Origin of the sequence: Yoonia sp. 208BN28-4, from assembly GCF_037543925.1 — a bacterium.
Lineage (GTDB): Bacteria > Pseudomonadota > Alphaproteobacteria > Rhodobacterales > Rhodobacteraceae > Yoonia.
This window is the reverse complement of record NZ_JBBIFY010000001.1, coordinates 342,120-453,735: the sequence shown is the minus strand read 5'-3', so window position 1 is coordinate 453,735 and position 111,616 is coordinate 342,120. Positions and strand designations below refer to the sequence as shown.

The 111,616-nt window shown below is 58.9% G+C and carries 108 protein-coding genes and 1 tRNA gene (1 of these 109 running past the window's edge); 52 read left to right on the top strand and 57 right to left on the bottom strand.

Translation table 11 applies throughout. The features are described 5' to 3' along the window. The first annotated feature begins 111 nt into the window (after window positions 1-111). The 3 genes from V8J84_RS02190 to V8J84_RS02180 all read left to right on the top strand — a co-directional run bounded on the left by V8J84_RS02190 (window position 112) and on the right by V8J84_RS02180 (window position 5,094). Window positions 112-786, top strand: a complete 675-nt coding sequence (locus V8J84_RS02190) for a Crp/Fnr family transcriptional regulator (RefSeq protein WP_339927961.1) — start codon at window positions 112-114, stop codon at window positions 784-786. Between the two features lie 79 nt (window positions 787-865). Beyond that, window positions 866-2,011: an exonuclease SbcCD subunit D gene (locus V8J84_RS02185; RefSeq protein ID WP_339927960.1), complete on the top strand. Its 1,146-nt coding sequence runs from the start codon at window positions 866-868 to the stop codon at window positions 2,009-2,011. Beyond that, window positions 2,008-5,094: an SMC family ATPase gene (locus V8J84_RS02180; RefSeq protein ID WP_339927959.1), complete on the top strand. Its 3,087-nt coding sequence runs from the start codon at window positions 2,008-2,010 to the stop codon at window positions 5,092-5,094. The genes V8J84_RS02185 and V8J84_RS02180 overlap by 4 nt, the downstream gene beginning before the upstream one ends. A 39-nt stretch (window positions 5,095-5,133) precedes the next feature. Here V8J84_RS02180 and katG read toward each other — a convergent pair whose 3' ends face one another. Next, window positions 5,134-7,356 (bottom strand): catalase/peroxidase HPI, encoded by a 2,223-nt coding sequence (katG, locus tag V8J84_RS02175; protein ID WP_339927958.1) that lies wholly within the window; start codon window positions 7,354-7,356, stop codon window positions 5,134-5,136. Between the two features lie 96 nt (window positions 7,357-7,452). Between katG and V8J84_RS02170 the strand changes: the two genes are divergently transcribed. Beyond that, window positions 7,453-8,358: a LysR substrate-binding domain-containing protein gene (locus V8J84_RS02170; RefSeq protein WP_339927957.1), complete on the top strand. Its 906-nt coding sequence runs from the start codon at window positions 7,453-7,455 to the stop codon at window positions 8,356-8,358. Window positions 8,359-8,435: 77 nt separating this feature from the next. Beyond that, on the top strand, window positions 8,436-9,836 hold the full coding sequence (gene gndA / locus V8J84_RS02165) for an NADP-dependent phosphogluconate dehydrogenase (RefSeq protein ID WP_339927956.1): 1,401 nt from the start codon (window positions 8,436-8,438) through the stop codon (window positions 9,834-9,836). Here gndA and V8J84_RS02160 read toward each other — a convergent pair. Together V8J84_RS02160 and V8J84_RS02155 are read right to left on the bottom strand one after the other, a co-directional pair. Continuing rightward, window positions 9,833-10,480 (bottom strand): glutathione S-transferase family protein, encoded by a 648-nt coding sequence (locus tag V8J84_RS02160; protein ID WP_339927955.1) that lies wholly within the window; start codon window positions 10,478-10,480, stop codon window positions 9,833-9,835. The two genes, gndA and V8J84_RS02160, sit on opposite strands and share 4 nt — an antisense overlap. A 72-nt stretch (window positions 10,481-10,552) precedes the next feature. Next, complete coding sequence (locus tag V8J84_RS02155; protein WP_339927954.1) at window positions 10,553-11,332, bottom strand: transporter substrate-binding domain-containing protein; 780 nt, start codon at window positions 11,330-11,332, stop codon at window positions 10,553-10,555. Window positions 11,333-11,461: 129 nt separating this feature from the next. Between V8J84_RS02155 and V8J84_RS02150 the strand changes: the two genes are divergently transcribed. Genes V8J84_RS02150 through V8J84_RS02140 form a run of 3 tightly spaced genes read left to right on the top strand, consistent with a single transcriptional unit; the run spans window position 11,462 to window position 14,333 of the window. Beyond that, on the top strand, window positions 11,462-12,211 hold the full coding sequence (locus V8J84_RS02150; protein ID WP_339927953.1) for an amino acid ABC transporter ATP-binding protein: 750 nt from the start codon (window positions 11,462-11,464) through the stop codon (window positions 12,209-12,211). Between the two features lie 11 nt (window positions 12,212-12,222). Then, window positions 12,223-12,960 (top strand): amino acid ABC transporter permease, encoded by a 738-nt coding sequence (locus tag V8J84_RS02145; RefSeq protein ID WP_339927952.1) that lies wholly within the window; start codon window positions 12,223-12,225, stop codon window positions 12,958-12,960. Then, window positions 12,957-14,333: an MATE family efflux transporter gene (locus V8J84_RS02140; protein WP_339927951.1), complete on the top strand. Its 1,377-nt coding sequence runs from the start codon at window positions 12,957-12,959 to the stop codon at window positions 14,331-14,333. Before V8J84_RS02145 ends, V8J84_RS02140 begins: the two co-directional genes overlap by 4 nt. Here V8J84_RS02140 and hemE (V8J84_RS02135) read toward each other — a convergent pair. Beyond that, window positions 14,330-15,364 (bottom strand): uroporphyrinogen decarboxylase, encoded by a 1,035-nt coding sequence (gene hemE / locus V8J84_RS02135; RefSeq protein ID WP_339927950.1) that lies wholly within the window; start codon window positions 15,362-15,364, stop codon window positions 14,330-14,332. The genes V8J84_RS02140 and hemE (V8J84_RS02135) overlap by 4 nt on opposite strands. A gap of 136 nt (window positions 15,365-15,500) precedes the next feature. On the opposite strand from hemE (V8J84_RS02135), the gene hemC (V8J84_RS02130) reads away from it, so the two are divergent. Beyond that, the gene (gene hemC, locus V8J84_RS02130) at window positions 15,501-16,448 is read left to right on the top strand and encodes a hydroxymethylbilane synthase (protein WP_339927949.1); all 948 of its coding nucleotides are present in this window, start codon (window positions 15,501-15,503) and stop codon (window positions 16,446-16,448) included. On the opposite strand, the gene V8J84_RS02125 is transcribed toward hemC (V8J84_RS02130), so the two are convergent. Genes V8J84_RS02125 through V8J84_RS02115 form a run of 3 tightly spaced genes read right to left on the bottom strand, consistent with a single transcriptional unit; the run spans window position 16,449 to window position 18,663 of the window. After that, window positions 16,449-17,252, bottom strand: a complete 804-nt coding sequence (locus V8J84_RS02125) for a substrate-binding domain-containing protein (RefSeq protein WP_339927948.1) — start codon at window positions 17,250-17,252, stop codon at window positions 16,449-16,451. Beyond that, window positions 17,249-17,953: an ATP-binding cassette domain-containing protein gene (locus V8J84_RS02120; protein ID WP_339927947.1), complete on the bottom strand. Its 705-nt coding sequence runs from the start codon at window positions 17,951-17,953 to the stop codon at window positions 17,249-17,251. The genes V8J84_RS02125 and V8J84_RS02120 overlap by 4 nt, the downstream gene beginning before the upstream one ends. Before the next feature lie 5 nt (window positions 17,954-17,958). After that, the gene (locus tag V8J84_RS02115; protein ID WP_339927946.1) at window positions 17,959-18,663 is read right to left on the bottom strand and encodes an ABC transporter permease; all 705 of its coding nucleotides are present in this window, start codon (window positions 18,661-18,663) and stop codon (window positions 17,959-17,961) included. Window positions 18,664-18,781: 118 nt separating this feature from the next. On the opposite strand from V8J84_RS02115, the gene V8J84_RS02110 reads away from it, so the two are divergent. The 6 genes from V8J84_RS02110 to idi all read left to right on the top strand — a co-directional run bounded on the left by V8J84_RS02110 (window position 18,782) and on the right by idi (window position 24,181). Next, the gene (locus V8J84_RS02110; RefSeq protein WP_339927945.1) at window positions 18,782-19,318 is read left to right on the top strand and encodes a GNAT family N-acetyltransferase; all 537 of its coding nucleotides are present in this window, start codon (window positions 18,782-18,784) and stop codon (window positions 19,316-19,318) included. A 67-nt stretch (window positions 19,319-19,385) separates the two neighbouring features. Then, entirely contained in the window at window positions 19,386-20,216 is an 831-nt protein-coding gene (locus tag V8J84_RS02105; protein WP_339927944.1) for a cobalamin B12-binding domain-containing protein, read from the top strand. Window positions 20,217-20,271: 55 nt separating this feature from the next. Then, window positions 20,272-21,171 carry a chlorophyll synthase ChlG gene (chlG, locus tag V8J84_RS02100; protein WP_339927943.1) on the top strand — a complete coding sequence of 300 codons (900 nt, stop codon included), beginning with the start codon at window positions 20,272-20,274 and terminating at the stop codon, window positions 21,169-21,171. Next, on the top strand, window positions 21,168-22,451 hold the full coding sequence (locus tag V8J84_RS02095) for a BCD family MFS transporter (protein ID WP_445285954.1): 1,284 nt from the start codon (window positions 21,168-21,170) through the stop codon (window positions 22,449-22,451). Before chlG ends, V8J84_RS02095 begins: the two co-directional genes overlap by 4 nt. 3 nt (window positions 22,452-22,454) lie before the next feature. Next, window positions 22,455-23,633 (top strand): geranylgeranyl diphosphate reductase, encoded by a 1,179-nt coding sequence (locus V8J84_RS02090; protein ID WP_339927941.1) that lies wholly within the window; start codon window positions 22,455-22,457, stop codon window positions 23,631-23,633. After that, entirely contained in the window at window positions 23,630-24,181 is a 552-nt protein-coding gene (idi, locus tag V8J84_RS02085) for an isopentenyl-diphosphate Delta-isomerase (protein ID WP_339927940.1), read from the top strand. The genes V8J84_RS02090 and idi overlap by 4 nt, the downstream gene beginning before the upstream one ends. 4 nt (window positions 24,182-24,185) lie before the next feature. Here idi and dxs read toward each other — a convergent pair whose 3' ends face one another. From dxs to V8J84_RS02020, 13 genes are all read right to left on the bottom strand, one after another. After that, a complete protein-coding gene (gene dxs / locus V8J84_RS02080; RefSeq protein ID WP_339927939.1) occupies window positions 24,186-26,087 on the bottom strand; it encodes a 1-deoxy-D-xylulose-5-phosphate synthase in 1,902 nt (633 codons plus the stop codon). 198 nt (window positions 26,088-26,285) lie between these two features. Continuing rightward, entirely contained in the window at window positions 26,286-26,528 is a 243-nt protein-coding gene (pufX, locus tag V8J84_RS02075; RefSeq protein WP_339927938.1) for an RC-LH1 core complex protein PufX, read from the bottom strand. A gap of 12 nt (window positions 26,529-26,540) precedes the next feature. Beyond that, on the bottom strand, window positions 26,541-27,470 hold the full coding sequence (gene pufM, locus V8J84_RS02070) for a photosynthetic reaction center subunit M (protein ID WP_339927937.1): 930 nt from the start codon (window positions 27,468-27,470) through the stop codon (window positions 26,541-26,543). 14 nt (window positions 27,471-27,484) lie between these two features. After that, the gene (gene pufL, locus V8J84_RS02065; RefSeq protein ID WP_339927936.1) at window positions 27,485-28,315 is read right to left on the bottom strand and encodes a photosynthetic reaction center subunit L; all 831 of its coding nucleotides are present in this window, start codon (window positions 28,313-28,315) and stop codon (window positions 27,485-27,487) included. Window positions 28,316-28,436: 121 nt separating this feature from the next. Beyond that, window positions 28,437-28,601, bottom strand: a complete 165-nt coding sequence (gene pufA / locus V8J84_RS02060) for a light-harvesting antenna LH1, alpha subunit (protein WP_339927935.1) — start codon at window positions 28,599-28,601, stop codon at window positions 28,437-28,439. A gap of 15 nt (window positions 28,602-28,616) precedes the next feature. Continuing rightward, on the bottom strand, window positions 28,617-28,772 hold the full coding sequence (pufB, locus tag V8J84_RS02055) for a light-harvesting antenna LH1, beta subunit (RefSeq protein WP_339927934.1): 156 nt from the start codon (window positions 28,770-28,772) through the stop codon (window positions 28,617-28,619). Window positions 28,773-28,890: 118 nt separating this feature from the next. Further along, window positions 28,891-29,118, bottom strand: a complete 228-nt coding sequence (gene pufQ, locus V8J84_RS02050; protein WP_339927933.1) for a cytochrome PufQ — start codon at window positions 29,116-29,118, stop codon at window positions 28,891-28,893. Continuing rightward, window positions 29,115-30,575, bottom strand: coding sequence for a chlorophyllide a reductase subunit Z (gene bchZ, locus V8J84_RS02045; protein WP_339927932.1), 1,461 nt, complete (start codon window positions 30,573-30,575; stop codon window positions 29,115-29,117). Before bchZ ends, pufQ begins: the two co-directional genes overlap by 4 nt. Then, window positions 30,575-32,164, bottom strand: coding sequence for a chlorophyllide a reductase subunit Y (bchY, locus tag V8J84_RS02040; protein WP_339927931.1), 1,590 nt, complete (start codon window positions 32,162-32,164; stop codon window positions 30,575-30,577). Before bchY ends, bchZ begins: the two co-directional genes overlap by 1 nt. Continuing rightward, window positions 32,157-33,158 (bottom strand): chlorophyllide a reductase iron protein subunit X, encoded by a 1,002-nt coding sequence (locus V8J84_RS02035; protein WP_339927930.1) that lies wholly within the window; start codon window positions 33,156-33,158, stop codon window positions 32,157-32,159. Before V8J84_RS02035 ends, bchY begins: the two co-directional genes overlap by 8 nt. Further along, window positions 33,155-34,096 (bottom strand): chlorophyll synthesis pathway protein BchC, encoded by a 942-nt coding sequence (gene bchC, locus V8J84_RS02030; RefSeq protein WP_339927929.1) that lies wholly within the window; start codon window positions 34,094-34,096, stop codon window positions 33,155-33,157. Before bchC ends, V8J84_RS02035 begins: the two co-directional genes overlap by 4 nt. Window positions 34,097-34,211: 115 nt before the next feature. Then, window positions 34,212-35,339, bottom strand: coding sequence for a methyltransferase (locus V8J84_RS02025; RefSeq protein WP_339927928.1), 1,128 nt, complete (start codon window positions 35,337-35,339; stop codon window positions 34,212-34,214). Then, window positions 35,339-36,226, bottom strand: coding sequence for a polyprenyl synthetase family protein (locus V8J84_RS02020; protein ID WP_339927927.1), 888 nt, complete (start codon window positions 36,224-36,226; stop codon window positions 35,339-35,341). The genes V8J84_RS02025 and V8J84_RS02020 overlap by 1 nt, the downstream gene beginning before the upstream one ends. A gap of 126 nt (window positions 36,227-36,352) precedes the next feature. Here V8J84_RS02020 and crtD point away from each other — a divergent pair, with 126 nt between their 5' ends. Together crtD and crtC are read left to right on the top strand one after the other, a co-directional pair. Next, a complete protein-coding gene (gene crtD / locus V8J84_RS02015) occupies window positions 36,353-37,885 on the top strand; it encodes a 1-hydroxycarotenoid 3,4-desaturase CrtD (protein ID WP_339927926.1) in 1,533 nt (510 codons plus the stop codon). Between the two features lie 26 nt (window positions 37,886-37,911). Beyond that, window positions 37,912-38,748 carry a carotenoid 1,2-hydratase gene (gene crtC, locus V8J84_RS02010; RefSeq protein ID WP_339927925.1) on the top strand — a complete coding sequence of 279 codons (837 nt, stop codon included), beginning with the start codon at window positions 37,912-37,914 and terminating at the stop codon, window positions 38,746-38,748. On the opposite strand, the gene crtB is transcribed toward crtC, so the two are convergent. After that, window positions 38,749-39,762 (bottom strand): 15-cis-phytoene synthase, encoded by a 1,014-nt coding sequence (gene crtB, locus V8J84_RS02005; protein ID WP_339927924.1) that lies wholly within the window; start codon window positions 39,760-39,762, stop codon window positions 38,749-38,751. It abuts the gene before it with no gap. After that, window positions 39,759-41,309 (bottom strand): phytoene desaturase, encoded by a 1,551-nt coding sequence (locus V8J84_RS02000; protein WP_339927923.1) that lies wholly within the window; start codon window positions 41,307-41,309, stop codon window positions 39,759-39,761. The genes crtB and V8J84_RS02000 overlap by 4 nt, the downstream gene beginning before the upstream one ends. Window positions 41,310-41,407: 98 nt before the next feature. Between V8J84_RS02000 and crtA the strand changes: the two genes are divergently transcribed. Genes crtA through bchO form a run of 4 tightly spaced genes read left to right on the top strand, consistent with a single transcriptional unit; the run spans window position 41,408 to window position 45,607 of the window. Further along, a complete protein-coding gene (crtA, locus tag V8J84_RS01995; protein ID WP_339929056.1) occupies window positions 41,408-42,109 on the top strand; it encodes a spheroidene monooxygenase in 702 nt (233 codons plus the stop codon). Continuing rightward, entirely contained in the window at window positions 42,106-43,113 is a 1,008-nt protein-coding gene (gene bchI / locus V8J84_RS01990) for a magnesium chelatase ATPase subunit I (RefSeq protein ID WP_339927922.1), read from the top strand. The genes crtA and bchI overlap by 4 nt, the downstream gene beginning before the upstream one ends. Further along, window positions 43,113-44,750 (top strand): magnesium chelatase subunit D, encoded by a 1,638-nt coding sequence (locus V8J84_RS01985; protein ID WP_339927921.1) that lies wholly within the window; start codon window positions 43,113-43,115, stop codon window positions 44,748-44,750. Before bchI ends, V8J84_RS01985 begins: the two co-directional genes overlap by 1 nt. Beyond that, entirely contained in the window at window positions 44,750-45,607 is an 858-nt protein-coding gene (gene bchO / locus V8J84_RS01980; RefSeq protein ID WP_339927920.1) for an alpha/beta fold hydrolase BchO, read from the top strand. The genes V8J84_RS01985 and bchO overlap by 1 nt, the downstream gene beginning before the upstream one ends. On the opposite strand, the gene hemE (V8J84_RS01975) is transcribed toward bchO, so the two are convergent. Continuing rightward, window positions 45,604-46,638: a uroporphyrinogen decarboxylase gene (gene hemE, locus V8J84_RS01975; protein WP_339927919.1), complete on the bottom strand. Its 1,035-nt coding sequence runs from the start codon at window positions 46,636-46,638 to the stop codon at window positions 45,604-45,606. The genes bchO and hemE (V8J84_RS01975) overlap by 4 nt on opposite strands. Before the next feature lie 136 nt (window positions 46,639-46,774). On the opposite strand from hemE (V8J84_RS01975), the gene hemC (V8J84_RS01970) reads away from it, so the two are divergent. Further along, window positions 46,775-47,722 (top strand): hydroxymethylbilane synthase, encoded by a 948-nt coding sequence (gene hemC, locus V8J84_RS01970; RefSeq protein ID WP_339927918.1) that lies wholly within the window; start codon window positions 46,775-46,777, stop codon window positions 47,720-47,722. Window positions 47,723-47,776: 54 nt separating this feature from the next. Here the strand turns inward: hemC (V8J84_RS01970) and hemA are convergent, their stop codons facing one another. Genes hemA through bchF form a run of 14 tightly spaced genes read right to left on the bottom strand, consistent with a single transcriptional unit; the run spans window position 47,777 to window position 63,044 of the window. Next, a complete protein-coding gene (gene hemA / locus V8J84_RS01965; protein ID WP_339927917.1) occupies window positions 47,777-48,991 on the bottom strand; it encodes a 5-aminolevulinate synthase in 1,215 nt (404 codons plus the stop codon). Next, window positions 48,981-49,778, bottom strand: coding sequence for a putative photosynthetic complex assembly protein PuhE (puhE, locus tag V8J84_RS01960; RefSeq protein ID WP_339927916.1), 798 nt, complete (start codon window positions 49,776-49,778; stop codon window positions 48,981-48,983). The genes hemA and puhE overlap by 11 nt, the downstream gene beginning before the upstream one ends. Beyond that, on the bottom strand, window positions 49,778-50,905 hold the full coding sequence (gene acsF, locus V8J84_RS01955; RefSeq protein ID WP_339927915.1) for a magnesium-protoporphyrin IX monomethyl ester (oxidative) cyclase: 1,128 nt from the start codon (window positions 50,903-50,905) through the stop codon (window positions 49,778-49,780). The genes puhE and acsF overlap by 1 nt, the downstream gene beginning before the upstream one ends. Next, window positions 50,902-51,198 carry a hypothetical protein gene (locus tag V8J84_RS01950; RefSeq protein WP_339927914.1) on the bottom strand — a complete coding sequence of 99 codons (297 nt, stop codon included), beginning with the start codon at window positions 51,196-51,198 and terminating at the stop codon, window positions 50,902-50,904. Before V8J84_RS01950 ends, acsF begins: the two co-directional genes overlap by 4 nt. Window positions 51,199-51,226: 28 nt before the next feature. After that, window positions 51,227-51,694 (bottom strand): photosynthetic complex assembly protein PuhC, encoded by a 468-nt coding sequence (gene puhC / locus V8J84_RS01945; protein WP_339927913.1) that lies wholly within the window; start codon window positions 51,692-51,694, stop codon window positions 51,227-51,229. A gap of 5 nt (window positions 51,695-51,699) precedes the next feature. Then, on the bottom strand, window positions 51,700-52,335 hold the full coding sequence (puhB, locus tag V8J84_RS01940; RefSeq protein ID WP_339927912.1) for a photosynthetic complex putative assembly protein PuhB: 636 nt from the start codon (window positions 52,333-52,335) through the stop codon (window positions 51,700-51,702). 58 nt (window positions 52,336-52,393) lie between these two features. After that, the gene (puhA, locus tag V8J84_RS01935; protein WP_339927911.1) at window positions 52,394-53,167 is read right to left on the bottom strand and encodes a photosynthetic reaction center subunit H; all 774 of its coding nucleotides are present in this window, start codon (window positions 53,165-53,167) and stop codon (window positions 52,394-52,396) included. Between the two features lie 36 nt (window positions 53,168-53,203). Further along, a complete protein-coding gene (locus V8J84_RS01930) occupies window positions 53,204-54,631 on the bottom strand; it encodes a PucC family protein (protein ID WP_339927910.1) in 1,428 nt (475 codons plus the stop codon). Continuing rightward, on the bottom strand, window positions 54,628-55,299 hold the full coding sequence (gene bchM, locus V8J84_RS01925; RefSeq protein ID WP_339927909.1) for a magnesium protoporphyrin IX methyltransferase: 672 nt from the start codon (window positions 55,297-55,299) through the stop codon (window positions 54,628-54,630). Before bchM ends, V8J84_RS01930 begins: the two co-directional genes overlap by 4 nt. After that, window positions 55,299-56,198 (bottom strand): ferredoxin:protochlorophyllide reductase (ATP-dependent) iron-sulfur ATP-binding protein, encoded by a 900-nt coding sequence (gene bchL, locus V8J84_RS01920; RefSeq protein WP_339927908.1) that lies wholly within the window; start codon window positions 56,196-56,198, stop codon window positions 55,299-55,301. Before bchL ends, bchM begins: the two co-directional genes overlap by 1 nt. 31 nt (window positions 56,199-56,229) lie before the next feature. After that, window positions 56,230-59,781: a cobaltochelatase subunit CobN gene (locus V8J84_RS01915; RefSeq protein ID WP_339927907.1), complete on the bottom strand. Its 3,552-nt coding sequence runs from the start codon at window positions 59,779-59,781 to the stop codon at window positions 56,230-56,232. Next, window positions 59,753-61,279 (bottom strand): ferredoxin:protochlorophyllide reductase (ATP-dependent) subunit B, encoded by a 1,527-nt coding sequence (bchB, locus tag V8J84_RS01910; protein ID WP_339927906.1) that lies wholly within the window; start codon window positions 61,277-61,279, stop codon window positions 59,753-59,755. Before bchB ends, V8J84_RS01915 begins: the two co-directional genes overlap by 29 nt. Beyond that, on the bottom strand, window positions 61,276-62,559 hold the full coding sequence (locus V8J84_RS01905) for a ferredoxin:protochlorophyllide reductase (ATP-dependent) subunit N (RefSeq protein WP_339927905.1): 1,284 nt from the start codon (window positions 62,557-62,559) through the stop codon (window positions 61,276-61,278). The genes bchB and V8J84_RS01905 overlap by 4 nt, the downstream gene beginning before the upstream one ends. Beyond that, the gene (gene bchF, locus V8J84_RS01900) at window positions 62,556-63,044 is read right to left on the bottom strand and encodes a 2-vinyl bacteriochlorophyllide hydratase (protein ID WP_339927904.1); all 489 of its coding nucleotides are present in this window, start codon (window positions 63,042-63,044) and stop codon (window positions 62,556-62,558) included. Before bchF ends, V8J84_RS01905 begins: the two co-directional genes overlap by 4 nt. Window positions 63,045-63,303: 259 nt before the next feature. Here bchF and V8J84_RS01895 point away from each other — a divergent pair, with 259 nt between their 5' ends. Both V8J84_RS01895 and ppsR read left to right on the top strand, forming a co-directional pair. Continuing rightward, on the top strand, window positions 63,304-64,080 hold the full coding sequence (locus tag V8J84_RS01895; RefSeq protein ID WP_339927903.1) for a cobalamin B12-binding domain-containing protein: 777 nt from the start codon (window positions 63,304-63,306) through the stop codon (window positions 64,078-64,080). After that, the gene (gene ppsR / locus V8J84_RS01890; RefSeq protein WP_339927902.1) at window positions 64,026-65,534 is read left to right on the top strand and encodes a transcriptional regulator PpsR; all 1,509 of its coding nucleotides are present in this window, start codon (window positions 64,026-64,028) and stop codon (window positions 65,532-65,534) included. Before V8J84_RS01895 ends, ppsR begins: the two co-directional genes overlap by 55 nt. Here the strand turns inward: ppsR and V8J84_RS01885 are convergent. Then, entirely contained in the window at window positions 65,518-66,537 is a 1,020-nt protein-coding gene (locus V8J84_RS01885; RefSeq protein WP_339927901.1) for a helix-turn-helix domain-containing protein, read from the bottom strand. The two genes, ppsR and V8J84_RS01885, sit on opposite strands and share 17 nt — an antisense overlap. A 147-nt stretch (window positions 66,538-66,684) precedes the next feature. On the opposite strand from V8J84_RS01885, the gene V8J84_RS01880 reads away from it, so the two are divergent. Next, window positions 66,685-67,746, top strand: coding sequence for an alpha/beta hydrolase family protein (locus tag V8J84_RS01880; RefSeq protein ID WP_339927900.1), 1,062 nt, complete (start codon window positions 66,685-66,687; stop codon window positions 67,744-67,746). Between the two features lie 4 nt (window positions 67,747-67,750). On the opposite strand, the gene V8J84_RS01875 is transcribed toward V8J84_RS01880, so the two are convergent. Beyond that, window positions 67,751-69,070, bottom strand: a complete 1,320-nt coding sequence (locus V8J84_RS01875) for an aspartate aminotransferase family protein (protein WP_339927899.1) — start codon at window positions 69,068-69,070, stop codon at window positions 67,751-67,753. Between the two features lie 245 nt (window positions 69,071-69,315). Between V8J84_RS01875 and V8J84_RS01870 the strand changes: the two genes are divergently transcribed. From V8J84_RS01870 to V8J84_RS01860, 3 genes are all read left to right on the top strand, one after another. Beyond that, a complete protein-coding gene (locus tag V8J84_RS01870) occupies window positions 69,316-70,284 on the top strand; it encodes a TAXI family TRAP transporter solute-binding subunit (protein WP_339927898.1) in 969 nt (322 codons plus the stop codon). Window positions 70,285-70,403: 119 nt separating this feature from the next. Continuing rightward, complete coding sequence (locus V8J84_RS01865; protein ID WP_339927897.1) at window positions 70,404-73,013, top strand: TRAP transporter permease; 2,610 nt, start codon at window positions 70,404-70,406, stop codon at window positions 73,011-73,013. Next, the gene (locus V8J84_RS01860; RefSeq protein ID WP_339927896.1) at window positions 73,010-73,441 is read left to right on the top strand and encodes a universal stress protein; all 432 of its coding nucleotides are present in this window, start codon (window positions 73,010-73,012) and stop codon (window positions 73,439-73,441) included. The genes V8J84_RS01865 and V8J84_RS01860 overlap by 4 nt, the downstream gene beginning before the upstream one ends. 20 nt (window positions 73,442-73,461) lie before the next feature. On the opposite strand, the gene V8J84_RS01855 is transcribed toward V8J84_RS01860, so the two are convergent. The 4 genes from V8J84_RS01855 to V8J84_RS01840 all read right to left on the bottom strand — a co-directional run bounded on the left by V8J84_RS01855 (window position 73,462) and on the right by V8J84_RS01840 (window position 77,201). Next, window positions 73,462-73,537, bottom strand: a tRNA-Thr gene (locus V8J84_RS01855). A 44-nt stretch (window positions 73,538-73,581) separates the two neighbouring features. After that, entirely contained in the window at window positions 73,582-75,036 is a 1,455-nt protein-coding gene (locus V8J84_RS01850; protein WP_339927895.1) for a heme biosynthesis protein HemY, read from the bottom strand. 11 nt (window positions 75,037-75,047) lie between these two features. Next, window positions 75,048-76,415 (bottom strand): COG4223 family protein, encoded by a 1,368-nt coding sequence (locus tag V8J84_RS01845; protein ID WP_339927894.1) that lies wholly within the window; start codon window positions 76,413-76,415, stop codon window positions 75,048-75,050. A gap of 84 nt (window positions 76,416-76,499) precedes the next feature. Beyond that, window positions 76,500-77,201, bottom strand: coding sequence for a uroporphyrinogen-III synthase (locus V8J84_RS01840; RefSeq protein ID WP_339927893.1), 702 nt, complete (start codon window positions 77,199-77,201; stop codon window positions 76,500-76,502). A gap of 69 nt (window positions 77,202-77,270) precedes the next feature. Here V8J84_RS01840 and tsaD point away from each other — a divergent pair, with 69 nt between their 5' ends. The 4 genes from tsaD to V8J84_RS01820 all read left to right on the top strand — a co-directional run bounded on the left by tsaD (window position 77,271) and on the right by V8J84_RS01820 (window position 79,525). Beyond that, complete coding sequence (tsaD, locus tag V8J84_RS01835; RefSeq protein WP_339927892.1) at window positions 77,271-78,350, top strand: tRNA (adenosine(37)-N6)-threonylcarbamoyltransferase complex transferase subunit TsaD; 1,080 nt, start codon at window positions 77,271-77,273, stop codon at window positions 78,348-78,350. Window positions 78,351-78,374: 24 nt separating this feature from the next. Beyond that, on the top strand, window positions 78,375-78,647 hold the full coding sequence (locus V8J84_RS01830; protein ID WP_339927891.1) for a YciI family protein: 273 nt from the start codon (window positions 78,375-78,377) through the stop codon (window positions 78,645-78,647). Then, window positions 78,647-79,066, top strand: a complete 420-nt coding sequence (locus V8J84_RS01825) for an EVE domain-containing protein (RefSeq protein WP_339927890.1) — start codon at window positions 78,647-78,649, stop codon at window positions 79,064-79,066. The genes V8J84_RS01830 and V8J84_RS01825 overlap by 1 nt, the downstream gene beginning before the upstream one ends. 66 nt (window positions 79,067-79,132) lie before the next feature. Further along, window positions 79,133-79,525: a DUF1761 domain-containing protein gene (locus V8J84_RS01820; RefSeq protein WP_339927889.1), complete on the top strand. Its 393-nt coding sequence runs from the start codon at window positions 79,133-79,135 to the stop codon at window positions 79,523-79,525. A 59-nt stretch (window positions 79,526-79,584) separates the two neighbouring features. Here V8J84_RS01820 and V8J84_RS01815 read toward each other — a convergent pair whose 3' ends face one another. The 3 genes from V8J84_RS01815 to ahcY all read right to left on the bottom strand — a co-directional run bounded on the left by V8J84_RS01815 (window position 79,585) and on the right by ahcY (window position 82,205). Next, window positions 79,585-79,926 (bottom strand): DUF2853 family protein, encoded by a 342-nt coding sequence (locus tag V8J84_RS01815; protein ID WP_339927888.1) that lies wholly within the window; start codon window positions 79,924-79,926, stop codon window positions 79,585-79,587. A gap of 137 nt (window positions 79,927-80,063) precedes the next feature. After that, the gene (locus V8J84_RS01810; protein ID WP_339927887.1) at window positions 80,064-80,726 is read right to left on the bottom strand and encodes an extensin-like domain-containing protein; all 663 of its coding nucleotides are present in this window, start codon (window positions 80,724-80,726) and stop codon (window positions 80,064-80,066) included. A gap of 90 nt (window positions 80,727-80,816) precedes the next feature. Further along, window positions 80,817-82,205, bottom strand: coding sequence for an adenosylhomocysteinase (ahcY, locus tag V8J84_RS01805; RefSeq protein WP_339927886.1), 1,389 nt, complete (start codon window positions 82,203-82,205; stop codon window positions 80,817-80,819). Between the two features lie 108 nt (window positions 82,206-82,313). Here ahcY and V8J84_RS01800 point away from each other — a divergent pair, with 108 nt between their 5' ends. Together V8J84_RS01800 and V8J84_RS01795 are read left to right on the top strand one after the other, a co-directional pair. Beyond that, window positions 82,314-82,904 carry an HD family hydrolase gene (locus V8J84_RS01800; protein ID WP_339927885.1) on the top strand — a complete coding sequence of 197 codons (591 nt, stop codon included), beginning with the start codon at window positions 82,314-82,316 and terminating at the stop codon, window positions 82,902-82,904. Next, window positions 82,901-83,371, top strand: a complete 471-nt coding sequence (locus V8J84_RS01795) for a GNAT family N-acetyltransferase (RefSeq protein ID WP_339927884.1) — start codon at window positions 82,901-82,903, stop codon at window positions 83,369-83,371. Before V8J84_RS01800 ends, V8J84_RS01795 begins: the two co-directional genes overlap by 4 nt. Before the next feature lies 1 nt (window position 83,372). On the opposite strand, the gene V8J84_RS01790 is transcribed toward V8J84_RS01795, so the two are convergent. Continuing rightward, window positions 83,373-83,537 carry a hypothetical protein gene (locus V8J84_RS01790; protein ID WP_339927883.1) on the bottom strand — a complete coding sequence of 55 codons (165 nt, stop codon included), beginning with the start codon at window positions 83,535-83,537 and terminating at the stop codon, window positions 83,373-83,375. A 106-nt stretch (window positions 83,538-83,643) separates the two neighbouring features. Between V8J84_RS01790 and V8J84_RS01785 the strand changes: the two genes are divergently transcribed. Next, window positions 83,644-84,513 carry a LysR family transcriptional regulator gene (locus V8J84_RS01785; RefSeq protein ID WP_339927882.1) on the top strand — a complete coding sequence of 290 codons (870 nt, stop codon included), beginning with the start codon at window positions 83,644-83,646 and terminating at the stop codon, window positions 84,511-84,513. On the opposite strand, the gene V8J84_RS01780 is transcribed toward V8J84_RS01785, so the two are convergent. Both V8J84_RS01780 and V8J84_RS01775 read right to left on the bottom strand, forming a co-directional pair. Then, window positions 84,510-85,061 (bottom strand): ActR/PrrA/RegA family redox response regulator transcription factor, encoded by a 552-nt coding sequence (locus V8J84_RS01780; RefSeq protein ID WP_339927881.1) that lies wholly within the window; start codon window positions 85,059-85,061, stop codon window positions 84,510-84,512. The two genes, V8J84_RS01785 and V8J84_RS01780, sit on opposite strands and share 4 nt — an antisense overlap. Window positions 85,062-85,118: 57 nt before the next feature. Beyond that, window positions 85,119-85,730 carry an SCO family protein gene (locus V8J84_RS01775; RefSeq protein WP_339927880.1) on the bottom strand — a complete coding sequence of 204 codons (612 nt, stop codon included), beginning with the start codon at window positions 85,728-85,730 and terminating at the stop codon, window positions 85,119-85,121. A 107-nt stretch (window positions 85,731-85,837) separates the two neighbouring features. Between V8J84_RS01775 and regB the strand changes: the two genes are divergently transcribed. From regB to hslV, 9 genes are all read left to right on the top strand, one after another. Next, window positions 85,838-87,202 (top strand): sensor histidine kinase RegB, encoded by a 1,365-nt coding sequence (regB, locus tag V8J84_RS01770; protein WP_339927879.1) that lies wholly within the window; start codon window positions 85,838-85,840, stop codon window positions 87,200-87,202. A gap of 78 nt (window positions 87,203-87,280) precedes the next feature. Continuing rightward, on the top strand, window positions 87,281-88,873 hold the full coding sequence (locus tag V8J84_RS01765; protein WP_339927878.1) for a PAS-domain containing protein: 1,593 nt from the start codon (window positions 87,281-87,283) through the stop codon (window positions 88,871-88,873). A gap of 38 nt (window positions 88,874-88,911) precedes the next feature. After that, entirely contained in the window at window positions 88,912-89,376 is a 465-nt protein-coding gene (tsaE, locus tag V8J84_RS01760; protein WP_339927877.1) for a tRNA (adenosine(37)-N6)-threonylcarbamoyltransferase complex ATPase subunit type 1 TsaE, read from the top strand. A gap of 13 nt (window positions 89,377-89,389) precedes the next feature. Next, a complete protein-coding gene (locus V8J84_RS01755) occupies window positions 89,390-90,346 on the top strand; it encodes an aminoglycoside phosphotransferase family protein (RefSeq protein ID WP_339927876.1) in 957 nt (318 codons plus the stop codon). After that, a complete protein-coding gene (locus tag V8J84_RS01750; protein WP_339927875.1) occupies window positions 90,343-91,017 on the top strand; it encodes a nucleotidyltransferase family protein in 675 nt (224 codons plus the stop codon). The genes V8J84_RS01755 and V8J84_RS01750 overlap by 4 nt, the downstream gene beginning before the upstream one ends. Further along, window positions 91,010-93,943 carry a double-strand break repair protein AddB gene (addB, locus tag V8J84_RS01745; protein ID WP_339927874.1) on the top strand — a complete coding sequence of 978 codons (2,934 nt, stop codon included), beginning with the start codon at window positions 91,010-91,012 and terminating at the stop codon, window positions 93,941-93,943. The genes V8J84_RS01750 and addB overlap by 8 nt, the downstream gene beginning before the upstream one ends. Continuing rightward, complete coding sequence (addA, locus tag V8J84_RS01740) at window positions 93,940-97,308, top strand: double-strand break repair helicase AddA (RefSeq protein WP_339927873.1); 3,369 nt, start codon at window positions 93,940-93,942, stop codon at window positions 97,306-97,308. Before addB ends, addA begins: the two co-directional genes overlap by 4 nt. Before the next feature lie 57 nt (window positions 97,309-97,365). Beyond that, window positions 97,366-97,686: a thioredoxin gene (gene trxA / locus V8J84_RS01735; RefSeq protein WP_339927872.1), complete on the top strand. Its 321-nt coding sequence runs from the start codon at window positions 97,366-97,368 to the stop codon at window positions 97,684-97,686. 119 nt (window positions 97,687-97,805) lie between these two features. After that, the gene (hslV, locus tag V8J84_RS01730; RefSeq protein ID WP_339927871.1) at window positions 97,806-98,363 is read left to right on the top strand and encodes an ATP-dependent protease subunit HslV; all 558 of its coding nucleotides are present in this window, start codon (window positions 97,806-97,808) and stop codon (window positions 98,361-98,363) included. On the opposite strand, the gene V8J84_RS01725 is transcribed toward hslV, so the two are convergent. Further along, window positions 98,360-98,725: a DM13 domain-containing protein gene (locus V8J84_RS01725; protein WP_339927870.1), complete on the bottom strand. Its 366-nt coding sequence runs from the start codon at window positions 98,723-98,725 to the stop codon at window positions 98,360-98,362. The genes hslV and V8J84_RS01725 overlap by 4 nt on opposite strands. A gap of 173 nt (window positions 98,726-98,898) precedes the next feature. On the opposite strand from V8J84_RS01725, the gene V8J84_RS01720 reads away from it, so the two are divergent. The 3 genes from V8J84_RS01720 to V8J84_RS01710 are packed head-to-tail and all read left to right on the top strand — an operon-like array spanning window position 98,899 to window position 102,557. Further along, window positions 98,899-99,963, top strand: coding sequence for a hypothetical protein (locus V8J84_RS01720; protein WP_339927869.1), 1,065 nt, complete (start codon window positions 98,899-98,901; stop codon window positions 99,961-99,963). An 11-nt stretch (window positions 99,964-99,974) separates the two neighbouring features. Continuing rightward, window positions 99,975-101,285, top strand: a complete 1,311-nt coding sequence (gene hslU, locus V8J84_RS01715) for an ATP-dependent protease ATPase subunit HslU (RefSeq protein WP_339927868.1) — start codon at window positions 99,975-99,977, stop codon at window positions 101,283-101,285. A 39-nt stretch (window positions 101,286-101,324) separates the two neighbouring features. Then, complete coding sequence (locus V8J84_RS01710) at window positions 101,325-102,557, top strand: MFS transporter (RefSeq protein ID WP_339927867.1); 1,233 nt, start codon at window positions 101,325-101,327, stop codon at window positions 102,555-102,557. On the opposite strand, the gene V8J84_RS01705 is transcribed toward V8J84_RS01710, so the two are convergent. From V8J84_RS01705 to V8J84_RS01695, 3 genes are all read right to left on the bottom strand, one after another. Next, entirely contained in the window at window positions 102,540-103,136 is a 597-nt protein-coding gene (locus V8J84_RS01705; RefSeq protein WP_339927866.1) for a Smr/MutS family protein, read from the bottom strand. The two genes, V8J84_RS01710 and V8J84_RS01705, sit on opposite strands and share 18 nt — an antisense overlap. Beyond that, window positions 103,136-104,122 (bottom strand): murein transglycosylase A, encoded by a 987-nt coding sequence (gene mltA, locus V8J84_RS01700; protein WP_339927865.1) that lies wholly within the window; start codon window positions 104,120-104,122, stop codon window positions 103,136-103,138. Before mltA ends, V8J84_RS01705 begins: the two co-directional genes overlap by 1 nt. 73 nt (window positions 104,123-104,195) lie before the next feature. Continuing rightward, window positions 104,196-104,855, bottom strand: a complete 660-nt coding sequence (locus V8J84_RS01695; RefSeq protein WP_339927864.1) for a Tim44/TimA family putative adaptor protein — start codon at window positions 104,853-104,855, stop codon at window positions 104,196-104,198. Window positions 104,856-104,959: 104 nt separating this feature from the next. On the opposite strand from V8J84_RS01695, the gene V8J84_RS01690 reads away from it, so the two are divergent. Together V8J84_RS01690 and secB are read left to right on the top strand one after the other, a co-directional pair. Next, window positions 104,960-105,466, top strand: coding sequence for an FxsA family protein (locus V8J84_RS01690; RefSeq protein WP_339927863.1), 507 nt, complete (start codon window positions 104,960-104,962; stop codon window positions 105,464-105,466). A 94-nt stretch (window positions 105,467-105,560) separates the two neighbouring features. Continuing rightward, on the top strand, window positions 105,561-106,085 hold the full coding sequence (gene secB / locus V8J84_RS01685) for a protein-export chaperone SecB (protein WP_339927862.1): 525 nt from the start codon (window positions 105,561-105,563) through the stop codon (window positions 106,083-106,085). A gap of 12 nt (window positions 106,086-106,097) precedes the next feature. Here secB and dnaQ read toward each other — a convergent pair whose 3' ends face one another. The 4 genes from dnaQ to V8J84_RS01665 are packed head-to-tail and all read right to left on the bottom strand — an operon-like array spanning window position 106,098 to window position 108,845. Further along, window positions 106,098-106,832: a DNA polymerase III subunit epsilon gene (dnaQ, locus tag V8J84_RS01680; RefSeq protein WP_339927861.1), complete on the bottom strand. Its 735-nt coding sequence runs from the start codon at window positions 106,830-106,832 to the stop codon at window positions 106,098-106,100. Beyond that, a complete protein-coding gene (coaE, locus tag V8J84_RS01675) occupies window positions 106,832-107,419 on the bottom strand; it encodes a dephospho-CoA kinase (protein ID WP_339927860.1) in 588 nt (195 codons plus the stop codon). The genes dnaQ and coaE overlap by 1 nt, the downstream gene beginning before the upstream one ends. Further along, the gene (locus tag V8J84_RS01670) at window positions 107,419-108,249 is read right to left on the bottom strand and encodes a shikimate dehydrogenase (RefSeq protein WP_339927859.1); all 831 of its coding nucleotides are present in this window, start codon (window positions 108,247-108,249) and stop codon (window positions 107,419-107,421) included. Before V8J84_RS01670 ends, coaE begins: the two co-directional genes overlap by 1 nt. Next, window positions 108,246-108,845, bottom strand: a complete 600-nt coding sequence (locus V8J84_RS01665; protein WP_339927858.1) for a Maf family protein — start codon at window positions 108,843-108,845, stop codon at window positions 108,246-108,248. The genes V8J84_RS01670 and V8J84_RS01665 overlap by 4 nt, the downstream gene beginning before the upstream one ends. A gap of 410 nt (window positions 108,846-109,255) precedes the next feature. Here V8J84_RS01665 and hemJ point away from each other — a divergent pair, with 410 nt between their 5' ends. From hemJ to mnmE, 3 genes are all read left to right on the top strand, one after another. Then, a complete protein-coding gene (gene hemJ, locus V8J84_RS01660) occupies window positions 109,256-109,705 on the top strand; it encodes a protoporphyrinogen oxidase HemJ (protein ID WP_339927857.1) in 450 nt (149 codons plus the stop codon). Between the two features lie 127 nt (window positions 109,706-109,832). After that, window positions 109,833-111,107, top strand: coding sequence for a transcription termination factor Rho (gene rho, locus V8J84_RS01655; RefSeq protein ID WP_339927856.1), 1,275 nt, complete (start codon window positions 109,833-109,835; stop codon window positions 111,105-111,107). A gap of 29 nt (window positions 111,108-111,136) precedes the next feature. Continuing rightward, window positions 111,137-111,616: the start of a tRNA uridine-5-carboxymethylaminomethyl(34) synthesis GTPase MnmE gene (gene mnmE / locus V8J84_RS01650; protein WP_339927855.1), read on the top strand. The gene runs 801 nt beyond the window's last position; only the first 480 of its 1,281 coding nucleotides appear in the window; it begins with the start codon at window positions 111,137-111,139; the stop codon falls past the right edge of the window.

The window sequence follows — 111,616 nt, the reverse complement described above, 5'->3', positions numbered from 1 at the left end:
AATACGTCTGATGCAGAAGGTCCGCTATAATATTTGACATAGGAAGGACGGAATAATTTGTCGACCAAATGCCAGAATTGCCCGCTGCGCCGCCGCGATGCGTTTGTTCCCATGTCCAGCGACGACCTGTCCTTCATGCAAAAATTCAAGGTGGGTGAACTGGTGGTAAACGCCGGCACGCCGATTTTGATGGAGGGGTCCAATAGTCCCCAGCTGTACACCGCACTGCATGGCATGGGCCTGCGTTATAAAATTCTTCCCAACGGTGCGCGCCAGGTCATCAACCTGATTTTTCCCGGTGATTTCATTGGCCTTCAGGCGGGTGTCATGGGCGAAATGGGCCATTCGGTGCAAGCGACCACCAATATGACGCTGTGCGTTTTTGATCGCGCGGCAATCTGGTCGCTGTTCCGCGAGCGCCCGAAACGGGCATATGATCTGACATGGCTGGCCGCCGCAGAAGAACATTTTCTGGGCGATATGCTTTCAACCTTGGGGCAGCGCAATGCAATTCAGGCGGTATCGTGGGCGTTGACGCGCACGTTCTTGCGCGGCCAGTCGCTTGGGCTTGTCCACAACGACGAAATGAAATTCCCGTACAAGCAACAGGATCTCGCTGACGCTCTTGGTCTTTCACTTGTTCATACGAACAAAACGCTTGGCCGGATCAGAAGTCAGCAGTTGGCCGACTGGTCTGACGGTATGCTGCGGATCAACGCGCTGGAAAAGCTGGCCGAAATCGCCATGGTCGAGGATTTGACCGTCGACGCACGCCCGATCATGTAAGTCGCGGACCGCGCCTTTACAAAATCAGGCGCAGCTTGAAGGATGGTGATCCGTTCACCGCATTTCATGGATCGTCCGCTTGCGCATTCTTCACACCGCTGACCTGCACCTTGGCCGCCAGTTGCACGGATTTTCGCTGGCTGACGACCATCAGGCGGTGCTGGATCAGATTGTCGCCGCGCTGTCGGACCACCAGCCGGATGTGTTTATTATCGCGGGCGATGTGTTCGACCGGCCTATGCCGCCCGCCAGTGCGCAGCGGCAATTCAACGCCTTTCTTAATCAGGCGCGGCGCGTTTCGCAGGCCGCCATTGTCATCAGTGCAGGCAACCACGACAGCGCCGACCGGATCGAAGCGATGGCCATCATGGCCGATCCTGAAAAAGACCTCATCCGTGGCGCGCTGATGCCGCAGGAACCGGCGCTGATCTTGCAAGATGCCCACGGTTCAGTTGCCATCTCGGCGGTGCCATTTGCCTATGAACATGCCGCGAAAGAATGTTTTAACGATCCAGAAATCGCGTCGCCCGAGGATGTTCTGAAGGCCCAGATCGCATCGGCGCGCGCGCAGGTGCCTGACGGCGCGCGCTGGATTATCGTGGCCCACGGGTTTGTTGCTGGCGGACAGACCAGCGACGCCGAAAAGGCGCTGACGCGTGTCGGCGGGATCGAATATGTGGCGGCAAATGTATTTGACGGGGCCAGCTATGTCGCCCTGGGTCACCTGCACCGCCCGCAAAAGGCAGGTGGCGATCACATACGCTATTCCGGTGCGCCGCTGGCGCTTGGCTTTGATGAGGCTGGCGCGGAAAAGTCGCTGGCTTTGGTTGATCTGGCCGCCGATGGCAGTGTGGATATCACGCCCATTCCGATCACCCCGCGCCGCCAATTGCGCAAACTGCGCGGTAAATTGGCAGAGCTTTTGGCGGGTGTTCCGTCGGACGATTATGTGCACGCCGTGCTCACCGACGATACCCCTCAGTTAGACCCGATGAAGCGCCTGCGGGACCGGTTTCCCAATACCTGCATCATCACCTATGCGCGCGAAGAGGATCGCGCGGCTGGCACCACGCAGGCGGACGCTGGACAAACCCTTCTGGACGATCCGACATCGCTGATCGACGCGTTTTTGTCGCTTACCCGTCAGACAGCGGCCAGCGCGGCAGAGCGCCCGTTGATTGCTCAGGCTCTTGACCGGATCGATACAAGTGAAGACGCCACATGAAACCGGTGCGCCTTGAAATGACGGCCTTCGGGCCATTTGCAAAAACCGAAGTGGTTGATTTCCGTCCTGCTGTCAGCGCCGGATTGTTCGGGATCTATGGCCCCACAGGTGCAGGTAAATCGTCCATTTTTACCGCGATGACGTTTGCGCTTTTCGGTGAAAGCGCGAAACGCGGGCAGGACAGCCGCGCGTTGCGGTCCGATCACGCGCATCGTGCCACCATGACCCGCGTGTTTTTCATCTTTGAACTGGGTGCCAAGCGATACGTGATCCTGCGCACGCCAGAACAGGCCCGCCCGAAAATTCATGGTGACGGCGAGACAAAGCAAGGGCATGAAGCCTCGCTTTTTGATGCCAGCGATATCGCGGTGGACGATATCACGCCTGAGAACTGCGGGCGTGTGATCGCTGAAAAGAAGGTCGGTGTCGTCAATTCCGCCGTGCAGGATCTGCTTGGGTATGGTCCTGTCCAGTTTCGCCAGATCGTGCTGTTGCCACAAGGTGAGTTTGAAAAGTTTCTGGTGTCCGGCACATCCGAGCGGATCGCGATTTTGCGCCAGCTGTTTGACGTGACCCGTTACCGCAAGCTTGAGGAATGGTTCAAAGACGCCGCGCACAAAGCGGATGGCGTAATCCGCGAGGCAAGCACAAAGTACATCGGACGGCTGGAAGGTGAAGGCTTTGATAGCGTCACGGCTCTGGCCGATGGAATCGCTGCCGCTGACACAATCCTGAACGACGCGACCAAGATCGAAGCGCAGGCACAGGTGCATCAGGCCGACACCGCGAAGGCATTACAGGCCGCAACGGATTTGAATGCTGCATTTGATGCCCAAATCGGGGCACAGGCGCGATTGGTTGAGTTGATTGCGCAGGAAGGTGAAATCGCAAATGTCAGGGCCGCCCTGCGCGATGCGCAACAGGCCGCTGGGTTGCGCGATATTGCCGCCCAGCGCGCACGGGTCAAACAGGACTTGCTAGAGGCACAGGCCGAGGAAAAACGCACCAGAACAACAGCGCAAGAGGCGCAGTCGCAATCGGATCAGGCAGCGGCGCGGCTGGCTGCACTTCAGCACGATGCGCCACAGATTGAGGGTTTGAAACAAAAACGTGCCGATTTGACGCGCCACCAGCAGACCCTTCAAAAGTCGCAAGGCCAGCTTCGTGCCGTGCAAGACGCGCAGACCGCACGAAAGCAAGCGGATCACGCTGTTACCGTGACCAAGGACCGGCTTGCGACCCTGACAACCGATCTTGCTGCGGCACACGCCCGCCGCGAGGCTGTGCGCGAAACGGCGCAGACGCGGGCCGATTTGACGGTGCGCAAGGCGCAAGCAGATGCAATGCTGACCAACGCGCGGGCCTATGCCAAGGCGCAGACCAACGCGACAAAAGCGCAAGAGGCCGTCACCGCAAGTCGCGAGAAAGACGACGCTGCCCGAACTGTTCTGCAATCCGCAGAGGTTGAATTTGCCGTGGCCGAAGCAAATCTGGCGCAGGTACAGGCGATCCATCTGGCTGAAAAGCTACAAGCAAATGCGCCCTGCCCCGTATGTGGCGGAACCGATCATCCACAGCCTGCGACAGGCGATGCCGAGGGACGCGGCCTGACCGAAGCTTTCCGGCAAAAGCAAGCCACCCTGCAAGATGCTGCGCGGCAAATGCAATCGGCAGCACATGACTATTCGGTCGCGCAAGCTTTGGCACAGGATCGGGCCGCACAGTTGAAGGCCTTGACTACACCGGCACTGAATCTTGAGAGCTGCCAGCAAGCGGTCACGGATGTGGATGCGGCGCTTGCTGCATTGCCGGACGATGCGGATGCGGCGAAACTAGGCAGTCAGATTGATGCGCTCACTGTGCAAAAGGCTGATCTGGATACGCAGATCGAAACTGCTGCACGGACAGCACAAGAGGCGATAACTGCGCTGGCTGTGGCACAGCAATCCTACGATGATGCGATTGCCACAATCCCAGAACAGTTGCGGAGCGGTGACGCACTTGCCCATGACATTGCTGGTGTCACGGATGACATCATAAGGCGCGAAACAGCGTTATCGGACGCACATGCAGCCGCACAGACCGACCGCGATGCCGCCATTTCTGCGGCGAAAGATGCGCAGGCCGCGCAGGCGACACTTGCGAAATGCGAGGCCGAAGAAGCGACCACCGCACAGCATTTCGCGGACCGATTGGCGCAGGCAGGGCTGACGCCGGAAAGCTATGCCAAGCATGCGCAACAGGTTGATCAGATTCCGCATTTCGAAAAGGTAATCGAGACCTATCACGCTGATATTGCCGTCGCCAAAGCCAACAAGGCCAGCGCCGATGAAAAGATTGGCGGACACGAAAGGCCCGATCTGACAGCAGCGCAGGCCACGCAGGATGCCGCGGCACAAGCAACTCAGGCCGCGACCGAAACCAAAGGCGAGGCCCGTAAGGCCCGCGATCACCTTCTGCAATTACAGGCGTCAATCGCAGACGAGATCGCGCGTATCAGCGCGTTGGAAGACGAAACAGCGCCTTTGCGTGAGTTGGCGACGCGGTTCAACGGGCAGGTTGAACCACGGCTGACGCTTGAGACTTTCGCCATTCAGGCCATGTTTGCACAGGTGCTTGAGGCCGCGAACCTGCGGCTGGCCCCGATGAGTAGCGGTCGCTACCGGCTGGAAATTCAGGACGAGAACTTGAAAGGTGCGGCCAAACGCGGGCTGGGGATACAGGTGTTCGATCTGTGGACTGGCAAGCCGCGTGGCACGGCGGATATTTCGGGTGGTGAGACATTTATTGCAGCGCTTGCGCTGGCGTTGGGCCTGTCGGACGTGGTGGAGCGTAATGCGGGCAGCATCCGGCTAGACACGATTTTCATCGACGAAGGCTTTGGCAGTCTGGACGGTGAAGACGGGTCAGGCACGCTGGATCAGGTGTTGGAAACGCTTACGCAAACGGCAGGACAGGCCCGTGCAGTGGGGCTGATCTCGCATGTCAGTATGGTGAAAGAGGCGATCCCCAACGGTTTCCAGATCGAAAAGACACCGCGCGGCAGCCATATCAGGGTGCGTGACGAAAACGATGTCAGTTAAGTAGAGCGGGGGCACATCAATGCGCCCCCGCCCGTTGTGTTAGATATCTTCCAGATCAAAACGGTCATTATCCATGACCTTGACCCATGCCGCGACGAAGTCCGCCACAAACTTGTCGGCCGCATCGGCAGAGGCGTAGACCTCTGACACAGCGCGCAGGATAGAGTTGGACCCGAACAGAAGATCGACAGAAGAGCCTGTCCATTTCTTTTCGCCAGTTGCCGCATCCACACCGTCATAGCTGTCCTTGGACGTCGCTTTCCACGTGGTGTTCATATCCAACAGGTTGGTGAAATAGGCATTGTTCAGCTGACCGGGTGTGGTCGTGAATACGCCGCGATCCGACCCGTCCGTATTGGCACCAAGCACACGCAGACCACCAACAAGCACTGTCATTTCCGGACCCGTCAGACCCAGCAGTTGCGCCTTGTCCACCAGCAATTCGGCAGGCGTGCGCGTGTTGCGATCGTGGTCATAGAAGTTGCGGAAACCGTCTGCCTTTGGCTCCAGCCACGCGTAGCTTTCCTCATCGGTCATTTCTTGCGTGGCGTCCGTGCGGCCCGGGTGGAACGGCACTGTCACATCGTGACCTGCATCCTTAGCCGCCTTCTCGACAGCGGCGGAACCACCAAGCACGATCAGATCGGCCATGGATACCTTTTTGCCATCGGTCGCAGCGGCGTTGAACGCCTCTTGCACGGCCTGCACCTTATTCAGCATCGCAGGCAACTGGTCAGGGCGGTTAGCATCCCAGCCGTTTGCAGGTGACAGGCGGATCCGTGCACCGTTGGCACCACCGCGCATGTCGGACTTGCGGTAAGATGCAGAGGCCGACCACGCGAGGAACACCAGATCAGACACTGACAGACCGCAATCCAGCAATTTGCCTTTCAGGTCGGAAATATCACTGGCATCAATCAGCTTGTGATCCACTTCTGGCACGGGATCCTGCCACAGTTCAGGCTCAGCCGGCACAAGCGGGCCAAGGCCACGGACGTAAGGGCCCATGTCGCGGTGGGTCAGCTTGTACCATGCCTTCTGGAACGCCTTGGCAAATTCGTCAGGGTTCTTGTGGAACCGCTCACAAATCTCGCGGTAGGTGGGGTCTTCTTTCAGCGCGATGTCGGACGTGAACATCGTTGGCATGTTCATCTTGCCTTCAACGTGCGCGTCTGGCGTCGTCTCTTGTGCGCCCTTCGGGAACCACTGGTGCGCACCGCCGGAGCCTTTGCTCAGTTCCCATTCATAGCCGAACAGGTTGTCGAAATAGCCCATGTCCCACTGGATCGGGTTATTTGTCCAAGCGCCTTCAAGACCGGACGTGATTGCATGCTCGCCTTTGCCGGACTGGTAGGTGTTTTTCCAGCCAAGTGCCTGCTCTTCCAAGCCAGCACCTTCGGGTTCCGCACCGACATAGGCCTCGGGATCAGCGGCGCCGTGCGCCTTGCCGAATGTGTGACCACCGGCGGCAAGTGCCACGGTTTCTTCGTCGTTCATCGCCATACGGCTGAACGTCTCGCGGATATCGGCAGCGGATGCCAGTGGATCGGGTGTGCCGTTTGGCCCTTCGGGGTTCACATAGATCAGGCCCATCTGCACCGCACCCAGAACGCCGACCAGCTCGCGACCGTCCTCGTAGCGTTCGTCGTCCAGCCATTCGGTTTCCGGACCCCAGTAGATGTCCTCTTCCGGCTCCCAGATATCCTCGCGGCCACCAGCGTAACCGAACGTGGGCAGGCCCATCGATTCAATCGCGACGTTGCCGGTCAGAATCATCAGGTCGGCCCACGAGATTTTGCGGCCATACTTCTGCTTAATCGGCCACAGCAGGCGGCGCGCCTTATCAAGGTTGCCGTTGTCGGGCCAGGAGTTCAGAGGCGCGAACCGCAGGTTACCCGCACCCGCACCACCGCGACCATCGCCCACGCGATAGGTGCCGGCAGAGTGCCACGCCATGCGGATAAAGAACGGGCCGTAGTGGCCGTAGTCCGCTGGCCAAAACTCCTGACTGTCCGTCATCAGCGCGTGCAGGTCGGCCTTCACAGCCTCCAGATCAAGCGTCTTGAATTCGGCGCGATAGTCAAAATCCTCGCCCATCGGGTCTGACATTGGCGTATTCTGGTGCAGCATCTTGAGGTTCAGTGCATTGGGCCACCAATGCTGGATGGCCGTCGTGCCGCGCGCGCTGTGCTGGTCTTTGCCACCCAGCACAGGGCATTTCATTGCCTTGCCGCCGTCCAGATTTCCGTCTGATCCGTCCATGATTCTTTCCTCCGGTATGTGAATTTGGAATTGTTCTAACAAGTCAGCGTGATTAGTTTAAGTTAAATATTCTGATTGATATGATAAGAAAGCCTTATGGCAAATCCAACGCTGAAACAGTTCAGATACTTCGCCGCCCTGTCGCGCTATCGCCACTTCGGGCGGGCGGCTGATGCCTGCGCCATTTCGCAGCCCGCGCTATCGATGCAGGTCAAGGAACTGGAACAGACGCTTGGCACTGCACTGCTGGAACGTGGCGGGCGTGACGTGCGGCTGACCCCCTTTGGCGAGGTGGTAGCCAGCCGCGCGGCTGCAATCCTGCAATCTGTGGAAGAGATCGAGGACTTGGCGCGCGCGTCACATGCAACGCTGTCAGGGCGGCTGCGGATCGGCGTTATTCCGACGATTGCGCCATACCTGCTGCCCCGTCTGATCGGTGATCTGGGCCGCGATTACCCCGGTCTGGATATCCAGATTCGCGAGACGCAAACGCAAACCCTGATGGACGAACTGACCGCCGGACAGATTGACACCGCTATTCTGGCGCTCCCCGTATCAGCCCCTGCATTCACCGAGGTTGCGCTGTTTGACGAGGCGTTCGTGCTTGTGCGGCCTGCCGCAGACGCCGACAAACCCGTCCCGAACCGTGCGATGTTGCGCGAAATGCGGTTGCTGCTGCTTGAAGAAGGGCATTGCTTTCGCGAACAGGCGCTTTCGTTTTGCAACGCCCCGTCGGTGCGCGAATGGGGCGGCATGGACGGATCATCGCTGTCGACGCTGGTGCAGATGGTCGGCGCTGGCATGGGGGTGACGCTGCTGCCGGAAATGGCGATCAACGTCGAAAGCCGCTCTGCCCCTGTGGCGATTGGCACCTTTCCCGACCCGCAACCCACCCGCACCATCGGGATGATCTGGCGCAAGACCAATCCGCTGGCCGACCAACTGGCCGAGGTGGCGCGTGTGGTGAAGGACGCGGGTCAAGCCCTGCGCCCGCGCACATAGCAGTTGCGACAGCGCCCGTTGCTTTGACGGCCCCTCGCAGCATATCAAAGTGCAACACTGATGAAGGAGCGACGCGCATGGCAAAGGCAGATATCGGGCTTGTGGGCCTTGGTACGATGGGATCGGCGCTTGCGCTTAATATTGCGGACAACAGTTTCGACATCGCCGTGTTCAACCGCACGACCGAAAAGGTGCACAGCTTTCACGATGAGGCGGGCGATCTGGCCGATCACATCACGCCGACCGAAACGCTTGAAGAATTCGTTGCAGCGCTGAAAACGCCGCGTGCGATCATCCTGATGGTTCCTGCCGGAAAGCCCGTGGACGGGCAGATTGATGCGCTGCGCCCGCTTCTGGATGATGACGATCTGATTATCGACGCAGGTAACGCCAATTTCCACGACACCATCGCCCGCATGGAATGTGCCACTGGCCCGTTTCTGGGCATCGGCGTGTCAGGTGGTGAAGAAGGCGCGCTCTTTGGCCCCGCGATCATGGGCGGCGGCAAGCGCGAACATTGGGACCGCGTGGCACCGATCCTTGAGGCGATTGCCGCTGATTACAAAGGCACACCTTGCGCCACCTGGATGGGCGAAGAAGGGGCAGGCCATTTTGTAAAGGCCGTGCACAACGGAATCGAATACGCCGATATGCAGATGATCGCCGAGGTTTATGGCATTATGCGCGACGGGCTTGGCATGGATATGGCAAGTATCGGCGATACCTTTGCGCGCTGGAACGAAGGGCCGCTTCAGTCGTATCTGGTCGAAATATCGGGCGAGGTGGCCTCGGCCACCGACAGCAAAACCGGCAAGCCGATCTTGGACGTGATCCTTGATGCGGCAGGGCAAAAAGGCACAGGCCGCTGGACCGCGATTGAGGCACAACATCTGGCGGCACCCGTCCCAGCGATCGAGGCCGCGATTGTGGCCCGCAACCTGTCATCGCGCAAAGACGAACGCGCCATGGGCGAGAGCCTGTTTGGCGCGGGACCGCAATCAATCCTGCAAGGTGCGGTCACGCTCGATCAATTGGAGCAGGCGTTAATCGCAGGCAAGGTGATTTGTTACGCGCAGGGCTTTGCGATGATTGCGGCGGCGTCAGACAATTACGGCTGGGCGCTGCCGCTGCCGAAGATCGCTGAAAACTGGCGCGCGGGGTGCATCATCCGCTCGGCGATGCTAGATGACATGGCCTCGGCGCTGACAGAGGACGGGACTCGCAACCTGATGTTCGCCCCTGCCTTCGCGCAATACCTCAAAGACAACCACGGCGCGTTGCGGCAGGTCGTATCGGTGGGCACCTTACACGGCATCGCGATGCCTGCACTTGCCTCCGGCGTGGCCTATTTCGACGCCATGCGCACCGGACGCGGCACGGCGGATATGATTCAGGGCCAGCGTGACTTCTTCGGGCGGCACGGCTTCGGGCGCGTGGACGCATCGGGTGATGATCATCATGGGCCGTGGGACGACTAGGACGGTTTGGCCTTTTCGAGATAGGCATCCATCGCTGGCTTGTAATGCGCCAGTTCGTCTGTGACGGGTGCAAACCCGTGCAAGCGTTTGTCGTAGTCCAGCACCGCTTGGGGCCACGTGACCGGTACGCCGACGTCTGTTTCAAATGCGCGAATCCACGCAAATGTCACCGCAAACCCGCAATCGCAAAGCCAAAGGCGTTGGGGGTCAAGCGGACTGTTGTCCAGCAACAGCACCAGCGCCTCGAGGTGTTTTGTAATCGCATTGCCAAGCGCCTGCACCGTCGCCGCGTCGCGGGTTTCATAGGCGACCTGCGGGTAAATCGCGCGCACCGCAGGCTCCAGCCGTGTGTCATGGAACCGGCCCATCTCGCGGGCCTTGGCGCGCAGTTGCACAGTGTCAGGCAGCATTGGCACGTCTGGAAAGGCTTCGTTCAGGTATTCCGCAATCGCCTCGCTGTCGGCCAGCATAAAGCCGTCATGCACCATGGCGGGCAGGTTGCCGGAAGGCACAATCGCCTTATATTCTGCCGATCCGTAACCGCCGGGAGGGGGCAACTCTTCCCACTTCAGACCCTTGTGACGCATCGCAACGCGCAGTTTGGCGCAGTAGGTGGCAACGGGAACGGAATAGATCGTGATCATGGAGTTGACCTTTCGTGTGGCATGAAAAAAGGGCCGGTGCTGCTGCAACCGGCCCTTTTATGACATCGTGAATTATTCAGCCAGAAGCTGCCATTTCACGCCAAGATCGTCAAAGAAACCCTGTTCCTGCTTGAGCGTGATCCATGTGTTGACGTAGTTGATCCAGACCTGATCATCTTGCGGCAACAGCATGGCGATCGGCGTCGGCGCACGGCCTTCATCCACAGGCACGATCATCAGTTGCTCGTATTGTGCGACCAGTTGGTTGGCCTCGACGTTGGACGTGATGTTGGCATCCGCACGGCCCGACAGCACCTCCTGAAAATCGCGCGCTGGCGCTTCAACGATGCGGTGCGTCGCGTCGGGGAAGAACTGTTTGACCTGCGTTTCCTGCGTTGTGCCTAGCGTGGCGGCCACAGACACATCCGCGTTGTTCAGGCTTTCCCAGCTGTCAAAGCGATCGGCATTTTCGGTCAGCGTCAGCGGGACGGTTACAAGGCTGAAATAGCTGTCGGAGTAACCCGCAGCCTTTGCGCGCGCGGGCGATACGGATGCCGAACCGGTGATATGATACTGGCCGGAGGTCACACCCGCGACGAGTGTCTTCCAATCGGTTGGAACAAACTCAACCTCGACGCCCAGATCGGCGGCAAGGGCGGTCATGACATCAATGTCATATCCTTCATATGTGTTGGTCGCCACATCGCGCATAGTCATCGGGTTCCAGTCGCCGGTTGTGCCGACTTTCAACACACCTTCTGACAAGATTTCGTTCAGCGCGGATTGCGCGGTGGCCTGCACGGCGCTGACAGCCAGAACGGCAGTCGCGGCGGCAATTTTCAAAAATTTCATGGTTTTCCCTTCCATCGGAGCACTTGTTAGCTAGTTTGCCTGATAGGTTTGTGAATGGAAACAGCCGAAAAATGTCGTAAAGGTCGCATTGCGCTGACGTTTGCGTGACCGCCTTGAAAGGCCGAAAAGATGACCTCGCAAACCGATCCGATCATCGCCATGCGCGATGTTTCCAAATTTTTCGGCGATTTTCAGGCTCTGAATGATGTGTCATTAGACATAGCTTTGGGCGAGCGTGTGGTTGTGTGTGGCCCGTCCGGGTCGGGCAAGTCCACGCTGATCCGCTGCATCAACCGGCTTGAAGCACACGAAAGCGGCCAGATCATCGTCGATGGCACGACCCTGACAGGCGATCGCGATACGCTTGATAAAATTCGCGGCACCGTGGGCATGGTTTTTCAACAGTTCAATCTGTTTCCGCATCTGACGGTGCTTGAGAACCTCACCCTTGGCCCGCGCCGCGTTCTGGGCCTGACCGAGAAAGACGCAAATGCACGCGGCATGAAATATCTCGAACGCGTGCAAATCCCCGATCAGGCCAACAAGTTTCCGCGCCAGTTGTCGGGTGGGCAGCAACAGCGTGTGGCCATTGCCCGGTCGCTATGTATGGAACCGCGGATCATGCTGTTCGACGAACCCACATCGGCACTAGACCCAGAGATGATCGCCGAGGTGTTGGACGTTATGACCGAACTGGCCCAAAGCGGCATGACCATGATTGTTGTCACCCACGAGATGGGTTTTGCCCGCCGTGTCGCCGACAAGATGGTATTTATGGACAAGGGCGAGATTGTCGAGGTTGGCGCGCCCGAAGACGTTTTCACAAAGCCCAAGTCAGAGCGTTTCGGCCAATTCCTGCAACAAATTTTAAATCACTAGGGGGCGGTATGATGAAACGCTTATTCTCGTTCCTGACCCTTGGTGTGCTGATGGCGGGCTGTTCGGGCAACTGGGGTTGGTACGTGGTGAACCCCGCCACGACGTCTGGCTACAACAACCTGAAATTCATGCTCTCCGGCGCGATCTACACGATCCAGCTGTCCGTAACCGCAATCCTGATCTCAGTGATCGTCGGTCTGCTGGTCGCCTTACCGGGCCTGTCAGAGAAAAAAGGCTGGCGGGCGTTCAACCGCACCTACGTGGAAGTGGTGCGCGCCGTGCCGATCCTTGTTCTGATCCTGTGGGTTTACTACGGCCTGCCCACGCTTTCCGGCATCACGCTTTCAGTATTTTGGGCCGGTGTGATCGCCTTGGCACTGTCTGACAGCGCGTTTGAGGCCGAAATTTTCCGCGCTGGCATCCAGTCCATCGATAAGGGGCAATACGAGGCGTCGCAGTCTATATCGCTCAGCTACAGCGACACGATGCGCTATGTCATCCTGCCGCAAGCGATCCGTCGCATCCTGCCCGCTTTGGGCAATCAGTTGGTCTATATGCTCAAGATGTCGTCGCTGGTGTCCGTCATCGGCATGCAGGAACTGACGCGCAAGGCCAATGAATTGGTCGTGTCCGAATACAGACCCTTGGAAATCTACACGATCCTTGTGCTGGAATATCTGGTGCTGATCCTGATCGTATCGGCTGGCGTGCGCTATCTGGAACGCCGCCTGAACGCGAGCGCCGCATGAGCGCGGCTGTCAAAGACGACCTGACCACGGGCGGCATGGCCGAACATTTTCGCAATCTTGCGATCCCCGCCGCCTTTGGCATGCTGTTTTCCACGCTCTACAATGTTGTTGACGTCTATTGGGCGGGCCGCCTTTCAACCGAAGCGCAGGCCGGTTTGGCCATCGGATTTCAAGCGTTTTTCATCCTGATGGCCGTAGGCTTTGGCCTTGGCTCGGCCATGTCGGCGCTGGTCAGCAACGCGAAAGGCAAGAAGGACGACAAAAGCACGCGACGGATCGCGGCGCAGGGCCTGTCATTTGGCGTATTGGCGACGCTTTCGTTCATGGTCATCGGCTGGATCGGCGGGCCATACCTGATCCAGCTTGTGTCAGAAGAAGGCGGTTATCGCGATGCCGCCACGGGCTATTTCCGCTTCCTGATCTTTGCCCTACCGGGGTTCTTCTTGGCTTATGGCGGCAACGGTATTCTACAGGCGCATGGCGATAGCCGGTCACTGCAACGCGGGCTCATGGCCGCGTTTTTCCTCAACATCGGGCTGAACCCGCTCCTGATGTTTGGCATTCCGGGCGTGTGGGATGGCATGGGTTTCAACGGCATCGCGGTATCCACGATCATCAGTCAGACCCTTGTGATGCTCTGGATCATGTCACGGATATTCAAGCTGGACATGATGAGCGGGATCAAACGGTCCGAGTTCGTGCCCGACCTTGGCACGTACCGCGAAATCGTGGCGCAATTACTGCCCTCAAGCACCGCAATGATCGTCATGTTCGTGTCGGGTTTCGTTGTGCAATACGCGCTGAAAGGCTTCGGCGAAGAGGCGATTGCCGCCTACGGTGTTGCCCTGCGGATCGAACAGATTTTGCTGCTGCCAGTGCTGGGCATGACGGGCGCGCTGCTGCCGATTGCGGGTCAAAATTTCGGGGCAGAAGCATTTGACCGCGTGCGTGATGCGCTATGGTTCTGCTGGAAAATTGGCTTTGCCATGTCCGTCATCGCCATGCCCGCGCTGTGGTTCGGGGGGCGTTTTGCCATGGGCCTGTTTACAGAGGACGACGCCGTCATCGACATCGGAGTCAGCTACCTGCGGGTCGATGCGTTTCTGTTCCCGATCTACATGATGCTGTTTGCGATTAACTCACTTTTGCAAGGGCTGAAACGGCCCGTCTGGACCCTGTGGATCAGTATTTACCGGCAAGGATTTGGCGTCGCGTTCTTCATCTACGTCTTCATCAGTCTGCTGGGCTTTGACGTCTGGGGTGTCTGGCTGGGTATCGCAGTTGCGGTCACGACAGGCTGGATCATCGCGCTTTTCATCGCCGCCCGCATTGCAGGTGAAGAAATCGGCGGCTTACGATCCGCCGCTGCCTAACCTCCCCTGACCGTTTCGATCATGAGGCTGACGTTGTCTGGTGATGCGTCTGGCGTGATGCCGTGTCCGAGGTTGAAGATGTGGGGGCCTTTTGAGAGGGCTTGGCAGATGCGGCGTGTTTCCGCGATCAGATCGTCGCCGCCGGTGACCATGTGGGAGGACTTCAGGTTGCCTTGCACGCAGCCGCCGGTCTGCACGTTTGCGGCGGCCCATGCGGCATCCACGCCGTCGTCAATGGCGATGCAGTCCGCGCCGATGGCCGCGTGGGTGCCGGCGTAACGCTCACCCGCGCCACGCGGGAAGGCGATGATCGGCGTGTCGGGGTGCTTGGCCTTCAGCGCGGCTGTGATCTGCGCCATCGGCTTGATCGAGTAGTTGATGAAGTCGTCGTCTTTTAGCGATCCGGCCCAGCTATCAAAAAGCTTCACCACTTCAGCGCCTGCATCAATCTGCGCGCTCAGATAGTGGATCGTGGCCTGCGTGATCCTGTCTAGCACCGCTTCGAACAGCGGGGTGTTCTCGGCCTTCAGCGCATGCGCTGGGCCTTGATCCGGCGTGCCCTGCCCCGCGATCATATAGGTCGCCACCGTCCACGGCGCACCGGCAAAGCCGATCAGCGTGGTCTCGTCAGGTAGCTCACGGCTCAGGATTTTCACCGTCTCGTAGACCGGCGACAGATGGTCGTGGATCGCAGCCGCCGGCTTGAGTTTGTCAAAGTCGCCTTGGCTGGTGATCGTCGACAGCCGCGGCCCCTCGCCCGTCACAAACCACAGGTCAGCCCCCAGCGCCTGTGGCACCAGCAGAATATCCGCAAACAGGATCGCCGCATCAAACCCGTAGCGCCGGATCGGTTGCAACGTCACCTCTGCCGCCAGATCAGGATTATAACACAACGACAGAAAGTCACCCGCCTGTGCACGGGTGGCCTTGTATTCGGGCAGATACCGGCCTGCCTGCCGCATCATCCAGATGGGCGGTGTGGGCAGCGTTTCACCGGCAAGGGCGCGCAGAATGGTCTTTTGTGCAGTCATAGGGGAGATGTCCTAAAGAGGCCTTAACAGGGGCGAGAGAAGTTGCCCCACCTTGCACCGACAGGCCATGTGGACACAACAGTTGTCAGGCCAGATTGACGGCTTTAGGAATGGCGTAACACGTAAGGAAACGCCCATGCCACTTGATCTGCCCACCCCTGCCAAACCGCTGATGATCGGCACGCGCGGCTCCCCCCTTGCGCTGGCGCAGGCGCACGAGACACGGTCGCGGCTGGCCCATGCGTTTGACCTGCCGTTCGAGGCCTTCACCATCGTTGTGATCAAGACCACGGGCGACAAAATCATCGACCGGCCCTTAAAAGAGATCGGCGGTAAGGGTTTATTCACCCGCGAGATCGAAGATGCGATGTTGAAGGGAGAGATCGACATCGCGGTCCACTCGATGAAGGACATGCCGACGCTGCAACCGGATGGTCTGCTGCTGGATACCTATTTGCCGCGCGAGGATGTGCGCGATGCGTTTATCTCGCCCACGCACGGCGCGCTGGCTGACTTGCCGGCTGGCACGGTTGTGGGCACGTCATCCTTGCGCCGTCGGGCGCAGCTGAAGCTGCGGCGCCCCGATCTTGAGGTGGTGGAGTTCCGCGGCAACCTGCAAACGCGGCTGATGAAGCTGGACCAGGGCGTGGCTGCGGCGACGTTCCTTGCGATGGCCGGTCTGAACCGATTGAAGATGGACGAGGTGTCAGCCACCGCGATCAGTGAGGACGACATGCTGCCCGCCGTGGCCCAAGGCGCCATCGGGATCGAACGCCGCATGGACGACACCCGCGTGGCCGCAATGCTCGAGGCGATCCACGACGGACCCACAGGTCAACGCCTCGCCGCCGAACGCGCCTTCCTCAAAGCCCTCGACGGATCATGCGAAACACCCATCGCAGGCCTCGCCACCCTCAACGGCTCCACCCTCACCCTGCGCGGCGAAGTCCTCCGCCCAGACGGATCAGACGCCATCACCGACACCGCGACATGTGCCATTGAGGATGGCCCAGACGCAGGCGCGCAGATGGCAGCGCAAATGCTCACCGAAGCAGGCGAAGGCTTCTTCGACTGGCGGGGGTGATCAGGGCGTTGCGTTGAAGACGAACAGTGCTTCACCTGCGATGCGGTAGCCGTCGATCAGCTCACGCGCAGCATTGCTGGTCAGCCAATTTTCCAGCCGCTCTGCCCCGGAAGCGTTCACATGCGGATGGAGGTCAGCACTGACCGGCAGGTAGGCATATTGGTTGAACAGCGCGGGATCGCCAGAAAACAGCAGCGCAAGGTTTGCCTGATTTCCAAAATTTAGCCAGCTTGCACGATCCGCTAGGATATAGGCATCAAGCCCGGCGGCGGTGTTGAGAGAAGCCCCCATCCCAGCGCCCACTTCGCGATACCACGCGCTGAATTGCGCAGGCTCCAGTCCGGCCGATTGCCACTGGGATTGCTCAGCCTTGTGGGTACCGCTTTCATCCCCACGGCTGACAAAAGGGGCTTTTGCTTGCGCGATGGCCTGAAACGCCTCGCTTGCGGTGGTGGCGGTTGCGATGGCTGCGGGGTCATTTTGTGGCCCGACAAGAACGAAATCATTATACATGATCTCGCGCCTGTGGGTGCCGAACCCGTCGGCGACAAACGCCTCTTCTGCGGCACGCGCATGCACAAAGATCGCGTCAACATCGCCCGCTTGTCCCAAACGGATGGCCTGCCCCGTTCCCACCACCAAAAGCTGAACGGCCAAGCCCGTGTCGCGTTCGATATGCGGGAGCAAAACATCCGCCAGACCGGAGTTTTCGAACGACGTGGTCACGGCCAACTTCACCGTCTCGGCAGTTAGCGAAGTTGCCGTGACAACAGCCAGCAGGATTGCACACAAACGCATCATCATTCGACAATATCCCCACGCAAGAAAGCCTGCAAAGCCGCCGTTTGCGGCGTTGCAAAGATGTCAGGCGCGACGCCCGTTTCATGGACGACGCCCCCCAGCATGAACAGCACATCTGTCGCCAGTCGTCTGGCTTGACCGATATCATGCGTGGCCATCATGATACGCGTGCCGCGGTCAAGAGTTTGGGTCAGCAGTGTTTCGATCTCTTTCGTGGCGCGGCCATCCAGATTAGCACATGGTTCATCTAGAAACAGCACCGCCGGATCGCTGATAAGCGCGCGGGCAAGGGCAAGTTTCTGACGCTCGCCGCCTGACAGGCGCGTGGCTTGCATGGATTTTGCGTCTGACAGGGCAATACGCGCCAGCCATTGCGTGACCAGATCGTCAATCTCGCCGGTGGGGCGTTTGGCCAGCATCAGCGGGTAGCGCAAATTATCGGCCACAGAGCGGCGGAGCATGATCGGTTGCTGGAACACATAAGCTTGCAGATCGCGGGCCTGTGCGGCGGGGATTGCCCAGTTGATTTGACCGGTACTGAGACGCTCCACCCCGTGAATGGCGCGCAGGAGCGTCGTTTTTCCAGACCCGTTTGGCCCCATCACCACGGTCAGGCCGGACCCGCCGATCTGGTGGGTCACGGGGCCAAGGATTGTCTTGCCATGACGCCGGACCGACACGTCACGTAGATGCAGTGGAAACATTTCAACTACCATCGGCGACCCCGTTCTGTCCGTGAAATCCAGTGGATTGCCAGATTGACCAGAACTGCAATCCCTATCAGCACAAAACCGAGGCCCAGCGCGAGGGCAAAATCGCCTTTGCCTGTTTCCAGCGCAATTGCGGTTGTCAGGACGCGGGTTGCGTTGTCGATGTTTCCGCCCACGATCATGATCGCGCCCACCTCTCCAATCGCGCGGCCAAACCCTGCAAGTGCGGCTGTCAGCAAGTTGCGGCGCCCGTCCCACATCAGCGTTTTGACCCGCTGCCATTTGCTGGTGTTCAAAGAAATCAGCAGATCATGATATTCCGCCCACAGTTCCCGCATCGCCTGATGTGTGATCGACGCAATCAGAGGTGTGATGATAATGACTTGTGCGATGATCATTGCGGTTGGCGTGAACAAAAGGCCAAGCACGCCAAACGGGCCGGAGCGCGACAGCAGGATATAGACGATCAGCCCGACAACCACCGGCGGCAAGCCCATCAGCGCATTGATGAACGCGATCAAAAGGCGGCGGTGCCGAAAGCGATAGACAGCCAGAAACGTGCCAAACGGGATTGCCATGCAGCAGGCGATCACCAGCGCCGAAAGCGAAACTTGCAGGGACCGCAGGCTGATCGCAATCAGGTCGCTGTCGCCCGTTACGACAAGCCAGAACGCAGCTCGCAATCCTTCCACGATGTCGAACATGTTTCGCCTTTGCCCGCTTCACGCCTTGACAGAATGAGCGAGGGCTATTGGGAATTAACGGCGCTGTCTATAATTTATGCTAAACGTGCGGGTCCGCGTTTGTCGTAACACACCGCGCATGACCAATGCGCATTTTACACAGCACCTTTCGCTTGCCCGCCCACAACCGCAGGATGCGCCCGACCTGTTTGCCATTATGGGTAATACAGCGACGATGGAACACGCGAAATCCCATGGCTCGGGCAGTGAAACCAGCCGGATGGTCGCCCAAAACGCAGCACAATGCAGCAGTGTAGGATACGCGCCGTGGGTGATTAGGTTGACACATGACGACAGGATCGTCGGATATGGTGGTCTGCTTGGTGAGACCGGAAATCCGGACGCCGGAGCACAGCTTTTGTTTCACTTTCGCCCCGGTGAAAACAGTGACATCTACGCTGTCGAGCTTGCAGAATTCGCCCTGCACCGCGCAGATCACGTGCTTGGCCTGCCGACGGTGACGGCGTTGGCGCATCCACTGGATCGGGCGCGGCATGATGTCCTGAAACAGGTTGGTTTTGCATCAGCAGAGTTTGTGCCCGCTTTGCAAAGGTATCGCTACATCCGGCGGGCGGGCGATGTGAGGCAATCCGCCACAGCCCCTACAAGCCAATAACCACAACCATAACAAGACATTTATGATATAGTAACGGGATACATGCGTGGTGGGGACGAGCGCGTCGATGACCGATAGTGATAGTGGCATAAGCCACGACCAATACGAAAAAGCCTTCAGTGATCTGAACCGGCTGCGGGAGAGATTGCCCGAAAATTCGTTCATCTCTCTTGCAAGAGAGGTGCTGCTGCGCGTGGCCGCACATGCCACCCGCCCGGATCTTGCTGACATTCCCGCCACCGAAACCGAAGTCGAGAATCTCGCCAAAGCCCTGATTTCCACTGACCCGCAAGCCGGCTCTGATTTTGTAGCGCAGCTGCGGGCCGAGGGTGTGTCGATCGAGATGGTCTACCTCAGCTATCTGGCGCGCGCGGCACGCAAGCTGGGTACGTGGTGGGAAACGGATCACGTCAGTCTGCTGGATGTCACCGTCGGCACAGGCCGGATTTATGCGATTATGCGGGCGATGTCAGACCTCTTTGGCACCCGCGAATCCCCCACCCAGAAATCAGCACTTTTTGCGTCTGTTCCGGACGAAACGCACACGCTCGGTGTGCGGATGGCCGCCGATTTGCTGCGCAAACGTGGCTGGCAGATCGATTTGAAGGTCGGCATGTCACATGATGATCTGGTCGCAGAGGTCAGCGAAAGCAGCCATGTGATCATCGGTTTGTCCGCAGGCGGAGAGCACAGCATCACCGATCTGGCGCGCCTGTTTTTGGCGCTGCGCCTGAGCAATCCCAATGCTTTTATCATGATCAGCGGCAATGTTGTCGCCACAAACGAAGACGCTTTGCGCCTGATCGGGGCGGACGCGCTGCCGCTGACTTTCGAGGAAGCCGCCGAGGCGATGGAAAGCCATTGGGCCGCGATACAGCCGACAATGCCCAACACGTAGTGTAAGGACGACATTACACTTGAGCGACGCAAAGTGTCAGGCTAGACTGACACTTATGTCGACTGTCACATCGCTTCCTACCAGACGTCTGCCCGAACCTGCAGCAGCGCTCCAACTGATCAAACCGATCACGTGGTTCCCGCCGATGTGGGCCTATCTGTGCGGCGTCATATCTGTTGGCGTGCCGCTGGGCGGCAGTCTGACGTTTGTCATTCTTGGTATCATTCTGGCCGGGCCGATTGTCTGCGGCATGTCGCAAGCCGCCAATGACTGGTGCGACCGCCATGTGGACGCAATCAATGAGCCCGACCGCCCTATCCCGTCTGGCCGGATACCCGGTCGTTGGGGGCTGTGGATTGCGCTGGCGATGTCGGTTTTGTCGCTACTGGTCGGGTCGTTGCTTGGGCCGTGGGGCTTTGCCGCGACCATCGTTGGTGTGGCCGCAGCATGGGCCTATTCCGCAGAACCTGTCCGACTTAAGCGATCCGGCTGGTGGGGTCCGGGACTTGTCGGTCTGTGCTACGAAGGGCTGCCGTGGTTCACAGGCGCGGCGGTGCTTTCCGCTGGCTTCCCCGCGTGGGAGATTGTCGTGATCGCGGCCCTCTATGCCCTCGGCGCACACGGCATTATGACGCTAAACGATTTTAAGGCGCTGGAAGGCGACAGGCAGATGGGCGTCAATTCCCTGCCTGTGACGCTTGGCCCGCGCCGTGCGGCGATTGCAGCCTGCTGGATCATGGCCCTGCCACAACTGGCTGTCGTGTCCCTGCTGGCCATCTGGGATCGCCCGCTTTTTGCACTGGCGATTGCAGCGGCGCTGGCGGCGCAGCTTGCTGCCATGCGGGTTTTGCTGCGCGATCCGAAAGGCCGCGCGCCATGGTATAACGGCACGGGCGTCACACTTTACGTGGCTGGCATGATGGTCGCCGCCTTTGCACTACGGGGGATTGCCTGATGCTAAGCTGGTTCCAGATCGTGCGACTGGGCTTTGTCCAGATGGCATTGGGCGCTGTCGTGGTGTTGACCACATCCACACTGAACAGGCTGATGGTCGTCGAATACGCCCTGCCAGCAGTCTTGCCGGGCGCGCTGGTCGCGCTGCACTACGGTATTCAGATGACGCGACCTCGGTGGGGTTTTACCTCGGACACGGGTGGCAACCGCACCAAGTGGATCATCGGCGGCATGTGTATTCTGGCGCTGGGTGGATTGGGCGCGGCCTATGCTGTGACACTGTTTGCCACGAGTTATGTCGCCGGTCTGATCGCGTCGATTGTGGCCTATGCCATGATCGGGCTGGGCGTGGGCGCGTCCGGCACGTCGCTTCTGGCGCTTCTGGCGACAGCAACTGCGCCGCATCGCCGTGCGGCGGCCGCCACGATTACGTGGCTGATGATGATCTTCGGCATCGCAATGACCGCTGGCATCTCTGGCGGGTTCCTTGATCCATTCACGCCAGCCCGCCTGATGACTGTTGTCACAGTCGTCGTGGCGCTGGCGACACTGCTGACAATCGTGGCCGTGGGCCGGATTGAAAGCCGCGTCACGCCTTGCGCACCCGAAGCACCAACACCCTTCATGGACGGGTTGAAAGAGGTTTGGTCGGAACGCAAAACCCGCAATTTCACGCTTTTCGTGTTCCTGTCGATGAACGCCTATTTCATGCAGGAACTGATCCTTGAGCCGTTCGCGGGCCTTGTTTTTGCCTTCACGCCCGGCCAATCCACCACGCTAAGCGGTGCGCAGAACGGTGGTGTGTTTCTTGGCATGCTAACAGTGGGCATCGTGGCCACCGGATTACGGCGCGGGGCGCTACGTTCATGGGTCATGGTAGGCTGTCTTGGCTCTGCGGGTATCCTCGTCGCCATTGCAATGGCAGGATTTGGTCTGACGCAAATGGCGCTGACCCCGCTGGTTGTCGCCTTGGGCTTCTTCAACGGTATGTTCGCAGTGGCCGCAATCGGATCGATGATGGCGCTGGCCTCTGAAGGACGCGGACAACGCGAAGGCACGCGCATGGGCCTTTGGGGTGCAGCACAGGCCATCGCGGCCGGTTTTGGCGGACTTGTCGGCGCTGCCGCCGTTGATGTCATGCGCCGCCTGACCACGGACGGCGAGGCATTTGGGGCCGTCTTTATTTTCGAAGCACTAATTTTCATCGCGGCGGCCATCATGGCGTCGCGCGTTATGGACACGGGCCGCAGGCCTGCTGCCACACTCGTTCCGGGGGAATAGAACATGTATGATGTTGTTGTGATTGGTGGTGGACCATCTGGCGCTACAGCCGCCGAAGACCTTGCCCGTTCGGGGAAAACGGTGGCGATGATTGACCGTGACGGGCGGATCAAACCGTGCGGCGGTGCCGTGCCGCCCCGCCTGATTGCCGACTTTGATATTCCCGACAGCCAGATCGTCGCCAAGGTGAACACCGCGCGCATGATTTCGCCCACGGGTCGGCAGGTCGATATCCCGATTGAAAACGGCTATGTCGGAATGGTGGATCGCGAACACTTTGACGCCTTCCTGCGCGACCGCGCCAAGGCCGCCGGTGCACACCGCTACACAGGCACATTTCTGCGGATCGAGCGGGATGCCGACGGCACCCGTGTCGTGTTCCGCGATAAGGTGTCAGGCAATGAACAGTCGCTTGCAACCAAGCTGATCATCGGGGCTGATGGTGCGCGCTCTGGTGTTGCACGGGCAGAAGTTCCCGGCGGGCGGCGTATCCCTTATGTGATCGCCTATCACGAAATTATTGAAGCACCAGAGCCCACGGCTGAATATGACCCATTGCGCTGTGACGTCATCTATGACGGCGCGATCAGTCCGGATTTCTACGGCTGGGTTTTCCCGCACGGCAAATCCGCGAGCGTTGGCATGGGCACAGGAATCGACGGGATCGACCTGAAGAAAGCCACCGCAGATTTGCGCGCGGCATCGGGGCTGTCCAATTGCAAAACCATCCGCCGCGAAGGCGCACCCATTCCGCTGCGCCCTATGGACAAGTGGGACAATGGCAAGGATCTGGTGTTGGCCGGAGATGCGGCAGGCGTGGTTGCGCCGTCGTCAGGCGAAGGCATCTACTATGCGATGATGGGTGGGCGCGTGGCTGCGACTGCCGCGTCGGCCTGTCTTGCCTCTGGCCGTGCAAAAGACCTGCAACTGGCCCGCAAGCTGTTCATGCGCGAACACAAGCAGGTGTTCCGCGTGCTGGGTGCGATGCAGAACGCCTATTACCGCTCTGACGCCCGCCGCGAACGGTTTGTGTCGCTATGCCACGATATCGACGTGCAGCGCCTCACTTTCGAAGCGTATATGAACAAAAAGCTGGTGAAGGCGCGTCCCATGGCGCACCTGAAAATCGGGATCAAGAACCTTGCCCATCTTGCAGGCATCGTGTCAGAAACCCGCGTATGACAAACGCCACCACAAACGACACCGCAGGCATCATGATCCCCACATGGGTGAACGGTGATCTGCGCCCTTACGATAAGCTCGCCGCCCATGTTGAGGGGCTGCGTCACAAGGCGGTGTCTGTGTTTGTGATGGCTGGTGACAAAGTTCTTATCCAGCAACGCGCCGCGCATAAATACCATACGCCAGAGCTTTGGGCCAATACCTGCTGCACCCATCCGTCCTGGGGCGAGGATGAAGCCGATTGTGCCGTGCGGCGACTGCAAGAAGAGCTTGGGATCGCCGGACTGACACCCTCATATCGTGGCCACGTGGAATACCGCGCCGATGTCGGTGGTGGCTTGATCGAGCATGAAGAGGTTGACGTTTTTGTCGCTGACACCGACATGGCGCTGACAATTGCGCCGAACCCTGACGAGGTGATGGCCACCGCGTGGGTCGGATACGACGATCTGATCGCGCAGGTCAGGGCACAGCCAGAGCGGTTCACCCCATGGCTGCGCATCTATCTGGAAAAGCACCGCGACATGATCTTCGGCGTCGCGGCCTGATCGTTTAGCTTTCGACTTTGGTTTTCACACCCAGCGCCTGCATCGCGGTCGCTGCGATATCTGTCGCTGTTAATCCTGCATCTGCATACATCGCGTCCGGTGCCGCCTGATCGATAAAGCGGTCCGGCAGCGTCATCGTGCGCACGGCAGTCGTGCCATCTAATTGGCCGGAGTTCGCAAGATGGTGCAGCACCATCGCGCCAAACCCGCCTTCGGACCCCTGTTCAATAGTGATCAAGGCGCGGTGGTTTTTCATCAATTGCCGGATCATCGCTGTATCGAGCGGCTTGGCAAATCGGGCGTCAGCGATAGTCGCGGAGACACCCTGTGCCTCCAGCAATTCGGCGGCTTTGCGGCTTTCGCCCAGATGCGCACCAAAGGACATAATGGCGACGTCGCTCCCTTCGCGGACGATGCGGCCTTTGCCGATCTCTAGCACGGTGCCGACCTCTGGCATCTCAACACCCTCACCTTCACCCCGCGGATAGCGGAACGCGATGGGACCGCTGTCGTGGGCGGCGGCGGTGGCGACCATATGGACCAGTTCAGCTTCATCGCTCGCGGCCATGACGGTCATGTTGGGCAGGGCGGACAAGTACCCGATATCAAACGCACCAGCGTGGGTCGCACCATCCGCGCCAACAAGACCGGCGCGATCAATAGCAAAGCGTACGGGCAGATTTTGCAGGGCCACATCGTGGACAATCTGGTCATACCCGCGTTGCAGAAACGTGGAATAAATCGTGCAGAACGGCTTCAGCCCGCCCGCAGCCAAACCGGCGGCAAATGTCACCCCATGCTGTTCGGCGATGCCCACATCAAACATGCGTTTCGGATGGGCCTTGGCAAAAATGTCCATGCCTGTGCCAGAGGGCATGGCGGCGGTGATCCCAACGATTTTACTATCTGTTTCGGCAAGCTTTGACAGCGCCTCGCCATAGGCTTTGGTATAGCTAATCGCATTTGCACGTGATTTTGACTGCTGACCGCTTGATACATCAAATTTGGATACACCATGGTATTTGTCAGCGGAACTTTCTGCTGGGGCGTAACCCTTGCCTTTGATCGTGCAGCAATGGATCAGCACGGGTCCGGTTGCGCGCACCTTCGTGGCGCGCAGGACGGACAGCAGCTGGTTCATGTCATGCCCGTCAATCGGGCCGACATACTGGAAGCCAAGCTGTTCAAACAATGTGCCCTCGGCGCCAACGGCACCGGTGACCATCTGCCGCGCGCGGCGTGCATGGTCGCGCAAGGGCCCGGGCAGCGCGGATTCGAACCCTTCTGCCATGTTCTGCAACTGGCCAAGCGGTGATGCGTAAAGCTGCGACAGGTAGGATGACATTGCACCCACAGGAGGGGCGATCGACATTTCGTTGTCGTTGAGGATGACAAACATGCGGCGGCCTTCGTGGCCTGCGTTATTCATCGCCTCGTAGGCCATGCCAGCGCTGATCGAACCGTCCCCAATGACAGCAATCGCGTCGCCAGTTGGTTCGCCCATGTCGCGCGCCACGGTAAAGCCAAGGGCCGCAGAAATCGAAGTGGACGAGTGGGCCGCGCCAAACGGGTCGTATTCGCTTTCGCTGCGTTTGGTGAAGCCGGAGATGCCGCCCTCTTGGCGCAGGGTGCTCATGCGGTCGCGCCTGCCGGTCAGCACCTTGTGCGGGTAACACTGGTGGCCCACGTCCCAGATCAGCTTATCGCGGGGGGTGTCGAACACGGCGTGCAGTGCGACGGTCAGTTCGACCACACCCAGCGATGATCCAAGGTGGCCACCGGTTTGAGCGACAGCCTCGACCACTTCGGTCCGTAACTCGTCAGCCAAAGCAGACAGTTCGGCGTCGGTCAGTGATTTCAGATCGAACGGGCTATGCACCCTGTCCAGAATGGGGGAGTTGGTCATGACATTTCCTTTCTCACAGCACCCCTGGCGAGGGAACGCTGGTGGCATAGACCGGGATGGGCCGAAGCCTCATCCCGGTCCCCTGTAGCCAACAGGGGGTGCCAGGGTGTCACGCCCCGGCGCTTTCCGAAAAACCCAAGGGACGGGGTTTTCGGAAACGTATATGCGGCGGGCCAACGTGCGGCCCGCCGCAAATTCTCAGGCCTGATCCACTGTGACAGGAACGGTCAGGTTGTAGGAAAACGGCGTTGGGTCCGGCTGGTTTTTGCTTTCTTCCGGCAGCAATAGCCCCAAACCGTACAGCGCCCAGATCGACAGCGCTGCCACGATGCAGAACACGGCTGCGTATCCGGCACCTTTCAACTGCAGCATCAGCACATCGGCCTTCAGGCGCAGTTGGGGATCGTGCTGCGTGCCAAGATAGTTGTTATCATCAGACATTTGTCAGTCTCCCTATTGGTCAAGCGGCGCAAAGCCGTGGTCTTGGGCCCAGATGAACCAGTTGTCGACAACTGTGCCGGTCAGCAGGATACCGATACCGCCGGTCAGCGTTGTCAGAACTGCGAACCACCAAGCCCAGCGGTGGATACCTTCCATCGTGGCGTTAAAGCCCATGGTCCAGCGCCAGAACAAAGCTGCACGCTCGGACGCGGTGCCGCGGTCCACGATCTGTTCGATCTCGCGCTCGCCGCCGTAACGGCTGACTGCCAGAATGGTTGCACCGTGCATCGCGAACAGCAGGGCAGAGCCATAAAGGAACACAATCGAAAGGGCGTGGAACGGGTTGTAGAACAGGTTGCCATAGGTCAGCGAAAACAGGTTCGTCCAGTCAAGGTGGCTAAAGATGCCGTAAGGCACAGCCTCTGACCATGACCCCATCAACACGGGCCGGATCAGACCCAGCACAAGGAACAGCCAGATCGCGGAGGCGAAAGCCCAGCTGACGTGCTTGCCAAGGCCCAGTTCTTCGGCCCGCAGGTAGGTGCGGATCCACCACGCGATGACGCTGACCAACAAGAAGAACGATGATATGAGCCACCACCCCCCGTCATTCAGTGGTGCCATGCCCAGACCATATTCAGGCCCCGGTGGTTCCAGCGACAGCCAGAACAGATCGCGCAGGAACAGGGCGGGCGAATAGTCGACCTGCCACCAGTAGTTCATGCCTACGATAAAGAACCACGCGAAACCTGTTGCCAGCGACACCAAGCCGAACGGCCCAAGGTAAATCGGCCCCAGCTGCGCGTTGCCGATCAGGCCCGCCAGTTTTGAAAATGACGCAGAGTTCGTGCGCTCGCGGTCAAGGGTGCCGGTCGGGTCTACACCCATCTCCGGCGGTCCCTGCACCTGAACCTGCGTAAAGATATTTTGATATTCAGCCATAATTTATATCCCTCTTACAGATCCGCCCACCAGGGCAATTCAGCGTACCAATCCCACCATGCGATCCATGCGTCGAACCAGATGGTGCCCGAAATCACGATACAGACCGCCGACCAGAAGCCCGCCATCAGCGCCAGAAACAGACCCAGACGGTGAATGCCCAATGGCCCGATCGAATAGCCGATCAGATCGCGGAAATAGGTGTCTTCGTGGTCTGGTGTGCCAATGGTCTTGCCCTTACCGGGATTGACCGCCGACAGAACCAGCGACCCGTGCAGCGCCAGCGCCAGACACGTCGTAAAGAAGAACGTGATGGCGATCATATGCGCGGGGTTATAGTGGAAGTTGCCATAGGCGTAGCCCACGTTATTCACCCAATCAAGGTGGCTGAAAATCCCGTAAGGAAATCCGTGCCCCCACGCGCCCATCAGAACGGGGCGGATGATGACAAGAGTGACGTAGGCCAAAATCGCGATGCTGAAGGCAAAGGGTACGTGGTATCCCATGCCCAGCTTGCGGCAAATCTCGACCTCTCGCATCGCCCAACTGATAAAGGCAAGCGTCGCGCAGACCGTCACGATCTGCCAGATGCCACCTTCGGCCAGCGGGGCCACGCCCAAGCCGGTTTCAAGCGATGGCGGATCGATTGAGATCAACCAGGGGTTCCAGGTGTCGCCAAGGGCAGCACCGTAAAAGATCATGATCGTTCCCAGTGCCGCGAAAAAGAATGTCGTGACGCCAAAGAAGCCAACGTAGAACGGCCCCACCCAGAAATCGAACAGATCGCCGCCAACCAATGTCCCACCCCGGACCCGGTATTTTCTTTCGAAGCTGAGCTGTGCCATCTTCTTTCTCCTCTGAGCGCCGAATGTCGGAATGACGGGTCGGCGTGCGTCAAATGTTCATGTCGTTTTGGTTTGCGGCGGGCGGCGTGGATCCGCCCGCTGCGTTGTTAAGTGCGATCTCTTATTCCATCTCTTCGGCCGCGAAAGCGCGGTCGAACCAGTTGGTTTCTGGATTGCTGAGCAGGACGAGGTGAATCATCGCTGCGAGCAAAAACAGGAACACGCCCTGTGCCACGAAGACGCGGCGCGGGTCGAAGATCAGCCAGATTTTGTAGAACTGTGCCATTTCAAATGATCCTTTCTACCAAGCAAACCAAGGCAGTTTGATGTACGTCAGAATGTGAGCAACCACTGCAACAGCAGTGAAGAGGTAGAACCCGCTCACATAGACGGAGTGCAATTCCTGCGCTTGCTCGTCTGTCAGTCCGGTAAAGGACAAGTCAGTTTTATCAGCCATTTTTTGTCTCCAAATATGTACCGACGCCGCGCACCCCCCGCGGCTGGGTTACGACAGGGGCTCATCCCCTGCCCTAATCCACCACCCCGGGGGGGAATGGCGAATTCGAGGTTCACACTCACGCAGAGAATATGCGTGGCGTGATAATCTGTGCCTGTGACCAAGCGGCCTTGATCGGCCCCTGCTCTGGCAGTGTCATTTGGCGCAGCGCCCGCAGGCCCCACGTCAGAAACGCCAGCGGCAATGTGGCCACGAAGATGATCGCGAAATACGTGTAGTATTCGCGGTTGGCGCCGTTCGACTTTGAACGGGCTGTCACCTGTGTGTCTGTGGTAAAGTCTGTCATGTCGCTCCTCCCGAAGCTGGTTGCAGGGCTTTGACGGTTTCCAACACGACCCGCGCATCACCCGCATCAAGCGCGCGCTTTTCGGCGGCGTCTCTGAGGGTTTTGGCGGCGGAAATCCGTGTCAAAATTGGGTGGCTGGCGACGATCTCGTCCAGCTTGGCTTGCGCATCTGCATCCCAAGGGAAATCGCGGCGCAGCGGTGTCGGTGTGGCCTCGGCAGCGTCCATTTCCGTGCCCAGCGGCAGGATGTGGAACAGCGCATCGAACAGGCCATTGCAGACCTCTTGCACAAGGTAAGTCGCCCCCGCGTAGCCCATGAACGGCGTGCCTGTCGCACGGCGGATTGCGGCACCGGGGAAGCTGGCGGGGATGAATGTTGGCGACGGGCCAAAGCCTGCCTTCATTTCCGCCAGATACATCTTTTCGTTGATCGACCCCATCACGATGAGCGGACGCTTCTCGTGCATCATGGCGCGGACTTCATCGTTGTCGGTTTTCTTGCCACGCGTGCGGGCAACGGCGAAGGCACAGGGCAGACCCAGATCATTCTCGAGGAAGTTGCGGATGCCGCGTGCATAGGTTTCGTTCGCGACGATCCCGAAGGACGCGGTCGCAAAGAAATCCTGCGTCACAGAGCGCCACAAATCCCAGACGGGTTTAATTGTAGAATGCTTCTCCTGCTCGATGAACGGCTCCGGGTCGAGGCCCAGCATATCGCCCAGCTTGCGCAGGAATTTCGTTGTGCTGTCGATACCGACAGGCGCTTGCAGATAGGGCTTGCCCAGCACTTCGCACAGGCCACGGCCAAACTCGCGATACATGCAGACGTTCACATCCGCGTTGACCAGATTGCGCATCTCAGCGACATGTGCGCCCAGCGGCATCACCATGTTTACATCGGCGCCAATGCCTTCGATCAAGCGCCGGATTTCGGCCAGATCGGAGGGCATGTTGAACGTGCCATACATCGGCCCAAGGATATTCACGCGGGGCGCGGAGCCTTCTTCGCGCTTGGCTTCCTTGGGCATACGGCCCTTGGTCATGCCAAATTCGGTGAAGATCCACGTCATTGCGCGGTCTGCACTTTCCCACTGATCTTCATCAATGGTGCGCGGCAGAAAGCGTTGAATATTCGTGCCTTGCGGCGTCACGCCACCACCGATCATCTCGGCAATGGAGCCCGTCACAACAACAGCAGGCAGGGCAGGATCAAGCGTTTGCCACGCCCGTTTCATCGCCTCTTCGGTGCCTTCGCCCATCTCGGATTCGCCCAAGCCAGTGACGACAATCGGCAACTCGTGCGGAGGAAGCGCGTCGGTGTAGTGCAACACGGATGTGACCGGCAGGTTCTCGCAGCCCACTGGTCCGTCAATGACAACTTGCAGGCCTTTGACGGCGCAGAACGCGTAGACAGCGCCCCAATATCCGCCAGCGCGGTCGTGATCAGTGATTAACATCAGATCATCTCCTGCGCTTTGGCGACGCGAGCCGCTTTTTCGAGTTTCTTCACGTTCAGCGCACGGAAGTTCGGTTGCAGGTTGGGCGACTTTTCCCAGACGCCAGCCGTATCCTCAGCACCGACAACTTCAAAGAAGGCGCGCATTTTTTGCATGCGATCCTTGTTGCCCATCGCCGCATTCACGACCTCGGCCAAGGACCCTGCACCTGCCGGACCCATCAAGGGGCGCGCGGAGATCAGGTTGGTGAAATAGAGCGCGGGGATGCCCAGCTCTTTGGACTTTTGCACAATCGGCGTGGTGCCGATGGCGAGGTCGGGCTTGATCGCCTCAACGGCGCTCATGTCATCCTCAAGAGACGCGCGATAGACGATCTTTGTGCCCTTCGTTTCGAGCCAAGCAGCGTCATCTGCGGACCAAGGTGTCTTGGGGCAGGCGGTGCCAACGTATGGCACATCAGCGCCGCTTTCGATCAGCAGGCGGGCGACAAGCAATTCACTGCCTTCGTAGCCCGACACGGTGATTGTGCCGTTAATCGGTACGTTCGCAAACGCGCCCTTGATCGCGGGCAGGAACTGGTTTTGTGCGGCGGCAACTTTGTCGGCGGTCAGGTTGAAGGCCTCGCCCACGGCGGCCAGCCACGCGGCGGTGCCGTCGTAGCCCACGGGGGCGGAGCCGATCACGGGGCGGCCAGCGGCTTGGAAAGCACGCACCGACGCGGTGTAGAACGGGTGGATTGCTGCAACCGCGCCACTGTCCAACGCTGCATAAAGCTCGCGCCATTCGCGGCACGGCACCACGGGACCCGCGGCAAGGCCCATTGGGGCCAGCATCGCGCCGATCATCATCGGATCTGCGGGGAACATCTCGCCCAGCAGGCTGACTGTCGGGCGGTCGGATTTGCCGGAAGCGGGCATCGGCACGGGGCCTGCCTTGATCTCTTCGCGGGCGTATTCAAGCATCGCACCAGCGAGGACATCTTTCGCCTCTGCGTGGGTCGGGATGCCAAAACCGGGCACGTCGATGCCGACGATGCGCACGCCGTTGATTTCCTTGGGCAGCAACCGCAACGGCACGCCGGATGCGGTTGGCACGCAAAGGTTGGTGACGACAATACTGTCGTATTTGTCAGGATCGGCCATGGCCTGCACGCTTTCGCGGATATCCTCGAACAGCTTGCCCGTGACCAAAGTCTCGGAGTTGAACGGGACGTAGCCGACGGAGCGGCGCGCGCCGTAGAAGTGGGACACGAATGTCAGACCGTAGACGCAGCAGGCGGAACCGGACAGGACCGTTGCCGTGCGCTTCATCCGCAGACCAACGCGCAGTGATCCGAATGCGGGGCACATGCTTTGCGGTTGGTCGTGCGGGCCGACGGGATAGTCGGCGGCGTATTGGTCCAGAATGTCGGATTTACCAGCGGAACGTGCAGCAGCTTCCATCGTGGCGGCACCTGCTGTGCAGCCGCCCTCCATCGCTGTCGCCTCAACGCCATCAGGCGCATCGCTGCGCGACACGCCTTCGGTGATTTCTACGTTGCCAGAGGCGTCGTAACCGACCTCATAGCCTTGGGTTTCAAGCTCAGACATCGTCGTAGACAACCTCCAGGCTTTCGATAGGCTTCGCGTTTTTGCCGCGCATGTCTATCGCCGTGGCGGGAACCAGTTCGTAGTCGCCGCCGGTATCCTTGCTGTCGAACAAGCCCAACAGGCCGTCCTGATCCAGCGGTGTCGGGCGCACGGGCGGGGCGATGCCCACGGCCTCGGCCAACCCTTCAAACATCGGGCCCCACTGGGACGCGTGCGTGCCAACGATCTGGTAGTTCGCGGACTTCTTGCGCAGGTCGTCGTCTTGCGGAATCGCGGCCAGAACGGGAATGTCCACGGCCTTGGCGAATGCTTGCGCCTCGCCTGTGCCGTCGTCTTTGTTGATCACGAGGCCCGCAACACCGACGTTGCCGCCCATTTTGCGGAAGTATTCGACGGCGGAACACACGTTGTTCGCCACATAGAGCGATTGCAGGTCGTTAGAGCCGACGAGAATAACCTTCTGCGCCATGTCGCGCGCGATGGGCAGGCCAAAGCCGCCGCAGACCACGTCGCCAAGAAAGTCGAGCAGGACATAATCAAAGTCCCAGTCGTGAAAGCCCAGCTTTTCCAGCAGTTCAAACCCGTGGATGATCCCGCGACCACCGCAACCGCGTCCGACCTCTGGCCCACCAAGTTCCATCGCAAAGACGCCACCGCGTTTGAAGCAGACATCACCGATGGCGACCTCTTCTCCGGCGAGTTTCTTCTTGGAAGATGTCTCGATAATCGTCGGGCAGGCTTTGCCGCCGAACAATAGCGATGTGGTATCCGATTTCGGATCGCAGCCGATCAGCAGCACACGTTTGCCCATTTCGGCCATCATGTGCGACAGATTCGCCAGCGTGAATGATTTGCCGATGCCGCCCTTGCCGTAGATCGCGATGATCTGCGTCTTTGACGTGGGCTCACCCTGAGGCACTTCAAGCGTTGGCTCGTTCGCTTCGGCCTTCAGGTTGGCATCGTAATCTTTGAGGTTTGGTACATCCAGGCTCATGTGTGACACTCCCAGTCCAGGATCATTTTGAGACAGTTCGCGTCCGTGAACGCGGTCTCGTATGCACCGGCGGCGTCCCTTGCTGCCGATGTATGGGTAATCAGCCCGGCAAGGCTGAGTGTTCCGCTTTCGACCAAAGCGCGCGTGGCGGTCAGATCTTCGGGGGTCCATTCGGCGGCTATGCGCAAACGGGCCTCTTTCATGAAAGCGGGCGGGAAGGCGAAATTGATCGCCTCCGTGTAAAATCCGGCAAGAACGATCTCGCCGCCCTTGGCGATGCGACCGATCAGATCACCTAGCACGGCGTTGGAGCCGGAGGCGTCGTAGACCGATTGGTAATCGCGGCGGGGGTCATCGTCTGGCTGGACGACGTTGTAACCAGTGGCACCTGCGTGGCGTGCGGGATCAGTTTCCCAAACGGTAGGTGCAGGTGCGCCAGCGGCGATGGTCAGGCGCGCGAGCAGACGGCCCAGCACACCGTGACCAACGATCAAATCGGGGACAGATTTGTTTGGGCCAGCCATCGCGTGGCGGGCGGTTGCGGCCAAGGCAAGCAACGCGCCCTCTGCGCCGAGAGTGGAATCAATACGGGTGACGCGGGACGGGTCGGATACCAGCAGGCTGGACGCGCCGCCGAACAGACCAAAGGCACCGTCGTAGCAGTTGGCACCGGGCACAAACACGCGGTCGCCTGCTTTGAAACTGGATGAAGCGGGGGCCTCGACCACCTCGCCAGCGGCTTCATAGCCGGGGACAAGCGGATAACCCATGCCGGGGAACGGGGGCATTTTGCCAGACCAGAACAGTTTTTCCGTGCCTGTCGAAATGCCGGAATGGGACACCTGAACCACCAAATCAGACGCCGCAGGCGGCGTGACTTTCAGCACCTCAAGACCCAAATCACGTGGGCCTTTCAAGATGACAGCGGTAGCTTCCAAAAGGTGTTCCCCCCTCACGTTCAAGAATCGGTCAATGATCCAGATCAACCAATCTCATATATGTAAGCTAAATCTGACACATACAGCTGTCAACTTATATTGACAGATTGAGGTGTCAGGTTTTTGCGGCGGTCAGGCAGCTTGTCACGAAAGGCCGCGCGGGCTGGGGCGTGACGATTTTGTCAAAGCCCGCAGCACGACAAAGGCCCGCGATTTCAGCGGCGGACCGTGTTTTTCCGGTCTGCATCGCCATCGTATAAAGTGCGAAATAGGCGTCACCGGCGCGTTGGGGCGTTTCACCGCCCAGCATCGGCTCCGAGATAATGAGCCGTCCACCATCGGGTAGCGCGGCGTAGCATTTCGCAAGCAGCTGCGTGATCGTTTCATCGCTGTGATCATACAGCACCCGAATCAAACTGATCGCATCAGCGCCCTGCGGCACGGGATCGGTCTTGAACGATCCGGTATTGATCGTCAGCCTGTCCGATTGCCCCGATTGCGCGAAGCGGCTTTGCGCTGAAGGGGCCACCTCGGGCAGGTCGAAAAGGGTAAGCGCGATGTCAGGATGCGCTTGCCCAACGGCATGCAAAAACGCACCAGAGCCGCCGCCGACATCCATCAGGTTTGTTATCCCCTTGAACGACACGGCGCGCAGGGTGTCTTCGGCTACGAGCACCTGACTTTGCGCCATCAGGTCCGAATATGTCGCGGCCACGGTCGGGTCCATCGCGCCACCAAAGACGTAGGGCCAGAAATTGGCCAATTCGGTGTCGCCCTCACCCCGAAAGAAAGCAACCGGATCAGCCAGATCGCGGTAAAGCACATCGTGATGTTTGATCATCTGCGCCAAGCCCGGCACACCGACCAACGCCGCGCCGCGCCGCGTGAGGGCGTAGCGGTCACCCGACTTACGTTTGACCAGATTAAGGGATGCAGCCGCCCGCATCAGCACAGTCATCCGTTCGCGCGGGACGCGGGTTTTGCGGGCCAGATCGTCTGTAGTCATCGGACGGTCCAATAGCATCGCGGGGATGTCGAATTGCACCAGCGCCATCAAGATCTGGCTGTGGCAAAAGCCTGCGAGCAGATCAAAGAGGGCTTCGCCCTCTCGGCGCACGATCCCGCGTGTCAGGGGAAAGGCCGCCGCCCAGCGCTGAAACCCGCGCGAGGCAATCAGACGGGACGACCAGCCGCGTAAACTGCGACGGGGTTCAGTGACTGGGGGTGCCGAAATATCGGCCATTATTCACCAGGAACGCGGTTGGCTTGTGCAGCGCGCCATTTCAACGGCGTCAGCGCCTCGGCCTGTGCGTTGACCATTGCGGCCAGCATCGCCTCGCCCGGGCATTTGGGGATCGATGCAATCGCGCCGCTCAGGATATCGCGCATGCGGTTGATCGCACCCTCAACGCCCAATTCGTTGACCGCGTTAGGCCGCCCGTGCAGATCGTCCTGCCCAACCGGTTTGCCCAGCACATCTTCATCATAAAGCGCGTCGCGCAGATCGTCGGCCACTTGGAACGCCTCACCAATGCGCGCGCCCAATTCTTCCCAAGGCTCTGCTTCCTGACCGGCTGCAAGCGCACCCATCTGGGTCGCGGCAATGAACAACGCGCCGGTTTTGGCACGGTGATAGGCAGACAGGTCAATCGTGTCTTCTGACTCCCAACCTTGGCCCGCACAAATGCCATTGGGCATGCCGGACCGATTGGCGAGGACGATCATCATCTGGGCCGCGCGCGCGGGGTCGATAGTGGCAGCCTTTGCCAGCACCTCGAACGCCATGATAATCAGGCTGTCACCCGTCAGCACAGCCAGCGGTTCACCAAAGGCGCGATGCACGGCTGGTTTGCCACGGCGCGTGTCGGCATCATCAAAGCACGGCAGATCATCATGGACCAGCGATGCGCAGTGGATCAGTTCCAACGCGGTTGCGGCGGCATCGGCCAAGGCGGGTTTGTCATCGCCACACGCACTTGCCACGCTCATCAGGATTGTGGGCCTGATCCGCGCACCGCCGGGATTGACTGTGTAGTGCAGCGCCGAGGCCAGTTTGCCGGGTGACGGGGCAGCTTGCCCTGACCGGATCGCAGCCGCGATTGCTTGGTCGATCCGTTTTGAAAAACCCATATTCAAACCCTCGGTCGCTTGGTCCGCGCGAAATGTAATTTCTTGCTGACATGCTATGTGTAAACTAAACTGGACACATTGAATTGGTCTTGTCAACTCTGACGGGCCGCGTGCGCAGGCGAGGACATGGGTGAAACGCAGCAAAAAGTGACGATCATCGGCGCGGGCATCGGCGGGCTGGCGGCAGCGTTGCGCCTTGCCCACGCTGGCTTGCGCGTCACTGTGCTAGAGCGGCACGCCACCCCTGGCGGAAAAATGCGGACCCTGCCCACAAACGCGGGGCCGGTGGACGCAGGCCCTACTGTTTTGACGATGAAGTCTGTGTTTGATTCGCTGTTTGCGGATGTGGGAGAGCGGCTGGTTGATCATGTCACCATGCTGCCAGAACACATTTTGGCGCGGCACTTTTGGCGCGATGGCACGCGGTTTGACCTGACAGCGGATACCGAGGCAAACGTTGCCAGCGTCCGCCATATATTCGGGAACGACGCTGCACGCGCGTTCACCAATTTTACCGCCGACGCGCAGATGCTGTTTGACGCCTTTGATACACCGATGATGCGCAGCGCGGCCCCGTCACAGGCCGATCTCACGCGGCGGGTGCTGCAAAACCCCGCGCTGATCCCGCGCATGGCACCGCATCGCAGTATGTTCGGCGCTCTGAATAAACGGTTCAAAGAGCCGCGTCTTGCCCAGCTTTTTGCCCGCTACGCCACCTATGTCGGCGGCCTGCCCGCGCAATCACCTGCGATCCTGAACCTGGTTTCGGCAGCCGAGGCGCAGGGCGTCTGGCACGTAGAGGGAGGGATGCATGCGCTGGCGGTCGCGATTGAATCTCTGGCAAGTAAGTTCGGGGCTAAGTTCTACTACGGCGCGGATGTGCAGCGGATCGAGATGCAGGACGGGCGCGTGAATAAGGTGCGCGCTGCTGATGCGGTGTTCGACACCGATCTGGTCCTTTTCAACGGTGACCCGCGTGCCTTGGTGCAGGGACGACTAGGGCCTTTAGGTGAGACAGCTGTTCCGAAAACCGCGACCGAGCCGCGTAGTCTTTCGGCTTGTGTTGCCAGCTTCGCCGCTGTGCCGGACGGGTTGCCGCTCGCGGGGCATAACGTGCTATTCGCCGACGATCCCGCGCAGGAATATCTGCCGCTAGCCAACGGCAACATGCAGACCGATCCCACGCTTTATATCTGCGCCCAAGACCGCTTTGGCGGGCGTGTGCCTAACGGACCAGAGCGGTTCGAGATTATCATGAATGCGGCCCCTGCCCCCGATGGTACAATGCCCGACCCTAAGGAGAACGAGAGATGTCAGAGCTTGATCAGCGAGAGATTGCGCCGGATGGGGCTGACGTTCTCACCCATACCGACGGCGAAACACATGACGACGCCCGCGATGTTCGACCAGCTGTTTCCGGCATCGAACGGATCCCTTTACGGGCGATCCCCGCACGGGCTGATGGCGGCGTTCAAACGTCCGACGGCGCGGACAGAAGTGAAGGGTCTCTATCTGGTTGGCGGCGGGGCGCATCCGGGGGCGGGGGTGCCGATGGCGACGCTCTCCGCACAGCACGCGGCCGCGGCGATATTGAGCGACCTTTCTTCAACCTCGACGTTCCCGCTGGGGGTTATGCGTGGTGGTATGTCGACGGCGTAAGCGATTGCGGCACCCGCGCAGTTTCGGTGATCGGTTTCATCGGATCGGTTTTTTCGCCATGGTATCACTGGTCAGGGCGCGGCAACCCAGCGAACAACTGCTGCATCAATGTGGCGACTTACGGCAAAGGCGGGCGGTTCGCGATGACCGACCGTGGTGAGGGTGCATTGCGGCGCTCTGCCGATGCCTTGGAAGTAGGGCCAAGTGCGATGCGTTGGCTGGGTGACAGGCTTGAGATTTCAATCAACGAAGTGTCGTCACCGCCACTGATTTCGCGGATGCGTGGCACAATTACGGTGGTGCCTGAAGCTGTGACACGCGTGGAACTGCCGTTGACGCAGGACGGCGCGCATGTGTGGCGGCCTTTTGCACCGACCAGCCGGATTTCCGTCGATCTGGAGGCACCCGGCTGGCAGTTTGAAGGCCACGGATATTTCGACAGCAACTTTGGCACACGACCTTTGGAGCAGGACTTCAGCTATTGGACATGGGGCCGCTTTCCAACGCGTGACGGAGCGGCTTGTTTCTACGATGCGGCGCGACGGGACGGGACCAATTTGGATGCGGCGATCGGGTTTGATAGCCAAGGGCGTGCCAAGATGATTGATGCGCCTGCGGCCAAGCCGTTTAAACGGACGCTTTGGGCGCTGCGGCGCGAGACGCGGGCGGATGACGGGTTTACGCCTCGGCAAATCAAACCGATGCTGGATGCGCCGTTTTATTCCCGCTCTGTCGTGGAAACGCAGATCAATGGCGAGGTCGTGCAGGGTGTGCATGAGGCGCTTGATCTGAATCGCTACGCCAATCCGGTGCTCAAACCGATGCTGGCCTGCCGTGTGCCGCGACGGAAAAACTGGGGCTAACTATTCGGCAGCGATGCCGCTGTCACCCTGTTGCAGCTGCGCCAAAACGTCGAGCAGGGCAGCTGCACGGGGGCGGTTGCCGTTCTCGGGATGCGCTGCGGCATCGACAAGAAAGCGAACCTCATCCAAGGGCTGCGCGTAGATCACAGGTGACTTTGGCAAGACCAGCGTGCCAGCGGCACGGACGGTGGATTTGCCGATCAGCGCGAGCTTTGTTGCCTTGGTCGTGCGGGCGCGCTGCGTGATACTGTCATGGGCGTTGCGGCGGACAGACGTGCCGATGGCCGCGTAGATATAGCGGGCGGCGAAGATACCCACGCGAGCCTCGCGGGGAAGTACGCCAATGCCCGCCTCGGAGCGGATATACAACCGCTGGGCCTCGGCCAAAAGGCGGCGCACCATGCGACGCACCTGCGGGTCGGCTTGCGGATCGGCAAAGAAATCGTCAACCGTCAGACCAGCATCATCCATCCATTCCAACGGCAGATAAATCCGGCCAGCGCGGGCGTCCTCGCCCACGTCGCGGGCGATGTTGGTCAGCTGCATTGCAACGCCCAGATCACAGGCACGCGCCAACGCGTCGGCGTCGCGCACGCGCATCAACACACACATCATCGCGCCCACCGCACTGGCAACGCGGGCGGAGTAATCGCGCACGCCTGATAGGGTGTCATATCGACGTTCCACCGCGTCCCAAGCGAGCCCTTCAAGCAAGGCTTCGGGCAAGGCGCGGGGCATGTCGAATTCTTCAATGATCGCGGCAAACGCGCGGTCTTCGGGCGCGTTACGGGGTGTCCCTGCGTAGGCGAGATCAAGACGTTCTTGCAGGTCGAGAACGGCGCGGCCCTTCTCGTTGCCCTCGTCTACCTCGTCGTCCGCAAGGCGGCAGAAGGCATAAAGCGCCAAAGCCGGATCGCGGACTTTGGCAGGCAGAAGTTTGGAGGCGGCATGGAACGACAGTGATCCCGTACGGATCGCCTCGCGGCAATGTGCCAAGTCAGAGGGAGCAATCATTCGGCCGCCATCCTTGGGGTGTTCTCCATTGTCTCAACCGGAAGATCGGGGACAAGTTTTGCCAGCACCTCGGCACTGCTGACCACACCGGGCAGGCCCGCGCCGGGATGGGTGCCTGCACCGACGAGGAACAGGCCGCGCGCCTCTTCGCTCACGTTGTGCGGCCGGAACCATGCGCTTTGCAGAATGCGCGGCTCAAGCGAGAAGCCGGAGCCGTTGGGCGACAGATAACGGTCACGGAAGGTTTCCGGTGTGAACACCAGTTCGGTGCTGATCTTGTCGCGGAATCCGGGCATCGCCTTTTCCAGCTCTGCCGCGACTTTTTCACGGTAGATCGGCTCTTCCTTTTCCCAATCAACCGCGTTGTCCCAGCCGATGTGCGGTACGGGGGACAGGACGTAGAACGTGTCATCGCCTGCGGGGGCGGCGGTGAGATCGGTGATGGAAGGGCGGTGGATATAGAGGCTCATGTCGTCGGACAATTTGCCCTTCATGAAGATATCGCGCAGCAGACCGGTGAAACGGGGGCCGTTGATGATGGTATGGTGCCCCAGATCGGGCCACTGATCAGCAGTGCCTTTGGTGCCGAAATACCAAACATAAAGACCCATGGACCAGCGTGATTTCTTGAGCTTTCGGGTGGTCCAGCGTTTCTTGGTGTGATTGCGCAGAAGGCGGTCGTAGGTATGGCCCGCATCAGCGTTGCTGATGACAAGCGGGGCGGTTAGCGCCTCGCCATTCGTCAGCGTCACGCCCGTTGCGGCACCGTTTTTGATCTGAATCTCGTCAGCCTCAACCTCGTGCCGGATCACGCCGCCTTGAGCGCGGACGGCGTTGGCCATCGCGTCGGCAATCGCCTGCACACCGCCCATGGCGTAGTGGACGCCGTATTCTTTTTCGAGATGCCCGACGAGCGCGTAGATCGACGTTACATGCGTTGGATCGCCGCCAATAAACAGCGGGTGGAAGGACAGCGCCATGCGCAGGCGTTCGTCCTTCACACGGCTGGCGGCGTGCGCATAGATGGAACGGTCCGCACGCAGTTGCGCGAACTTCGGCAGCACCTTGATGGTTTCCCACAGGCGGTGCATCGGCTTGGCGACCATGCCTTCGAAACCCACGACGTATCGGGCGTGGCTATCCTTCAGGAACTTCTTGTAGCCTTTCAGATCAGCGGGATTGATCTTGCGGACCTCTTCAAACATCCGCTCATCATCACTGCACGCTTTGAACGATGTGCCGTCGGGCCAGCGGACCTCGTAAAACGGATCAAGCGGGCGCAGATCCACGTCTTTGCGGAAGTCGCGGCCACAGTCGGCCCAAAGCTGTTCAAAGACCTGCGGCACAGTCACGATCGTCGGACCAAGATCAAAGCGGTGACCGTCTTGCGTGATGGACGACCCACGTCCTCCCGCACGATCAAGCTTATCGAGCACGGTGACATGATAGCCCTTGGCACCCAAACGCATGGCAGCTGAAAGCCCGCCAAGGCCCGCGCCGATTACGATCGCGCGGCGATCAACCTGATTTTTCGTAGAATCCGTCATTATCTCGCAGGCTATAACTGTCCAGTTTAGTTTACAACTTTTATTGTGAAACGAAATATGTAAGCCTGTGTTTACAGATGAAGGAATCTGCATCGCCCATGTCACAGGTCGTCAGCCTCACGTTTTTCCGCTTTGACACGGCACTCAGCCGTGCGTGGGCGCTATGGATGATGGGGGCCGCGCGTGGTCCACTTGCCCGCACACCCGACATCGGATTTTGGAAGCTGTGCGGCTCGGGCGGCGGTGAGGGTTTCACACCCCGCATCAACATCGACACGATTGCAATTCTCGCAACATGGCCCGACGCTCAGATAGCAAAAGAGCGGACAGAAACCGCCCCGATCTATCAGAAGTATCGCGCCAAAGCGTCCGAGGTCTGGACCGTGTTTATGACCACTGACACCGCACGCGGAAAATGGTCCGGCCAGACCCCGTTTGCAGTGTCTAACACAGCCGAAACAGCCGGAATGGGCGTGCTGACACGCGCCACGATAAAGCCCTCCATCATGGCGCAATTCTGGAAACGCGTGCCGCGCATTTCCGACCGCATCGGCAGCGACCCGCACGTCCTATTCAAGATCGGGATCGGCGAAGCGCCATTGATGCAGCAAATCACATTTTCGATCTGGCCAGACGCAAAATCCATGTCAGACTTCGCCCATACCGGCGCCCATGCCGACGCGATCCGCGCGGTTCGCGACGAAGGCTGGTTTCGCGAAGAACTTTACGCCCGCTTCACCCTGTTGTCCGATAGCGGCACGTGGGGCGGCACATCACCATTGAACGGACTCCGCCCATGAAACAGCCATTCCCGTTTTCTGCCATCGTTGGTCAGGATGAAATGAAACGCGCGATGATCCTGACCGCGATTGACCCGTCTATCGGTGGTGTTCTGGTGTTCGGAGATCGGGGCACGGGAAAATCAACTGCCGTGCGCGCGCTTGCCGCGTTGCTGCCGCCAATTTCCGCGGTGAAGGGCTGCCCCGTGAACAGTGCCAGCCCCGCCGATTGTCCTGCTTGGGCCAAGGTGAAAAGCAAGGTCACTCACGAGATACCCACGCCCGTTGTCGACCTTCCGCTTGGCGCGTCAGAGGACCGTGTGACAGGTGCTTTGGACATCGAGAAGGCTCTAACCAAGGGCGAAAAGGCATTTCAACCTGGTTTGCTGGCCAAGGCCAACCGCGGATATCTCTATATCGACGAGGTGAACTTGCTGGAAGATCACATCGTTGATCTGCTGCTGGACGTCGCCCAATCAGGTGAGAATGTGATTGAACGCGAGGGGCTTTCGATCCGCCACGCCGCACGCTTTGTGCTGGTCGGATCAGGCAACCCCGAAGAGGGCGAACTGCGCCCGCAACTGCTAGACCGGTTCGGTCTGTCGGTTGATGTGGCATCCCCTACAGACATTGACGAACGGATCGAGGTGATCAAGCGCCGTGATGCGTTCGAAAATGACAACGCGGCGTTTATGCTGCGCTGGCAGGCCGAGGATGCGGCGCTGCGTGATCGGATTACACATGCCCGAACAGCCCTGAAATCGCTCAAAACCCCTGATAAGACACTGCGCGATGTTGCAGAGCTTTGCATCAAATTGGGGTCGGATGGTCTGCGTGGGGAACTGACGCTGCTCAAGGCCGCCCGCGCCTACGCCGCTTTCCGCGATGATACAGCACTGACCCGTAGCCATGTGCGCGATGTGGCTGCACTTGCGCTGCGTCACCGGTTGCGCCGCGATCCGCTTGACGATGCAGGATCAGGCACCCGCGTAAACCGGATCGTGTCGGAAGTGCTTGACGCCTGATGACCCCGTGGGAGCGTGCGATAACGGCCTTGCGTCTGCTGGCGGTTGATCCCGGCCTTGGTGGCTGCGTCGTCCGTGCCCGCGTCGGCCCGGCCCGCAGCGCATTTTTGGAAGGTCTGTCGCATCTGGGACGCACCGAAGTGCGCCTGCATCCGCAAATGACTGCCGACCAGTTGCTCACCTCTGTCGATCTGACGGCCACCCTTCGCAGGGGTCAGATTATCGAAAAGCAGGGTCTATTGCAGACTAAAGACGCGGTTTTCACACTTGCGATGGCGGAAAGAAGTGACAGTTTTATCACCACCGCCCTTGCCGCCCTGAGGGACCGCGACGCTGATGCGGTCATCGTGGCACTTGATGAAGGCGCGACCGAAGACGAGGCTGTGCCAGCCGCCCTTGCCGACAGGCTGGCCTTCCACATTTATCTGGATGACGTGGCCTTATCGGACCTGACCGATATCATCTGGACACCGTCCGCGCATAAGCCTGCACAGGCCTTAGATCATGTAACAGACCAGTTGGTCACATTGGCGGTCCGGCTCGGGATCACAAGCCTCCGCGCGGTCGGATTCGCGTTGCGCTGCGCAAAGGCTGCGGCAAGTTTGAATGGACGGACTATCGTCACTGCTGATGATGTGGCCCTGGCCGCTGAACTTGTTCTCGCCCCACGTGCAACGCAGGTGCCGCAAGACGATGACACACCAGAACCGCCACCTGCAGATACGGACGCCTCGGACCCCGCGCAGGGTGAACCGGAAGAATTGACCGCAATTCCAGACGATATCCTGCTTGACGCTGTGAAGGCCGCTCTGCCGGCTGGATTGCTGGAGAATGATGGAAAAAAGGCATCCGTGAAGAGCAGCGGTTCAGGGGCCGGCCACAAACAGATTGGCAACCGGCGCGGCAGACCCCTGCCCGCGCGACAAGGGCGACGCGATCCATCTGGCCGGATCGACATGATGGCAACGCTGCGGGCCGCGATCCCGTGGCAGACGTTGCGCAAGCGCGACATGCCCGATCGCACCGGTGCGATAATTCTGCCCGCCGACCTGCAAACTAAGCGGTATGAGGACAAATCCGACCGCCTCCTGATTTTTGCAGTCGACGCATCCGGATCAGCCGCACTTGCCCGCTTGAACGAAGCCAAAGGCGCGGTGGAGCTTTTGCTTGCCGAGGCTTATGCACGCCGCGATCACGTCGCTCTCATCGCATTTCGTGGTGACAGTGCCGAGGTTCTTCTGCCGCCCACGCGGTCATTGGTGCAAACCAAACGGCGCTTGGCCGACCTGCGCGGCGGTGGTGGCACGCCCCTTGCCAGCGGGCTGATCGCAGCCGGTGAAATGGCGCAAACCGCGCGCCGCAAGGGCCTGTCACCGATGATTATCGTGCTGACAGACGGGCGCAGCAACGTGGCACTTGATGGCACGGCCAATCGCGCAACCGCCGCCGACGATGCACAATCCACGGCCCGCCAACTGGCCGCGCTTCAGTTTGATGCGATGGTCATCGATACGGGCAAACGACCCGAAAAGGCCCTGAAAACCCTTTCACAGACACTGAATGCGGCATATGTCGTGATGCCACGTGCTGATGCAGCGGGCCTGTCACAGGCAATCAGCGCCCAGATGGACAGCTGATGGACTGGGCCCGCCACGGTGCCAACTGGCCGCACGTCAATGCCTCCCGCTTTGTCCTATGTAAGCCCCACAAATGGCACGTTCAGGAAATGGGCGAAGGTCCTCTGCTGTTGCTGATCCACGGCGCAGGCGGCGCCACGCAAAGCTGGCGGCATCTCGCACCGATCCTTGCACGCGACTTTCGCGTGGTCATGATCGACCTTCCCGGACAGGGATTCACCAAATTGGGCGCACAATCCCGCTGCGGGCTTGAGGAGATGAGCACGGATTTACGCGCGCTTATGATGCAAGAAGGCTTGACGCCAAAGGCGCTGATCGGTCATTCGGCCGGTGCCGCAATCGCCCTGCGCATGGCGGAAGATTTGCACCCCGCACCACTGGTAATCGGGATCAACGCGGCCTTGGGGAATTTCAAAGGGCTGGCAGGCGTCCTGTTTCCGATTATGGCCAAGACACTAGCAAATTTGCCTTTCGTCGCCGAATTTTTTACCGCCTCCACCGCGCGACCGAAATCCGTTGAACGTCTGATCGATGGCACGGGTTCGGTCCTGCCAGCGTCTGATCGGGTGTTCTATGAACAGCTTGTCAGCGACAAAGCCCATGTGAACGCGACGCTTAAAATGATGGCGCAATGGGACCTTGATCCGATTCTCGCGCGACTAGATCATCACCCGTCGCAGACCTTGCTAATCACCGGCGACAAGGATCGCGCCGTGCCGCCCGATACGTCTGCCAAGGTCGCGAAACGAGTGCCAAACGCGGCACATGTTTCGCTGCCCAATCTGGGTCATCTCGCCCACGAGGAAGACGCAGTTGCAGTTGCGGAACCGCTTCTTGCGTTCCTGAAAGCGTCCTAACCTCCCCTGACCGTTTCGATCATGAGCTGTACGTTATCTGGATCTGCGTCTGGCGTGATGCCGTGTCCGAGGTTGAAGATGTGGGGGCCTTTTGAGAGGGCTTGGCAGATGCGGCGTGTTTCCGCGATCAGATCGTCGCCGCCGGTGACCATGTGGGAGGACTTCAGGTTGCCTTGCACGCAGCCGCCGGTCTGCACGTTTGCGGCGGCCCATGCGGCATCCACGCCGTCGTCAATGGCGATGCAGTCCGCGCCGATGGCCGCGTGGGTGCCGGCGTAACGCTCACCCGCGCCACGCGGGAAGGCGATGATCGGCGTGTCGGGGTGCTTGGCCTTCAGCGCGGCTGTGATCTGCGCCATCGGCTTGATCGAGTAGTTGATGAAGTCGTCGTCTTTTAGCGATCCGGCCCAGCTATCAAAAAGCTTCACCACTTCAGCGCCTGCATCAATCTGCGCGCTCAGATAGTGGATCGTGGCCTGCGTGATCCTGTCTAGCACCGCTTCGAACAGCGGGGTGTTCTCGGCCTTCAGCGCATGCGCTGGGCCTTGATCCGGCGTGCCCTGCCCCGCGATCATATAGGTCGCCACCGTCCACGGCGCACCGGCAAAGCCGATCAGCGTGGTCTCGTCAGGTAGCTCACGGCTCAGGATTTTCACCGTCTCGTAGACCGGCGACAGATGGTCGTGGATCGCAGCCGCCGGCTTGAGTTTGTCAAAGTCGCCTTGGCTGGTGATCGTCGACAGCCGCGGCCCCTCGCCCGTCACAAACCACAGGTCAGCCCCCAGCGCCTGTGGCACCAGCAGAATATCCGCAAACAGGATCGCCGCATCAAACCCGTAGCGCCGGATCGGTTGCAACGTCACCTCTGCCGCCAGATCAGGATTATAACACAACGACAGAAAGTCACCCGCCTGTGCACGGGTGGCCTTGTATTCGGGCAGATACCGGCCTGCCTGCCGCATCATCCAGATGGGCGGTGTGGGCAGCGTTTCACCGGCAAGGGCGCGCAGAATGGTCTTTTGTGCAGTCATAGGGGAGATGTCCTAAAGAGGCCTTAACAGGGGCGAGAGAAGTTGCCCCACCTTGCACCGACAGGCCATGTGGACACAACAGTTGTCAGGCCAGATTGACGGCTTTAGGAATGGCGTAACACGTAAGGAAACGCCCATGCCACTTGATCTGCCCACCCCTGCCAAACCGCTGATGATCGGCACGCGCGGCTCCCCCCTTGCGCTGGCGCAGGCGCACGAGACACGGTCGCGGCTGGCCCATGCGTTTGACCTGCCGTTCGAGGCCTTCACCATCGTTGTGATCAAGACCACGGGCGACAAAATCATCGACCGGCCCTTAAAAGAGATCGGCGGTAAGGGTTTATTCACCCGCGAGATCGAAGATGCGATGTTGAAGGGAGAGATCGACATCGCGGTCCACTCGATGAAGGACATGCCGACGCTGCAACCGGATGGTCTGCTGCTGGATACCTATTTGCCGCGCGAGGATGTGCGCGATGCGTTTATCTCGCCCACGCACGGCGCGCTGGCTGACTTGCCGGCTGGCACGGTTGTGGGCACGTCATCCTTGCGCCGTCGGGCGCAGCTGAAGCTGCGGCGCCCCGATCTTGAGGTGGTGGAGTTCCGCGGCAACCTGCAAACGCGGCTGATGAAGCTGGACCAGGGCGTGGCTGCGGCGACGTTCCTTGCGATGGCCGGTCTGAACCGATTGAAGATGGACGAGGTGTCAGCCACCGCGATCAGTGAGGACGACATGCTGCCCGCCGTGGCCCAAGGCGCCATCGGGATCGAGCGCCGCATGGACGACACCCGTGTGGCCGAGATGCTCGAGGCGATCCACGATCTGGAAACCGGACAACGCCTCGCCGCCGAACGCGCCTTCCTCAAAGCCCTCGACGGATCATGCGAAACACCCATCGCGGGGCTGGCAGTGCTGGACGGCACCACCCTCACCCTGCGCGGCGAAGTCCTCCGCCCAGACGGATCAGACGCCATCAGCGACACCGCCACATGTGCGATTGCAGACGGCCCAGACGCAGGCGCGCAGATGGCAGCCAAGATGCTCGCAAAAGCAGGCGAAGGGTTCTTCGACTGGCGGGGGTGAAATGACAAAAGGCGGACCAATCGCCCGCCTTTTGCATCGATCAATCAAATGAAATCAGGCAACCGCGTGGGCGATGGCGCACTGCTTCCAAAGGGCGGTCAGCGCGGCCAGCAGGTGTGCGATATCCTCATCCGTGTGAAGCGGTGACGGAGTGAAACGCAGACGCTCGGTCCCTTTTGGCACGGTCGGATAGTTGATCGGCTGCACGTAGATGCCCCATTCATCCATCAAATAGTCGGCCAGCATTTTGGTCTTAACCGGATCTTTAATCATCACGGGCACGATGTGGCTGAGGTTGTGCATGTGCGGAATGCCAGCGGCATCAAGGCCAGCGCGCAGTTTGGCGACCTGTTCGCGCTGCTTCATCCGCTCGCTATCTGATTGCTTGAGGTGCGCAATAGACACACGCGCGGCGGCGGCTACGGCGGGCGGCAGGGCGGTTGTGAAGATGAAGCCGGAGGCGAAGCTGCGAATGAAATCACATAGAGCGGCTGAGCCTGTGATGTAGCCGCCGACGACGCCGTAAGCTTTGCCAAGCGTGCCTTCGATCAGGGTGATGCGGTCCATCAGCCCTTCTTGCTCGGCGACGCCACCACCACGTGGACCATAGAGGCCGACCGCGTGGACTTCATCAAGATAGGTCATCGCGCCGTATTTTTCGGCCACTTCGACAATCTCGCGGATCGGGGCGATGTCGCCGTCCATGGAATAGACCGACTCGAATGCGACGATCTTGGGTGTGTTGGCAGGCAAGGCTGCCAGTTTTGCCTCAAGATCGGCAACGTCGTTGTGGTTCCAGATCACTTTGTCAGCGCGCGAATGGCGGATGCCTTCGATCATGGAGGCGTGGTTGCCGCTGTCGGACAGGATGACACACCCTTCAAGGCGTGACCCCAAAGTAGAGAGAGCCGCCCAGTTGGACACGTAGCCGGAGGTGAAAAGCAAAGCCGCCTCTTTGCCGTGCAAATCGGCCAGTTCAGCCTCAAGCAGCAAGTGGTCGTGGTTCGTGCCCGAGATATTGCGTGTGCCGCCCGCCCCCGTACCCGTACGCTGCACCGCCTCACACATGGCGTCCATCACAACGGGGTTCTGGCCCATGCCAAGGTAATCGTTTGAACACCACACCGTCACGTCGCGCACTTCACCATCTTGGTGGTTCGCGGCGCGAGGGAATTTACCACACTGGCGCTCAAGCTCGGCAAAGTAGCGGTAGTTGCCTTCGGATTTCAGCGTATCAAGCTGGGCTTGGAACAGGTTGTCAAAGTTCATGTGGTTTTCCTTTGGTCGTGTTTGGCGCGGGCAACATCCAGCGCCAGAGTTTTGCGTCGGGCAATGGGATGACCATCAGCCAGTGTTCAAGGGCGGCCAAGGCGGCCATGGCGGTGAGCAGGGCAAAGCCCACCATTTGTGCGGAGGTTTCCGCCGCGATCAGGCGTTCGGCAAAGCAGGCGGCGGTGATTGACAGAAACGTCACGCCGACGGGGAATGCGGCCGAGATATTGCCTTGGCGGAAGTAGGATTTGAGGTGCTGCAAGGGCTGCGGCACAAATTCGGTATTTATCCGCGGAACGCCGAAAAAGAGGTTCAGCTTTGCGGAAATGCGGGCGGTGAACAGGATCACATAGGTCCACAGGCCAACGGTGTTTTCGGTGCCTGCGGTGATAGCGACGATGGCCAGCAAAGCCAGTAGCAGCAGGTATTCGTGGTAGGCGAGCGTCTGGAAGGCGCGAACGAAGCGGTCCGTGCCAGAGAGACCCGGCGGGCATGCGCGCTTTTCAGGGCCGGTCACAACGCCCGCAAGGAACGCCAGTTCGATCCAACCCCAGATCAGCAGGACGGACAGGAACGCAATGTAGATGTTGGCCACCGTCGCCTCGCCCGACACCATCAAGCCAGCAAAACCCAGCGCCATGAGCGGGATCGTCAAAAAGACGGAACGCCCGTGCGCGACTGCCGCCCCTTTGTCGGACTTGCGCACGATCAGCAAAATCGCTCCGGTGAAGAACCACCAGGCGAAAATTGCGATCATCGCGGCTGTCCAAGGGGCGGCGAGCATTAGTAGGCAGGCTCCATCACTGGGCTTTCAGGCGTTTCATTCGGGATCGACGGGATCGTGTAGAGCGCCGCAAAAGCGTAGGCGGCTTTGGCCATGCCCGCGATGCGCGACGCGGTTCCGGCGATACCGCCCTTTGCCTTACCTTCGGCGACCTGCACCGACGCACGCTCCATCCGGTCAAGGTTGGGCAACCAGCGCGGGTGGTCGATGTCGAGCGTCAACGGGAACACCTGCTTGGAGATGTCGAAGGTTTTGCGGAACACTTCCTGTCCGTACCACGACGTATCAACGCCCAGCGCCTCGTGGAACAAGGGGCGCTGATGATCACGGACCCACATGGTGGAGCTAAACGCCACAAGGAAGAACTTGATCCACAGCTTGTTGGTAAAGGTCGAGGTCAGCTTGGGGTCGGTTTTCATCAGCAGGGCGAATGCCTCACCGTGCGAAAACTCGTCATTGCACCATTCGCGGAACCACTTGAAAATCGGGTGGAAGCGATGTTCCGGGTGCTTTTCAAGGTGGCGGAAGATTGTGATGTAGCGGGCGTAGCCGATCTTTTCCGACAGGTATGTGGCGTAGTAGATGAATTTTGGACGGAAGTAGGTGTACTTCTTTTTCTGGGTCAGAAAACCAAGGTTCACGCGGATGCCAGCCTCGCGCAGGGCGTCGTTGATGAAGCCTGCATGGCGGGCTTCGTCACGAGCCATGAGTTGAAACAGGGTTGTGATATCTTCGTTGGAACCGCGACGCTTCATCTCTTTGTAAAGCACGCAGCCTGAAAATTCGGCAGTGCAGGACGACACGAGGAAGTCGATAAACTCGGCCTTCAGCGCAGGGTCCATACCGTCCCAGTCTGCTTCCCATTCGTCGGTTTTCTTGAAGTGACCTTTGTTGGGGTCAGACTTCATCTGCGCAATCAGGGCGTCCCAGTCTTTGCGTACAGGGGTCACGTCAATCGCGTCCATTTCGGCGAAATCGGTGGTGTAGAATCGTGGCGTCAGCAGGGTGTTCTGCATCGCCAGTTCGGTCGCCTGTTCGGACGTGATGGTGGCGTTATCCAGCGCGTCTTGTGCGGCAATCGCCTCCTCTGCGGTATCGGCGAAAGCGGAGTGTGTTGGCTTGTTCATGACAGCACCTCATCGGAAAAAGAAAACTCGCACAGTTCCATGAATTCGAAATCACCCGTGGCGCGGGTCCAAAGCTGTTCAAGGCCTGATGCGCGGGTGATGGTTGCCATGCGGCTTTCTTCGACCAGTTCACCGTAGGCGGCCATGATCTCGGGCCCCTGCACTTGCACGGTATCGCCCGGATTGATGGTGGCACCATTGGTGAATTTCACATGTGCCGAAAGCTCTTCAAAGCGGTGCGAGATCGTGACGATGCACGGCGCGGTTTCTTTGGTTCTGGTAAAAAATCCCATGTTGGTTGTCCCTTTTATCGTCTTGGTTTCAATCGAGCAGGCTGGCGAAGGCTGCTACGTTGTCTTGACCGTATCCAATCAGTTCGATGGACCAGCCGGTGGCGGGGTCGATAATGGCGGTATGCCCGTTTTCGCGGCGCACGAGGCGCAGCGGGTCGTTGGAGATGATGTCCTGCACGATCCGTTCGCGGGTGACGGAATTCCAGATCACGTCGATAAAGCCGGCCTTGTCATCGCTTGAATGGGCGATGATCGTGCCTGTCGGATCAATGATATTCACACCGTCAGAGCGGTTGCCCTCAAGCGTAATCGCAACCTCTTTGATGACGGGACTGGTATCGCGCACACCTGTCAGCGGCTGATCGGTGACCTTGGCAAAGGTTACGAGGGCCACGCTTGCGAACATCAGACCGAACATGGCGCGGACCAGAAACAGTGGGACCATCTCGCGGTCGCGATGCTTCATCTGGTTGGCAAGGGATGAGGAATTGTTCATGTCATCTACTCCGCTGCCATTGCATCTGTGGGTTGGGTCATGCGTGTCACCTGCGGCGTAGATACGCGGGTCTCTGCCGCTTCAGCAAAAAGTGCTGCCACCCGTGCTGCGTCAGGAATGGCGCGGAATGCGGGCTGTGTGCGGGTAAAATGCCATGGCCGTGTATGGGGCCATGTCATGAGATACGAAATCCGGTCATCCCCGATCAATTCAAACGCGATGGTGCCGATCCCCGATTTGCGGACCGACGCATTCGCATTACCGATGCAGACATAAGGCAGGTTCAACGTCATCGTCAGCGCCGCACCGATACGCATGGCGACGCGTTTGTTGGTGAGCGTATAAACTGTGCTGCGCGCCTGTACCGCGGCAAGACCAATCAGCAGCAGCGTGACAATCGCACCCGCAATCAGGAAAGGCACACCGTGGGCCATGGCAACTGTTAGCGGGTAATCTGCCGATGACACACCAACGCGCCATACCGCCAGCAATGCAAAATAGCCGATGATCCAGTTCAGCTTGTAGGCATCCTTGGCCAAGCGCAGCGTGTTGGGTGCGCCTTGCCAGATGATATGTTCATCCTCCGGCAATGCCTCTGGCAGGCCGCGAACCGGTTCGAATTTGAAATCGTCGTGATGCATTGTCCTAGTCCCTTTGATCGTGCGGCCGGACCCTGGCGAGGGGCCCGACCTGCGTGGTTTAGATAAGTGGATCGATCCGGTTCTTGTCGGCGTAAAGCGTGCCGCCACCGAAGTAGGCCATGATCTTTTCCTCTTCGAGAAGCGTGACCTCGTCCGTGCCCTTGATCTTTGGCACAGCCGCAAAGTGTTCACCGTAGATCGAGCGCACGACCACGCGGTCGGTGCCGATCTTGGCAAAGTTCATGGGGATCAGGCACGTATTGCCCGACCCTTCGGGGTTCAGATCAACGGCAAGGAAACGCACCAGCTGCTCTGGCACGTCGACCCACATGTCCGTCACGCGGCCTACAATCTCGCCGTCACCGGCAACAACGGCCAAGCCACGCGGATCGCGTCCGGCAGACACATTGAAGTCCGGCAGGCTTGCCATAGGCTTGATCTTGGCGTGACCGTGCGCATCCAGTTCGGGGTGATCCTCGCGCGGGGCCCAAGCAGCCGGACCAACACCGTCAACCATCGGATTTCCAGTGGGCACATAGGGTGAACCGGCGGCAACGGATGTGCGCGCAAGGGCCAGATTATCACGATCACCGCGCTGGCCCGATGGCACCGTCAGCTCACCACGACCATGCGGCAGGTGGAAAGTCTTGTCCTTGGGCACAGGGAACGGACCCTGGTTTGGCGCGGGATCACCGTCGTCTGTTTCCAGCGGATAGCCTTCGCGCATGTTTTCCGTTTGCAGGTAGTAAACCAGCAGCGCGAAAAAGATCCAGAACATCCAGATCGCGGCGCTGGCCAGATCGAAGTTTCCGAAAAATTCATTACCAACCATTTTGGTCTCCTTCGTCGTATTTTGTGTGTGTGCGTGTCATGTCGGGAAATCCGTGAGAGCGATCGACGTCGGCTGGACGTGATCCACGGGGCGGGCCTTAAAGAGCGGACCCAAAGCGATAAGTGTGACAAAAAGGATGGCTATTTCGATGTGGTAGACGACGGAATAACCCGTCGCCGCCGTGTTGAGCGCATCGCCCAAGTGGCCGTTCGTGGCCGCCGTGTTGACGATGTCGCGCAGCGCACCGCCAGTGAAAATCGCAACACCAGCCGCAGTGGCCTGTGCCGCGCCCCAGGCACCAAGGGCCAATCCCTTGCCCGCAGTGCCCGTGGTCGTAAGTGTCATTGCTGACGTTAGTGTCGCGACGGCAAACAGGCCCCCGCCCAAGCCGATGCCAAAGGCACCTGCGAAGAAAAGTCCTGTGCTGGCCAGTGGCCCCGCGAAGATGACAGCGCAAAACGCGGCCAGCCCGATCAGGATGCCGCGTGCAGCCATCCGGTAAGGTTCGGTTGATGCCTTGAGCCACTTTGCGGCAAGGCCGAAACCCAACAGCGCACCAGCGGCCCACATTGCAGTGAGGAGCGTAGTAGATGAAACGGATAGGCCAAGGATCTCGCCGCCATAAGGCTCCAGCAGCACGTCCTGCATGTTGAACGCCAGCGTGCCAAGGAACACGACCACCAGCAGACGGCCAGCGTCGCCGCCGCTTGTCAGGTCATTCCATGCATCGCGGAACAGCGGACGCGGTGCGGCGCGCTGCTCTTTGGTCATTGGGGCGACCCGCTCTTGCTTCCAAAGCGCGAAGATATTGAGAAGGATTGTGACGACAGCAGCACCTTGCACCACCTGCACCAGACGCAGCGCACTGAAGTCGCGCAGCAGCGTGCCAATGATCACGGCAGAAACACCCATGCCGATCAGGAACATGACATAAAGAAGGGCGACGACTTGAGGCCGCGTCTCTTCAGTCGCGCGGTCGGCGGCGAGCGCAAGTCCAGCGGTTTGGGTCATGTGCATCCCGACGCCAGTGAGGAGGAACGCGAGTGCCGCGCCCACTTCACCAGCCCAAGTCGGGCCAACCGCTTGATCGCCGGACAGCACCAGCAGGCCCATCGGCATGATGGCAAGACCACCAAACTGCCAGAGGGAACCAAACCAGAGATACGGAATACGCTTCCACCCAATGGCAGAGCGGTATGTGTCAGAGCGGAAGCCCAGCAGCGCCCGGAAAGGAGCAACCAGCACAGGGATCGCGATCATGATCGCCACGATCCACGCCAGCACGCCCAGTTCCACGATCATCACGCGGTTCAGCGTGCCAAGCAGCATGACGGATGCCATGCCGACCGACACTTGGAACAGCGACAAACGCAGCAGTTGCCCCAATGGGAGCTGGTCGCTCACCGCGTCAGAGAACGGCAGCATCTTCATCGTCAGACCTTGGACCGCGCGCTTGGGGATCATGGGCGATACTCCAATGCTTCGGAGATGTAGAAACCGGAATTGACCCGCTCGATCTTGCGCAGAGTGCCGGTGGGGAGCGCCTTGGCCAGACGGGTGGCGCTATGGGGGACCATTGTGGGGGACCGGTCAGAACGCGGGAACAGCTTGCCAGCACGCCACATCATCATCAGCAACGGCGTGCGCGGTGCGACGGTAAACACCATCTTTTCGCGCAGACGCGGGGCAATGTCGCCAAGGATGCGGGTGATGTCGGCAGCATCGTAATAGATCATGCTGTCCATGCCGATGATGTAGTCGAAATCGCCCAACGCAGGGTCGAGCATATCACCGGATTTAAACGTCAGGCTGCCTGCTACATGCTCCGGCTGGCGCTTCTCCGCGATGTCGATCAGTTGCGGCGACACGTCGACGCCGACCACATCAGCACCACTTAACGCCAGTTCAAACGCCAACGCACCCGTGCCACAACCCGCATCCAGAACCCGCGCGCCGCGCAGGTCATCGGGTAGTTGCGCAATCAGCAGATCGCGCATCCGGTCACGCCCCGCCCGCACCGTCGCACGGATACCGGACACGGGCGCGTCCGATGTCAGACGCTCCCATGTGCGGGTCGCTGTGCGGTCGAAGTAAGTCTCGACGCGGTTGCGGGTGGATTCGTAGGTGGACATTAGTCGAAGCCTAGCAATTCAAAGATTTCACGGTCGGGCAGTGGCGCGGGGGCCAGCGGCTCTGTCCCGTTCCACAGTGTCTCGGCCAAGCGGACGTATTCCTTGCGGACCTGCACGATTTCCTCATCGTCGGGCATCTCGAACAGAGTCTTTTTCTTAAGGCGGCTACGGCGGATGGCATCCAGATCGGGCATATGCGCGATACGGTTGAAACCGACAGTTTTGCAGTAGCGGTCCACCTCGTCCGTCTCGACAGAACGGTTGGCAACACAGCCCGCCAGACGTACCTTGTAGTTGGCCGATTTGGCCTGCACGGCGGCGATAATGCGGTTCATCGCGTAGATGCTGTCAAAGTCGTTGGCAGTCACGATCAGCGCACGGTCGGCGTGCTGCAAAGGGGCGGCAAAGCCACCGCAGACGACATCACCCAGCACGTCAAAAATCACGACGTCGGTATCTTCCAGCATATGGTGCTGCTTGAGCAGTTTCACGGTCTGGCCGACCACATAACCGCCACAGCCTGTGCCAGCGGGCGGGCCACCAGCCTCAACACATTTCACACCGCCGTAGCCTTCGGTCACGAAATCCTCTGGGCGCAGTTCCTCGGCGTGGAAATCCACGGACTTGAGGATGTCGATAACAGTCGGCTGCAACTGACCCGTCAGCGTGAACGTGCTGTCGTGCTTGGGGTCGCACCCGATTTGCAGGACGCGCTTTCCCAGCTTTGTGAAGGCCGCAGACAGGTTGGACGAGGTCGTCGATTTGCCGATGCCGCCTTTGCCGTAGACGGAAAACACTTTCGCGCCTTCGATCTTGGCGCTTTCGTCCTGATGGACCTGAACAGATCCCTCGCCGTCCTGGCCGCGCAGCAGCGGGGCACCTTTATCAAGTGGGCTCATGTGACGTTCCCTTTATATATTTCGCGGCAGGTCATTCGGCTGCAATGCCTTCCAGTTGATCTTCGATGGCGTCGGCTGCGTTTTGCAGGGCCGCCAGTGTTGCGTCGTCGGGGGCCCAATAGTCGCGATCCGATGCTTCGAGCAGGCGGTTCGCCATGCGCATCGATGCTTGGGGGTTCAGATCGGCAAGGCGCTGGCGCATGGTGTCGTCCAGCACGAATGTCTCGGACAGTTTCTGGTAGACCCAAGGGTCCACCTTGCCCGTGGTCGCGGACCAGCCGACAGTATTGGTGATATGTGCCTCGATCTGGCGCACACCTTCGTGGCCATGGTTGAGGAGCGGTTCGTAGAATTTCGGGTTCAGGCTGCGCGCACGTGTTTCAAGAGCGACCTGATCGGACAGCGTCCGGACCTTGGCCTGCCCACGCGTCTGGTCGCCGATGTAGACGGGGGTCTCAACGCCACCCTTGGCGCGTTTCACGGCAGAGGCGATGCCACCCAGCGTGTCGAAATAGTGATCAACGGTGGTAATGCCCAGCTCGACCGACTCGAGGTTTTGGTAGGCAAGCTCGACGTTCGACAGCGTGTCTTGCAAGAGAGCCGCTTGCGGCGAAGCCTCGCCGTCGGTGCCATAGGCAAACGATTTACGCGCCTGATAGGCGTCGGCCAGATCGTCGCCATCGTCAAAGGCCGAGCTATCGACAAGCTGGTTCACGTTGGAGCCGTAAGCGCCTTCTGCGTTCGAGAACACGCGCAAGGCGGCGGTTTGCATGTCGGTGTCGTTGGCCGCAGCGAAAGCAAGCGCGTGGGCGCGGATGGGGTTCATGTCGAGCGCTTCGTCGGCCAAAGCGCATTTCAGCGCGGCATCGGCCAGAAGTTTGGTTTGCAGAGGTAACAGGTCTCTAAATATGCCCGAAAGTGTCATTACCACATCAACGCGGGCACGCCCGAGTGTGGTTAGCGGCACAAGATCAGCACCACACAACCGCCCGTGGCTATCAAAACGCGGCGTGCATCCCATAAGGGCCAGCGCCTGACCAATCGGGCCACCGCAGGATTTAATGTTGTCGCTGCCCCAAAGCACCAGCGCGATCGTCTTGGGCAATGTCGGGTGCGTCGCTAGCAGTTCATCGGCCTGCCGCGCGCCGTCGGCCATCGCAAAGGCGGTCGGCATGCGGAACGGATCAAAGGCGTGGATGTTGCGGCCCGTGGGCAGGATTTCGGGCGCACGGATCACGTCGCCACCGGGGACGGGTGCGATGAATTGGGCGTTCATGGCACGCATTAGCGCAGGCAATTCGGCGTCTTGGGACAGGTGCGCACGGGCCGTGTCGCGGTCGGCGTCTGTCGCGAAATCCATTTGGGAAAGGGTGTTTTCGACGCTTGCCGCGTCGTCGGGGCGACCGACGATATGGAGGCCATCGGGGATCAGCGCGTCTTCTGTTTCCAGCAGCTTGAGCCAGAGAGTGTTCAGGTCGCTTGCGTCTAGGTTCACAGCTTCGGCCTGCGCCTTGATCAGCGCGACCAGTTCGTCATCGTCGTCACCACTACGCCATTTTCCAAGGCTATCCTTCAAATCAGCCAGACCGCGATAGAGGCCGGAGGCTTGCAGCGGCGGAGTCAGATACGTCACCGTCACGGCGTTCGCGCGGCGCTTGGCCAGCGTCGCTTCCGACGGATTGTTCGCAGCATAGAGATAAACGTTAGGCAGATTGCCCATCAGGCGCTCGGGCCAGTCATCGCCGCCAAGGCCGTTCTGCTTGCCCGGCATAAATTCAAGCGCGCCGTGCATGCCAAAATGCAGGACCACATCAGCGGCCAGATCATGCTTGATGTATTGGTAGAACGCGCTGAATGCGTGGGTCGGGGCAAAGCCCTTTTCGAACAGCAGGCGCATCGGGTCGCCCTCGTATCCGAAACCGGGCTGGACGCCGACAAAGACCTTGCCGAAATGTGCACCGAGGATAAACACCTCGCGGCCATTCGCCTGCACCTTGCCGGGAGCGGGGCCCCATGTGGCCTCGATTTCAGACAGCCAAGGGGTGCGGCTGACGATGGTGTCGGCGCTCACGGTCGCGGCAACATTCGCTTCTTGCCCGTGGATCGCGGCGTTGCCCTTCAGGATCGTCTCGCGCAGGTCATCGACCGTGGCTGGCGGTGTCACGTCATAACCTTCGGCCTTCATGCGGCGCAGCGTGTTGTGCAGGCTCTCGAAGACCGAAAGATAGGCAGCCGTGCCAACTGCGCCCGCGTTGGGCGGGAAGCCGAAGAGTGTGATCGCGACAGTTTTGTCGGCGTTCTGCTTGCGACGCAGCGTGGCGAGGCGTTGGGTCTTTTCGACCAACGCGTCGATGCGCTCAAGGCATGGCGCCATCGCCTTGGTATTGCCAACAGCGGCGCATTTGCGGGCGCATCCGGTGCATCCTGTCGGCGCATGGCGGCCTGCGAAAACGGTAGGGTTTGTTGCGCCGTCAATCTCGGGCAGAGCAACGAGCATCGTGGCCTCAATCGGGGACAGCCCCTGCCCGCCTGTGGCCCATTGGTCCAGCGTCTGGAACTCAAGCGGTTGGGCGGCAACGTACGGCAGATCAAGATCGGAGAGTGCTGTGATTGCGCCGTCATTATCGTTGTAGGCCGGGCCACCGACAAGGCTGAAACCGGTCAGAGACACCAGCGCATCGACGTGGCCCGCGTGGTAGGCGTCAATCGCGGGGCGACCGTCGAGGCCACCGGCGAAGGCGGCGATCACGCGGATGCCCTTCGCCTCAAACGAGCGGATAACATGATCATAGTGCGCGGTGTCGCCAGCGAGGATATAGCTTCGCAGCATCAGGATGCCGACAGTTTGCGTGGCAGTGCTGATGGGCAAATCATTGATGTCAGTGGTGATGCCGAGCTTTGGCAGATCGGGGTGATAGAGGCCCACATCAGGGTATTCGACCGGATCGTTCGCAAACGTGCCGCGCCACATGGGGCGGTTGGCGTATCGCGAGATCAGGAAACGTACGAGGTGTTCGATATTCTCGTCACTACCGCCTAGCCAGTATTGCATCGACAGGAACCAAGCGCGCAGGTCTTGGGATTTACCAGGGATGAGGCGCAGCAGCTTGGGGATGCGGCGGAGCATCTTCATCTGGCCCGCGCCAGCGGAGCCGGATTTCTTGGCGGGCTTGAGTTTTTTCAGCAGCGCCATCGCACCCGTTGCGGGGCGGGACATATCCAGATCGCCCATGCGGGTCAGCTGCACGATTTCCTGATCGGCGATGATGCCGACCATCGCGTCGCAATGATCGCGGCGGGCCTTGAGATCAGGCAGGATCGCTTGGATGTGATCTTCGAGGAAGATCACGGAGGAGACAACGATATCGGCGGTGGCGATATCGGACTTGGCGGCGGCCAGCGCGCCTGCGTCCTTATCCCACTCAGCGGCCGCGTGGATCGTGAGATTCAGACCGGGATAGTCGCGCATCAAAGCAGGCGTCACGCGCGCGGCGGGGCCGGCGGCGTGGCGGTCCAACGTCAGAAGAACGACGTTGTACGGGCTATGATGGATTTCATCGCGCAAAGTGTGCTTTAGCCTCATAAAGTGTGTCGAGTGTGATTTCGTGCAGGCCTTTTTCGGTGGCGAAACTTTCGGTGTTGCGCCGCGCCTTGCCACGCACGAAAAACGGTATTTTCTTCAGTTCTTTTTCGGCGTCGGACAGCCAGATAATATTGTCGGCGGTGACAACCGGCTGCTCTTCCGTCTTTGCAGAAGGCCTCGCAGCGGGGGCGTGGCCACCGTGGTGGCTTGGACCTGCCTCGTCGTGGAATTCAAAGTCCTCGCGGAACATGTGCAGCAGGTGCTCTTCCAGACCCATGACCAGCGGATGGACCCATGTGTCGAACAACACGTTCGCGCCCTCGAAACCCATTTGCGGGGAATAGCGGGCGGGGAAATCCTGCACGTGGACAGGGGCGGAAATGACGGCGCAGGGGATGCCCAGACGCTTGCCGATGTGGCGTTCCATCTGGGTGCCAAGGATCATTTCGGGCTGGAGGCGTTCAATCGTGCGCTCAACCTCAAGATAGTCGTCGGTGATCAGGGCCTCAACGCCGTAGTCCTTGCCCAGCGCACGGATATCGCGGGCGAATTCGCGGTTGTAACAGCCGATGCCAGCCACCTCGAACCCCATTTCGTCACGGGCGACGCGGGCGGCGGCTTTGACATGGGTCGCATCGCCAAAGATGAACACGCGCTTGCCAGTGAGGTAAGTGCTGTCGACGGAGCGGGACCACCATGTCTGGCGCGCGCGGTCGGTGTCGAGTTCGACTGTGGAGCCGGAGAGTTCGCGGACTTCCGCGATGAAGTCATGTGTGGCGCCTGTGCCGATGGGCACGACCTTGGTATAAGGCTGGCCGAAGGTGCGCTCGCAATAGCGGGCCGCTTGTTCGCCGGTTTCGGGGTAGAGCAGTACGTTGAAATGCGCTTGGCCCATCTTGGCGATGTCGGACGGCGTGGCACCCATGGGCGCGGTCACGTTCACCTCAATCCCCAGCTCATAAAGCAGGTTGGTGATTTCCTGAATGTCGTCGCGGTGGCGGAAGCCCAAGGCGGTTGGGCCAATGATGTTGCACGACACGCGGGCGGTCTTGTCCATCGGCTTGGCAAGGTGTCGGACGATCTGGAAGAACGTCTCGTCCGCGCCGAAGTTTTCCTTGCGCTGATAGCTAGGCAATTCAAGCGGGATCACGGGTACAGGCAGGCCCATGGTTTCGGCCAAACCGCCGGGATCGTCTTGGATCAGTTCCGCCGTGCAAGACGCACCAACAATGATCGCCTCAGGCTGGAACCGGTCGTAGGCGTCCTGGCAGGCGTCCTTGAACAGACCGGCCGTGTCGCTACCTAGATCACGCGCCTGGAATGTCGTGTAGGTAACAGGCGGGCGATGATCACGGCGCTCAATCATGGTGAACAGCAGGTCGGCGTAGGTGTCACCCTGCGGGGCGTGCAGGACGTAGTGCAAGCCCTTCATGCCGGTGGCAACGCGCATGGCACCAACGTGCGGCGGGCCTTCATATGTCCAGACGGTGAGCTTCATTCTGCGGCGACCCCCAAAATATCTTTGCGGCGCAACGGGCGCGCAAAGAGAGAGGCGAGGTCACCGGCCTGTTCGTAGAAATGCACAGGCGTGAAAACGAGCTCGATGGCCCATTTGGTGGACAAGCCTTCAGCCTCAAGCGGATTGGCAAGGCCAAGGCCGCAGACGGTGAGGTCGGGGCGGGCTTCGCGGCAGCGGTCGAGTTGCAAATCGACGTCCTGCCCCTCGGAGATTTGCGGACCAGCGGGCAGCAGATCAAGGTCGGGGCCGTGAAGGGCATCATGGATGTAGGGTGAGCCAACTTCGAGGGCTGTCATGCCGCATTCGCGGGTCAGGAAGCGGGCGAGCGGTATTTCCAGCTGGCTGTCGGGGAAGAAGAAGACCGATTTGCCGTTCAAGGGTGCTGCGGCCTGCGCGATGGCTTGGCGGGCGCGGCGGCGAGGAGCCTCTGTCACGCGGTCAAAGGTCTCGCGGGAAACACCGAACTCTGCAGCGATGGCAGCGAGCCATGCTGTTGTGCCTTCATCACCAAAAGGGAATGGCGCAGAGATATGACGCGCGCCGCGGCGTTCGAGGGCAGCGGTCGTATCGCCAAGGAATGGCTGGGTCAGCGCAAAGACGGTGTTAGGACCGACGCCCATTTCGCTTTCGAGGCTGCGGGCGGGTAGGACCGAAACAGGACCGATGCCGAGATCCGCCAGCAGGCCGAGCATCTGGTCTTCGACCACATCGGGCAGAGCGCCGACGACCATCAATTCGCGGGCATCCGTTTCGGGCAGGACGGGCACCATCGCCGCAAGGCAGGCGTCTTCGCCTTGGGTGAATGTCGTCTCGATCCCCGAACCGGAGTATTCCAGCACGCGGACCTTGGGCGCGTATTGCACAGTCAGGCGTTCGGCGGCGCGGTTCAGGTCCAGCTTGATGACTTCGGACGGGCAAGAGCCGACGAGAAACAGTTGTTTGATGTCAGGACGACGAGCCAGCAGCGTCGCCACTTCGCGGTCCAGTTCGGCGTGCGCGTCATTCAGACCGGCGAGGTCTGATTCTTCCAAAATCGCGGTGCCGAATCGTGGTTCGGCGAAAATCATGACGCCAGCGGCGCTTTGCAAAAGGTGTGCACAGGTGCGCGAACCGACCACCAGAAAAAACGCATCCTGAATTTTGCGGTGCAGCCAGATGATGCCCGTCAGACCGCAAAACACCTCGCGCTGGCCGCGCTGTTTGAGGACGGGTGCAGTGCGGCATCCGGTGGCTGGTGGGGGTGGAATATGGTCGTTCATTTCGCGCCCTCCGATTGAAGGCGCGCCATGCGCAATTTCCAGACAAATTGGCCTGCATTGATAACGTATGCAGCGTATGCGGCCAGCGCCACGCCCATGAGCGTTTCGGGCGACATAACGCCCGCAAAAAGCCCATACAAATAAAGCGTATGAAGGGCGATCACCCCAAAGCTGAACACGTCCTCCCAGAAAAAGGACTGGGCAAAAAGATACTGTCCAAAGACCACTTTTTCCCAGATCGCGCCGGTGATCATAATCAGGTAAAGCGTGCCCGTTTTCACCACGATTGAGAGGGTCGCAATCTCATAGCCGACACCTGTGGTCAGGTAGCGGATCACAAGCACCAGCGAGACCAGAAAAACGACAAACTGCACCGGCGCAAGGATGCCCTGCACCAAGGTCCAGACCGTCGCATCGCGGCGGCGGCGCTGGTCTTCGGTATACAGTTGGTAAGACCGTGTCTGATGTCCGGTAAGATCGCTCATTGTCCCCTCAAGCGCGTGGCTATGGGTGAAAAACTGTCAGTTAAACCTCAATGTGTCAACTTTGATTTACAGTGTTGTTGCATGTAAATTGAAGCTGACACCGTGCACCAAGCCGCTAATTTCAAAGGGTTTCCGATATATATCTGTTTCATCTGTCAATAAAATTTGACATTTTCACCCCTGTCGCAGAGCATCAGTCAACACGCGCGGGGCGCGTCCAGCGGCATTTGTGAAATCTGACAGCGAAAGGAGAGGGCCTTTGCTAGATCGTTCCGGCTCTTCCAGGGTCAGATCACAAGGAGACGTCAGTGCGTTTGCGCTACAGGCGCTTGCCGCGCTGATCGAAGATATCGGCACCGGCAAGACCGAAGTGAATGTCCAGCATTTGCGCCGCCTGAAAATTGCCGTGCACGCGGTCTACGAGAAAAAGCTGGACGATGCGTTGGATGCGATGCGTGCCGCCGGGATTACAAATCGCGAGATTATCGGCCTTTACGTGCCTGCAGTTGCCCGCGCTCTGGGCGAAGACTGGCTATCGGACCGGATGGATTTTGTTGGCGTCACGATTGCAAGCAGCCGTTTGCAAGGGATCGTCCGCCGCTTGGCCGCCGATTGCCTGACACCGCACAGCAACGCGCCGCGCTGCCTTGTTGTGGTGCCCTATATTGAACAACACACCCTTGGGGCCAGTATTCTGACGTCGCAACTGCGCGAACAAGGGCTGGATGTGCAACTGCTGTTGCGACCCGATCCTGACCAGCTGGCAGAACTCACGCGATCCGGTGGCTTCAATGCGATTATGATTTCGTCATCTGATCGCAATAATCTTGAACCTTTGCGCACGATGATTAAAACGCTGCGCACGAATAACACGAAGGTGCCGATCCTTGTTGGCGGCACTGTCCTTGAACACACTGGGGATGTTTGCCGGTTGGTGCGTGCCGATTACGCCACGAACAATCTGCAAGAGGCGATCAGAATTTGCGGGTTAAAGAGCCACACTCCGATGTCGAGCCATCCGGCAAAGGCTGGCTGATCTATGACGCATATTCCATCAATACGGAGCCAAATGCGATGATGACCCACGGAAAGATGACTTGGTCGAGCAGCCTTGTGCCCGTCATCGAGCCCCAGATCGTATCGCAAATTGTGGCAAGCCTGTGCGACGTGGCACTGTTGATGTCATCGGATGGGCGCGTGCTGGGTGTGATGATCAACCCCGATTTCCGCTGTGAAACCGATATCACAAAGTGGGAAGGTCACGCGCTGACTGACGTTCTGAATGTAGAAAGCACACCAAAGTTCGAAGAGCGGCTGGGCAATTTCCTGCAAAATGACGATGGCGTGCTGCCAGTCGAATTGAACCATCAGGATATGAATGGCGCAGCACTGTTCCCGATGCGGTATAGCTTTCACCAGATCGGGACCGATGGCACCTTCCTGATGCTGGGGCGTGATCTGCGGCCCATCTGGGAAATCCAGCAGCAGCTTGTGTCAGCGCAAATCGCGCTGGAAAAGGATTACGAGGCGCGGCGCGAGAATGACGCGCTCTTCCGTGTTCTGATGGCGTCGTCGTCGGATGCGATTGTCTTTGTCGCTGCCAAAACCGGCCAGATCACCGATTGCAACGGAGTTGCTGCCAAGTTCTTGGGCCGGTCACGTGGTGATCTGCTGGACAACGAATTTGCAGCGCGGCTTGGCCTGCCAGTCGGGCATGACCTGATCAACCGGCTTGTAGATGCATCTAGCGAACAATCGGTTTCACCTGTCGGGGTCACGGCACCTGCGCTCAACGCCGATGTCACGATCCACCCCACCCTGTTCCGCATGGCCGGTGCGCAGATGTTGCTGTGCCGTCTGCAAACGTCCAGCACCATGACGTCGCAATACGATGCTTTGGCCGACAGCCTATCGAGCCTGTATGATGACGGGATCGACGGCATTCTGTTTGCCAGCCGCGATGGCCGCATCCTGAGCGCGAACGAGGCGTTCCTGTCGATGGCCGACGTGACCAATGCGCAGGCCTTACGCGGGCGCAACGTGTCAGAGTTTCTAGCGCGCGGCACAGTTGATCAGAATGTCATCTTTGAAAACGCCAGCCGTGCAGGCTCCATGCGGATGTATGCCACCCGCCTGATCAGCGAATACGGGTCAGAGCGGCAGATCGAGATTGCCACCAGTTTCCTGAAAGCTGGAACAGAAGCCGCATTTGCGCTTGTGATCCGCGATGTCAGCCGCAGCACGACAAGCCGTGCACAGGCCCAGCAAAGCAGTAACGTGGATATGTCGTCGGTCGTTGAACTGATCGGCAGCCAGTCGCTGAAGGATATCGTCGCCAAGACCACCGATGTGGTCGAAAAGATGTGCATCGAAACAGCGGTCGAGATGACGTCAAACAATCGCGTCGCCGCCGCAGAGATGCTTGGCCTGTCGCGCCAGTCGCTTTACGTCAAACTGCGCAAATACGGTTTGCTCAAGAAAGACGGCTAGCCTTGCGCCACGCGCTGGGCGTTTGTCCGGTAACGCGCACAAATTCACGATTGAAATTCGACTTGGTCATAAAGCCCGCAGCAAGTGATATTTGCAAAACGGATTGATCTGTGGTGCGCAGCAGTGTGCAGGCGTCTGCGATACGAAAGCCGTTCACGTACTGCGATACGCTTTCGCCTTGGGTGCGGTTGATGGCTTGCGACACCGCGCGATCAGGCAGGCCCAGCCTGCGGCCAAGACGCCGCAAATTCAGATCGGTGTCGCGGTGCAAGGCGTGTTCGTCAAATAAGCGACGCAGGTCAGCGATGATGGCGTCATCGGCCTGCGTGGCAAGCTGATCTGCCTCTTGCAGCACATCAGCCGCGCTTTCCTCTGCAACCGTGCCGCCTGCGCTAAAAAAGGCGGCCAGACCGATGCACAGCACAAAGGCAGTTTGGATCAGCGCAATCGTCAGGCCGACATTCTGCCCGTCGGTCCGTATAAAATCGACGATGATAAACACATCAACCAAGCCAGACGCGACAAGTGCGGCACCTGTCAGCACCATCGCCAGCCATGCACCATAGGCCTGTTCCAAACGTACGAGCGCCATGTCGGCCCGCCCCCGATAGGCGCGGATCAGGATCAGACCGCCAATGCCCAGATACGTCAGCAAGATCGCCCCGTCTGCCAGATCGCGGGCCACGGCGTAGGCAACCCAGTTCAGCAAAACCACGCCCGCCACAAACATGGTAGCCAGCCGCGCTTGGCGCTGGTTCAGCGATAGATAGGCAAGATAGGCAACGGCGGGCAAGGCGGGGGCAAGCAGCGCAATCACAGGTGCCACGTCCAGCACACCGTATCCCCACCGGACCGTCAGCAGCGCGGATTGCATCGCATAAAGACCGACCAGCACCGCAAACAGTTGGTTCGCCCGCACCGTCATATCAGCGCGGCGCAGCACAACAGCAAAGGCCGCGACCAGACACAGCGTGGCAACCAAGGTAAGCGGAACAAAGATCATCAAAGCGGCCCGATCAACTAAAACGCACGGCTGATCCATATCCTTGATCGCGATTCAAGACGACCTGAAACGCGATCAAGGACGCTTTGCCCGTAATCAGGCGGCATGTCGGATGCATCAACACACAATCCATATCGGAGCAGTCACATGACCATCTTGACCACAATCGCCAAGGCAACAGCAGCGGCAGCAACCATCGGGGCGGCCGTATGGGCGTATGGCTATGCCACCGCGCCAGCCTATGACGGCAACGCGGGCATTGCTTATGGCAGCGCCTATGCCCCCATCCGTGACACCGACGTTGATTTTCACATCTGGTATCCAGCCGATCCCGGTGGTCGCGCGGTGACAGTAGGTGGCAACGGCGTGTTTTTTGGCACAGCCGCAGGCCGCAAAGCGCCACACCGCGCGGGGCGCTTTCCGATGGTGATCATGTCGCACGGCGCGGGCGGAAACGCGGGACAGTTTGGATGGATCGCGCAGGAACTGGCAGCGGCAGGCTATGTGGTTGTGTTGCCCAACCACCCCGGCACGACCAGCCGTAATGCGTCCGCGCAAGCTGCTGTGCGTGTATGGGAACGGCCCGCAGATGTCAGCGCGGTCATTGATGCCATCGTCGCCGCACCAAAAGATTATCCGTTTATCGACACGGACCGTATCGCGGCGCTGGGCTTTTCCGCCGGTGGCTACACAGCGATGGCCGTGTCTGGTGCGCGGGTTGATCCTGACGCCTTGCAATCGTTCTGCGATGACGGCGATCACGGCATGTCAGACTGCGCTTTCCTAGAGCGCGGCGGCGTTGATCTGCACGCGATGGACTTGTCCCCTGCAGCGCAAGACCTGCGCGATCCGCGTATCGGTGCCGCCGTTGTTGTTGATCCGGGCATTGTCGAGACAATGACGGCAGACAGCCTGACTGCGATTGAGATCCCGATGCTGGTGATCAATCTGGGTGCAGAAGACACGATCCCTATCGGTGTCTATGCCCGCCCCGCGGCCGAGATGATTCCACACGCTGACTATACGATTGTGGACGATGCGATCCACTTCAGCTTTCTGGCGGAGTGCAAGCCAGCGGGTGCCGCAATTCTGGCAAACGAAGGCGAGCCTGATCCGCTGTGCGATGATGCTGGCGGTCAGCCGCGTTCGGATATCCACGCAGAGCTAAAGGGCTTGATCGTGGATTATCTGGATCGTGTCACTTGGTAGCGGGTCAGATTACGGCGGCCAGACTGTCCGACAGCTTGCCTACCAGTTCGTCGATCTGCGCTTCGGTGCAGATAAACGGCGGGGCGAGCAGGACATGGTCGCCGTGCCGCCCGTCAATCGTGCCGTTCATCGGATAACAGATCAGCCCGTTCTTCATCGCTTCCGCCTTAAGACGGGCGGCCACCTTTTTGTCGGGATCAAACGTGGCCTTCGTCTCGCGGTCTGCGACAAACTCAAGCCCGCGAAACATGCCACGGCCACGAATGTCTCCCACATGCGGATGCTGTCCGAATGCGGTGTGCAGGGCGGTGTTGAAATACTCCCCCATCGTCCCTGCCCGCTTGGCCAACCCGCCGTCGGTCAGCTTGGTGACAACAGCATTGGCCGCAGCACAGGCAACGGGATGCCCCAGATAGGTGTGACCGTGCTGGAAGAACCCGCTGCCATCCTCAATCGCGCGATAAATTTGCGCGGAACACAGCATCGCGCCAATGGGCTGATAACCAGCCCCCAGCCCTTTTGCGATTGTAATGATATCCGGGCGGACGCCGTCCTGTTCACAAGCGAACAGCGTGCCAGTGCGACCCATGCCGCACATCACCTCATCAAGGATCAGCAGGACACCGTATTGATCGCAAATTTCGCGGATACGTTTGAAATAGCCCTCAACTGCCGGAACGGCGCCAGAGGTGGCACCTACCACGGGCTCCGCCAGAAAGCCGATCACAGTTTCAGGGCCGACACGCAGCAACTCCGCCTCAAGTTCATTCGCAACGCGCTGACCGTAGTCAAAGCTGCTCTCTCCCTCCGCGCGGTCACGGTATTCGTAGCAAGGCGCGATATGACTGGCCGACACCATCACCGGATCAAAGGGTTCGCGCCGCCACAGATTACCGCCAGTGCCCAGCGCACCCAGCGTATTGCCGTGATAGCTTTGCCTGCGGGCGATGAATTTCGTGCGCTTCGGCTGGCCGATTTCCAGCATGTACTGGCGGGAAAGCTTCAACGCCGCCTCCACCGCCTCGGACCCGCCAGAGACCAGATAAACGCGGTCGATCCCTTCGGGCGCATGGGCAATCAAACGGTCCGCCAAATCCTCTGCCGGTTGTGAGGTCAGAAATCCGGTATGCGCAAAATCAAGCGAATCAATCTGGTTCTTGATCGCCGCAATCACGTCAGGATCGCTGTGGCCAAGGCAGGAAACGGCAGCGCCACCCGATCCATCAAGATAGGATTTTCCGGTCTCATCAATGATATATATGCCATCGCCGCGCACGGCGACGGGCATGTGTGCTTTGGTATGACGCGGAAAAACATGGGACATTGGGAAACCTCGTTTCATGAGACTACCCCGACTGAAGCAGAGCGCGCTGCTGTTGACAACGTGCCACGCAAGCCAGAGTGTTTATAAATCTGCAACTTATGAGGGGCGCTTCTATCTGGCTTGCCGGAAACACCGCACCAAACCACCGCGCACATGCGCGCGTGAGCAAAGTTGCGAATAGGGGTTCGGATATGACCCGCGAACCCGACGCTTAGAAAAGAACATGCAATCAAAGGGAGATGATAATGTTCGCGAAACTTAAAATGACAGCCGTATGTGCGGTGACCGCTGCGATGATGGCACCCGCCGCCTACGCAGAAGAGTTCATCACAATCGGCACCGGTGGCGTCACCGGCGTTTACTACCCCACTGGCGGTGCGATTTGCCGTCTGGTGAACAAGGACCGCCGCGACCATGGCGTGCGCTGTTCGGTCGAATCCACAGGTGGTTCTGTCTACAACATCAACACGATCCGCGAGGGCGAGCTTGAGTTTGGTGTGGCGCAGTCCGACTGGCAGTACCACGCCTACAACGGCACATCGCAGTTTGAAGACGCTGGCGCTTTTGAAGGTTTGCGCGCTGTGTTCTCTGTCCACCCCGAGCCGTTTACCGTTGTGGCGCGTGCCGACAGCGGCATCACGACCGTGATGGATCTTGAAGGCAAGCGGGTGAACATCGGCAACCCCGGTTCCGGCCAGCGCGGCACCATGGAAGTTCTGATGGAAGCCATGGGTTGGACAACCGACAACTTCGCATTGGCCACCGAACTGAAAGCGGCCGAGCAATCCGCAGCACTGTGTGACAACCAGATTGACGCAATGGTCTATACCGTGGGTCACCCGTCCGGTTCTATTCAGGAAGCCACAACAGCCTGTGATTCCGTGTTGGTCGAAGTGTCCGGTGATGTTGTTAACGGTCTTGTTGCTGACAACTCGTTCTACCGTACAGCCACCATCCCCGGCGGCATGTATCGCGGCAACGATGACGACACGATGACATTTGGTGTGGGCGCGACGTTCGTCTCGTCCGAGGATGTGTCGGAAGAAACCGTCTACATCCTTGTAAAGGCCGTGTTCGACAACTTTGAAGATTTCAAAGGTCTGCACCCTGCGTTTGCCAACCTCGTGCCCGAGGAAATGGCAACAGCTGGTCTGTCCGCACCACTGCACGCGGGTGCTGCAAAGTACTACCGCGAGCAGGGCTGGATCGAATAAGCCACTTGCGACGACGCGAAAGGTCGGGGGCGGCACACGCCCCTGACCACCCCGCAGCCCAATGATTTCAGGGATGCGACCCAAAAGAATTTAGCCGGAAACCGGCATCAGGGGGACTTATGGCACAAAACGAAAACCGCGCGCTGAGCGAAGCCGAACTGCAAGAACTGGTCGCCGCCAGCGACAGCGGGGCACGCAGCCCGACAGGCACCGTGGGTTTGTTCATTGCGGCTGTCGCCCTGGCCTGGTCGATCTTTCAGGTTTTGCTCGCCTCTCCGGTGGCGCCCTACATCCTGCCCGGTGACCTGATCAACAACTCCCGCCAGATCCACCTTGCCTTCGCGATGTTCCTTGCCGCGATGGCCTATCCGTTATTCAAGTCCAGCCCCCGCGACTACATTCCCGTTTACGACTGGGTGCTTGCCATCGCGGGCGCGTTTCTCGCGCTTTACGGCTATTTCTTCTACGACAAGATCGTGAGCAACGGCGGGTTGGCAGATGCGTCCGACGCCTATTTCGCGCTGGCCGGTCTGATCGTTCTGTTCATCTCGGCCTACCGCGTTCTTGGGCCTGTGATGGTCCTCTTGGCGGTGGTGTTCCTGTTCTACGTCTTCTTCGGCTCGTCCGAGGTGGTGCCAGACCAGATCCGCTGGGCCGGTGCATCATTGCGCAAAGCGATGAGCCACATGTGGATCACTTCCGAGGGCGTTTTCGGCATCGCGCTGGGCGTTTCGACGAAATTCGTGTTTCTTTTTGTGCTGTTTGGTGCGCTGCTGGATAAGGCCGGCGCTGGTAACTATTTCATCAAGATGGCCTTTGGTGCGCTGGGCCACCTGCGCGGTGGACCTGCCAAAGCTGCCGTTGTCGGCTCTGCCGCGACGGGCCTCATCTCCGGTTCCTCCATCGCCAATGTTGTGACAACCGGCACATTCACCATCCCCCTGATGAAACGGGTCGGCTTTTCCGCTGAAAAGGCAGGCTCGGTCGAGGTGGCGTCGTCGGTGAACGGTCAGATTATGCCGCCTGTCATGGGCGCTGCCGCGTTCCTGATGGTGGAATATGTGGGCATCTCATACGTCGAGGTGATCACCCACGCCTTCCTGCCCGCGATCATTTCTTACATCGCACTGGTTTACATCGTTCACCTTGAAGCGGTGAAAAACAACATGCCGACCATCGGCAACAAGGTTGTCAGCATGGGCCGGACCATCGGCGGCATGTTCGCCTTTTTCGCGGGCTTTGCGCTTTTGTGCTACGCAACGCAGTACCCTGTCGGATGGGTCGTCTCGGCCTTTCCCGAAGGGTCCGGTTGGGTGCTCTCTGCATTGCTGGCGCTGATCTATATCGCGCTGGTCTATCTGGCCGCACAGGCCCCTGACCTTGAACCAGACGACCCCAACGCAGAGGTGGTCGAACTGCCTGACGTTGCCAAGATTTACAAATCCGGCCTGTATTACCTGCTGCCGATTATCGTGCTGGTTTACTTCCTGATGATCGAACGGAAGTCGCCCGGACTGTCGGCCTTCTGGGCGACCACGCTGCTGTTCGGTATCCTGCTGACGCAAAAGACGCTGAAGGCGATGTTCCGTGGCGAGGCAAACGCCATCGGACGCCTGCGTGACGGCCTGTTCGATCTGGTCAACGGCATGATCGACGGCGCGCGCAACATGATCGGCATCGGTCTGGCCACAGCCACCGCTGGCATCATTGTGGGCACGGTTTCACTGACCGGCATCGGGCAGGTTATGGCCGATTTTGTTGAATTCCTGTCAGGCGGCAACCTGATCCTGATGCTGATCTTCGTGGCGATCCTGTCGCTCATTCTGGGGATGGGCCTGCCCACCACGGCCAACTACATCGTAGTGTCATCGCTGATGGTCGCCGTCGTGGTCGAGCTGGGTGCGCAAAACGGATTGATCGTGCCACTGATCGCTGTGCACCTGTTTGTGTTCTACTTCGGGATCATGGCGGATGTGACGCCCCCTGTCGGACTTGCCAGCTTTGCAGCGGCTGCCGTGTCGGGCGGTGACGCGATCCGCACCGGCTTCACGGCTTTCTTCTACAGTCTGCGGACCGTGGCACTGCCGTTTGTGTTCATCTTCAACACCGATCTTCTGTTGATTGATGTGACGTGGGTGCAGGGCATCATCGTATTCATCGTTGCCACCATCGGTATCCTGATTTTCACCGCCGCCACGATGGGGTGGTTCCTGACCAAGAACCGCATCTGGGAAACAGTGGCGATGCTACTCATTGCCTTCGCGCTGTTCCGACCGGGGTTCTTCATGAACCAGATTCAGCCGCCGTTTGACGATATCGCACCAGCCGCCTTCTCCGAGGCTTTGGCGAATGCAGAGCCGGGCAGCCAGCTGCGCATGGTCGTCTCTGGCCCCGACTTTGACACGCTTGAAGTCAAAGATGTGACTGTTCCATTGACCGTTCCCGAAGGCGACGGTGCTGATACGCGACTTGATGCGCTGGGTTTCATCATCTTCCCAGAGGGTGACGTGCAGCGATTGGACGAACCCATGTTCGGAACTGATCTGGGTGACGCACTGTCCAGCTTTGATTTTTACGGCGACGACCCTGTGCAAATCGCCAGCGTGCAGGCCACGGCGGACCAGCTTCCCAAAGAGCTGATCTTCATCCCTGCCCTGCTGCTCTTGGGTCTGATTGCCTACCTGCAAAACGGGCGGGCAACGCCCTTCCGCGAAGGAGAAACCGCATGACCAATACTGTCCTGTGTGCGATTGATATCAACCGCCCCGATGACGAGGCGCACGTACTGAAAACGGCCAAACGCATGGCCGATCTTGATGACGCACAGCTTGATGTCATCACCGTGGTGCCCGATTTCGGGGCAAGCCTTGTCGGCGCATATTTCGAGGAGCATCACGTCAAAACCGCCCGCGATGGCGCGGCGGAATTACTGCAATCCTTCGTGCAAGGTGTCATTGGCGAAGAAAATGATGAGAAGGTGCGCCACGTTGTGGCAGTCGGAAACGTCTATGAAGAGGTTCTTAAGGCCGCCGATCTGTCCGGCGCGAACTTGATCGTCATCGGCTCACATCGTCCTGATTTCAAAGATTTCCTGCTGGGACCCAATGCTGCGCGCGTCGTCAGACATTCGCGCTGTTCGGTCTATGTGGTCAGGTAATCACTGGCTGTTTTAGAAACTGGTGCCGCTGATAGGACTCGAACCTACGACCCCATCATTACGAATGACGTGCTCTACCATCTGAGCTACAGCGGCGTTTCGGAGCGTTGACTAGCACCGCCCCGATTGTTCGAAAAGACCTATTTGTCGTTTGAAGCGTCGACAACCTCAGCGTCGGTCACATCGTCAGAGGCATCATCGGATGCACTGTTATCCTCAATCTGGCCAACAATAAGCGGCAGCATTTCGGTGCCTGCAGGCATCGCCACATCGGTTTCGACAGGGCGCTTCCACGACAGCGTATCAAAGGACGAACAGTTCGAGCAAATCGGTGCCCAGGCCCCGTGGATATGCTGGCAATTATCACAAACCCACTGCGGACCACGCGGCGCGGTCAGCGCACGGGTCAACCAGCCGCGCACCACAGCATCGTCAGCACCTTCGCCACGTTCAACCGCGGCCATGATGGTCAGGCTGCGGGCGGTTGGATCGGTTGTGACCAGCTCTGTGATATCGCGGCGCGCTTGCGGGAAATCTTCGGCAGCGATGTGCAATTCGGCCAGCAGCATCTTTGTTTCGGGGTTGTCTGTATTCAGCTTGGTCAACGCGCGGAACCGCTTGAGCCGTTCCTGTGGTGTTTCGTCGGGTGCAATTTCCGCAAAGGCCGCCGCCAGATCAGGGTGTGGGCGTGCAGACCATGCTTTTGTCAGAACGCGGGCCGCATACCGGCCATTATCATCCTCGATATAGCTCCGCGCGGCCATCACGGCAGCAGGGATCAGATCAGGCGACAGACGGTTGGCTTCAATCGCGGCCTCACGGCTTTCGATTGATGTGCCTTCTTTGGCCACGTCACGTGCCTCGGACAAAGCAAGCACGGCATCGCGGCGCTTGTGCACATCACGCGGCAGCGCACCGGATTTCAGTTTCGCATTCAACGTGGTCCGCGCACCTGTCCAGTCGGCCTTTTCCGCCTGAAGGCGCAGCAGCACGTCTTGGGTGTCTTCATGCTTGGGCTTGAGGGCAAATGCCTTTTCCGCCAACTTCAGCGCCGTATCGGTATCACCGTCTTCCAGCTTTTGCTTCATGATGCCGCGCACACCGACAAAGCGTGTCTTGTCATCCTCAAGCAGTTTTTTGTAGCTCGCTTCCGCCTTCTTACGGTCGCCCGTCATCTCGGCGGCTTGTGCCGTCAAAAGCGTCGTCAACTGTGGCTGCTCAAGGTATTTATCAGCGCGGGCGGCTTTGGTCATGGCCAGATGGCCTTCGCCGGATGCCAGCGCCATCATGCCTTCGGACAATGCCTCATACCCTTTGCGTTCGCGATTCCGGTCCCAATAGCGCGAGATCGCGGTTTCGTCCCCGTTCAGGAAATGGAACGCCGCCACGAGGAACGACAGTATTTTCAGCGCAAGCCAGACCAGCACAACAAGAGCCACAAAGGCGAACACCAGTTCAAGCAGACCAAGCGACAGTTCCACCCCGCCAATCGCGATCACGGCACCGCCATCGACATTCATCAACATGGTTGCCCCGAAGGTCAGGGCGGTAATGACGGCAACAAATGCCAGAATTTTGATCAAGGACCAGAGCATCGTGACCGCCTTTAATTATCGTTGATGGATTGGGAGAGAGTATCGACAGCCTGCATCGCCGCGATGCGCGTCTCGGCGCGGGCGATCCAGTCGGACAGCGTGCCGCGCACAACAGCGGGCAGCGCGGTGACTTCGACCATCGTTTCGTTCAGGTTGCCGTCTTTCAGCGCAGCTTCGGCACGCGACAGGACAGCGTCAACACTTGTGCCCTCTTGTGGCGTGACCGAGCGGACGTTCAGTTGGCTTTGCAAGAAACCGGTCAGACCGCCGCTTTCACTACCATCGGCCCCTTCGGCGCGGGCAGTGGACAGGGCCGCACGGGCAGCGGCAGGGAAATCGGCCTGCAACTGACCAAGCGTGGGAATACCGTCAGCCGCTTCCGTCAGGCCCTCGGGGATTGGCATATCAACAGCATCCGCCAGATCGGGCAGGACATCGCCAAACGGCGCACCGCTTTGCAGGGCCGCTTCAACGCGGGCGATTGCGGCGCGGGCTGTCGCTGCGCGGGCGTTGTCGATTGCGTTTTGTTCAATGGCTGCCGCTTCGTCGCGGGTGGCCTGAAGTGCAGCAGCAGCATCGGCAGACATCTGTTCGGTCTGCGCGCGCAATTCATCCAGCTCACGCTGGAACGCAGCAACAGCTGTATCTTGCAACGTGCCATCGGCGCTAGGCTGCTTTTCAACCGCCGCAACACGTTCGTCCAGCGCATCAATCTGACCGGTCAACGCATCAAATTGGTTGGTCGTTTCCGCAGACAGCGTTGCGATCTGTTCGTTCAGCGGGGTCATGTCGGGCATTTCAACAGGCTCTGCCACAACGGCTTGCAGGGCTTCGATGTCGGCCTGCTGTGCGGCGACACGATCTTCCAGCGGCATATCGACAACCGGACGCTGCATGTAAGCCACGCCATAACCGATGCCACCAGCGATCAAGCCGCCAAGAATCATCGGCAAAAGCACGTTGTTTTCGCGGTTCGGCTGGGTCGGAACGGGCGCGACAACGGGCGCTGCGCGTGCAGGCTCTGGCGCTGGTTCGGACGCTGTCGTGCCGGATTTATCCATGACGGGATCGGGAACGGACGCCATTTCAACCGTGTCATCAGATGTGCTGTCGGCGGTGGCTGGTTCGTCAGACGTGTCAGGTGTATCGACGACTTTGACCTTGTCCTGACCGGCAACAACCTGTTTTGCACTGCCCTCAGACGCATCATCTGCCGGTTTTTTAGGCTCAGCAGGTTTCACGGTTTCATCGACGATCTTGACTTTGTCCTGCTCTGGCAGAACTTCAGCAGACGATTCCGGCGGAGTTTCACTGGTGACTTCAGCGTCTTTGATATCGTCTGACGCCTTGTTTTGGCTCTTCTTCGTACGTTTCGCCAAGTTGTCACCCTCACCTTAAAAATTCAGGCGCTTGTCTCGCCAGTCTTATATCTATCTTGCTGCGCACCTCTTCTCAAGGCGCACTTAACCTGACAACGCAGCAAGGGCCGCTTGGGTTGCATCAATCATGGCCTGATGATCAGGCGATGCGGCGACCCTCCATTGTTCGGGGTCTGAAAATGGCAAACCCGCAGCCCGCACCTGCGCACTGATTGCCACAAAACTGGCGGGCGCCGTTACTTGCGTTTGTGAAAATAGTCTGCTGGCCGTGTTAGGCGAATACAAGGGGACAATGACGCGTGCTGTCCCCGTCAGGGCTGCGCGGGCATCATCGGACAACGGGCGCGTAGTTTGGTCGTAAACGCAAATTCCACTGCATTGATCTGGCAACGCTGCTGCGAAATCCAGATGCGTCTCACGACCATGAATATGAAGCATGCTGCCTTGCGGGTTTTCGCGGCGGATCAGGTTCAGCAGATCTTGGCCGTTTCCGTCAACGCTGCGGGTCTTGAACCCTGCGTTCTGCGCCGCCTGCGCCGTTCTGGCCCCGACGCACCATGCCAACGCATCGCGTGTCACACCGATGCGCGCGGCATGGGCCACCGCATTGGCCGACGTGAAAATGACGTGGTCGGGCGTTTGGTCAAACGGTTCGGGATCACAGTCCACAATCTCGATCAATGGCGACAGGATAGCGTCAAACGGGGTCGCGATTGCGGCGCGATAATCATCCAGCGTTGCTTGCGCCACATGAGCAGGTCGCGTGATGATCAGTGTGGGGCGCATCGTCAGGGCCATTGTTTGGAACAAGGCAGAGTGTTACCTGCAGGGTCTGAACTTGCAACAGGCCCCCGCATGACCGCGCTTATCCTTCTTGGCATCGAAAGCAGCTGTGATGATACCGCAGCCGCCATAGTGCGTGACAATACGGTGCTATCGTCTGTGGTTTACGGTCAAACCAGTCTGCACGCAGACTTTGGCGGCGTCGTCCCTGAAATCGCGGCCCGCGCCCATGCCGAAAAACTGGATCATTGCATCGAAGAGGCGCTGGCCGCATCCGGCATCGGTCTGTCTGAGCTTGACGGCATCGCTGTGACGGCAGGACCGGGTCTGATTGGCGGGGTGTTGTCGGGTCTCATGTGCGCCAAGGGGTTGGCTGCCGCGACAGGTCTGCCCCTGATTGGCGTCAACCATCTGGCCGGTCATGCGCTCACCCCGCGCCTTACCGATCAGGTGCCTTATCCCTATCTGATGTTGCTTGTCTCTGGCGGGCACTGCCAGTTCCTGATTGTGCGCGGGTTTGATGATTTTGCGCGGATCGGCGGCACGATTGATGATGCCCCGGGCGAGGCGTTTGACAAAACCGCCCGCATCCTTGGCCTGTCGCAACCGGGCGGCCCGGCGATCGAAGCTGCGGCCAAGTCTGGCGATACCAAGCGGTTCAAACTGCCGCGCCCGTTGCTGAACCAAGACGGTTGCGACATGTCATTTTCCGGCCTCAAAACAGCGATGTTGCGGGCCCGCGACGCGGTTGTGGCCGAATACGGCGGTTTGCGCCCTCAGGATCAAAGCGATCTTGCGGCGGGGTTCCAAGCAGCTGTCAGCGATATTCTGGCCGAAAAATCGCGACGCGCTTTACTCTTGTATCTTGCCGAAAATCCCCAGCAGCCCACGCTTGCCGTAGCAGGTGGGGTGGCCGCGAACCAAACCATCAGACAGGCGCTTTTGCAGGTCTGCGCCAAATTGGAAACAGAGTTTCTGGCACCACCTCTGGCCCTGTGCACTGATAACGCGGCCATGATTGCCTACGCAGGGATCGAGCACCTGCAGCACGGCTTGACCAGCGACATGACTTTATCAGCCCGCCCCCGCTGGCCGCTTGACCAATCTGCGGCACCGATGTTGGGTAGCGGGAAAAAGGGCGCCAAAGCCTGACGCCACAGCACATCGGAGACACCTATGCGGATTGCACTGATCACCAAAGACAAAGACGGCGCGCTACAGACGCGTCTGGATAACCGCGACGCGCATCTGGCCTACATCAAGGACACCGGAGTTGTCGAAATGGCCGGTCCTTTTCTGGATACCGATGGCACGATGTGCGGTTCGCTCATCGTTTTGGACGTCGAAGACATGGGCGCAGCGCAGAACTGGGCAGATAACGATCCCTATAACAAAGCTGGTCTGTTCCAGTCGGTGACGCTTCAGGAATGGAAAAAGGTAATCGGCTGATGGCCTATTGGTTGTTCAAATCCGAACCGGATGTTTTCGGCTGGGACGCATTGGTCGCAAAGGGTGACGCGGGCGAAGAATGGGACGGTGTCCGCAACTATCAGGCTCGCAACTTCATGCGGGATATGGCTGTGGGCGATCTGGGGTTCTTTTACCATTCGCGCACCGGGCTTGAGGTTGTCGGCATTGTCGAAGTGATTGCCGAGGCGCACCCCGACAGCACCACCGACGACGACCGTTGGGACTGCGTTGATGTCAAAGCCGTCCGTCCTTTCACAAATGCAGTAGCGCTGGACCAGATCAAACAAACCGAGGCGCTTTCGGAAATGGTGCTGGTCAACAATTCGCGCCTCTCTGTGCAGCCTGTCACATGGAATGAGTGGCAGGCCGTTTGCGCAATGGGCGACACAAATCCCTAGGGAAATCATCCAAACCGGTCCAAACTGGGACGGCAACTGTAACTCCGCAATAATAGGAGCCTTCTCATGGGTTATCTTCCCGTCATCCTCGCCGCTATTGCCACCTTTGCTTTTGGTGCCGCCTACTACATGGCCCTGTCCAAACCGTGGATGGAGGCGTCGGGTATCAAAACCGGCCCCGATGGCAAACCCGAAGGCGAAAGCGCCGTGCCTTACGCGGTTTCGCTTGTCATGATCCTGCTGGTCGCAGGTATGATGCGGCACACCTTTGTGCTGTCTGACATCGATACCGTTGGCAAAGGCTTTATCTCGGGTCTGGGGATCGGTGCGTTCTTCATCAGCCCGTGGATTTTCATCAACACCGGATATTCCATGCGCCCGTGGAAACTGGCCGTCATCGACAGCGGCTATGCGACGTTCGGATGTGCTGTCATGGGCACCGTCTTGATGCTTTTCTAGAAACGCAAAACGCCCGCAGCGATCTGCGGGCGTTCCTTAATACCATTTGAAAGGCGCGTTTACTTGTAGACGCTCTCTTTACCGAAGTGCTTGGTCAGCATGTAATAGATAACCGCGCGGTATTTGTTGCGCTCGGACCGGCCATAGGTTGTCAGCGCTTGCTGGATGCCACCCATCAGGTGCTCGTCGTCTGGCAGACCCAGCTTCTTGATCAGGAAGTTGTTCTTCACTGTCTCAAGCTCGGACGTTTGGCTGCCGGCAACGGTTTGCGCATCGGCGTTGTAGATGGATGGACCACATCCGATCGTTACCTTTGTCAGCAGGTCCATGTCAGGCTCCATGCCGCACTTGTTGCGCAGATCATCTGCGTACTTCGCGATCCATTCGTCTCTCTTACCCATGTGGTGTCCCCAGTTATGTTGGTTTTGGCCCTCTTGGACCGTTTCATGCGCAGCAAAAAATGCAGCGTTGGCAGGACCGTAAAGTCACCGGACGCGTTTCGTAAAGAAAAATTAGGGGGAAAAGGCGGTCTTTTGCCTCAGCGACACAAACCCCAGCCGGCGGACTGAAGGTGGAAATGGTCGGCGTGCAAGCGGTTGTAATCGGGCGACAGCGTTAACCTGAACCAATCGCAAGACGTATCACGCGCGCGCCGAAGGAACGCGGCAGCAGCCGGAGCACCGTTCCAATCGTCGATCAGCCGCAGGCGCGTGCCGTCAGCAAACCGAAAGCCAGAGATGTCGATGGCGCTTGCTGTGGCGTGCGTGCTCCACCGTGCGCTGTTGCCCGACGTCGTGCGCATCTGGCGGCAATTATAGCTGCCGATCTGATCAATTCTGGTCAGGTCAGTGTTCAGTATTTCGCGTGCTGCGGGCTGTAAGCCGTGCTGTTCCCACATCGCCATCCGCAGCGCGATACTGCATGTGGTTTCCACATCGGCGATATCACTTGCCCCGACGGTTTGAAGATTAACGCGATCACGAATGTGGCAGTTTGCGCTTACCTCAAAATCATCACGCGGCACAGCACCATCGGCCAGCGCCGCGACACAGGATTCAAGCGAACGCTCGGCATTTGCCAGCTTCCATGACGTGAGCGGCGATAAGTCGTGCTCGACCTGCAAAGGAACAGTCGGATTCCATTCCGGCGGCAGCGGCGTATCATCCACCAGCACCAATGCCGTGCCGACAATTCCAGCCATGACGAGCACAGACAAAAACACCGCCCCGACAATGCTGCCGCGGCGGTGTGGTGTCTTTTCCGGCTCCTCGGGCGTCACCCGATGCCCCGCTTAGTAGCGGTAGTGTTCTGGCTTGAACGGACCCTCTGGCGTGACGCCGATATAGGATGCCTGCTCACCGCTCAGCTTGGACAGCTTCACGCCGATGCGATCAAGGTGCAGACGCGCGACCTTCTCGTCCAGATGCTTGGGCAGGATGTAGACGCCGGGCTTATATTCGTCGCCCTTTGTCCAAAGCTCGATCTGCGCCAGCACTTGGTTGGTGAAGGATGCCGACATCACAAACGACGGGTGACCTGTGGCGTTGCCAAGGTTCAGCAGGCGGCCTTCGGACAGCAGGATCAAGCGGTTGCCGTTTGGCATCTCGATCATGTCGACCTGTTCTTTGATGTTGGTCCACTTGTGGTTTTTCAGGTTCGCCACCTGAATTTCGTTGTCGAAGTGGCCGATGTTGCCAACAATCGCCATGTCCTTCATCTCGCGCATGTGCTCGATGCGGATCACGTCCTTGTTGCCAGTGGTGGTGACAAAGATATCGGCGGTCGCAACAACGTCTTCCAACGTGGTGACCTGATAACCGTCCATCGCTGCCTGCAATGCGCAGATCGGGTCAACTTCGGTCACGATCACACGCGCACCAGCACCCGACAGGGACGCGGCAGAGCCTTTGCCCACATCGCCGTAACCCATCACGACAGCAACTTTACCAGCCATCATCGTGTCGGTGGCGCGGCGGATACCGTCAACGAGGCTCTCTTTACAGCCATACTTGTTGTCGAACTTCGACTTTGTCACAGAGTCGTTCACGTTGATCGCAGGGAACGGAAGCTGACCGTCGCGCTGGAGTTCATACAGACGGTGAACACCTGTCGTTGTCTCTTCCGAAACACCCTGAATCGCATCGCGTGTCTTTGCAAACCAGCCGGGCGTTTCCGCCATCCGCTTCTGGATCTGCTTCTTGATGACTTCTTCTTCCTCGGATGTCGGCACGGCCAGCACATCTTCGCCAGCTTCCATGCGTGCGCCCAAAAGGATGTAGAGCGTGGCATCACCACCATCATCAAGGATCATGTTCGCGCCTTCAGGGAAGGCGAACGACTTATCAAGATAGTCCCAGTGCTCTTCCAGCGACTGACCTTTAATCGCAAAAACAGGCACGCCGGATTCAGCAATCGCCGCCGCAGCATGGTCTTGGGTCGAGAAAATGTTGCACGACGCCCAGCGCACATCGGCGCCCAGTTCAACCAGTGTCTCGATCAGAACAGCAGTCTGGATCGTCATGTGAAGCGACCCTACGATCCGCGCGCCTTTCAGCGGCTTTTCTGCACCGTATTCCTCGCGCAGGGCCATCAGCCCCGGCATCTCGGTTTCAGCGATATCCAGTTCCTTGCGGCCAAAGCCTGCAAGCGCGATGTCTTTGACGACGTAATCCTTAGCCATGCTCACGCATCCTCATGTCATTTGTTATTGGCGCTCTATCACCACAACGCCTTGTCGACAATGTGGCAGGATGCGGCATAAATGGCGGCAGGTTGCGAAGGGGTAAAAATGAAACAATCGCGTGCATGGCAAAGGATGTTGTCGGGTCGCCGGCTGGATCTGCTGGACCCAACACCGATGGACATCGAAATATCCGATATCGCACACGGGCTGGCATTCGTCGCGCGGTGGAACGGTCAAACCAAGGGCGACTTTGCCTATTCGGTGGCTGAACATTCTATCCTGGTGACCGACATATTTGCGCTGCAAAACCCGAACGCCCCGGTGAAGTGGCAGCTTGCAGCCCTGCTGCACGACGCGCCGGAATATGTGATCGGCGACATGATCAGCCCCGTTAAAAATGCCGTCGGTCCGGGGTATGAGGCGCTGGATGAGCGGCTGACAGCAGCAATCCACATCAGATTTGGCCTGCCCGCGCAAATTCCGGTTGCCGTGAAAAAGCAGATCAAAAAGGCCGACAAACTATCGGCGTGGCTTGAGGCCACGCAAATTGCAGGATTCATGAGCCACGAAGCCGACAAATTTTTCGGCAAACAAGACCCCGACCTGACCCAACGCCTTGAGATCAAGCTGCGCCCGCCTGTTGAGGCGCGCAACGACTTCACCAAACGCCACGCTGATTTGATGGAACACCTATGACATTAACCGCCCGCAAAACGATTGCCGCCGACGCGCCCGCCTTGGCCGATCTGTTCAACCACACCGTTCGCACCGGCGGCACCACCGCCCACGAGGAAGAGTGGGACGTCGCAACCTTTCAGGCCTACTACATGGATGATCCAACGCTTGTGCACACGGCGCTGAACGGCGACACGCCGGTTGGATTTCAGGCGGTGTCCGATAAAGGCGATGGGGTTCTGTCCATTGGCAGCTTTACCGATCAGCGCAATCCCGTGCGCGGCGCTGGCAGCGTGATGTTCGCTGCAACCCGCGCCGCCGCGAAAGAGGCCGGTTTCAAGGTGATCGACGCCAAAATACGCGCCGATAACGTGCCGGGCTTGGCGTATTACAGCAAAATGGGCTTTGAGGATTTCAAAGTTGATAAGGGCGTCCCGCTTGCTGACGGAACGCCCATGGACCGGATCACAAAACGCCTGATCCTCTAGTTCACCACATCCGGCCTGTCAGCATCATGGCACGTTGCTGACGGCGCAATTCTTCGCGGCGGAACTGGGCTGGTGTCTTGCGTGGATCGTCGCGAGACCAATGGGCAGGGGCATCCCAATCGGTTTTTGTGGCAGTGCGGAACATTGTGTTGAATACTGAAAGCATGACTATCTTCCTTTTCGGCTTGGTGTGACTTGGTGTCATATGAATAAAGGGGTTGCGCCCGTGATCCTAATCAGGAAGAATTCACATATGTTAGTTTGGCTTTCATATGGATTGGCGTGATGTCCCGTCTCTTCCGGCGCTGCGCGCGTTCGAGGCGGCGGCCCGTGCCGGTTCGTTCAGTGCAGCCGCGCGGGAATTGAATGTCACACATGCCGCCATCGCCCAGCATGTGCGCGCCTTGGAAACCCATTTCGGCACGTCACTGTTGAACCGCGCAGGCAAGGGCATGGCGTTGACAGATGCGGGCACACGTCTGGCCACCGATCTGTCGGACGGGTTCGCGCAGATTATTGGCGGTGTGCGGCGGTTGGCGGACGAGGCTGCGGATAGCCCGCTCAAACTGACGGTGACACCCAGCTTTGCTGACAACTGGCTGATGCCGCGACTGTCGGATTTCTGGGAAAAGCATCCGGAAATTACGCTGACCATGACGCCGGACAACACGGTCACCGATCTGCGCCGCGATGGTTATGATATGGCGATCCGCTATGGCATGGGCGATTGGGCGGGGCTGGACTCCACATTTCTGGTGTCGGCGGATTACGTCATCGTCTCCGCGCCAGCACTTGTTGCCGGACGGACCGCGACGGGCGTGGACGATTTGCAGGATATCCCATGGGTGTTTGAAAAGATGCACCGCGAACATCGCAAATGGGCGATTGAACGCGGGCTCGATCTGGCGTGCTGCCAACTCAAGGAATTGGCAACACTAAATATGGTGCTAGCCGCCGTGCGTGCGGGTGCAGGCATTTCGGTGATTTCGCGTGCTTTGGTGGCCGACGATCTTGCCGCTGGCCGTTTGCTTGCGATCACCGAAGAAAAGCGTGACGGACTTGGCTATTACGCCTGCACCCTCCCCGGTGTGCCCAGCGCCAAAGTAAAGACCTTCCGGCGCTGGCTTCTGAAACAAACCTAGCGCGGGCTGCGCTTGGCCAAAATACGCTGCAATGTCCGGCGATGCATGCTCAGCCGACGTGCTGTTTCCGATACATTCCGATCGCACATCTCGAAAACGCGCTGGATGTGTTCCCAGCGGACACGGTCCGCGCTCATCGGGTTTTCTGGCGGTGGCGGCAGCGTATCCTCGTGCGACAACAGCGCATTGCAGACATCATTCGCATCAGCCGGTTTCGCCAAATAGTCTGTCGCGCCGATTTTGACGGCAGCAACGGCAGTAGCAATCGCACCGTAGCCCGTCAGCACGACAATCCGGCTTTCAGGCCTGCGCGCACGCAGTGTTTCAACAACGTCAAGCCCGTTGCCATCCTGCAGGCGCAAATCGACAACCGCATAGGCCGGCGGGCGGGCCGTGGCGATGGCCTTACCCCCTGCAACCGAGTCTGCGGTTTCGACAGAAAAGCCGCGCTTTTCCATCGCTTTCGCCAGACGCTTGAGAAACGCCTCATCATCATCAACCAGCAGCAGGCTGGGATCATCGCCAAGGTTCAGTGCTTCGGGTGACATCAATCTGTCCTTTGTTCCTTCCCATCAAAAGGTAGGATCAAAGGTCACAACGTCAACTTAGGCAGCGGCGGCGTAGCATGCGATGGTTTCGGCCATTTCTTCGGGCGACGCGGTCTGCCGGAAAAACTCGACAAAGCCGATCTCGGGCAAGGTCAGATAGCTGAAAGTTGTGTGATCCATCAGGTAGTATTCAGGATCATCGCCGGATTTCTGATAGAACGTCCGATAGGCGCGCGATGCTGCGGCGACTTGCTCTTCACTGCCTGTCAGGCCGATCATGCGGTCGTGGAAGTTATCAGTGAAATCGGCAACAACCTCTGGCGTGTCGCGGGCCGGATCAATCGAGATAAAGACAGGCGTGACGCTGACACCCTGCTCGTCAAGAATATCAATCGCCTGCGCGTTGCGCATCACGTCAAGCGGGCACACATCAGGGCAGAAGGTGTAGCCAAAATAGATCAGTGTCGGCTCTGTCACAATATCGGCGTCAGTCACGGTACGCCCGTTTTCATCGACAAGTGTGAACGGCCCGCCAAGATCACCCCCGGCAACCTCGCTTCCGCTGCAATCGGCAAAACTGCGGCTGGTGTTCATCTGGATTACCCAGAGTGTCGCGCCAAGACCCGCGACAACAACGGCCGAGGCCGCAACTGCGAAAAAACGTGACATTGTGAAGTTCCTTTCGGGTGCCGCGTTGATCAACGAAACGGCGGCGGGTATCAATAGGGCAGTGTGCCGCGTCCCGGTCACATTGTCGTTGGGATTGAGGGTGCACCATGACAGATGATGACATGTTTGCCGATCAGGAACGCAGCAACTGGGTGCGGCTGCAAACGCTTGTCAAACTGCGGTGGTATGCCATCGCTGGCCAGACATTCGCCGTCATTGTCGCGCTCTATCTGTTCGATCTGTCGCTTGAAACGGGTATCATCGCGCTGATCGTCGGATCATCCGCGCTTGCCAATATCATCTTCGGTTTTCTTTATCCTGAAAGCCGCCGCCTGAAAGAACGCGAGGCGTTCTTTGTGCTGACCTTTGATGTGCTGCAACTTGGGTTGCTGCTTGCCGTGACGGGCGGTCTGAACAATCCGTTTGCCATGCTCTTGCTTGCGCCTGTCACAATCGCGGCGACTGTTTTGCACGGGCGCAGCACTGTGATCCTTGGCGCGCTTGCAATCAGCTTGATCACCATTCTGAGCCAATATGCCGTGCCACTTTTGACAGCCAACGGCGACGTTCTGGCGTTGCCCAGCCTGTTCAAATTCGGTTTCTGGATCGCGCTTGTGATCGGTGTGATCTTTCTTGCCAGCTACGCGCGGCAAGTCACCGAAGAGATGCATGTCATGAGCGAGGCGCTTTTGGCAACGCAACTGGCGCTGTCGCGTGCTCAGAAACTGACCGATCTTGGTGGCGTTGTGGCCGCCACAGCCCACGAGCTTGGCACGCCCCTTGCAACGATCAAACTTGTCAGCGGCGAAATGGTCGAAGAACTGGCCGACCGCGAAGATCTGATTGAGGACATCACGCTGATCCGGCAAGAGGCTGATCGCTGCCGTGATATTCTTCACTCTATGGGACGCGCGGGCAAAGACGATTTGCACCTGCGCAACGCCCCGATTGAGGCTGTGGTCCGCGAGGCGGCAGAACCGCACACGGATCGCGGTAAGCTGGTTCTGATCGACATCGCGGCTGACGGCGATGCGCCCATTCCCCAGCCTGTCATCCCGCGCAAACCTGAAACTATCCACGGCTTGCGCAACCTGATCCAGAATGCTGTCGATTTTGCCGGAGAACGCGTTGAGATCGACGTGTCGTGGAGTCTGACCCATATCACGATCCGCATTGCAGATGATGGCGGCGGTTTTCCATCGGCTGTTCTGGGGCGGATCGGCGATCCGATGGCACGATCCAGACGCAACGCTATTGATGCAAGACGCCCCGAATACCGTGGCATGGGGCTGGGCCTTTTTATCGCTAAAACCCTGTTAGAGCGCACAGGCGCATCGCTGAATTTTGCTAACAGACGACAGGTCGACCAGCCAACGCAAGCGGTTGTGACCGTGGCATGGCGGCGGACTGCTGAAGAGGCATTACGCAACGGGCAGCATCGGGCGCTGGGCGATAATCAACCCTTCGTCTAGCGAAACCGATCCCCCACACGTTTACCGTGCGTTAACCTTCCGTAAGCATGTTTGAGTCGAATCTGGGGAAAATGCGAAATGTCATCACTTTCCATGCTCGACCTTGGCGTGATCACTGCGTTTGCCACGCTGGGTGCTGGTTGTCTTGCGCTGTTGATCCTAGGGATTGGCCCCGCGCTGATCAGTGGTCAGCGGCCAGCCGAACAGGCTCCGAATACGGCTGGTCCCACCTTCCTGTTTGATGATCAGAACATCATCGACGCCAGCACAGATGCCCGCGGGCTAATCGCCGGTGCCCCGTCCCATCTGACAGGGCAGCAAAAGGTCGAACGGCTGTTCCGTCACCGTTTCCCATCGCTGGGGCAGGAAATGGATGCGCTTTTGCCAAACCGCACCACCCGCCTTGCCGAAGTTGCGGGCACTGGCGGCTGGATCGAACTGTGCAAAACAGCCGGACGGACGCGGCTGACGCTTCTTGCCGCTGATGGTGACCTGAACGACATCACCCAAACCGCGATGGTGTCCGAGCTGGAATTCCTGCGCAATATCGCGGAAACCGCGCCACAACAGATCTGGCAGCAAAATGACAAGGGCCATGTGATCTGGGCAAATCGGTCGTACCTCGCGCTGTCTGATCGCGTGCTGCAAACCGGACATCCCGAGCAGGCCGCGTGGCCGGACAAACCGATCTTTGACGGGCTTGAGTTCGATATCCCTGATGATCAACCGCGCGTGCGCAGGCGGTCCGTTCAAATGCCCGGCGACGCCGAAGAAACCTGGTTTGATATCACATCGCTTTGTCTTGATGACACTTCGTTGCACTTTGCCTCGGATGCCAACAGCGCCGTCATGGTGGAGCAGGCGCACAAGACGATGTTGCAAACCTTTGGCAAAACCTTTGCCAGCCTGTCGACCGGCCTGGCGATTTTCGACAGCAAACGCCAGCTGTCGATCTTTAATCCCGCCCTGATGGATCTGACGGGCATATCGTTCGATTTTCTAAGCGGCAAACCCACGATTGAGGCATTGCTGGACAGGTTGCGCGACGACGGGATGCTGCCGGAACCCAAAAACTACACAAGCTGGAAGGACCAATTCCGCGCCGTAGAAGATGCAGCGATGCAGGGTGTTTACTGCGAAAACTGGGTGCTTGCCGGCGGCCTGACCTACCGCGTGACCGGAAAACCGCAGGGCGACGGGGCGTTTGCATTCTTTTTTGAAGACATCAGCGCAGAGGTTTCCCTGACCCGGCGTTTCCGCTCTGAAATCGAAACGGGTCAGGCAGTGCTTGATACACTGCCGGATGCCATTGCTGTTTTCTCCAGCGGCGGCGGTTTTGTGATGTCCAACAGCGCCTACGATGACCTGTGGGATATCGACAGTTTTGGCCTGCTTGGCCGTCAGGATATTCGCGCCGAAACCGCCACGTGGCAAAAACGCTGCTCTGCCTCTCCGATCTGGGCCGATCTGCGGGCGTTCATCTCTGGAACTGGTGAACGCATTGAGTGGTCGGACACGGCCATTCTGGATGATGGTCGGCGGCTGACCTGCACTGCGCGACCAATCGCAGGGGGAAAGACGCTCGTATCGTTCCAACTGCCGAAAAAATCCGCGCCGCGTATCGAAATGCTGACCCGTCCGGACCGTTCTTTGCGTGCGGGCAAACGATAAGGGCTTGCGGGCCTTGCCGTGTGTCATAGTCTGGCGCCATGGCACCCGACGCTCTTTCCATAAATACCACGACCGAACAGGATACGGCTGCCCTTGCTGCCGCATTCGCTGCGCGCCTGTCGGTTGGTGATACGCTCTTGCTTGAGGGCGATATCGGAGCGGGAAAATCCGCTTTTGCGCGCGCCCTGATCCAAAGCAGACTTGGCCGGGCAGAAGATGTGCCATCACCCACATTTACGATTGTGCAGACCTACGAAGCGCCGGATGGGGACATTTGGCACTGCGACCTTTACCGCCTGACCCATCCTGATGAAGCGTTCGAACTTGGTCTTACCGATGCGTTTGATACCGCGATCTGCCTGATCGAATGGCCTGACAGATTGGGCAGCGATTTGCCCGATGCCGCCCTGACGTTGCAGTTTGCGGCCCACGACACACATCACACCATCACCGCACATCCAAATGACAAATGGCGCGCGCGCATCGGTGATCTGTTTGGTTGACCGGCGCGACATGATGGCTGCGCGACTGGCGGGTACGCGCTGGTCACGCTGGCGCGCCGCACCTATTGCCGCCGATGCGTCTGCGCGGCGCTATGCCCGTCTGATGTCTGATGATGGCGAAGCGGTCATCATGATGGATGCCCCGCCCAGCGCAGGAGAAAGCACGCACTCTTTCGCAAAAATGACCCAGTTTTTGCGTTTGCGCGATCTGGCCGCCCCCGAAATCCTACTGCACGATTCCGCCCTTGGCCTCATGGTGATAGAGGACTTGGGTCAGACAGATTTTGCGCGGCATCTGAGCGATCACCCGCAAGACGCCGCCGTTCTTTATGAAGCTGCCACCGCATGCCTCATCCATCTTGATGGTCAATCCGCACCGGCAGAGCTGTCGCGCCTTGATCCGGCAACAGCTGGCAAAATGGTCGACATCACTGCGGAGTGGTATTGCGACGGGATCAACGGAAACGTCCTGTCACGGGCCATCACGCAGCACATGAAGGCAATCGCACCTGATGCGGATACGATCGCCCTGCGTGATTTTCATGCCGAAAACCTAATCTGGCGCTCCGACAAATCCGGACTGCATAAGGTCGGACTGCTTGACTATCAGGATGCTTTCATTGCGCCTGCTGGCTACGATCTGGCATCGCTTTTGCACGATGTCCGCCGCGATGTTGATCCTGATCTTGTGCAGCATCTGGTGACGCATTTTGCGAAAGCCACCAATCGCGATCCCGAACAATTTGCAGCGCAATTTGCGTTGCTGTCAGCGCAGCGCAATTTGCGTATCCTTGGCGTGTTCGCCCGATTGATCCTGCGCGATGACAAGATGAAATATGCCGCCTTCGTGCCGCGCGTCTGGGCGCATATTCAAACGGCCTTGGCCCATCCCGAACTGGCAGAGCTGGCCCGCACTGTGTATGGCACCCTTCCGCCACCGGACCAATCGCATCTGAAAGACGCCTTATGACCCCGATCCTTTTGTTTGCGGCTGGTAAGGGCACGCGCATGCACCCCCTGACCCACGACCGCCCGAAACCGCTGATTGAGGTGGCGGGAAAGACGCTTCTGGATCACGCGCTGGACTTGACCGCCGATCAACCGCTTGGCCCCCGCGTGGTCAATCTGCATTACAAAGGCGGGATGATCCGCGATCATTTGGTCGGACAAGACGTCGCATTTTCGCCAGAGGAGACGTTGCTGGAAACCGGTGGCGGGCTTCGCCATGCGCTGCCCGTTCTGAAGGGTAGCCCTGTCGTCACGCTGAACACTGATGCTGTATGGCGCGGCGACAATCCGGTTGCAGCCCTTCTGTCTGCATGGCGTGATGAGATGGACGCGCTTTTGCTGGTTGTGCCGCAAGACCATGCCATCGGCCATCACGGGCGCGGCGACTTTGCCTTGGATGAAAACGGGAAGCTAAGCCGTGGGGCGGGCACGATCTACACAGGCCTACAGATGGTGCGAACTGACCTTCTTGATCACATGCCAGACGGCGCGTTTTCGATGAATTTGTTGTGGGACAAAATGATCGCGCGTGGCGGCTTGCACGGCCTGCTTTACGATGGGCTGTGGTGCGATGTGGGGCAACCCGACAGCATCCCCCTGGCAGAACGCATGCTGGAGGGCAGCCATGTTTGAACCGAGCACGAAACCGCGCCTGTTTGGCGTGCCACCCGGTGTCGATTTTGCGCAGGCGGTGATTGACGGGCTAACCACCCGCAGCGACGCTAATCCAGAGGCATTTGCCCGCACGCGCATATTCGTAAACACCAGCCGGATGCAGCGCCGGATGCGGGACTTGTTTGATGCAGGCCCACCGCGCCTGTTGCCGCGCGTCCAACTGATCACCGATCTGGCGATGGAGCCTGCCGTTCTTGGCCTCGCGCCGCCAGTATCCCCCCTGCGCCGCCGGCTGGAGCTGTCGCAACTGGTGGCCAAGCTGCTGGACAGCGAACCCGATCTGCCGCGCGCGTCGCTTTATGATCTGTCCGATAGCCTTGCCAATCTGATGGATGAAATGCAGGGCGAAGGGGTCAGCCCTGAAAAAATCGCCGCACTAGATGTGTCTGACCAATCCGGGCACTGGGATCGTGCGCTCAAATTTGTAAACATCATCAATAGGTTTTACGACGCCAGCGAACACCCCCCTGACAAGGACGCGCGGCAACGCCTTGTGATCGAAACGCTTGGGCGCATCTGGCAGAATACGCCGCCAACCGATCCTGTCATCATCGCAGGCTCAACCGGATCGCGGGGGGCCACGGCCCTTTTCATGCAGTCCGTGGCACAGTTACCGCAGGGCGCTGTCATCCTCCCGGGCTATGATACGCATACGCCCGACCATGTTTGGCAGGCTATGTCGGCCATGAAAGGTGGCGAGGATCACCCGCAGTTCCGGTTCCGCAAGTTTATGAATATGATGGACGTGGCACCACAGGATATCGCCGCTTGGACCGACACAGCCCCGCATAATCCAGCCCGAAACCGTCTGGTCTCGCTGTCGTTGCGTCCGGCACCTGTCACGGATCAATGGCTGTCTGACGGGCCGCATCTGGGCGATCTGGGGGCGGCAACGCAAGACGTGACACTGCTTGAGGCGGCATCCCCCCGCGCAGAGGCCGAGGCGATTGCCCTTCGCCTGCGGCAAGCGGTTGACGATGGGATCACAGCTGCGCTGATTACCCCGGACCGGATGCTGACACGGCAGGTTGCAGCGGCCTTGGACCGTTGGGACATCGTGCCGGACGACAGCGCGGGCACTCCATTACCCTTGTCGCCGCCGGGCCGGTTTCTGCGCCATATTGCAGAGGCCATGACCGATAGAATGACCGGAGAGGTCTTGCTAACCCTGCTCAAGCATCCGCTGTGTAATACAGGCAGCGGCGATCGCAATCAGCACCTTCTTTGGACACGCGAATTAGAGCTTCACCTGCGCCGCCACGGCCCGCCGTTCCCCACGGCAGAAATGATGACGACATGGGCCACAGATACAAACGATGCGCTGCGGGCATGGGCCGATTGGGTCGCTGGGCGGATCACTGCCCTGACACCGCAGGGTCCGGATGATCTGAAACCCCAGACCGAACGTCTTATGGCTGAGGCTGAGGCGCTAAGCGCGGGACCGGATAACGATGGCACGGGCGAGCTCTGGGAGCAGGGCGCAGGGCGCGAGGCGCGGCGCGTATGCGATCTGCTTTTGCGCGATGCGGATGCGGGCGGCACGCTGACCAGCACGGAATTTGCGCAGATGTTCGGTGCGATCTTGACCGATGGCGTGGTCCGCAATCGTGACAAAGGTCACCCACGCATCCTGATCTGGGGCACGTTGGAAGCGCGGGTTGGCGGGGCCGATCTGGTTATCCTTGGCGGCATGAACGAAGGCGTCTGGCCCGAAGCACCCGCCCCTGATCCTTGGCTCAACCGCACCATGCGTGCCAAGGCAGGCTTGCTTTTGCCGGAACGGCGCATCGGATTGTCGGCCCATGATTATCAGCAGGCCGTCACGGGCGCAGAGGTGTGGATTTCCCGCGCCAAACGGTCCTCGGACGCTGAAACCGTGCCGTCGCGCTGGGTCAATCGCCTGTTGAACCTGATGAACGGATTGCCCGAACAGGGCGGTCCGGATGCCGTGCAGGCGATGCGCACGCGGGGCGAAAGGTGGTTGGCAATGGCCGCGCAATTGTCAGAGCCGGACACAGTGACACCCCCTGCCCGACGCCCATCGCCGCAGCCGCCGGTGACCGCGCGCCCGCGCAGCCTGTCCGTCACGCGCATCAAAACATTGATCCGCGACCCTTACGCGATCTACGCCGAAAAGGTGCTGCGGCTGAAACCGCTTGATCCATTGGTGCCGCAAGCCGATGCGCCGTTGCGTGGCGTGATTATGCACAGGGTTCTTGAACTTTGGGTCGCGGAGAAGCCTGACGCGTCTGATCCTGCGGCCCGCGCCCGCCTTCTTGAAATTGCAAACGAACAATTCGCACAAAACTGCCCGTGGCCCACGATCCGCGCGCAATGGCTGACCAGGCTTGAGTGCGTGATTGATATCTTCATCGCAGGAGAGGCCGCGCGGCAATCTAAAGGTACAGTCGCGCAGCTTGAGGCTTGGGGCGAAATGCTGATCCCGTCGGTCGGCGTGACGATCACCTGCAAGGCCGACCGCTTTGACGTCAATGACGCGGGCCAAGTGCTGATTTATGACTACAAAACCGGCACTGTCCCGACAGAGGCGATGCAAAAGTCATTCGACAAACAGCTTCTGGTCGAAGCCGTGATGGTTGAAAACGGCGCGTTTGCCAGCCTTGGACGCGCCGATGTGGCGGGTGCTGTTTTTGTTGCCGTGAATACCGCAATGAAAGATATCGCCGCGCCGCTGGATGATCTGACCCCTTCGCAAATCTGGGCCGAACTGGAGCAGCATTTGCTGTATTGGGATGACGTGCAGAACGGCTACACCGCGCGCCGCGCCTTGCATCTGCGCACCGACATGAGCCCCTATGACCACCTGTCGCGATTTGGCGAATGGAAAAGCGGTGACGACCCCGCACCAGAGGTGATGACATGATCCGCGATAATGCGTCCCAAGCGCAGGTTGATGCCGCTGATCCGCTGAATTCAACGTGGCTGTCTGCCAATGCCGGCTCTGGCAAGACCCGTGTTCTGACGGACCGCGTGGCGCGGCTTTTGCTGGAAAAGGTGGACCCCCAGAACATCCTTTGCCTGACATATACCAAGGCCGCCGCCGCCGAGATGCAGAACCGCCTTTTCAAGCGGCTGGGTGACTGGGCCATGATGCCGGATGCCAAGCTGCGGCAGGATTTGCAGGGTCTGGGATTTGTCCGCGCAATCACCGCCGAAGAAATTGCAGCCGCGCGCACCTTGTTTGCCAGCGCGATCGAAACGCCCGGCGGCTTGAAAATCCAGACCATCCATTCGTTTTGCGCGGGCGTCTTGCGCCGCTTCCCGCTTGAGGCTGGCGTCAGTCCGAACTTCCGCGAGATGGAGGATCGGCAGGCCGAGATTCTGCGATCCGATGTCGTCGATGCGATGGTAGAGGGACCTGACAGCGCGGTTGTGCATGATCTTTTGCGTCATTTCACCGGAGATGATCTGTCCAAGCTGACCGCGGCCATCGCGGGCAAACGTGATGCCTTTGCAGCCATGCCCAGCGCCAAAGACCTGCGCGATATATTCGCGCTTACCCCCGGTCTGACGCTGGATATATTACGTGATGCGGTGTTTGACGGCGGCGGGTTGGCCGCGATCCAGCACCTTGCAAAGGTTTGCGCCGCAGGATCAAAAACCGAGATGACTGCGGCGGCGAAACTGGCAAAAGTCACAGGAACCACTGCTGATCTCGCCGTGCTTGAGGGGGTCTTTCTGACCGGCTCAGGCGCGAAAATTCCCTATGGCGCAAAGATCGGGACATTCCCGACGAAAGCCACTCGCGAAGCACACCCCGAACTGATCGACGACATCAACGTCATCATGGAAACCGTCGAACAGGCCCGCCCTGACCGTCTGTCGCTGATGGCGCTGGATCGCACGCAAGCGCTCTATGATTTTGCGACCCGCTTTGTGCCTGCATACGAGGCCAAGAAACTGGCACACGGTGCGCTTGATTTTGATGATCTGATCCGCAAAACCCGCGCGCTTTTGACCGACCGCGCCTTGGCGCAGTGGGTGCTCTTCCGTCTTGATGGCGGGATCGATCACGTTCTGGTGGACGAAGCGCAGGATACCAGCCCAACCCAATGGGCCGTCATCGAACAGCTGACGCAAGAATTTACGGCTGGCGAAGGGGCCGACCCCGATCGCGCACGCACGATCTTTGTGGTGGGCGATAAAAAGCAGTCGATCTATTCGTTTCAGGGTGCTGACCCTGATGCGTTTGACCAGATGAAGCATCACTTTGCCGATGGGCTGATGCAATCGGGGCAGGCACTACAGGACATGTCGCTGGATTATTCGTTCCGGTCCTCGCAAGCCATTTTGCAGGTGGTCGACAATACCTTTGTCCATAACCGCGCCGAGGGCATGGAAAAGCCCGTGTCGCACATTGCGTTCAAGGGAAATATGCCCGGCAGGGTCGATCTGTGGCCGGTGATCGAAGACGACAGCGAAAAGCCGGAGATCGACTGGACCGCCCCTGTCGATCATTTGTCGGACGATCATGTCGCCGTGCAGATGGCAAACCGTGTCGCGTCAGAGATCAAACGTATGATCCGCGAAGAAACCATTCCGGTCGAGATCGGCAATTCTGGCGAATACCAGCGCCGCGCCGTAACAGAAGGCGATATTCTGATCCTTGTGCAGCGCCGCTCTGATCTGTTTCAGGAAATCATTCGCGCTTGTAAGGCTGCCGATCTGAAAATTGCCGGTGCGGACAGGTTGCGCGTGGGCGCGGAACTGGCCGTGAAAGATCTTGCTGCTGTACTGAGTTTTCTGGCCCTGCCAGAGGACGATCTATCACTGGCAAGCGCGCTGAAATCGCCGCTGTTTGGCTGGTCAGAGCAGGATGTTTATCACGTCGCACATCACCGCCCCGACAGGGCGTTTCTGTGGCAGTCACTGCGCACGACAACCGATCACCCGCAAACGCTGGCGGTTCTCAACGATCTTCTCGATCAGGCTGACTTCCTGCGCCCCTACGACCTGATCGAACGCATCCTCACACGCCACGACGGGCGGCAAAAATTCATCGCGCGCCTTGGTGCCGAAGCAGAAGACGGGATTGATGCGCTGCTGTCTCAGGCGCTTGCTTATGAATCAACAGGTGTGCCCAGCCTGACAGGATTCCTGTCGTGGATGGAAACCGATGACGTTGAGGTCAAGCGACAGATGGATAGCCAAGGTGATCGCATCCGCGTAATGACGGTCCACGGTGCAAAGGGGTTAGAGGCGCCAATTGTGTTCCTGCCCGACACGGCCCACCGCGACAATCAGGCCAAAGCAGAACTTTTTCCAGCAGGCGATCACGTCGTCTGGAAGGTCAATAAGACTGAATCGCCACCTGCTCTTGATGTGTTGCGCGACGATATCATTGCAGCGCAGGCCCGCGAACGGATGCGGCTGCTTTATGTTGCGATGACGCGGGCGGAAAAGTGGCTGATCGTCGGGGCCGCCGGTAAGATCGGTGACGGTGATACCAGTTGGTACAATATTGTCGCCGACGGCATGACCACATCCGGCGATGTGACCGTGCAAAGTGGCGGAATGGACATCCGCCGCGTGACCCACGGTGATTGGGACGGTTCAACGCAGATCACTGTTACGCCTGCGGTTCCTCTCAAAATCACGCCGCCCGTTTTTGCGCCTGTGATATCTGTTCCGCCAACATCCACCGTGTCGCCATCGGGCTTTCAGGGTGAAAAGGTCATCGCTGGCGAACATGCGTCAATGTCCGAAGATGATGCGATGCGCCGCGGCACAAAGATCCACCTGCTGCTTGAGCATCTACCACACATTCCGCCAGCAGATCGGTTGGATGCTGGTGCAAAACTTCTCGCCTCGCTGGACGAACCGGGGGATGAGCCGCTGGTGGATGCCGTGATTGCCCTGCTTGATGCCCCTGATCTGGCGCATGTTTTTGATCCCAACGCTTTGACCGAGGTTGGCATCAGCGCAGAGCTGCCTGACGGGCGCAGGATGCATGGAACAATCGACCGGTTGATCGTGACCGATGATCGCGTGACGGCCATCGACTACAAAACAAACCGGATCGTACCGGATGATGCCGATCAAACTCCCGAAGGTCTGTTGCGGCAGATGGGGGCTTATGCCCACGCCTTGGCGCAGGTTTATCCGGATCACACAATCGACACGGCAATCCTTTGGACAGAAACGGCCACGCTGATGCATCTGCCGTCCGAACTTGTTTCATCCGCTCTTGCCCGCGTGATTGCAGACGATCCACACCTTGACCAATAGGCCCACCGTTCCTAGGTTCCGGTTCTAACAGTTTTGACCCCATTGAGGAGAGCCGTCATGGCCACAGTCGCAGTCACCGATGCCACATTCGACGCCGAAGTGCGCCAGTCCGATATCCCCGTTGTCGTGGATTTCTGGGCGGAATGGTGTGGCCCCTGCAAACAGATCGGCCCGGCATTGGAAGAACTGTCTTCCGAAATGGACGGCAAGGTGAAGATCGTCAAAGTCAACGTTGATGAAAACCCCAACTCCCCCGGTCAGATGGGCGTGCGCGGTATCCCTGCGTTGTTCCTGTTCAAGAACGGCGAAGTTGTTTCCAACAAAACCGGCGCTGCCCCAAAGGCCGCGATTGAAGGCTGGATCAAAGATTCCATCTAAGGCCACATTGGTTTTGCTACACAAAGGGCGTCCTGTCAGGGCGCCCTTTTGCATTTGATGTAACCTTGTCACTGCGCGTCACCGCCGCCATATAAAGATGACCCAATAAAGGACAGACCATGGCTGACACAGATTTCCCCGGCTGGCACGGCACCACGATTATCGGCGTGCGCAAGGGCGGTAAGGTTGTGATCGCAGGTGACGGTCAGGTCAGCCTTGGCCAGACCGTGATCAAAGGGACCGCCCGCAAGGTGCGCCGGCTGTCACCCGGTGGCATGGATGTGATTGCAGGGTTCGCAGGCTCAACCGCAGATGCCTTCACACTGTTGGAGCGGCTGGAGAAAAAGCTGGAAGCCACACCCGGTCAGCTGGCCCGCGCAAGCGTGGAACTGGCCAAGGACTGGCGCACCGACAAATACCTGCAAAAGCTTGAGGCGATGCTAATTGTCAGCGACGGCAAGGATCTGTTCGTGATCACGGGCGCAGGTGATGTGCTTGAGCCCGAGCATGATATCGCAGCGATCGGGTCGGGCGGTAATTTTGCGCTCGCTGCTGGTCGCGCGCTGATGGACAGCGACCATGACGCCGAAACTATTGCCCGCAACGCCATGGCGATTGCCGCTGATATCTGTGTCTATACCAACGGCAATCTGACTGTTGAAACGCTAGAGGGTTAACCGACGGGGGCCACGCCAAGGCCCACGTTGAACCGCTCGCACCAGATATAGACCTCGTTATAGTCATCAGGGTTCACGCCTGCGGGCAGTGCGTATTTCGACGCGCCCGTATTGCTTTCCAATGCGCCCATCAGGGTGTTGGGATCGTAAACGCCATCCTTGCCCAGCGCGACTTTGGGATCGGGGGCACCGTCAAACGTGAAATCGTCCAGCAGTTGCACACCATCGGCGGCAATCTCGGCTGTGCCGGTGGTGATGTGACCGTTCAGGCCAGAAAAGCTCCCCAAACGGCCATGACCACCAGCAAAAGCTGGCAGTGCAGTAACAGCAAGGGTCGATGCAAGAAAAGTACGACGGTCCATAGAAAACTCCTGATGTTGGATCAAAGTTGACGCAGACGCTAAAGCCCTGCGGCGCACCGCGCTATGCCCTGCACGCGTTTGTGAAGTTTGATGTCATTGGCCCAACATGCAGTCTATCCCTTGGCGCGGGGCAATACAGACCATAGGTAGATGGTCAACAAAGGACCAAACCCATGATCAACCGCGACGATGTCAAAGCCGCCATAGGCGCAGGGATCATCACAGAGGCGCAGGCCGCGTCTATGGTGTCGTTGTCCGACAGCCGCCGCGGCGCACGCGAGAACCTGCAACCCGGTGACGAACCGTTCGAGCTGTTTAAAGGCTTCAACGAGATTTTCATCGTCATCGGCCTGCTTATTCTGGCGATGGGCTGGGCGGGCGTTGCGGGTTTCTCCTACGCAACCGACATCACCAACCCGCAGCAGGCGGGGCTGTCCTTTGGCCTTGTTGGCGCAGGTGTGCTGTGGCTGCTCTCTGAATACTTTATTCGCCGTCGCCGCATGGTCGCCCCTGCGATTGCGCTGTCGATCCTGTTTGCGCTCAATGCCGCGTTCGCGCTGACGCTCTATTTCGCGGAGCCGTTCATGGTCGCGCAAGAGGACTACGGCAGCCTGCCGTTCCCCTTCATCCTTGGCACGATCACCCTGTTTATCTATTGGCTGCGCTTTCGCGTGCCTTTTGCGATGGCAATGATTGCCGTGGGCGTATTTATCGTCACGATCCTGATCGCCGCAAACAATAGCGGCACACCCACAAGCCCGTCTGACTTGTTCCTGCTGTCCGCTGGCGGCCCGTTTGCATGGATCACCCTGCTGGTCGGCGTTGGTGTTTTTGCCGTGGCGATGGCGTTTGATATGTCAGACCCGCACCGCGTGACCCGCCGTGCCGCCAATGGGTTTTGGTTGCACGTCGTCGCGGCTCCTGCGCTGGTGAACACCATCGCGCTGTCGCTGCTTGACCAAGATACTGCCGCCGCCAACATCATCCTGCTCGCCGTACTTGCCGTTTTCGCCATCGTCGCCATCGTGATCGACCGCCGGTCGTTCCTGATCGCCGCGATCGGCTATATCGTGGCGCTGGCCGCAACGGTATTCGAAGGCGACGGCGCCGCCGCAACCGTGCTGATCCTTGGCATTATCCTTTTGTTCCTTGGCGCGTTTTGGGAACGCATCCGTGCACGGCTTCTTGCTGTGATGCCCGGTTTCGTTCCTCTCCACCGCCTGCCCCCCTCTGTGTGAAAGACCCCGATATGACTGACCTGACCCCCCGCGAGATCGTGTCCGAACTGGACCGCTTTATCATCGGCCAGAAGGATGCCAAGCGTGCCGTCGCCGTGGCCCTGCGCAACCGCTGGCGGCGCAAGCAGCTGGGCGATGATCTGCGTGACGAGGTCTATCCCAAGAACATCCTGATGATCGGGCCAACCGGCGTTGGTAAAACCGAAATTTCGCGCCGTCTGGCGAAACTGGCGCGTGCGCCATTTATCAAGGTCGAGGCCACCAAGTTCACCGAGGTCGGTTACGTGGGCCGCGACGTCGAGCAGATCATCCGCGATCTAGTTGATACCGCAATCCTTGATACCCGCGAACACATGCGCGAGGACGTGAAAGCCAACGCCCGTCAGGCCGCCGAAGACCGTGTCGTCACCGCCATCGCCGGTGAAGATGCCCGCGAAAGCACGCGCGAGATGTTCCGCAAAAAGCTGAAATCCGGTGAGCTGGACGACACCATCATCGAGCTTGAATTGGCCGATACATCCAACCCTATGGGCGGGTTTGAAATCCCTGGTCAGCCGGGTGCGGGCATGGGCGGGATGATGAACCTTGGCGATCTGTTCGGCAAAATGGGCATGAACCGCACGGTGAAGAAAAAGATGACCGTGGCTGACAGCTATGACGCGCTGATCGCCGATGAGGCGGACAAATTGCTGGACGACGAAAGCGTAACAAAGACCGCGATGGAAGCAGTCGAGCAATCGGGCATCGTGTTTCTGGACGAGATCGACAAGGTTTGCGCGAAGTCCGACGCCCGTGGCGCTGACGTGTCCCGCGAAGGTGTGCAGCGCGATCTGCTACCATTGATCGAAGGCACAACCGTCAGCACCAAACACGGACCGATCAAGACAGACCATATCCTCTTCATCGCATCAGGCGCGTTTCACGTGGCCAAACCATCCGACCTGCTGCCTGAATTACAGGGCCGCTTACCGATCCGTGTCGAACTGCGCGCACTGACCGAGGATGACTTTGTTCGCATCCTGACCGAAACCGACAACGCGCTCACGCTGCAATACACCGCGCTGATGAAAACCGAGGACGTGACTGTCAGCTTCACGCCCGACGGTATTTCGGCCCTCGCCAAGATCGCGGCAGAAGTGAACGAAAGCGTAGAGAACATTGGCGCGCGCCGCCTTTATACCGTGATCGAGCGTGTGTTTGAGGATCTGTCGTTCACCGCCCCGGATCGCGCTGGCGACGAAATTGCCGTCGATGCTGACTTTGTTGAAAAGCATCTGGGCGAACTGGCCCGCTCCACCGATGTCAGCCGCTACGTACTTTAGGGCTTTCCGCGCCACATAAACCGGATCATCAAGGGCGGCATGACGCAGCCCGCCGGTTACATCGCATTCATCCGCGCCAACGCGCCCTTCCTTGCGACGGGCGCGTTGCTGTCTTTCCTGTCCAGCTTTGGCCAGACGTTTTTCATCGCCATCTTCGGCGGGGATATCCGCGCGGAGTTTGACCTGTCGAATGGCGACTGGGGCCTGATCTATATGATCGGCACGGGCGCTTCTGCGGTGCTGATGGTTTTTGCGGGCGGGCTGGCAGACAGATTTCGCGTTAAATCGCTTGGTACGGTCGTAATCGGCGGGCTGGCGGTGGCTTGCGCGCTCATGGCGCTGAATACCTCTGCCGCCCTTTTGGTCGGTGTGATCTTCGCCCTGCGGTTTCTGGGTCAGGGCATGACCAGCCATGTCGCCGTCGTGGCCATGGCCCGCTGGTTCGTCGCCACACGTGGCCGCGCATTGGCGGTTGCCGCACTTGGTTTCATGCTGGGCGAGGCAACCTTGCCACTGATCATGGTATGGCTGAAATCCATGATTGGCTGGCGTCAGCTTTGGCTGTGCTTCGGCGTCTTCTGTCTGCTGATGATCCCAGTGCTGCGCCGCTTTCTGCGGCTCGAACGCACCCCGCAGGCCGCAGCCGATAATGACGAGGCTGCGGGGCTGGGCGGCAAACATTGGACCCGCGCCGAAGCCCTGCGCAATCCGATCTTCTGGGCAATGGCCCCCGCCGTCATGTCATTTTCCGGCTTTGGCACGGCGTTCTGGTTTCATCAGGTCCACTTTGCCGAAGTCAAAGGCTGGTCGCATCTGTCGCTGGTCGCTGTCTTTCCGCTAGGCACCATGATGCTGGCCGTTTCAACCATCTTTTATGGCTGGGCCGTTGATCGCGTGGGCGCGGTGCGGCTGCTGCCGTTCTACCTTATCCCTTATGTGCTGGCGTTTATTCTGCACTGGTATGCGCCAAGCCTTGGTTGGACCGCACTGGCGGTTGTTCTGATGGGCGTGGCCGGAGGCGGTCAGGCGACGTTGCTGAATGCATGCTGGGCAGAGTTTTACGGCACCAGAAATCTTGGATCGATCAAGGCAGCTGTAACCGCTTTGATGGTGCTTGGGTCCGCTGTGGGTCCGGGGCTAAGCGGATGGTTGATCGACGCCGGTGTCGGGTTCGAGACACAGATGCTTGGGTATGCGTTCAGCTTTGCCTTAGCCGCAATCTTGCTGTGCTATCCGGTGATGGCAAGCAGACGACTAGCGCGCGCGGCGTAGATAGACGTAATAGGCACCGTGCCCACCGTGACGGAAGTGGGCAGGCGTCACTTGCAGGATCACACCCTTGAGCGGCGGCAGCGCCATCCACTGCGGCACCTGATGCCGCAACACGCCCTGCCTGACCGGAATTGGCCCGCCATCGTCGCGATCCTTACCTTTGCCCGTAATCACAAGAACCAGCCGCTTGCCCGCCGCAAATGCGTTCAGGATAAACCCGACAAGTTCGGGATGCGCCTCTGATACGGTCATGCCATGAAGGTCGATCCGGCCCTCGGGTTTGATCTTGCCTCGGGTCATCTTGCCATAGGACTTGGCATCCATCTGGACCGGTGCTGTCGCAAGACGCTGGCCGACACCTGGCAGAATATCATGTGGCCGTTTCCCGTTTGCGCGCTCGCCCACACGAAACGTCGAAATCGGCTCGGGTGCTGTGGCCTTTTTCTGTTTCGTCAAAGCACGTGACGGGGCCGCTTCGGGGGCGGTAACCGGACGGGCCGGATCAAGCGGGATCGTCCGGCCTGCGACCTGATCCCAAAGCGCACGTTCTTCCTGACTAAGATGGCGTGGCCTGCGCATCATTCGATGCCGTCAAACGGGGCAGGCAGTTTCGCCAAAGCAAGCTGGATCGGCAGCAAGACAACGATCCGGCCACCGTCCTTGATCCGGCCAGCGGCACGCCCCGCGATGGTGCCCGTGCCGTAAAAGATGTCAGCACGCTGGGCGCCCTTGATCGCGGACCCGGTATCTTGCGCGATCATCAGACGGTTCAGCGGATCAGCGCCTTCCTTTTCGATCCAGACAGGCGCACCCAGCTTCACAATCGACGGATCAACAGCAATAGACCGCATTTCAGTGATCGACCGGTTCATCGCGCCAAGCGGACCCTGATCCGACGGCACCTCGTTCACCTCGCGGAAAAACACATAGCTGTCGTTGACCCAAAGCAGCTCTCGCCCGTCTTCGGGATTGGCGGCAACCCACGACCGGATCACATCGGCGGACACCTGATAGCTTTCGTAGATACCACGCCGCACCAACTCTTGCCCGACCGACGAATAATTGCGCCCGTTCTTTCCGCGATACCCAACGCGGATGGTCTGGCCACTGGGCAAACGGATACGGCCTGACCCCTGCACCATCAGGAAAAACGCATCCACCGGATCAGCCAGCCACGCAATCTCAAGCCCCCGTCCGGCAAGCGCGCCGGTTTCCTCAATCTCGCGACGGGTCAGATAGGGCTGACCTTCAACCAGATCATCCGGCAGGCGGTAAATCGGATGCTGGTATTCACCACCTTGGGTCAACGCGCCGCGCAGTTCGGGCTCATAGTAGCCGGTGAACAGCATGTCTTGCCCGTCCTCGATCAGGATCGGTTGAAAGAACAGCTCGAAGAAATCACGCGGGTTTGGTGCGTCGCCCGCGAAGGCACACAGGTTTTCCCACTCAGGATCGTTCAGATCGCGGCAGGTGTTCAAAAACACCGAAAGGGCGGCCTGATGATCGTCATCAGCCCACCCTTCAAGTTCGTCAAATTGCAAAAGCGTATAAGTCGTTTCCGCCATCGCTGGTCCTGCTGCTAGTCCAAGGCTGCACAGGCAGGCCAAGGCACCGGCAATGCCTTGCACGACCTGCAATCTAAGCGTCCGTTGCGACCAGTCGCCAGTTTGGATCGTCGGTGCCCATCACACGGGCAAAGGTCCAGACATCTTTCTGACGCTTCACTTCGCTGTCGCTTCCGTCAACAATATCGCCACCGGCATCACGCACCACGTAGGTCATCTCGCTTGCAAAGCGGATCGTGATCTCGGCTTCTTTGGTCGTTTTGTCGAACGTCGCATCGTTTACAGCCATGTTGCTGACACCGATAAAGTTGGCATCAATCGTCAGTTTCTGCTCTTCGCGCTGGTCGATCACGCTTTGGAACGCCTCGAACACATCTTCTGAGATAAACGGCGTCACGCTGGACAGATCACCCTTTTCAAAGGCCATCAGGATCATCTCGTAGGCACCTTTGGCACCGCCAAGGAATTCACCGACATGAAACTGCGGATCGGCACGCTTCATTTCGGCAAGCGCATCAGCAGCAGGGCTGTTTTCCGGCACGTGGTCAGCAATGTCGTTGTCGGGCCCACCTTCGATCACTTCGAAATCGGGCTTGCGGCGTTTGTCAGCGACAGGTTGCGCCACGGGCGGCTTTTCAAAACCTTCGCGTGTGCCCAGCACGCCACGCAGGCGCAGGATCAGGAACACAGCAATCGCTGCAAGAACCAAAAGCTGGATAATCGGAGAGTTCATCAGGACCTCTATCTAGGACAGGCATGGAAAGATTGTATCACCGACCTTATGTAGGGTGCGCATGGGGCCGAGTCCACCTTGGCCCCGTAAGAAGGATGATACCAATGTGGTTGCTACTGGCCTTTGTTGCCGTTCCATTGATCGAGATCGCGCTGTTTATCCAGATTGGCGGGGCCATCGGGCTTTGGCCAACGCTTGCCATTGTGCTGATCACCGCGATTGCAGGCTCTTGGCTGGTGCGATCACAGGGTGCGCGGGAATTAGCCAACATGCGGTCGTCGTTCTCCGAATTGCGCGACCCGACAGAGCCTTTGGCAAACGGCGCAATGATCCTTTTTGCAGGTGCGCTGCTGCTGACACCCGGATTTTTTACTGACATCGTGGGTTTTGCACTGCTTTTGCCACCTGTCAGGGCTGCGGCATACAAGGCCTTGCGGGAACGCGTGAACGTGCAGCGGTTCGAAATGGGTGATCGCGCCTCGCAACACCCGCACCGCCCCCGCGGCCCGCAAGATCGTGTGATTGACGGTGAATATGAAGAAGTCAGCAAACCACGCGACCCGAACGCAGGCCCGTCACGCTGGTCGCAAGACGATACGTCAGGGCGCTAAAGACCGTCTGATAACTTTAGATTGAGACCCCCCGCATGCCCTGTTAAGCACGGCGGGACTTTTTTGATATGCCATTCAACCGGAGAGACACATCATGTCCGACACACCCGAAGCCACAAATTCCGCAGCCGATGCCGCTGCTGCCCAAGCCAAGATCAAAAGCAGCGTTCTGGCCCAGTACATCCGCGATATGTCGTTTGAAAACATCCTCGCGCAGAAGGGTGTAACAGGCGACGCAACACCCGAGATCAAGGTTCAGGTGAATCTCGACGCCCGCAAGCGCAAGACCGAAGGCCAGTACGAGGTGATCACCAAGCTGAACATCACCAGCAACGCCAAAGACGGCGGCGATCCGCTGTTCGTGCTTGAGCTGGATTATGCCGGCATCTTCTCGATCGAGGGTGTGCCGGAAGACCAGATGCACCCCTACCTGCTGATCGAATGCCCGCGCATCACATTCCCGTTTGTGCGCCGTATCGTCAGCGATGTGACACGCGACGGTGGCTTCCCGCCACTGAACCTTGAGACGATTGATTTCCTCGCGCTTTACCGCGCGGAACTGGCCCGCCGTGTGGAGGCGCAGAAAGCGTCCGGCGAAACAGAGCCGACAGTCAACTAATCGGGTTGGGGCCTAGTGCCCCAGCTTTTTCCAAACAGCATCGTCGCCCAGTTTCTCGACAAAAGTCGCGTGGGCGGCGATTTCGTTTTCAGACAGCCGTGATGGTAACGGGCTTGGCCGCGCAGATGGCCGCCATTCATCGCCCTGCCCCGCACCCGATTGCTGCCGCGTGTCAGACGCCAGCGCAAAGTCGGGCTGCCGTCCACCAATCAGTTCCAGATACACTTCAGCCAGGATTTCACTGTCCAGCAAAGCGCCGTGTAGCGTCCGGTTTGTGTTGTCGATCCCAAAACGGCGGCACAGCGCATCCAGCGACGCTGGCGATCCGGGAAACTTCCGCCGCGCAATCGCGAGTGTATCAAGCGCCTGATCCATCGGCAGCGCGGGACGGTTGAGCCAGCCCAGTTCAGCGTTCAGAAACTTCATGTCAAACGCGGCATTGTGGATGACCATTTTCGCGTCACCCACAAAATCAAGAAAATCCTGCGCGATATCCTTGAACAATGGTTTGTCCTTCAGCGTCACCTCGCCCTTTTCCGCTTTGCGGGGAGATTCAAGCAAATCAGGCCCGATCCCGTGCACACCAAACGCCCCTTCGGGCATGGATCGCTGCGGGTTGATATACTGGTGATATGTCCGGCCCGTTGGCACATGACCGATCAGTTCAACCGCACCAATCTCGACGATCCGGTCGCCTTCGAATGGTTCAAAGCCGGTGGTTTCGGTGTCCAGAACGATCTCGCGCATCAATCATGCCCCCGCAGTGTTGCTATCACGTTTTGCACGCCTCCGCGGGCCGCGTCCAGTGATGTGGTTTCGATCACAAAATCCGCACGCTGACGCTTTTCCGCGTCAGGCGTTTGGCGCGACAGGATCATTTCAAATTGGGCCTGCGTCATATTGGGCCGGTCCAGCACGCGGACTTTTTGAACATCAGCGGGTGCAGACACCACAACGATTACATCAACCCACTGATCCGCACCCGTCTCAAACAAAAGCGGGATATCAAGAACGACAAGATCATCCGTTGCATGTTGCGCGAGGAATGCCTCGCGGTCCGCAGCGACCAAGGGATGAACAATCGCCTCAATCTTGCGGATCGCCTCAGGATTTTTGGCCAACACGGACTTGAGCTTTGACCGGTCAACCACGCCATCAACCACAGCCACAGGAAAGGCTTCGCGCATTGGGGCGACAGCCGCACCGCCTGCGCCGTAGATGCGGTGCACCGCTACGTCCGCGTCCCAAACCGGCAGACCAGCGTCCGCAAACATGGCCGCTGTCGTCGATTTGCCCATCCCGATTGAGCCTGTCAGCCCGATGATCTTTGGCATCAAAGCAGGGCCGCCCGCGTGGCATCATCCACCACAGGCCGCATCCCGAACCAGCGTTCAAAACCGGGCACACCTTGATGGATCAGCATCCCCAATCCATCAACAGTGATACATCCCATCGCCTCGGCGGTTTGCAGAAGCGGCGTGCGCAAGGGCGTATAAACAATGTCGTTCACGATGGTGCCGCGCCGCAGGCCATCCAGCGGAATCCGCAATTCAGGTTGGCCCGTCATGCCAAGCGAGGTGGTGTTTACAACCAATGACACCTCTTCCAGCATGTTGCCTGCCTGCACCCAGTCGACCACGTTGATCCTTGCGCCAAACTCGCGGCGCAATGCCTCTGCCTTGGGGCGGGTGCGGTTCGCCAGATAGATCTCGGGCACACCTGCATCGGCCAGCGCAACGATGATCGCCCGCGCCGCACCCCCTGCCCCAAGCACCGCAGCAGAACCGGCCCGCGGATTCCAGTCCGGTGCGCCTTGCTTGATGTTAGCCATAAACCCGTAGCCGTCCGTGTTGTCAGCATAGATTTTGCCATCGTCCTTGAAGATCAGCGTATTGGCCGCACCGATCAGCGTGGCACGATCGCTGATCTGATCAGCGATATTCATCAATGACGATTTATGCGGGATCGTAACATTGGCGCCCACAAATCCCATCTTGGGCAAAGTGCGCACCACACGTTCCAAATCATCCTCGATCACATGCAGCGGGATATATTCACCTAGAAGCCCGTATTTACGCAGCCAATGTCTGTGCAGGCGCGGCGATCTGGAATGTGCAATGGGATTACCAATCACACCAGCCAAGGGGATTTTTCGCGTGCTCATTTTTCTAGCGTGCCTCGCAACGTCAGGTAGGACAGCAGTTCCAATAACGGCAGACCCAGAACATTGAAATAGTCGCCTTCGATCCTGCTAAAAAGCCGCACGCCTTCTTCTTCCAGCTTATAGCCTCCAACAGCGTGCTGTATGCTGTCCCAGTTTCGATCTACGTAATCGGCCAGATAGGCATCCGACGCATCGCGCATGTGCAAACGCACAACACCAACGTGACGCCACAGCGGATTACCGTCTTCATAGATCACAGCAGCCGACAACAACTGATGACGTTGACCGCGAAGTTGTGTGAGCTGTTCGACCGCGTTTTCAGGCGACACCGGCTTGGCCAGTATCTGATTTCCAAACGCAAGCACCTGATCGCAGCCGATCACCAAGGCGCCAGCATGACGCGTACTGATCTTGCGGGCCTTCATTTCGGCCAGCGTATCGGCGATATCTCTCGGGCTGGCCGCTTCACCTTCCAGCGATATCCTAATGCTCTCTTCATCAATCCGCGCTACATCAACGTCAAACGGGACGCAGGCATTGCGCAAAAGCTGCGCGCGGATCATAGAACCGGATGCAAGGATGATGGGTTGTGTCATGTGGATATCTTACGGGAAAAGCTATGTGTCATACAGTGTGAAACCTGTTTGCACCTGAACGCGATCTGGCGACACGGGGAAAAGATTAACATTGTCCTAACGCCCAGAGGATTTATCCACGCGGGACAAGGATAAATCACCCTTGTGGAGGAATCCCCTATCATGTGCCTGTCAACTGGCCGTTAGGAATTAGGTCACCTGTGATATAAGCCAATTTCTATATTTATATCAATATGTTGATCTCCTAATCTCTCTATCAGTGGAATTGACTTTCACTGTGAAAAACAGTGGATAAGTCAGGGGATTGAAAAAGAAGCCACAGAAATCAGCGACACTATCTACATCATCATCTTTCTTATCTTTAATATTATATTAAGAGGGATCAGAGAGTTCGCGAGGAAGACGATCCGATGCAAGATATCCTGATTGGCACATATCCCTGGATCAAGGCGCTTCATATTGCGGCTGTGATATCTTGGATGGCAGGTATGTTCTATCTGCCTAGATTGTTTGTCTATCACGCAGAACGGGCAACGCCGGGGTCGGAGTTGGACAAGACGTTTCAGGTGATGGAATACAAACTGCTGCGCGTGATTATGAATCCCGCGATGATCGTGACATGGATCTGCGGGCTGATCCTGATCGGAATGGGCATGATGGATTTCGGTTCGATCTGGTCCTGGACCAAGCTGCTGGCTGTCGTGCTGATGACCGTAAGCCACATGTGGCTGGCGAAGCGGCGCAAGGAATTTGCCAATGGCACCAACACACGCGATGGCAGGGCCTACAGGATCGCCAACGAGGTGCCGACAGTGCTGATGCTGATCATCGTGGTGATGGTGATTGTACGGCCCTTCTAGGCGGTCAGATTGACTTCGGCGATGTGACCGCTTAGGTCTGTCGTCGCAGCCCGTCCGGGTGATGCGTTTTTCCAGACCTGACCAGATAAATCGTGGCCTGTTCCAAGGTATCACGTTGGATGATTTTATGACCGCTGACCGTATCAACCTTGCCGACCTGAAGGCGCAAAGCCCCAAGGACCTTTTGTCGCTTGCCGAAGAGCTTGAGATCGAGAATGCCTCGACCATGCGCAAAGGCGACATGATGTTCGCCATTCTGCGCGAACGTGCCGATGAAGAGTGGGTGATTGGCGGCGACGGTGTGCTTGAGGTCGTGCAGGACGGATTTGGTTTCCTCCGCTCGCCCGAGGCAAACTACCTGCCGGGCCCCGACGATATCTATGTGTCACCGGATATGATCCGCAAACATTCGCTGCGCACAGGCGACACGGTGCAGGGCGTGATGAAAGAGCCAACGGACAACGAGCGTTACTTTGCGCTGACATCCGTTGAATCGATCAATTTCGAGGACCCTGAAAAGGCCAAGCACAAGGTTGCGTTTGATAACCTGACGCCGCTTTACCCTGATGAGCGGCTGAACATGGAAGTCACGTCCGAGAACAATTCCAAGGATCGCTCTGCGCGGATCATCGATCTGGTATCACCGATCGGTAAGGGGCAACGTTCTTTGATCGTGGCGCCCCCGCGTACTGGTAAAACGGTGCTGTTGCAGAACATCGCCAACTCGATCGAGAAGAACCACCCGGAGTGTTATCTGATCGTGCTTTTGATCGACGAACGCCCGGAGGAAGTCACCGACATGCAGCGCTCTGTGAAGGGTGAGGTTGTGTCATCGACATTTGACGAACCAGCCACGCGCCACGTTGCCGTGTCCGAGATGGTGATTGAAAAGGCCAAGCGCTTGGTTGAGCATAAGCGTGATGTTGTGATCCTGCTCGATTCGATCACGCGTCTGGGCCGTGCGTTTAACACAACGGTGCCATCGTCCGGCAAGGTGCTGACCGGTGGTGTGGATGCAAACGCCCTGCAACGCCCCAAGCGGTTCTTTGGTGCGGCGCGGAATATCGAAGAAGGCGGCTCGTTGACCATCATCGCGACAGCCCTGATCGACACAGGTTCGCGCATGGACGAAGTGATCTTTGAGGAATTCAAAGGTACAGGTAACAGCGAGATTGTTCTGGATCGTAAGGTTGCGGATAAGCGCGTGTTCCCTGCGATGGATATTCTGAAATCCGGTACGCGGAAAGAAGAGCTGCTGGTTGAGAAGAACGACCTTGCCAAGACCTATGTCTTGCGTCGCATCCTGAACCCGATGGGCACAACGGATGGTATCGAATTCCTGATCGGGAAGTTAAAGCAGACCAAGACAAATGCGGACTTCTTCGACTCCATGAATACCTAATTACTGTTTATAAACAGTAGGTTAATAAAATGACGACAATTTTTGCCTTGGCCACCGCGCAGGGCCGCGCTGGCGTGGCTGTTGTGCGTATCTCTGGTCCTGATGCTGTTGCGGCCTGTGCTGATCTGTGTGGATCGGTGCCGGATCAGCGCGGTGTCAGACGGCTTTTGGATGCGGACGGCGTGCTGCTTGATGAGGCGCTAGTCCTCAACTTTCCAAGCGGTCAAAGCTTTACGGGTGAAAGCGTGGTGGAGCTGCATCTACACGGTAGCCCTGCGGTAATTGCAGCTGTCTTGCGCGTACTGTCGAACGACACGCGGTTACAGGCGGCAGAAGCTGGCGAGTTTACCCGTCGCGCGCTTGAGAACGGGAAACTTGATCTGACACAGGTCGAAGGCCTGGCCGACCTGATTGATGCGGAAACGGAAAGCCAGCGCAAACAGGCGATCCGTGTGCTATCCGGCGCACTAGGTGAGAAGGCCAGTGGTTGGCGGACCAAGCTGATCCGC

What these genes read in the sequence shown, in the direction of transcription:
- V8J84_RS01695 (WP_339927864.1), bottom strand. Translation starts at nt 104,855, where the DNA reads ATGAACTCTCCGATTATCCAGCTTTTGGTTCTTGCAGCGATTGCTGTG.
- V8J84_RS01810 (WP_339927887.1), bottom strand. Translation starts at nt 80,726, where the DNA reads ATGGCTGGAATTGTCGGCACGGCATTGGTGCTGGTGGATGATACGCCG.
- V8J84_RS01915 (WP_339927907.1), bottom strand. Translation starts at nt 59,781, where the DNA reads ATGAGGCTAAAGCACACTTTGCGCGATGAAATCCATCATAGCCCGTAC.
- bchO (WP_339927920.1), top strand. Translation starts at nt 44,750, where the DNA reads ATGGACTGGGCCCGCCACGGTGCCAACTGGCCGCACGTCAATGCCTCC.
- V8J84_RS02140 (WP_339927951.1), top strand. Translation starts at nt 12,957, where the DNA reads ATGAGCGCGGCTGTCAAAGACGACCTGACCACGGGCGGCATGGCCGAA.
- V8J84_RS01775 (WP_339927880.1), bottom strand. Translation starts at nt 85,730, where the DNA reads ATGTCACGTTTTTTCGCAGTTGCGGCCTCGGCCGTTGTTGTCGCGGGT.
- V8J84_RS01670 (WP_339927859.1), bottom strand. Translation starts at nt 108,249, where the DNA reads ATGAGCACGCGAAAAATCCCCTTGGCTGGTGTGATTGGTAATCCCATT.
- bchB (WP_339927906.1), bottom strand. Translation starts at nt 61,279, where the DNA reads ATGAAGCTCACCGTCTGGACATATGAAGGCCCGCCGCACGTTGGTGCC.
- V8J84_RS01885 (WP_339927901.1), bottom strand. Translation starts at nt 66,537, where the DNA reads ATGATCTTTGTTCCGCTTACCTTGGTTGCCACGCTGTGTCTGGTCGCG.
- V8J84_RS02115 (WP_339927946.1), bottom strand. Translation starts at nt 18,663, where the DNA reads ATGTTCGACATCGTGGAAGGATTGCGAGCTGCGTTCTGGCTTGTCGTA.
- crtA (WP_339929056.1), top strand. Translation starts at nt 41,408, where the DNA reads ATGTCACAGGTCGTCAGCCTCACGTTTTTCCGCTTTGACACGGCACTC.
- ahcY (WP_339927886.1), bottom strand. Translation starts at nt 82,205, where the DNA reads ATGGCTAAGGATTACGTCGTCAAAGACATCGCGCTTGCAGGCTTTGGC.
- V8J84_RS01875 (WP_339927899.1), bottom strand. Translation starts at nt 69,070, where the DNA reads ATGTCCCATGTTTTTCCGCGTCATACCAAAGCACACATGCCCGTCGCC.
- hemJ (WP_339927857.1), top strand. Translation starts at nt 109,256, where the DNA reads ATGCAAGATATCCTGATTGGCACATATCCCTGGATCAAGGCGCTTCAT.
- V8J84_RS01705 (WP_339927866.1), bottom strand. Translation starts at nt 103,136, where the DNA reads ATGCGCAGGCCACGCCATCTTAGTCAGGAAGAACGTGCGCTTTGGGAT.
- pufX (WP_339927938.1), bottom strand. Translation starts at nt 26,528, where the DNA reads ATGTCTGATGATAACAACTATCTTGGCACGCAGCACGATCCCCAACTG.
- V8J84_RS01755 (WP_339927876.1), top strand. Translation starts at nt 89,390, where the DNA reads ATGGCTGCGCGACTGGCGGGTACGCGCTGGTCACGCTGGCGCGCCGCA.
- V8J84_RS02035 (WP_339927930.1), bottom strand. Translation starts at nt 33,158, where the DNA reads ATGAGCCTGGATGTACCAAACCTCAAAGATTACGATGCCAACCTGAAG.
- V8J84_RS01750 (WP_339927875.1), top strand. Translation starts at nt 90,343, where the DNA reads ATGACCCCGATCCTTTTGTTTGCGGCTGGTAAGGGCACGCGCATGCAC.
- pufB (WP_339927934.1), bottom strand. Translation starts at nt 28,772, where the DNA reads ATGGCTGATAAAACTGACTTGTCCTTTACCGGACTGACAGACGAGCAA.
- V8J84_RS01710 (WP_339927867.1), top strand. Translation starts at nt 101,325, where the DNA reads ATGACGCAGCCCGCCGGTTACATCGCATTCATCCGCGCCAACGCGCCC.
- V8J84_RS02155 (WP_339927954.1), bottom strand. Translation starts at nt 11,332, where the DNA reads ATGAAATTTTTGAAAATTGCCGCCGCGACTGCCGTTCTGGCTGTCAGC.
- V8J84_RS02150 (WP_339927953.1), top strand. Translation starts at nt 11,462, where the DNA reads ATGACCTCGCAAACCGATCCGATCATCGCCATGCGCGATGTTTCCAAA.
- V8J84_RS02145 (WP_339927952.1), top strand. Translation starts at nt 12,223, where the DNA reads ATGAAACGCTTATTCTCGTTCCTGACCCTTGGTGTGCTGATGGCGGGC.
- hemE (WP_339927919.1), bottom strand. Translation starts at nt 46,638, where the DNA reads ATGACTGCACAAAAGACCATTCTGCGCGCCCTTGCCGGTGAAACGCTG.
- V8J84_RS01725 (WP_339927870.1), bottom strand. Translation starts at nt 98,725, where the DNA reads ATGGACCGTCGTACTTTTCTTGCATCGACCCTTGCTGTTACTGCACTG.
- bchZ (WP_339927932.1), bottom strand. Translation starts at nt 30,575, where the DNA reads ATGTTAATCACTGATCACGACCGCGCTGGCGGATATTGGGGCGCTGTC.
- acsF (WP_339927915.1), bottom strand. Translation starts at nt 50,905, where the DNA reads ATGAACAAGCCAACACACTCCGCTTTCGCCGATACCGCAGAGGAGGCG.
- V8J84_RS01765 (WP_339927878.1), top strand. Translation starts at nt 87,281, where the DNA reads ATGTCATCACTTTCCATGCTCGACCTTGGCGTGATCACTGCGTTTGCC.
- V8J84_RS02170 (WP_339927957.1), top strand. Translation starts at nt 7,453, where the DNA reads ATGGCAAATCCAACGCTGAAACAGTTCAGATACTTCGCCGCCCTGTCG.
- hemC (WP_339927949.1), top strand. Translation starts at nt 15,501, where the DNA reads ATGCCACTTGATCTGCCCACCCCTGCCAAACCGCTGATGATCGGCACG.
- V8J84_RS01950 (WP_339927914.1), bottom strand. Translation starts at nt 51,198, where the DNA reads ATGGGATTTTTTACCAGAACCAAAGAAACCGCGCCGTGCATCGTCACG.
- idi (WP_339927940.1), top strand. Translation starts at nt 23,630, where the DNA reads ATGACAAACGCCACCACAAACGACACCGCAGGCATCATGATCCCCACA.
- V8J84_RS01815 (WP_339927888.1), bottom strand. Translation starts at nt 79,926, where the DNA reads ATGGGTAAGAGAGACGAATGGATCGCGAAGTACGCAGATGATCTGCGC.
- mltA (WP_339927865.1), bottom strand. Translation starts at nt 104,122, where the DNA reads ATGGCGGAAACGACTTATACGCTTTTGCAATTTGACGAACTTGAAGGG.
- V8J84_RS02180 (WP_339927959.1), top strand. Translation starts at nt 2,008, where the DNA reads ATGAAACCGGTGCGCCTTGAAATGACGGCCTTCGGGCCATTTGCAAAA.
- V8J84_RS02120 (WP_339927947.1), bottom strand. Translation starts at nt 17,953, where the DNA reads ATGTTTCCACTGCATCTACGTGACGTGTCGGTCCGGCGTCATGGCAAG.
- V8J84_RS01720 (WP_339927869.1), top strand. Translation starts at nt 98,899, where the DNA reads ATGATCAACCGCGACGATGTCAAAGCCGCCATAGGCGCAGGGATCATC.
- hslU (WP_339927868.1), top strand. Translation starts at nt 99,975, where the DNA reads ATGACTGACCTGACCCCCCGCGAGATCGTGTCCGAACTGGACCGCTTT.
- bchF (WP_339927904.1), bottom strand. Translation starts at nt 63,044, where the DNA reads ATGAGCGATCTTACCGGACATCAGACACGGTCTTACCAACTGTATACC.
- V8J84_RS01795 (WP_339927884.1), top strand. Translation starts at nt 82,901, where the DNA reads ATGACATTAACCGCCCGCAAAACGATTGCCGCCGACGCGCCCGCCTTG.
- V8J84_RS02090 (WP_339927941.1), top strand. Translation starts at nt 22,455, where the DNA reads ATGTATGATGTTGTTGTGATTGGTGGTGGACCATCTGGCGCTACAGCC.
- puhA (WP_339927911.1), bottom strand. Translation starts at nt 53,167, where the DNA reads ATGGTTGGTAATGAATTTTTCGGAAACTTCGATCTGGCCAGCGCCGCG.
- puhC (WP_339927913.1), bottom strand. Translation starts at nt 51,694, where the DNA reads ATGAACAATTCCTCATCCCTTGCCAACCAGATGAAGCATCGCGACCGC.
- V8J84_RS01790 (WP_339927883.1), bottom strand. Translation starts at nt 83,537, where the DNA reads ATGCTTTCAGTATTCAACACAATGTTCCGCACTGCCACAAAAACCGAT.
- puhE (WP_339927916.1), bottom strand. Translation starts at nt 49,778, where the DNA reads ATGCTCGCCGCCCCTTGGACAGCCGCGATGATCGCAATTTTCGCCTGG.
- bchY (WP_339927931.1), bottom strand. Translation starts at nt 32,164, where the DNA reads ATGTCTGAGCTTGAAACCCAAGGCTATGAGGTCGGTTACGACGCCTCT.
- bchI (WP_339927922.1), top strand. Translation starts at nt 42,106, where the DNA reads ATGAAACAGCCATTCCCGTTTTCTGCCATCGTTGGTCAGGATGAAATG.
- V8J84_RS01905 (WP_339927905.1), bottom strand. Translation starts at nt 62,559, where the DNA reads ATGAACGACCATATTCCACCCCCACCAGCCACCGGATGCCGCACTGCA.
- V8J84_RS01665 (WP_339927858.1), bottom strand. Translation starts at nt 108,845, where the DNA reads ATGACACAACCCATCATCCTTGCATCCGGTTCTATGATCCGCGCGCAG.
- V8J84_RS01830 (WP_339927891.1), top strand. Translation starts at nt 78,375, where the DNA reads ATGCGGATTGCACTGATCACCAAAGACAAAGACGGCGCGCTACAGACG.
- V8J84_RS01880 (WP_339927900.1), top strand. Translation starts at nt 66,685, where the DNA reads ATGACCATCTTGACCACAATCGCCAAGGCAACAGCAGCGGCAGCAACC.
- V8J84_RS01870 (WP_339927898.1), top strand. Translation starts at nt 69,316, where the DNA reads ATGTTCGCGAAACTTAAAATGACAGCCGTATGTGCGGTGACCGCTGCG.
- V8J84_RS01840 (WP_339927893.1), bottom strand. Translation starts at nt 77,201, where the DNA reads ATGCGCCCCACACTGATCATCACGCGACCTGCTCATGTGGCGCAAGCA.
- chlG (WP_339927943.1), top strand. Translation starts at nt 20,272, where the DNA reads ATGTCGACTGTCACATCGCTTCCTACCAGACGTCTGCCCGAACCTGCA.
- V8J84_RS01865 (WP_339927897.1), top strand. Translation starts at nt 70,404, where the DNA reads ATGGCACAAAACGAAAACCGCGCGCTGAGCGAAGCCGAACTGCAAGAA.
- coaE (WP_339927860.1), bottom strand. Translation starts at nt 107,419, where the DNA reads ATGCCAAAGATCATCGGGCTGACAGGCTCAATCGGGATGGGCAAATCG.
- V8J84_RS01985 (WP_339927921.1), top strand. Translation starts at nt 43,113, where the DNA reads ATGACCCCGTGGGAGCGTGCGATAACGGCCTTGCGTCTGCTGGCGGTT.
- addB (WP_339927874.1), top strand. Translation starts at nt 91,010, where the DNA reads ATGTTTGAACCGAGCACGAAACCGCGCCTGTTTGGCGTGCCACCCGGT.
- tsaD (WP_339927892.1), top strand. Translation starts at nt 77,271, where the DNA reads ATGACCGCGCTTATCCTTCTTGGCATCGAAAGCAGCTGTGATGATACC.
- V8J84_RS01690 (WP_339927863.1), top strand. Translation starts at nt 104,960, where the DNA reads ATGTGGTTGCTACTGGCCTTTGTTGCCGTTCCATTGATCGAGATCGCG.
- crtB (WP_339927924.1), bottom strand. Translation starts at nt 39,762, where the DNA reads ATGATTGCTCCCTCTGACTTGGCACATTGCCGCGAGGCGATCCGTACG.
- crtD (WP_339927926.1), top strand. Translation starts at nt 36,353, where the DNA reads ATGGGTGAAACGCAGCAAAAAGTGACGATCATCGGCGCGGGCATCGGC.
- V8J84_RS02125 (WP_339927948.1), bottom strand. Translation starts at nt 17,252, where the DNA reads ATGATGATGCGTTTGTGTGCAATCCTGCTGGCTGTTGTCACGGCAACT.
- V8J84_RS01800 (WP_339927885.1), top strand. Translation starts at nt 82,314, where the DNA reads ATGAAACAATCGCGTGCATGGCAAAGGATGTTGTCGGGTCGCCGGCTG.
- V8J84_RS02160 (WP_339927955.1), bottom strand. Translation starts at nt 10,480, where the DNA reads ATGATCACGATCTATTCCGTTCCCGTTGCCACCTACTGCGCCAAACTG.
- katG (WP_339927958.1), bottom strand. Translation starts at nt 7,356, where the DNA reads ATGGACGGATCAGACGGAAATCTGGACGGCGGCAAGGCAATGAAATGC.
- trxA (WP_339927872.1), top strand. Translation starts at nt 97,366, where the DNA reads ATGGCCACAGTCGCAGTCACCGATGCCACATTCGACGCCGAAGTGCGC.
- puhB (WP_339927912.1), bottom strand. Translation starts at nt 52,335, where the DNA reads ATGCATCACGACGATTTCAAATTCGAACCGGTTCGCGGCCTGCCAGAG.
- bchL (WP_339927908.1), bottom strand. Translation starts at nt 56,198, where the DNA reads ATGAGCCCACTTGATAAAGGTGCCCCGCTGCTGCGCGGCCAGGACGGC.
- secB (WP_339927862.1), top strand. Translation starts at nt 105,561, where the DNA reads ATGTCCGACACACCCGAAGCCACAAATTCCGCAGCCGATGCCGCTGCT.
- pufA (WP_339927935.1), bottom strand. Translation starts at nt 28,601, where the DNA reads ATGGCACAGTTCTACAAAATCTGGCTGATCTTCGACCCGCGCCGCGTC.
- rho (WP_339927856.1), top strand. Translation starts at nt 109,833, where the DNA reads ATGACCGCTGACCGTATCAACCTTGCCGACCTGAAGGCGCAAAGCCCC.
- V8J84_RS02000 (WP_339927923.1), bottom strand. Translation starts at nt 41,309, where the DNA reads ATGACGGATTCTACGAAAAATCAGGTTGATCGCCGCGCGATCGTAATC.
- regB (WP_339927879.1), top strand. Translation starts at nt 85,838, where the DNA reads ATGACAGATGATGACATGTTTGCCGATCAGGAACGCAGCAACTGGGTG.
- V8J84_RS01785 (WP_339927882.1), top strand. Translation starts at nt 83,644, where the DNA reads ATGGATTGGCGTGATGTCCCGTCTCTTCCGGCGCTGCGCGCGTTCGAG.
- V8J84_RS02110 (WP_339927945.1), top strand. Translation starts at nt 18,782, where the DNA reads ATGACCAATGCGCATTTTACACAGCACCTTTCGCTTGCCCGCCCACAA.
- tsaE (WP_339927877.1), top strand. Translation starts at nt 88,912, where the DNA reads ATGGCACCCGACGCTCTTTCCATAAATACCACGACCGAACAGGATACG.
- V8J84_RS02190 (WP_339927961.1), top strand. Translation starts at nt 112, where the DNA reads ATGTCCAGCGACGACCTGTCCTTCATGCAAAAATTCAAGGTGGGTGAA.
- V8J84_RS01780 (WP_339927881.1), bottom strand. Translation starts at nt 85,061, where the DNA reads ATGTCACCCGAAGCACTGAACCTTGGCGATGATCCCAGCCTGCTGCTG.
- hslV (WP_339927871.1), top strand. Translation starts at nt 97,806, where the DNA reads ATGGCTGACACAGATTTCCCCGGCTGGCACGGCACCACGATTATCGGC.
- dxs (WP_339927939.1), bottom strand. Translation starts at nt 26,087, where the DNA reads ATGACCAACTCCCCCATTCTGGACAGGGTGCATAGCCCGTTCGATCTG.
- hemC (WP_339927918.1), top strand. Translation starts at nt 46,775, where the DNA reads ATGCCACTTGATCTGCCCACCCCTGCCAAACCGCTGATGATCGGCACG.
- pufL (WP_339927936.1), bottom strand. Translation starts at nt 28,315, where the DNA reads ATGGCACAGCTCAGCTTCGAAAGAAAATACCGGGTCCGGGGTGGGACA.
- hemE (WP_339927950.1), bottom strand. Translation starts at nt 15,364, where the DNA reads ATGACTGCACAAAAGACCATTCTGCGCGCCCTTGCCGGTGAAACGCTG.
- V8J84_RS02025 (WP_339927928.1), bottom strand. Translation starts at nt 35,339, where the DNA reads ATGGCCGATATTTCGGCACCCCCAGTCACTGAACCCCGTCGCAGTTTA.
- pufM (WP_339927937.1), bottom strand. Translation starts at nt 27,470, where the DNA reads ATGGCTGAATATCAAAATATCTTTACGCAGGTTCAGGTGCAGGGACCG.
- dnaQ (WP_339927861.1), bottom strand. Translation starts at nt 106,832, where the DNA reads ATGCGCGAGATCGTTCTGGACACCGAAACCACCGGCTTTGAACCATTC.
- bchM (WP_339927909.1), bottom strand. Translation starts at nt 55,299, where the DNA reads ATGTCCACCTACGAATCCACCCGCAACCGCGTCGAGACTTACTTCGAC.
- gndA (WP_339927956.1), top strand. Translation starts at nt 8,436, where the DNA reads ATGGCAAAGGCAGATATCGGGCTTGTGGGCCTTGGTACGATGGGATCG.
- V8J84_RS01850 (WP_339927895.1), bottom strand. Translation starts at nt 75,036, where the DNA reads ATGCTCTGGTCCTTGATCAAAATTCTGGCATTTGTTGCCGTCATTACC.
- V8J84_RS02020 (WP_339927927.1), bottom strand. Translation starts at nt 36,226, where the DNA reads ATGGGTTTTTCAAAACGGATCGACCAAGCAATCGCGGCTGCGATCCGG.
- V8J84_RS02105 (WP_339927944.1), top strand. Translation starts at nt 19,386, where the DNA reads ATGACCGATAGTGATAGTGGCATAAGCCACGACCAATACGAAAAAGCC.
- V8J84_RS01860 (WP_339927896.1), top strand. Translation starts at nt 73,010, where the DNA reads ATGACCAATACTGTCCTGTGTGCGATTGATATCAACCGCCCCGATGAC.
- addA (WP_339927873.1), top strand. Translation starts at nt 93,940, where the DNA reads ATGATCCGCGATAATGCGTCCCAAGCGCAGGTTGATGCCGCTGATCCG.
- V8J84_RS01820 (WP_339927889.1), top strand. Translation starts at nt 79,133, where the DNA reads ATGGGTTATCTTCCCGTCATCCTCGCCGCTATTGCCACCTTTGCTTTT.
- V8J84_RS01825 (WP_339927890.1), top strand. Translation starts at nt 78,647, where the DNA reads ATGGCCTATTGGTTGTTCAAATCCGAACCGGATGTTTTCGGCTGGGAC.
- pufQ (WP_339927933.1), bottom strand. Translation starts at nt 29,118, where the DNA reads ATGACAGACTTTACCACAGACACACAGGTGACAGCCCGTTCAAAGTCG.
- V8J84_RS01930 (WP_339927910.1), bottom strand. Translation starts at nt 54,631, where the DNA reads ATGATCCCCAAGCGCGCGGTCCAAGGTCTGACGATGAAGATGCTGCCG.
- hemA (WP_339927917.1), bottom strand. Translation starts at nt 48,991, where the DNA reads ATGAACTTTGACAACCTGTTCCAAGCCCAGCTTGATACGCTGAAATCC.